This window comes from Streptomyces sp. NPDC041108 (assembly GCF_055592645.1).
On the sequence record NZ_JBVIYK010000001.1, the window covers coordinates 639,589 to 751,002 of the forward strand.

At 71.5% G+C, this 111,414-nt stretch carries 106 protein-coding genes and 3 pseudogenes (2 of these 109 cut by a window edge); 53 read left to right on the forward strand and 56 right to left on the reverse strand.

Annotation, left to right across the window (positions count from 1 at the left end; genetic code table 11):
* The 3 genes from ACZ6BB_RS02640 to ACZ6BB_RS02650 all read right to left on the reverse strand — a co-directional run.
* Positions 1–1,656, reverse strand: partial view of a protein kinase domain-containing protein gene (locus ACZ6BB_RS02640; RefSeq protein ID WP_471613505.1) — the 5' portion only. The gene continues 726 nt to the left of window position 1, outside the view; only the first 1,656 of its 2,382 coding nucleotides appear in the window; the start codon lies at positions 1,654–1,656; its stop codon lies off the left edge, out of view.
* Positions 1,657–2,039: 383 nt separating this feature from the next.
* Positions 2,040–2,531 carry an NUDIX domain-containing protein gene (locus tag ACZ6BB_RS02645; protein WP_471613506.1) on the reverse strand — a complete coding sequence of 164 codons (492 nt, stop codon included), beginning with the start codon at positions 2,529–2,531 and terminating at the stop codon, positions 2,040–2,042.
* A gap of 64 nt (positions 2,532–2,595) precedes the next feature.
* Positions 2,596–3,693, reverse strand: a complete 1,098-nt coding sequence (locus tag ACZ6BB_RS02650) for an ADP-ribosylglycohydrolase family protein (RefSeq protein ID WP_471613507.1) — start codon at positions 3,691–3,693, stop codon at positions 2,596–2,598.
* A gap of 168 nt (positions 3,694–3,861) precedes the next feature.
* Between ACZ6BB_RS02650 and ACZ6BB_RS02655 the strand changes: the two genes are divergently transcribed.
* Positions 3,862–5,028 (forward strand): glycerate kinase, encoded by a 1,167-nt coding sequence (locus ACZ6BB_RS02655; protein WP_471614102.1) that lies wholly within the window; start codon positions 3,862–3,864, stop codon positions 5,026–5,028.
* Positions 5,029–5,049: 21 nt separating this feature from the next.
* On the opposite strand, the gene ACZ6BB_RS02660 is transcribed toward ACZ6BB_RS02655, so the two are convergent.
* The 10 genes from ACZ6BB_RS02660 to ACZ6BB_RS02705 form a co-directional block, all read right to left on the reverse strand.
* Entirely contained in the window at positions 5,050–5,448 is a 399-nt protein-coding gene (locus ACZ6BB_RS02660; protein WP_471613508.1) for a hypothetical protein, read from the reverse strand.
* 416 nt (positions 5,449–5,864) lie between these two features.
* Positions 5,865–6,683, reverse strand: a complete 819-nt coding sequence (gene pssA / locus ACZ6BB_RS02665; RefSeq protein ID WP_471614103.1) for a CDP-diacylglycerol--serine O-phosphatidyltransferase — start codon at positions 6,681–6,683, stop codon at positions 5,865–5,867.
* Positions 6,684–6,720: 37 nt separating this feature from the next.
* The gene (locus tag ACZ6BB_RS02670) at positions 6,721–7,377 is read right to left on the reverse strand and encodes a phosphatidylserine decarboxylase (RefSeq protein WP_078531507.1); all 657 of its coding nucleotides are present in this window, start codon (positions 7,375–7,377) and stop codon (positions 6,721–6,723) included.
* A 191-nt stretch (positions 7,378–7,568) separates the two neighbouring features.
* A complete protein-coding gene (locus ACZ6BB_RS02675; RefSeq protein ID WP_471613509.1) occupies positions 7,569–8,774 on the reverse strand; it encodes an acyl-CoA dehydrogenase family protein in 1,206 nt (401 codons plus the stop codon).
* 2 nt (positions 8,775–8,776) lie between these two features.
* Complete coding sequence (locus ACZ6BB_RS02680) at positions 8,777–9,289, reverse strand: MaoC family dehydratase (protein WP_316724739.1); 513 nt, start codon at positions 9,287–9,289, stop codon at positions 8,777–8,779.
* A 5-nt stretch (positions 9,290–9,294) separates the two neighbouring features.
* Entirely contained in the window at positions 9,295–10,269 is a 975-nt protein-coding gene (locus ACZ6BB_RS02685; protein WP_471613510.1) for an HpcH/HpaI aldolase/citrate lyase family protein, read from the reverse strand.
* Complete coding sequence (locus ACZ6BB_RS02690) at positions 10,266–12,323, reverse strand: protein meaA (protein ID WP_471613511.1); 2,058 nt, start codon at positions 12,321–12,323, stop codon at positions 10,266–10,268. Before ACZ6BB_RS02690 ends, ACZ6BB_RS02685 begins: the two co-directional genes overlap by 4 nt.
* Before the next feature lie 8 nt (positions 12,324–12,331).
* Positions 12,332–13,669 (reverse strand): crotonyl-CoA carboxylase/reductase, encoded by a 1,338-nt coding sequence (gene ccrA, locus ACZ6BB_RS02695; RefSeq protein WP_471613512.1) that lies wholly within the window; start codon positions 13,667–13,669, stop codon positions 12,332–12,334.
* Between the two features lie 422 nt (positions 13,670–14,091).
* Complete coding sequence (locus ACZ6BB_RS02700; protein ID WP_471613513.1) at positions 14,092–14,901, reverse strand: TetR family transcriptional regulator; 810 nt, start codon at positions 14,899–14,901, stop codon at positions 14,092–14,094.
* 277 nt (positions 14,902–15,178) lie between these two features.
* Complete coding sequence (locus tag ACZ6BB_RS02705) at positions 15,179–16,993, reverse strand: 3-hydroxyacyl-CoA dehydrogenase family protein (protein WP_471613514.1); 1,815 nt, start codon at positions 16,991–16,993, stop codon at positions 15,179–15,181.
* Between the two features lie 373 nt (positions 16,994–17,366).
* Here ACZ6BB_RS02705 and ACZ6BB_RS02710 point away from each other — a divergent pair, with 373 nt between their 5' ends.
* Entirely contained in the window at positions 17,367–17,942 is a 576-nt protein-coding gene (locus ACZ6BB_RS02710) for an adenylosuccinate lyase (RefSeq protein ID WP_471613515.1), read from the forward strand.
* Here the strand turns inward: ACZ6BB_RS02710 and ACZ6BB_RS02715 are convergent.
* The 3 genes from ACZ6BB_RS02715 to ACZ6BB_RS02725 all read right to left on the reverse strand — a co-directional run bounded on the left by ACZ6BB_RS02715 (position 17,939) and on the right by ACZ6BB_RS02725 (position 21,333).
* A complete protein-coding gene (locus tag ACZ6BB_RS02715) occupies positions 17,939–18,493 on the reverse strand; it encodes a GNAT family N-acetyltransferase (RefSeq protein WP_471613516.1) in 555 nt (184 codons plus the stop codon). The genes ACZ6BB_RS02710 and ACZ6BB_RS02715 overlap by 4 nt on opposite strands.
* A 66-nt stretch (positions 18,494–18,559) precedes the next feature.
* Positions 18,560–20,131 (reverse strand): alpha/beta hydrolase, encoded by a 1,572-nt coding sequence (locus ACZ6BB_RS02720; protein WP_471613517.1) that lies wholly within the window; start codon positions 20,129–20,131, stop codon positions 18,560–18,562.
* A gap of 158 nt (positions 20,132–20,289) precedes the next feature.
* Positions 20,290–21,333: an Rv2578c family radical SAM protein gene (locus ACZ6BB_RS02725; RefSeq protein ID WP_471613518.1), complete on the reverse strand. Its 1,044-nt coding sequence runs from the start codon at positions 21,331–21,333 to the stop codon at positions 20,290–20,292.
* Between the two features lie 210 nt (positions 21,334–21,543).
* Between ACZ6BB_RS02725 and ACZ6BB_RS02730 the strand changes: the two genes are divergently transcribed.
* The 10 genes from ACZ6BB_RS02730 (at position 21,544) to ACZ6BB_RS02775 (ending at position 34,281) form a co-directional block, all read left to right on the forward strand.
* Entirely contained in the window at positions 21,544–21,987 is a 444-nt protein-coding gene (locus ACZ6BB_RS02730) for an SRPBCC family protein (RefSeq protein WP_012999610.1), read from the forward strand.
* A 191-nt stretch (positions 21,988–22,178) separates the two neighbouring features.
* Positions 22,179–24,545 (forward strand): MFS transporter, encoded by a 2,367-nt coding sequence (locus ACZ6BB_RS02735; protein WP_471613519.1) that lies wholly within the window; start codon positions 22,179–22,181, stop codon positions 24,543–24,545.
* A 242-nt stretch (positions 24,546–24,787) separates the two neighbouring features.
* Positions 24,788–27,253, forward strand: coding sequence for a SpoIIE family protein phosphatase (locus ACZ6BB_RS02740; RefSeq protein WP_471614104.1), 2,466 nt, complete (start codon positions 24,788–24,790; stop codon positions 27,251–27,253).
* A gap of 132 nt (positions 27,254–27,385) precedes the next feature.
* Positions 27,386–28,111 carry a class I SAM-dependent methyltransferase gene (locus ACZ6BB_RS02745; RefSeq protein ID WP_471613520.1) on the forward strand — a complete coding sequence of 242 codons (726 nt, stop codon included), beginning with the start codon at positions 27,386–27,388 and terminating at the stop codon, positions 28,109–28,111.
* A gap of 112 nt (positions 28,112–28,223) precedes the next feature.
* Positions 28,224–29,057, forward strand: a complete 834-nt coding sequence (locus ACZ6BB_RS02750) for a M55 family metallopeptidase (RefSeq protein ID WP_471613521.1) — start codon at positions 28,224–28,226, stop codon at positions 29,055–29,057.
* Positions 29,050–30,399 (forward strand): M20/M25/M40 family metallo-hydrolase, encoded by a 1,350-nt coding sequence (locus ACZ6BB_RS02755; protein ID WP_471613522.1) that lies wholly within the window; start codon positions 29,050–29,052, stop codon positions 30,397–30,399. The genes ACZ6BB_RS02750 and ACZ6BB_RS02755 overlap by 8 nt, the downstream gene beginning before the upstream one ends.
* A 27-nt stretch (positions 30,400–30,426) precedes the next feature.
* Complete coding sequence (locus tag ACZ6BB_RS02760; RefSeq protein WP_471613523.1) at positions 30,427–32,409, forward strand: S9 family peptidase; 1,983 nt, start codon at positions 30,427–30,429, stop codon at positions 32,407–32,409.
* On the forward strand, positions 32,406–33,335 hold the full coding sequence (locus ACZ6BB_RS02765) for a S66 peptidase family protein (RefSeq protein ID WP_471613524.1): 930 nt from the start codon (positions 32,406–32,408) through the stop codon (positions 33,333–33,335). The genes ACZ6BB_RS02760 and ACZ6BB_RS02765 overlap by 4 nt, the downstream gene beginning before the upstream one ends.
* 71 nt (positions 33,336–33,406) lie before the next feature.
* A complete protein-coding gene (locus tag ACZ6BB_RS02770) occupies positions 33,407–33,655 on the forward strand; it encodes a lipopolysaccharide assembly protein LapA domain-containing protein (RefSeq protein ID WP_471613525.1) in 249 nt (82 codons plus the stop codon).
* Between the two features lie 53 nt (positions 33,656–33,708).
* Entirely contained in the window at positions 33,709–34,281 is a 573-nt protein-coding gene (locus ACZ6BB_RS02775; protein ID WP_471614105.1) for a GNAT family N-acetyltransferase, read from the forward strand.
* Here the strand turns inward: ACZ6BB_RS02775 and ACZ6BB_RS02780 are convergent.
* Positions 34,278–34,640, reverse strand: a complete 363-nt coding sequence (locus tag ACZ6BB_RS02780; RefSeq protein ID WP_471613526.1) for a VOC family protein — start codon at positions 34,638–34,640, stop codon at positions 34,278–34,280. The two genes, ACZ6BB_RS02775 and ACZ6BB_RS02780, sit on opposite strands and share 4 nt — an antisense overlap.
* A gap of 245 nt (positions 34,641–34,885) precedes the next feature.
* On the opposite strand from ACZ6BB_RS02780, the gene ACZ6BB_RS02785 reads away from it, so the two are divergent.
* Complete coding sequence (locus ACZ6BB_RS02785; RefSeq protein WP_471613527.1) at positions 34,886–35,413, forward strand: phage holin family protein; 528 nt, start codon at positions 34,886–34,888, stop codon at positions 35,411–35,413.
* 18 nt (positions 35,414–35,431) lie between these two features.
* Here ACZ6BB_RS02785 and ACZ6BB_RS02790 read toward each other — a convergent pair whose 3' ends face one another.
* Positions 35,432–36,394, reverse strand: a complete 963-nt coding sequence (locus tag ACZ6BB_RS02790; RefSeq protein WP_471613528.1) for an LLM class F420-dependent oxidoreductase — start codon at positions 36,392–36,394, stop codon at positions 35,432–35,434.
* A 229-nt stretch (positions 36,395–36,623) separates the two neighbouring features.
* Here ACZ6BB_RS02790 and ACZ6BB_RS02795 point away from each other — a divergent pair, with 229 nt between their 5' ends.
* The 13 genes from ACZ6BB_RS02795 to ACZ6BB_RS02855 all read left to right on the forward strand — a co-directional run bounded on the left by ACZ6BB_RS02795 (position 36,624) and on the right by ACZ6BB_RS02855 (position 46,321).
* Positions 36,624–38,000, forward strand: coding sequence for an NAD(P)/FAD-dependent oxidoreductase (locus ACZ6BB_RS02795; protein WP_471613529.1), 1,377 nt, complete (start codon positions 36,624–36,626; stop codon positions 37,998–38,000).
* Positions 37,997–39,844: a transketolase gene (locus ACZ6BB_RS02800; RefSeq protein WP_471613530.1), complete on the forward strand. Its 1,848-nt coding sequence runs from the start codon at positions 37,997–37,999 to the stop codon at positions 39,842–39,844. Before ACZ6BB_RS02795 ends, ACZ6BB_RS02800 begins: the two co-directional genes overlap by 4 nt.
* Before the next feature lie 28 nt (positions 39,845–39,872).
* Positions 39,873–40,808 carry a non-homologous end-joining DNA ligase gene (ligD, locus tag ACZ6BB_RS02805; protein WP_471613531.1) on the forward strand — a complete coding sequence of 312 codons (936 nt, stop codon included), beginning with the start codon at positions 39,873–39,875 and terminating at the stop codon, positions 40,806–40,808.
* A gap of 77 nt (positions 40,809–40,885) precedes the next feature.
* Positions 40,886–41,299 carry a gas vesicle protein GvpO gene (locus ACZ6BB_RS02810; protein ID WP_471613532.1) on the forward strand — a complete coding sequence of 138 codons (414 nt, stop codon included), beginning with the start codon at positions 40,886–40,888 and terminating at the stop codon, positions 41,297–41,299.
* 59 nt (positions 41,300–41,358) lie between these two features.
* Complete coding sequence (locus ACZ6BB_RS02815; protein WP_471613533.1) at positions 41,359–41,784, forward strand: gas vesicle structural protein GvpA; 426 nt, start codon at positions 41,359–41,361, stop codon at positions 41,782–41,784.
* A complete protein-coding gene (locus ACZ6BB_RS02820; RefSeq protein WP_471613534.1) occupies positions 41,781–42,530 on the forward strand; it encodes a GvpL/GvpF family gas vesicle protein in 750 nt (249 codons plus the stop codon). Before ACZ6BB_RS02815 ends, ACZ6BB_RS02820 begins: the two co-directional genes overlap by 4 nt.
* A 66-nt stretch (positions 42,531–42,596) precedes the next feature.
* Positions 42,597–42,860 (forward strand): gas vesicle protein GvpG, encoded by a 264-nt coding sequence (locus ACZ6BB_RS02825; RefSeq protein WP_471613535.1) that lies wholly within the window; start codon positions 42,597–42,599, stop codon positions 42,858–42,860.
* Positions 42,857–43,465, forward strand: a complete 609-nt coding sequence (locus ACZ6BB_RS02830) for a DNA primase (RefSeq protein ID WP_471613536.1) — start codon at positions 42,857–42,859, stop codon at positions 43,463–43,465. The genes ACZ6BB_RS02825 and ACZ6BB_RS02830 overlap by 4 nt, the downstream gene beginning before the upstream one ends.
* On the forward strand, positions 43,458–44,711 hold the full coding sequence (locus ACZ6BB_RS02835; RefSeq protein WP_471613537.1) for an SRPBCC family protein: 1,254 nt from the start codon (positions 43,458–43,460) through the stop codon (positions 44,709–44,711). The genes ACZ6BB_RS02830 and ACZ6BB_RS02835 overlap by 8 nt, the downstream gene beginning before the upstream one ends.
* Positions 44,708–45,076 carry a gas vesicle protein gene (locus ACZ6BB_RS02840; RefSeq protein ID WP_012999589.1) on the forward strand — a complete coding sequence of 123 codons (369 nt, stop codon included), beginning with the start codon at positions 44,708–44,710 and terminating at the stop codon, positions 45,074–45,076. The genes ACZ6BB_RS02835 and ACZ6BB_RS02840 overlap by 4 nt, the downstream gene beginning before the upstream one ends.
* Positions 45,073–45,858 carry a GvpL/GvpF family gas vesicle protein gene (locus ACZ6BB_RS02845; RefSeq protein ID WP_471613538.1) on the forward strand — a complete coding sequence of 262 codons (786 nt, stop codon included), beginning with the start codon at positions 45,073–45,075 and terminating at the stop codon, positions 45,856–45,858. Before ACZ6BB_RS02840 ends, ACZ6BB_RS02845 begins: the two co-directional genes overlap by 4 nt.
* Positions 45,855–46,043: a gas vesicle protein gene (locus ACZ6BB_RS02850; RefSeq protein WP_059082263.1), complete on the forward strand. Its 189-nt coding sequence runs from the start codon at positions 45,855–45,857 to the stop codon at positions 46,041–46,043. The genes ACZ6BB_RS02845 and ACZ6BB_RS02850 overlap by 4 nt, the downstream gene beginning before the upstream one ends.
* Positions 46,040–46,321, forward strand: coding sequence for a gas vesicle protein K (locus ACZ6BB_RS02855; protein ID WP_033529790.1), 282 nt, complete (start codon positions 46,040–46,042; stop codon positions 46,319–46,321). The genes ACZ6BB_RS02850 and ACZ6BB_RS02855 overlap by 4 nt, the downstream gene beginning before the upstream one ends.
* Positions 46,322–46,340: 19 nt before the next feature.
* On the opposite strand, the gene ACZ6BB_RS02860 is transcribed toward ACZ6BB_RS02855, so the two are convergent.
* From ACZ6BB_RS02860 to ACZ6BB_RS02870, 3 genes are all read right to left on the reverse strand, one after another.
* Positions 46,341–46,511 carry a hypothetical protein gene (locus ACZ6BB_RS02860; RefSeq protein ID WP_005482372.1) on the reverse strand — a complete coding sequence of 57 codons (171 nt, stop codon included), beginning with the start codon at positions 46,509–46,511 and terminating at the stop codon, positions 46,341–46,343.
* A 43-nt stretch (positions 46,512–46,554) separates the two neighbouring features.
* A complete protein-coding gene (locus tag ACZ6BB_RS02865; RefSeq protein WP_471613539.1) occupies positions 46,555–47,376 on the reverse strand; it encodes a class I SAM-dependent methyltransferase in 822 nt (273 codons plus the stop codon).
* Positions 47,377–47,488: 112 nt separating this feature from the next.
* Complete coding sequence (locus ACZ6BB_RS02870) at positions 47,489–48,982, reverse strand: phosphatase PAP2 family protein (RefSeq protein WP_471613540.1); 1,494 nt, start codon at positions 48,980–48,982, stop codon at positions 47,489–47,491.
* A 155-nt stretch (positions 48,983–49,137) separates the two neighbouring features.
* Between ACZ6BB_RS02870 and ACZ6BB_RS02875 the strand changes: the two genes are divergently transcribed.
* From ACZ6BB_RS02875 to ACZ6BB_RS02885, 3 genes are all read left to right on the forward strand, one after another.
* Complete coding sequence (locus tag ACZ6BB_RS02875; protein ID WP_383893253.1) at positions 49,138–50,757, forward strand: ABC-F family ATP-binding cassette domain-containing protein; 1,620 nt, start codon at positions 49,138–49,140, stop codon at positions 50,755–50,757.
* Between the two features lie 132 nt (positions 50,758–50,889).
* Positions 50,890–51,153, forward strand: coding sequence for a DUF6158 family protein (locus tag ACZ6BB_RS02880; RefSeq protein WP_471613541.1), 264 nt, complete (start codon positions 50,890–50,892; stop codon positions 51,151–51,153).
* Positions 51,150–51,737: a TIGR03086 family metal-binding protein gene (locus ACZ6BB_RS02885; RefSeq protein WP_471613542.1), complete on the forward strand. Its 588-nt coding sequence runs from the start codon at positions 51,150–51,152 to the stop codon at positions 51,735–51,737. The genes ACZ6BB_RS02880 and ACZ6BB_RS02885 overlap by 4 nt, the downstream gene beginning before the upstream one ends.
* Before the next feature lie 84 nt (positions 51,738–51,821).
* Here the strand turns inward: ACZ6BB_RS02885 and ACZ6BB_RS02890 are convergent, their stop codons facing one another.
* The 4 genes from ACZ6BB_RS02890 to ACZ6BB_RS02905 form a co-directional block, all read right to left on the reverse strand.
* Entirely contained in the window at positions 51,822–53,927 is a 2,106-nt protein-coding gene (locus ACZ6BB_RS02890) for a catalase (protein WP_471613543.1), read from the reverse strand.
* Positions 53,924–54,469, reverse strand: a complete 546-nt coding sequence (locus ACZ6BB_RS02895; protein ID WP_471613544.1) for a type 1 glutamine amidotransferase domain-containing protein — start codon at positions 54,467–54,469, stop codon at positions 53,924–53,926. The genes ACZ6BB_RS02890 and ACZ6BB_RS02895 overlap by 4 nt, the downstream gene beginning before the upstream one ends.
* Positions 54,470–54,578: 109 nt before the next feature.
* Entirely contained in the window at positions 54,579–55,019 is a 441-nt protein-coding gene (locus ACZ6BB_RS02900; protein ID WP_471613545.1) for a CBS domain-containing protein, read from the reverse strand.
* Positions 55,020–55,110: 91 nt separating this feature from the next.
* Positions 55,111–55,557, reverse strand: coding sequence for a DUF2795 domain-containing protein (locus ACZ6BB_RS02905; protein ID WP_471613546.1), 447 nt, complete (start codon positions 55,555–55,557; stop codon positions 55,111–55,113).
* Positions 55,558–55,719: 162 nt separating this feature from the next.
* Here ACZ6BB_RS02905 and ACZ6BB_RS02910 point away from each other — a divergent pair, with 162 nt between their 5' ends.
* The gene (locus tag ACZ6BB_RS02910) at positions 55,720–55,851 is read left to right on the forward strand and encodes a hypothetical protein (protein WP_267889106.1); all 132 of its coding nucleotides are present in this window, start codon (positions 55,720–55,722) and stop codon (positions 55,849–55,851) included.
* A gap of 94 nt (positions 55,852–55,945) precedes the next feature.
* Here the strand turns inward: ACZ6BB_RS02910 and ACZ6BB_RS02915 are convergent.
* From ACZ6BB_RS02915 to ACZ6BB_RS02960, 10 genes and pseudogenes are all read right to left on the reverse strand, one after another.
* A pseudogene (locus ACZ6BB_RS02915) lies at positions 55,946–56,702 on the reverse strand (transposase family protein).
* A 438-nt stretch (positions 56,703–57,140) separates the two neighbouring features.
* On the reverse strand, positions 57,141–57,980 hold the full coding sequence (locus tag ACZ6BB_RS02920) for a class III extradiol dioxygenase subunit beta (protein ID WP_471614106.1): 840 nt from the start codon (positions 57,978–57,980) through the stop codon (positions 57,141–57,143).
* 1 nt (position 57,981) lies between these two features.
* Positions 57,982–58,338 (reverse strand): protocatechuate 3,4-dioxygenase, encoded by a 357-nt coding sequence (locus ACZ6BB_RS02925; protein ID WP_471613547.1) that lies wholly within the window; start codon positions 58,336–58,338, stop codon positions 57,982–57,984.
* 47 nt (positions 58,339–58,385) lie between these two features.
* The gene (locus ACZ6BB_RS02930; RefSeq protein WP_471613548.1) at positions 58,386–59,123 is read right to left on the reverse strand and encodes an SDR family NAD(P)-dependent oxidoreductase; all 738 of its coding nucleotides are present in this window, start codon (positions 59,121–59,123) and stop codon (positions 58,386–58,388) included.
* Entirely contained in the window at positions 59,120–59,401 is a 282-nt protein-coding gene (locus ACZ6BB_RS02935; protein ID WP_471613549.1) for a muconolactone Delta-isomerase family protein, read from the reverse strand. The genes ACZ6BB_RS02930 and ACZ6BB_RS02935 overlap by 4 nt, the downstream gene beginning before the upstream one ends.
* Positions 59,402–59,410: 9 nt before the next feature.
* Positions 59,411–60,127, reverse strand: coding sequence for an alpha/beta fold hydrolase (locus tag ACZ6BB_RS02940; protein ID WP_471613550.1), 717 nt, complete (start codon positions 60,125–60,127; stop codon positions 59,411–59,413).
* Entirely contained in the window at positions 60,124–61,152 is a 1,029-nt protein-coding gene (locus ACZ6BB_RS02945; RefSeq protein WP_471613551.1) for a Rieske 2Fe-2S domain-containing protein, read from the reverse strand. Before ACZ6BB_RS02945 ends, ACZ6BB_RS02940 begins: the two co-directional genes overlap by 4 nt.
* A gap of 57 nt (positions 61,153–61,209) precedes the next feature.
* Positions 61,210–62,235, reverse strand: a complete 1,026-nt coding sequence (locus tag ACZ6BB_RS02950) for a PDR/VanB family oxidoreductase (RefSeq protein ID WP_471613552.1) — start codon at positions 62,233–62,235, stop codon at positions 61,210–61,212.
* Positions 62,236–62,358: 123 nt separating this feature from the next.
* Positions 62,359–62,652, reverse strand: a complete 294-nt coding sequence (locus tag ACZ6BB_RS02955) for a hypothetical protein (protein WP_471613553.1) — start codon at positions 62,650–62,652, stop codon at positions 62,359–62,361.
* Positions 62,649–63,398 carry a PIG-L deacetylase family protein gene (locus ACZ6BB_RS02960; RefSeq protein ID WP_471613554.1) on the reverse strand — a complete coding sequence of 250 codons (750 nt, stop codon included), beginning with the start codon at positions 63,396–63,398 and terminating at the stop codon, positions 62,649–62,651. Before ACZ6BB_RS02960 ends, ACZ6BB_RS02955 begins: the two co-directional genes overlap by 4 nt.
* Positions 63,399–63,721: 323 nt before the next feature.
* Between ACZ6BB_RS02960 and ACZ6BB_RS02965 the strand changes: the two genes are divergently transcribed.
* A complete protein-coding gene (locus ACZ6BB_RS02965) occupies positions 63,722–64,405 on the forward strand; it encodes a 4-carboxy-4-hydroxy-2-oxoadipate aldolase/oxaloacetate decarboxylase (RefSeq protein ID WP_471613555.1) in 684 nt (227 codons plus the stop codon).
* 121 nt (positions 64,406–64,526) lie between these two features.
* The gene (locus ACZ6BB_RS02970) at positions 64,527–65,255 is read left to right on the forward strand and encodes a GntR family transcriptional regulator (RefSeq protein WP_471613556.1); all 729 of its coding nucleotides are present in this window, start codon (positions 64,527–64,529) and stop codon (positions 65,253–65,255) included.
* 72 nt (positions 65,256–65,327) lie between these two features.
* Here the strand turns inward: ACZ6BB_RS02970 and ACZ6BB_RS02975 are convergent, their stop codons facing one another.
* Complete coding sequence (locus ACZ6BB_RS02975; protein ID WP_471613557.1) at positions 65,328–66,953, reverse strand: AMP-binding protein; 1,626 nt, start codon at positions 66,951–66,953, stop codon at positions 65,328–65,330.
* Between the two features lie 373 nt (positions 66,954–67,326).
* On the opposite strand from ACZ6BB_RS02975, the gene ACZ6BB_RS02980 reads away from it, so the two are divergent.
* The 4 genes from ACZ6BB_RS02980 (at position 67,327) to ACZ6BB_RS02995 (ending at position 71,392) form a co-directional block, all read left to right on the forward strand.
* Positions 67,327–68,943: a GAF domain-containing sensor histidine kinase gene (locus ACZ6BB_RS02980; protein WP_471613558.1), complete on the forward strand. Its 1,617-nt coding sequence runs from the start codon at positions 67,327–67,329 to the stop codon at positions 68,941–68,943.
* A 26-nt stretch (positions 68,944–68,969) separates the two neighbouring features.
* The gene (locus ACZ6BB_RS02985) at positions 68,970–69,611 is read left to right on the forward strand and encodes a response regulator (protein WP_471613559.1); all 642 of its coding nucleotides are present in this window, start codon (positions 68,970–68,972) and stop codon (positions 69,609–69,611) included.
* A 189-nt stretch (positions 69,612–69,800) separates the two neighbouring features.
* Positions 69,801–70,712 (forward strand): SDR family NAD(P)-dependent oxidoreductase, encoded by a 912-nt coding sequence (locus tag ACZ6BB_RS02990; protein ID WP_471613560.1) that lies wholly within the window; start codon positions 69,801–69,803, stop codon positions 70,710–70,712.
* Positions 70,713–70,870: 158 nt separating this feature from the next.
* Positions 70,871–71,392, forward strand: a complete 522-nt coding sequence (locus ACZ6BB_RS02995) for an aldehyde dehydrogenase family protein (RefSeq protein ID WP_471613561.1) — start codon at positions 70,871–70,873, stop codon at positions 71,390–71,392.
* 697 nt (positions 71,393–72,089) lie between these two features.
* Here the strand turns inward: ACZ6BB_RS02995 and ACZ6BB_RS03000 are convergent.
* The 3 genes and pseudogenes from ACZ6BB_RS03000 to ACZ6BB_RS03010 all read right to left on the reverse strand — a co-directional run.
* Positions 72,090–72,374: pseudogene (locus tag ACZ6BB_RS03000) on the reverse strand (SDR family NAD(P)-dependent oxidoreductase); the annotation flags it as partial.
* Positions 72,371–73,552, reverse strand: a complete 1,182-nt coding sequence (locus tag ACZ6BB_RS03005; RefSeq protein ID WP_471613562.1) for a cytochrome P450 — start codon at positions 73,550–73,552, stop codon at positions 72,371–72,373. The gene ACZ6BB_RS03005 and the pseudogene ACZ6BB_RS03000, both read right to left, overlap by 4 nt.
* 138 nt (positions 73,553–73,690) lie before the next feature.
* Positions 73,691–76,051 (reverse strand): ATP-binding protein, encoded by a 2,361-nt coding sequence (locus tag ACZ6BB_RS03010; protein WP_471613563.1) that lies wholly within the window; start codon positions 76,049–76,051, stop codon positions 73,691–73,693.
* A 270-nt stretch (positions 76,052–76,321) separates the two neighbouring features.
* Here ACZ6BB_RS03010 and ACZ6BB_RS03015 point away from each other — a divergent pair, with 270 nt between their 5' ends.
* The 3 genes from ACZ6BB_RS03015 to ACZ6BB_RS03025 all read left to right on the forward strand — a co-directional run bounded on the left by ACZ6BB_RS03015 (position 76,322) and on the right by ACZ6BB_RS03025 (position 79,167).
* Complete coding sequence (locus tag ACZ6BB_RS03015) at positions 76,322–77,440, forward strand: NAD(P)-dependent alcohol dehydrogenase (protein WP_471614107.1); 1,119 nt, start codon at positions 76,322–76,324, stop codon at positions 77,438–77,440.
* 54 nt (positions 77,441–77,494) lie between these two features.
* On the forward strand, positions 77,495–77,953 hold the full coding sequence (locus tag ACZ6BB_RS03020; RefSeq protein ID WP_471613564.1) for an FAD-binding protein: 459 nt from the start codon (positions 77,495–77,497) through the stop codon (positions 77,951–77,953).
* A 275-nt stretch (positions 77,954–78,228) separates the two neighbouring features.
* Positions 78,229–79,167, forward strand: coding sequence for a nuclear transport factor 2 family protein (locus tag ACZ6BB_RS03025; RefSeq protein ID WP_471613565.1), 939 nt, complete (start codon positions 78,229–78,231; stop codon positions 79,165–79,167).
* A 114-nt stretch (positions 79,168–79,281) separates the two neighbouring features.
* Here the strand turns inward: ACZ6BB_RS03025 and ACZ6BB_RS03030 are convergent, their stop codons facing one another.
* The 3 genes and pseudogenes from ACZ6BB_RS03030 to ACZ6BB_RS03040 form a co-directional block, all read right to left on the reverse strand.
* Complete coding sequence (locus ACZ6BB_RS03030) at positions 79,282–79,518, reverse strand: hypothetical protein (protein WP_471613566.1); 237 nt, start codon at positions 79,516–79,518, stop codon at positions 79,282–79,284.
* A 65-nt stretch (positions 79,519–79,583) separates the two neighbouring features.
* Positions 79,584–80,303 (reverse strand): annotated as a pseudogene (locus ACZ6BB_RS03035) (IS6 family transposase).
* Between the two features lie 273 nt (positions 80,304–80,576).
* Positions 80,577–82,385 (reverse strand): thiamine pyrophosphate-requiring protein, encoded by a 1,809-nt coding sequence (locus tag ACZ6BB_RS03040; RefSeq protein ID WP_471613567.1) that lies wholly within the window; start codon positions 82,383–82,385, stop codon positions 80,577–80,579.
* 232 nt (positions 82,386–82,617) lie between these two features.
* Here ACZ6BB_RS03040 and ACZ6BB_RS03045 point away from each other — a divergent pair, with 232 nt between their 5' ends.
* From ACZ6BB_RS03045 to ACZ6BB_RS03060, 4 genes are all read left to right on the forward strand, one after another.
* The gene (locus ACZ6BB_RS03045; protein WP_471613568.1) at positions 82,618–83,406 is read left to right on the forward strand and encodes an RNA polymerase sigma factor SigF; all 789 of its coding nucleotides are present in this window, start codon (positions 82,618–82,620) and stop codon (positions 83,404–83,406) included.
* A gap of 412 nt (positions 83,407–83,818) precedes the next feature.
* The gene (locus ACZ6BB_RS03050; protein WP_471613569.1) at positions 83,819–84,514 is read left to right on the forward strand and encodes a hypothetical protein; all 696 of its coding nucleotides are present in this window, start codon (positions 83,819–83,821) and stop codon (positions 84,512–84,514) included.
* 133 nt (positions 84,515–84,647) lie between these two features.
* A complete protein-coding gene (locus tag ACZ6BB_RS03055; RefSeq protein WP_471613570.1) occupies positions 84,648–85,865 on the forward strand; it encodes an aminotransferase class I/II-fold pyridoxal phosphate-dependent enzyme in 1,218 nt (405 codons plus the stop codon).
* Positions 85,866–86,139: 274 nt separating this feature from the next.
* A complete protein-coding gene (locus ACZ6BB_RS03060; protein ID WP_471613571.1) occupies positions 86,140–87,261 on the forward strand; it encodes an MBL fold metallo-hydrolase in 1,122 nt (373 codons plus the stop codon).
* A 79-nt stretch (positions 87,262–87,340) separates the two neighbouring features.
* Here ACZ6BB_RS03060 and ACZ6BB_RS03065 read toward each other — a convergent pair whose 3' ends face one another.
* On the reverse strand, positions 87,341–87,955 hold the full coding sequence (locus ACZ6BB_RS03065; protein ID WP_471613572.1) for a DedA family protein: 615 nt from the start codon (positions 87,953–87,955) through the stop codon (positions 87,341–87,343).
* 43 nt (positions 87,956–87,998) lie between these two features.
* Positions 87,999–88,772, reverse strand: a complete 774-nt coding sequence (locus ACZ6BB_RS03070) for an MBL fold metallo-hydrolase (RefSeq protein WP_471613573.1) — start codon at positions 88,770–88,772, stop codon at positions 87,999–88,001.
* A gap of 163 nt (positions 88,773–88,935) precedes the next feature.
* Here ACZ6BB_RS03070 and ACZ6BB_RS03075 point away from each other — a divergent pair, with 163 nt between their 5' ends.
* From ACZ6BB_RS03075 to dnaK, 4 genes are all read left to right on the forward strand, one after another.
* Positions 88,936–89,424 (forward strand): hypothetical protein, encoded by a 489-nt coding sequence (locus ACZ6BB_RS03075; RefSeq protein ID WP_471613574.1) that lies wholly within the window; start codon positions 88,936–88,938, stop codon positions 89,422–89,424.
* Between the two features lie 149 nt (positions 89,425–89,573).
* The gene (locus ACZ6BB_RS03080) at positions 89,574–91,688 is read left to right on the forward strand and encodes a phage holin family protein (RefSeq protein ID WP_471614108.1); all 2,115 of its coding nucleotides are present in this window, start codon (positions 89,574–89,576) and stop codon (positions 91,686–91,688) included.
* 158 nt (positions 91,689–91,846) lie between these two features.
* Positions 91,847–92,272, forward strand: coding sequence for an OsmC family protein (locus ACZ6BB_RS03085; protein WP_012999567.1), 426 nt, complete (start codon positions 91,847–91,849; stop codon positions 92,270–92,272).
* 105 nt (positions 92,273–92,377) lie between these two features.
* Positions 92,378–94,243, forward strand: a complete 1,866-nt coding sequence (gene dnaK / locus ACZ6BB_RS03090) for a molecular chaperone DnaK (protein ID WP_471613575.1) — start codon at positions 92,378–92,380, stop codon at positions 94,241–94,243.
* A gap of 33 nt (positions 94,244–94,276) precedes the next feature.
* Here dnaK and ACZ6BB_RS03095 read toward each other — a convergent pair whose 3' ends face one another.
* Both ACZ6BB_RS03095 and ACZ6BB_RS03100 read right to left on the reverse strand, forming a co-directional pair.
* Positions 94,277–95,140 (reverse strand): helix-turn-helix domain-containing protein, encoded by an 864-nt coding sequence (locus ACZ6BB_RS03095; protein WP_471613576.1) that lies wholly within the window; start codon positions 95,138–95,140, stop codon positions 94,277–94,279.
* 164 nt (positions 95,141–95,304) lie between these two features.
* On the reverse strand, positions 95,305–96,150 hold the full coding sequence (locus tag ACZ6BB_RS03100; protein WP_471613577.1) for a helix-turn-helix domain-containing protein: 846 nt from the start codon (positions 96,148–96,150) through the stop codon (positions 95,305–95,307).
* A gap of 208 nt (positions 96,151–96,358) precedes the next feature.
* Here ACZ6BB_RS03100 and ACZ6BB_RS03105 point away from each other — a divergent pair, with 208 nt between their 5' ends.
* The 3 genes from ACZ6BB_RS03105 (at position 96,359) to ACZ6BB_RS03115 (ending at position 99,413) form a co-directional block, all read left to right on the forward strand.
* Positions 96,359–96,664 (forward strand): 4a-hydroxytetrahydrobiopterin dehydratase, encoded by a 306-nt coding sequence (locus tag ACZ6BB_RS03105; protein WP_471613578.1) that lies wholly within the window; start codon positions 96,359–96,361, stop codon positions 96,662–96,664.
* 5 nt (positions 96,665–96,669) lie between these two features.
* Complete coding sequence (locus ACZ6BB_RS03110) at positions 96,670–97,413, forward strand: class I SAM-dependent methyltransferase (RefSeq protein ID WP_471613579.1); 744 nt, start codon at positions 96,670–96,672, stop codon at positions 97,411–97,413.
* A gap of 134 nt (positions 97,414–97,547) precedes the next feature.
* Positions 97,548–99,413 carry a rhamnogalacturonan lyase gene (locus ACZ6BB_RS03115; RefSeq protein WP_471613580.1) on the forward strand — a complete coding sequence of 622 codons (1,866 nt, stop codon included), beginning with the start codon at positions 97,548–97,550 and terminating at the stop codon, positions 99,411–99,413.
* 75 nt (positions 99,414–99,488) lie between these two features.
* On the opposite strand, the gene ACZ6BB_RS03120 is transcribed toward ACZ6BB_RS03115, so the two are convergent.
* Together ACZ6BB_RS03120 and ACZ6BB_RS03125 are read right to left on the reverse strand one after the other, a co-directional pair.
* Complete coding sequence (locus ACZ6BB_RS03120; RefSeq protein ID WP_471613581.1) at positions 99,489–99,767, reverse strand: tyrosine-type recombinase/integrase; 279 nt, start codon at positions 99,765–99,767, stop codon at positions 99,489–99,491.
* Positions 99,700–100,278: a hypothetical protein gene (locus tag ACZ6BB_RS03125; RefSeq protein ID WP_471613582.1), complete on the reverse strand. Its 579-nt coding sequence runs from the start codon at positions 100,276–100,278 to the stop codon at positions 99,700–99,702. Before ACZ6BB_RS03125 ends, ACZ6BB_RS03120 begins: the two co-directional genes overlap by 68 nt.
* A 220-nt stretch (positions 100,279–100,498) precedes the next feature.
* Here ACZ6BB_RS03125 and ACZ6BB_RS03130 point away from each other — a divergent pair, with 220 nt between their 5' ends.
* Positions 100,499–100,690 (forward strand): DUF4177 domain-containing protein, encoded by a 192-nt coding sequence (locus ACZ6BB_RS03130; RefSeq protein WP_471613583.1) that lies wholly within the window; start codon positions 100,499–100,501, stop codon positions 100,688–100,690.
* Positions 100,691–100,953: 263 nt separating this feature from the next.
* Here ACZ6BB_RS03130 and ACZ6BB_RS03135 read toward each other — a convergent pair whose 3' ends face one another.
* The 5 genes from ACZ6BB_RS03135 to ACZ6BB_RS03155 form a co-directional block, all read right to left on the reverse strand.
* Entirely contained in the window at positions 100,954–101,169 is a 216-nt protein-coding gene (locus ACZ6BB_RS03135) for a hypothetical protein (protein WP_471613584.1), read from the reverse strand.
* Positions 101,170–101,375: 206 nt separating this feature from the next.
* Entirely contained in the window at positions 101,376–101,876 is a 501-nt protein-coding gene (locus tag ACZ6BB_RS03140) for an excalibur calcium-binding domain-containing protein (RefSeq protein ID WP_471613585.1), read from the reverse strand.
* Positions 101,877–101,985: 109 nt separating this feature from the next.
* The gene (locus ACZ6BB_RS03145) at positions 101,986–102,267 is read right to left on the reverse strand and encodes a hypothetical protein (protein WP_471613586.1); all 282 of its coding nucleotides are present in this window, start codon (positions 102,265–102,267) and stop codon (positions 101,986–101,988) included.
* Between the two features lie 337 nt (positions 102,268–102,604).
* Positions 102,605–103,132 carry a tetratricopeptide repeat protein gene (locus ACZ6BB_RS03150; RefSeq protein WP_471614109.1) on the reverse strand — a complete coding sequence of 176 codons (528 nt, stop codon included), beginning with the start codon at positions 103,130–103,132 and terminating at the stop codon, positions 102,605–102,607.
* Between the two features lie 9 nt (positions 103,133–103,141).
* A complete protein-coding gene (locus ACZ6BB_RS03155; protein ID WP_471613587.1) occupies positions 103,142–103,369 on the reverse strand; it encodes a hypothetical protein in 228 nt (75 codons plus the stop codon).
* On the opposite strand from ACZ6BB_RS03155, the gene ACZ6BB_RS03160 reads away from it, so the two are divergent.
* Positions 103,359–103,490 (forward strand): rhamnogalacturonan lyase family protein, encoded by a 132-nt coding sequence (locus ACZ6BB_RS03160; protein WP_471614129.1) that lies wholly within the window; start codon positions 103,359–103,361, stop codon positions 103,488–103,490. The two genes, ACZ6BB_RS03155 and ACZ6BB_RS03160, sit on opposite strands and share 11 nt — an antisense overlap.
* Positions 103,491–103,544: 54 nt before the next feature.
* Here the strand turns inward: ACZ6BB_RS03160 and ACZ6BB_RS03165 are convergent, their stop codons facing one another.
* The 3 genes from ACZ6BB_RS03165 to ACZ6BB_RS03175 all read right to left on the reverse strand — a co-directional run bounded on the left by ACZ6BB_RS03165 (position 103,545) and on the right by ACZ6BB_RS03175 (position 110,380).
* Positions 103,545–104,462: an endonuclease/exonuclease/phosphatase family protein gene (locus tag ACZ6BB_RS03165; protein WP_471613588.1), complete on the reverse strand. Its 918-nt coding sequence runs from the start codon at positions 104,460–104,462 to the stop codon at positions 103,545–103,547.
* 228 nt (positions 104,463–104,690) lie between these two features.
* Positions 104,691–107,357 (reverse strand): cellulose binding domain-containing protein, encoded by a 2,667-nt coding sequence (locus ACZ6BB_RS03170; protein WP_471613589.1) that lies wholly within the window; start codon positions 107,355–107,357, stop codon positions 104,691–104,693.
* 107 nt (positions 107,358–107,464) lie between these two features.
* Positions 107,465–110,380: a glycoside hydrolase family 48 protein gene (locus ACZ6BB_RS03175; protein ID WP_471613590.1), complete on the reverse strand. Its 2,916-nt coding sequence runs from the start codon at positions 110,378–110,380 to the stop codon at positions 107,465–107,467.
* 380 nt (positions 110,381–110,760) lie between these two features.
* Between ACZ6BB_RS03175 and ACZ6BB_RS03180 the strand changes: the two genes are divergently transcribed.
* Positions 110,761–111,414 carry the 5' portion of a glycoside hydrolase family 6 protein gene (locus ACZ6BB_RS03180; RefSeq protein WP_471613591.1) on the forward strand. 1,062 nt of this gene lie beyond the right edge of the window, so only the first 654 of its 1,716 coding nucleotides appear in the window; its start codon is at positions 110,761–110,763; its stop codon lies beyond the right edge, outside the window.

Consider the following 111,414-nt stretch of genomic DNA (forward strand, 5'->3'; position numbering starts at 1 on the left):
GGTGGCGCCGAGCAGTGTGTCGAAGCGGAAGTCCGGCCCGAAGTCGATGGTGAAACGTTCCGCTCCGTCGTCCGGGTCCACGCCGATCACCGTCGCCCCCTCACCGAGCGCGATCGCGGAGTCGAAGGCCAGCACGGTCGGGGTCGGCGACTGGCTGATGCCCTCGTAGACCCACTTGGGCCGGGTGCCGTCCTTGAGGTCGAGGCAGATCAGGTCACCCGGGCGGGTCTTCACCAGGGCCGTGCCCTCGTGGAAGACGGCGGGCGCCTGGAGCATCGGTCCGCCCCGGTAGGTCCACAGCGGCTTCGGGGCCGGACCCGCGGGCTTCGTGGAGCGGGCGGCCGGCGCGTCCGGCCGACCGAGCACCAGGGCGGCACCGACGACGGCCGCGGTGGCCGCACCGGCCGACACGCCCAGGACCGTACGCCGGGACGGGCCGGACCGCGCCACCGCCCGGCGGTGCCCGCCGGAGGCACGGTACGGCTCCGGCCCTCCGGGAGGGGAGAGGGGCTCCGCGAGGGTGCGGGACTCGGCCCCTGACAGCGGTTCGCCGCCGGTGCCGCCGGGCGAGGGCTCCCGCGCGGACCCGCCCGGCTGCACGGAGCCGTCGTACGGGCGGGCCGGGTCCGGCGCCGACGGGCTCCCGGCGGCACCGGCTTCCTCGTCCCGCTCGAAGTCGTACGCGGCCCGGCTCCGCCGCGCGGCGTACACGCCCGGCTCGGGGCCGCTCCCCACGGAGGGGAACACGACCTCGGTGTACGGCGTGGTGTCCAGGGCCCGCACCGCCGCCGCGCGCAGCGCGATCGAGGAGGTCACCGAGGCGGGCAGCCAGCCGGCCTCGGCCGGCTGCTCCACGCCTCCGGGCGCGCAGGCCGCCGCCAGCTTGTCCGGGGTGATCCGCAGCCGGGGATCCTTGGTGAGACAGAGGCTGATGATCCTGTCCAGGGGCTCGGGCACACCGGTCAGATCGGGGGCGCTGTGCACGACCTGGTAGAGGAGCGTGGCCGCCGCGGTGCCGCTGAACGGTGCGTGTCCGGCCGCGGCGAACGTGAGCACCGAGCCCAGGGAGAAGACGTCCCCCTCGGGGCCCAGCGGTTCGCCGGTCGCCTGCTCGGGGCACATGTACTCGAAGGACCCGAAGAGGGCGCCGGAGCGGGTGAGGTCGTAGCCGTCGCTCGCCCGGACGATGCCGAAGTCGATGACGCGCGGACCGTCGGCGGCGAGCAGCACGTTGGACGGCTTCAGGTCGCGGTGCACCAGACCGGCGGCCTGCACCGAGATCAGCGCCTCGGCGATGCCGGCGCCCAGGACGAGCACCGACTCCACCGGGAGCGGGCCGTGCGCGGCGACCGCCTCGGCCAGGGTGGGACCGGCGATGTAGTCCGTGGCCAGCCACGGCACGGGGCCGTCCGGGTCGGCGTCCACGACGGGCGCGGTGTATCTGCCGCCGACCGCTCCTGCGGCCTCCACCTCCCGGCGGAAGCGGATACGGAAGTTCTTGTCCCCCATCAGCTCGGGACGGATCGCCTTGACCGCGACGGTCCGCCCCTCGGGGGAACGCGCCAGATAGACCCGTCCCATCCCTCCCGCGCCGAGCCGGGCCACGAGACGGTACGGACCTAGCTCCTCGGGATCGTCTGAGCCCAGTGGTTCCATGACCTCAGCTGCCTGTTCGGTGAGGACGGGCGACAATCGGCCCGCGGGCGGGGGGAGACCGACTGGTCCGGGCGGCTCCCGGTGACCGTTCCCCCAGGTGCTCCGGATCTCCCGGAGCCACGGCCCGCGCCCGGGCCGCCGGTCACGGGTGTCCCGAGTGCTGCCCCGGTTCCTGAGCGGGGCACGGGGCGCGATCGCTCGGACGGGGTTGACGTCAGCCTAGATGCTGTAGTGACGAACAGGCAGCGTTTTCAGCCAGAGCTTCAAACTTCTATTAAGTGCCCGGTTCATCCTTCTCACGTTCTGTGCAAGGGCAGTTGACCCGAAGTCAGGTGACTCCTGTCAACGAGCGGGCGGCACTGCCGTGGCCGATCCTCGCCGGTTCAGTCGACCCGGCGGCCGTTCTCCAGCTCGACCGGGGCCGAGCCGTCCGCGAGCGCGCCGAGGGCGGCGAGGACCCGCGTGCCGAGCGTCCCCGTGAGGTACGCGGTGAGTTCGGGGCGCGGGACGAGCCGCCACGACAGCAGCTCCTCCTCCTGCAGGCGGATCCGCTTCAGATCCTCCTCGCCGAGCACCCCGCCGTCGTACACGTACGCCACCAGCGGCGGCCGCCCCACCCCGTGCACCCAGTCCACGGCGAGCAGCCGCCCCGGCTCGACGTCCAGCCCGATCTCCTCCAGGGTCTCGCGCCGCGCGCCCTGCCGCGGGGTCTCCCCGTCGTCCGACTCGATCGTCCCGCCGGGAAGCGCCCACCCCTCCCGGTAGTTGGGCTCGACGAGGAGGATCCGCCCCTCGGCGTCCCGGAAGAGAGCGGCGGCGCCGGCCAGGACACGGGGCAGGCTCGCGATGTACGCGGCGTAGTCCGGAGTGCTCATCCAGGCAGGGTAGACGGCCCCCGCGAGGCGGGAAATCGGCGCTCGGGGGCGGGCGGTCCCGCGCTCAGGGGCCGGTGGCCCGGGCCAACCGCACCGTGCGCTCCGCGAGTTCACTGATACGCACCCCGTCGAAGCCGAACACGGCGCTGCGCACGGTGTCCTCCAGCGGGTCCTTCCACCGGTCCGGGATCGCCGCCGCCCCGCACAGCACACCCGCCACCGAACCGGCGGTGGCTCCGTTCGAGTCCGTGTCCAGGCCGCCGCGGACGGTCAGCGCGATCGTCCGGGTGAAGTCGCCCCCGCCGTACAGCAGCCCGGCGGTCAGCACCGCCGCGTTCGGCACGACGTGGATCCAGCCGAGCCCCGCCGTCTCCTCGCCCGTCGTCACCAGCGTGTCCTCCCAGTCCAGCCCGGCGTCGTGCAGGGCGACGACCCGGCGCACGGTCCGGGCGAGGCGGCTGCCCGCCGGGATCACCGCCAGCGCCTCGTCCACGGCCGCCCGCACATCCGGCGCCGCGAACGCCGCCGCGATCAGCGCCGCCGCCCACATGGCGCCGTACACCCCGTTGCCGGTGTGCGAGAGCACCGCGTCACGCCGTGCCAGCGAGGCCGCGCGCCGGGGCAGACCGGGGCACGTCCAGCCGTGCACGTCGGCGCGGATGAGGGCACCGATCCACTCCTGGTACGGGTTGTCGTACGTCGCGGTCAGCGGCGGCTTCAGCCCCCGGGCGAGGTTGCGGTAGGCCGCCCGCTCCGCCGTGAACGTCTGCAGATACGGCAGCCGCAGCAGCCACAGGTCGCCGACCTGCTCGGTGCTGAAGCCGAAGCCGTGGGTCTCCAGCAGGTGCAGCCCGAGGATCGCGTAGTCGACGTCGTCGTCCCGGCAGCTGCCGTGGATCCGGCCCCGTACGCACTCGCGCCACTCCGGCCGCAGCGCGCGGCGGTCACGCTCGGTGGCCGGCTCCGGGAGGTAGTCGGTGAGCGGGAGGGCCCCGGCCTCGCGCAGATAGCGGTCGATGCGCTCCCGCGTCCACAGGTCCCCCTGCTCGACCGGCTTCCCCAGCATGTTCCCCGCGATCCGGCCCAGCCAGCCCCCGAGGACACGGTCGCCGAGTTCGGCCCCCACCGGGGGCGTGCGGGTCGCGGGGCTCGTGGGCGTCATGTTCCAGGTCTACCCACTTCCGGGCACGGCGGCTCGTTCGGCGGTGTTCGGTGGGCGGGACGGGGCATGACGTACCAGGGCCCGGGCCGTTAGGGTCGCAGCGGCGCGACTGCCTTGACGTGCGCAAGGCCCGATGAGCGAGGGGAACGCAAGGTGGCGAACGCCGCAGTGGACGGGATCGGTACGGACATCGACACGGACACGGCAGTCCCGCGGGTGCTGATCGCCGCGGACAAGTTCAAGGGCACGCTGACGGCCGTCCAGGTCGCCGAGCGGGTCACGGCGGGCCTGCACCGGGTCCTGCCGGGTCTGGCGGTGGATGCCCTGCCGGTCGCCGACGGCGGTGACGGCACGGTGGCCGCGGCGGTCGCGGCCGGCTTCGAACGGCGCGAGGTACGGGTCACCGGTCCGCTCGGTGAGCCCGTCACCGCCGCCTACGCGCTGCGCGGCGACACGGCCGTCGTCGAGATGGCGGAGGCGAGCGGGTTGCAGCGGCTGCCCGCCGGGACCTTCGCGCCGCTCACCGCCACCACGTACGGCTCCGGGGAACTGCTGCGCGCGGCGCTCGACGCGGGCGCCCGGACGATCGTGTTCGGCGTGGGCGGCAGCGCGACGACGGACGGCGGCGCGGGCATGCTCACCGCGCTCGGGGCGCGCTTCCTGGACGCGTCGGGGGAGCCCGTCGGGCCCGGGGGCGGTGGTCTGCGCGACCTGGCGACGGCCGACCTGTCGGCCCTCGACGACCGGCTCACGGCGGTCGACCTCGTCCTCGCCAGCGACGTCGACAACCCGCTGACGGGGCCGAAGGGCGCGCCCGCCGTGTACGGGCCGCAGAAGGGCGCGAGCCCCGAGGACGTGGCGGCGCTCGACGCCGACCTCGCCCACTACGCGGCCGTCCTGGAGCGGACGCTCGGCGCACGGGCCGCCGAGCACGCCCTCGCCCCCGGCGCGGGTGCGGCCGGCGGCATCGGCTACGGCGCCCTCGTCCTCGGGGCCCGCTTCCGCCCCGGCATCGAGGTCATGCTCGACGTCCTCGGCTTCGCGGCGGCGCTGGACAAGGCGACCCTGGTGATCACCGGCGAGGGGTCCCTCGACGAACAGACCCTGCACGGCAAGGCCCCGGCGGGCGTCGCGGCGGCCGCCCGGGCCGCCGGCAAGGCGGTCGTGGCGGTCTGCGGCCGCCTGGCCCTCCCGCAGGACGCCCTCGACCGTGCGGGCATCCGCCGGGCGTATCCGCTCACGGAGGTCGAGCCTGACGTGGAGCGCTGCCTCGCCGATCCCGGACCGATCCTGGAGCAGGTGGCCGAGCGGATCGGCCGGGACGTCCTCGCCTGAGGGCCGGGGCTGGGCAGGGGATCAGGGCAGGGGGATCAGGTTGCCGTCCAGCTCCCTGAAGTACGAGCCGCTGCTGAGGCCTTCCACCTTGCCCTTCTTGAGCCAGTGCTTCGAGTAGTGGTGGATGGCCTCGGCAGTGGTCTCCCAGACCAGGGAGTGGCCCGAACCCTCGAAGCAGAACATCAGCTTCTTCGTTCCCGCGATGGCCTTGTAGAGGGCGGGCACGGAGAAGTTCAGGTCGTCGGGCATCGGCGTGGGGCTGTTGGCCGTTCGGTCGTTCGCTCCGTAGAGGATGAGCACGGGAACTCGACCGCCGAGCACGTACTTGTTCTCGCGCATCAGTGGCGCGGTGTGGTTGTTCCAGCCCCACCAGTATGTGTTCCGGTACCGCAGCACCCCTGCGGGCTCGCCGTTCACCATGGGGCCCCACTAGCTGCCTTCGTGGTCGTCCCGCATGCAGGCTTCCCAGGCCCCCTCGTGCTGCCGTGCAGCATCAGTACCGGCTCGCGGTCGTTCCCCTGAGTGGCTTTGTACTCCCGGACGGGCAGTTCCACCTCGATGTCTTCGTTCGCCGGGATCTCTGCGACCTGTGCTTGATCTTGTGCTCTATGGGGTCGCATATGGACATACTGGACATGCTTTCTTCCTGGATGTGGATGCGGTGGCTGTTGAGCACCCCGTTTTCCACCGGCCCCCTCTTTCTCACCCCCAGCAACTCGACCCCCACGCCATGTAGTTGACCCGTCAAGGGCACACCGCGGACGCCCTTGAACCAGAAACGGGTGTGGGCCGAGCCGTGAAGGCTCGGGCCACACCCGTCCGTGCGGACGCGAAGGTCAGGGCAGCTGTGCCGCGCGGGCCTCGCGTCGGTTGTCGCGGAAGTTGTTCACCCGTCGGGCCGTGGCGAAGAGGGGGATCACCGCGCCCATGACGAGCTGCAGGGCGCAGCCGGTCTGGAGGAGCAGCTGACCGCCGGGGGCGTCGAAGGCCCAGGCCATCAGCAGGCCCATCGACAGGACGATCCAGGAGAGCATCGCGCCCGCGAGGGGACCCCGCGGCTTCGGGTACTCGACCCGGCTCACCATCAGCCACGCCGTGCCGATGATCGCCAGGAGCGTCGCCACGAAGGGCAGCTCCAGGAGCACGATCGACACGACGGTCAGCGCGCCGAACGGCGACGGCATGCCCTGGAAGGTGCCGTCCTTCACCGTCACGCAGGAGAATCTCGCGAGCCTCAGCACCACGGCAAGCAGCACCACGATCGCCCCCACCGCCGCCACCCGCTGGTGCGCGTCGTCCGCGACCATGCCGTAGACGAGGACGAAGTACGCCGGCGCCAGGCCGAAACTGATCAGGTCGGAGAGGTTGTCCAGCTCCGCGCCCATCGGCGAGGAGCGGAGCTTGCGCGCCACCAGCCCGTCGAACAGGTCGAAGATCGCCGCGCACAGCATCAGGATCACGGCGGTGGCCGCGCTGTGGCGGGCCATGCCCGACTCCTGGCTGCCGGTGAGGTGCGGGATCAGGATGCCGGTGGTGGTGAAGTACACCGCCATGAAGCCGCACGTGGCGTTGCCCAGGGTGAGGGTGTCCGCTATCGACAGACGGAGCGACAGCGGCATCTCCTCCGCGTCGTCCTCCACGTCGACCTCGGGCACCCAGCCCGCACCGGTCTGGCCGGGTTGGGTCTCAGGATCAGTCACGGTCAATGCGAGTCACCCCAGCCACGGTCTTCTGCCCCACCTCGACGTCGATCTCCACACCCTCGGGCAGGTAGATGTCCACCCGCGAGCCGAAGCGGATCAGTCCGATCCGGTCACCCTGCTCGACCTTGGTGCCCTCGGGGATGTACGGGACGATACGGCGAGCCACGGCGCCGGCGATCTGGATCATCTCGATGTCACCGAGTTCGGTGTCGAAGTGCCAGACGACGCGCTCGTTGTTCTCGCTCTCCTTGTTGAACGCCGGCACGAACCCGCCCGGGATGTGCTCGACCGACGTCACCGTGCCGGACAGCGGCGCGCGGTTGACGTGGACGTTGAGCGGGCTCATGAAGATCGCGACGCGGGTACGGCCGTCCTTCCACGGCATGATGCTCTGCACCACTCCGTCGGCGGGCGAGATGACCCGGCCCTGGGCGATCTCACGCTCGGGGTCGCGGAAGAACCACAGCATGCCCGCTGCCAGCGCGGTGGCGGGTACGGCCACGGCCCGGGCGGCACCGGAGCGGCGCGAACGGGCGAGGCTGAGTGCTGCGGTGGCGACGGTCGGGAGAAGCCACGGCGATGCTCCGCGCGCGAGCCGTACTCCAGCAAGGCTGTCACGAGGTGCAGAGGTTTGGCTGTGGGGCATGGATGACCTTCGTAGCGGATGATGCCGCGCGGTGACTGGGGACGGCGGCTTTCCGGGGATGGTACCGGTCGCGGACCGCAACTGGGCAAGCCAGGAAGACGAGTCGACGGCCGAAGAGTGCTCACGGGGTGTGATCTTCTTCTCGGAGAAAACACCCGCAAGCGGACAACCGGCACTCGACCAGCCCTTGACTAACCCTGGAACCGATACTCCTCGAGCAGTCGACGACCGATGATCATTTTCTGGATTTCTGCGGTGCCTTCACCGATCAGCAGCATCGGTGCCTCACGGTAGAGGCGCTCGATCTCGTACTCCTTGGAGAAGCCGTAGCCGCCGTGGATCCGGAAAGCGTCCTCGACGACCTCCTTGCAGTATTCGGAGGCGAGATACTTCGCCATCCCTGCTTCGAGGTCGTTTCGTTCGCCCGAGTCCTTTTTGCGAGCTGCGTTCACCATCATCGCATGGGCGGCCTCGACCTTGGTAGCCATCTCGGCCAGCTTGAACTGGATCGCCTGGTGCTGGGCGATCGGTTTGCCGAAGGTGTGACGCTGCTGGGCGTACGAGACACCGAGTTCGAACGCACGCTGAGCGACTCCGCAGCCACGTGCGGCCACATTGACCCGGCCGACCTCGACGCCGTCCATCATTTGGTAAAACCCTCGGCCGGTGGTGCCGCCGAGGACACGATTGGCCGGAATGCGTAGTCCGTCCATGATGAGTTCGGTCGTGTCGACGCCCTTGTAGCCCATCTTGTCGATCTTCCCGGGAATGGTGAGGCCGGGCCGGACCTCCCCGAAGCCGGGCTCCTTCTCGACCAGGAAGGTCGTCATCGACTTGTGGGGCGCCGTGCCCTCCGGGTGTCCTTCGTCACTTCGGACGAGGACGGCGACCAGTGTTGACGTTCCGCCGTTCGTCAGCCACATCTTCTGACCGTTCAGGACGTATTCGTCGCCGTCCCTGACCGCCTTGGACGTGATCGCCGACACATCGGAGCCGAGAGCGGGCTCCGACATCGAGAAAGCGCCCCGGATGTCGCCGGCCGCCATCCTCGGCAGGAAGTGGTCCTTCTGCTCCTGCGTGCCGTGCTGCTTCAGCATGTACGCGACGATGAAGTGCGTGTTGATGATGCCGGACACGGACATCCAGCCCCGGGCGATCTCCTCCACGCACAGCGCGTACGTGAGCAGGGACTCGCCCAGACCGCCGTACTCCTCGGGGATCATCAGGCCGAACAGGCCCAGTTCCTTCAGCCCGTCGACGATCGCTTGCGGGTACTCGTCGCGGTGCTCCAGCTCCGTCGCGACCGGGATGATCTCCTTGTCCACGAAGTCACGGACGGTGGACAGGATCTCCTGCTGAACGTCCGTGAGGCCGTGGGTCTGGGCGAGTCGTGCCATGGCTACTTCTCCTGCTCCCTGAGCTCGGGGCGGCCCGGCTGCTCGCCGCCGCGCTCCTTGATGTAGGTCTCGGTGGGCACCATGACCTTGCGACGGAACACGCAGACCAGCGTGCCGTCCTGCTTGTAGCCCTTGGTCTCCACGTACACGATGCCGCGGTCGTTCTTCGACTTGGACGGCCACTTGTCGAGCACGGTCGTCTGACCGTAGATCGTGTCGCCGTGGAAGGTCGGCGCGACGTGCCGCAGCGACTCGATCTCCAGGTTGGCGATCGCCTTGCCCGAGACGTCCGGCACGGACATGCCCAGCAGCAGCGAGTACACGTAGTTCCCGACCACCACGTTCTTGCCGAAGTCCGTGGTCCTCTCGGCGTAGTTCACGTCCATGTGGAGCGGGTGGTGGTTCATGGTGAGGAGACAGAAGAGGTGGTCGTCGTACTCCGTGACCGTCTTCCCGGGCCAGTGCTTGTAGACCGCCCCGACCTCGAACTCCTCGTAGGTGCGTCCGAACTGCATCGTGCTCAGCCCTCCGGGATCTCGAACTTCGACGTCCGGGTCATCCCCGCGGCCCGTCCCTTGCCGGAGATCACCAGCGCCATCTTGCGGCTGGCCTCGTCGATCATCTCGTCGCCGAGCATCGCCGAGCCCTTCTTGCCGCCCGCCTCGGACGTGCAGTAGTCGTACGCGTCGAGGATCAGCTCGGCGTGGTCGAAGTCCTCCTGTGAGGGCGAGAAGATCTCGTTGGACGCCTCGACCTGGCCGGGGTGCAGCACCCACTTGCCGTCGAAACCGAGCGCGGCGGCCCGCCGGGCGACCTCGCGGTAGCCGTCGACGTTGCGGATCTGCAGGTAGGGGCCGTCGATCGCCTGGAGGTCGTTGGCGCGGGCGGCCATCAGGATCTTCATCAGGATGTAGTGATAGGCGTCCGCCGGGTAGCCGGGCGGCTGCTCGCCCACGACCAGCGACTTCATGTTGATCGAGGCCATGAAGTCGGCCGGGCCGAAGATGATCGTCTCCACGCGCTGGGAGGCCGTCGCGATCTCGTTGACGTTGTTCAGGCCCTGCGCGTTCTCGATCTGCGCCTCGATGCCGATCCGGCCGACCTCGAAGCCCATCGTCTTCTCGATCTGCGTCAGCAGCAGGTCCAGGGCGACCACCTGCTGGGCCGTCTGCACCTTCGGCAGCATGATGCAGTCGAGGTTCTGGCCGGCGCCCTCGACGACGGTCACGACATCGCGGTACGTCCACTCCGTCGTCCAGTCGTTGACCCGCACGACCCGGGTCTTGCCGGTCCAGTCGCCCTCGTTGAGGAACTTGACGATGGTGTGCCGCGCCTCGGGCTTGGCGAGGGGCGCGCAGGCGTCCTCCAGGTCGAGGAAGACCTGGTCGGCGGGGAGGCCCTGGGCCTTCTCCAGGAAGCGGGGGTTGCTTCCCGGCACCGCGAGGCAGGAGCGCCGCGGGCGAAGGCGGTTCACCTGGGGAACAGGGCTGGTCATGCGGGGACCTCCGTGCTGATGAGGGGGCTGAGCTTGTTGGCCTTGCGGATCTCGTCGACGATACGGCCGATGATCCCGGTGATGTCGAAGTCCTTCGGGGTGAACACGGCGGCCACTCCGGCGGCCCTGAGCTGTGCGGCGTCCGCGTTCGGGATGATGCCGCCGGCGATCACCGGGATGTCGTGGGCGCCCGCCTCCCGCAGCCGGTCCAGCACGTCCGGGACCAGCTGGGCGTGCGAGCCGGAGAGGATGGACAGGCCGACCGCGTGCACGTCCTCGGCGAGGGCCGCGTCCACGATCTGCTCCGGGGTGAGCCGGATGCCCTGGTAGACCACCTCGAAGCCCGCGTCACGGGCCCGCACGGCGATCTGCTCGGCCCCGTTGGAGTGTCCGTCCAGGCCCGGCTTGCCGACCAGGAAGCGGAGCTTGCCGACGCTCAGGTCCTTCGCCGTCAGCTCCACCTTGCGGCGGACCTCCGACATGGCCGAGCCCTCCCCGGCGGAGACGGCCACCGGCGCCGACGAGACACCGGTCGGTGCCCGGAACTCCCCGAACACCTCGCGCAGGGCCCCGGCCCACTCGCCGGTCGTGACCCCGGCGCGGGCGCACTCCAGGGTGGCCTCCATGAGGTTGTCCGTGCCCTTCGCGGCCTCCTTGAGCCGCTCCAGCGCCTTGCACGGGCGCGGGTGGTTGAAGGGCGGCTGGTAGCGCGTGTCGCGCCAGGTCCGCAGCGATGTGATCACACGGGCCTCGACCGCCGGGTCGACCGTCTGGATCGCCGCGTCCAGGTCGGCGGTCAGCGGGTTCGGCTCCGTCGACTCGTAGATGTTGACGCCGACGATCTTCTCCTGACCGGACTCGATCCGGGCCCGGCGCTCGGCGTGCGAGGAGACCAGCTGCGACTTGAGGTAGCCGGACTCGACGGCGGCCATCGCGCCGCCCATCTCCTGGATCCGCTCGATCTCGGCGAAGGACCGCTCGACCAGCTCGGCCACCTTCGCCTCGATGACGTGCGAGCCCTCGAAGATGTCCTCGTACTCCAGCAGATCGCTCTCGTGCGCCAGCACCTGCTGGATCCGCAGCGACCACTGCTGGTCCCATGGCCGGGGCAGGCCCAGGGCCTCGTTCCAGGCCGGCAGCTGCACCGCCCTGGCCCGCGCGTCCTTGGAGAGCGTCACGGCCAGCATCTCCAGCACGATCCGCTGGACGTTGTTCTCCGGCTGCGCCTCGGTCAGCCCGAGGGAGTTGACCTGGACGCCGTACCGGAAGCGCCGCTGCTTGGGGTTCTCGATGCCGTACCGCTCGCGGGCGATCCGGTCCCAGATGCGGCCGAACGCGCGCATCTTGCACATCTCCTCGACGAAGCGGACGCCCGCGTTCACGAAGAAGGAGATCCGGGCGACGACATCGCCGAACTTCTCGGCCGGGACCTGCCCGGAGTCCCGCACGGCGTCCAGCACCGCGATCGCCGTGGACATCGCGTACGCGATCTCCTGCACCGGCGTGGCCCCGGCCTCCTGCAGGTGGTAGCTGCAGATGTTGATCGGGTTCCACTTCGGTATGTGGGAGACCGTGTACGCGATCATGTCCGTCGTCAGCCGGAGCGAGGGTCCCGGCGGGAACACATGCGTGCCCCGCGACAGGTACTCCTTGACGATGTCGTTCTGGGTCGTGCCCTGGAGCCGGGTGATGTCCGCACCCTGCTCCTCGGCGACGACCTGGTAGAGCGCCAGCAGCCACATGGCGGTGGCGTTGATGGTCATCGAGGTGTTCATCTGCTCCAGGGGGATGTCCTGGAACAGCCTGCGCATGTCACCGAGATGGGCCACCGGGACGCCGACCCGGCCGACCTCGCCGCGGGCGAGGATGTGGTCGGAGTCGTAACCGGTCTGGGTCGGCAGGTCGAAGGCGACCGACAGACCCGTCTGCCCCTTGGCGAGGTTGCGCCGGTACAGCTCGTTGGACGCCTCGGCCGTGGAGTGCCCGGCGTACGTGCGCATGAGCCACGGCCGGTCCTTGGCTTGCCCGCCCTCGGCGGGCTGACGCTCGCTCATGGTGGACCTCAGACGTTCCGGAAGCGGTTGATGGCGTCGATGTGCCGGGCGCGCTTGTCGTGGTCGCGCACGCCCAGGCCCTCCTCGGGGGCCAGCGCGAGGACGCCGACCTTGCCCTGGTGGAGGTTGCGGTGCACGTCGTACGCGGCCTGTCCGGTCTCCTCCAGGGAGTAGACCTTCGAGAGCGTGGGGTGGATCTTGCCCTTGGCGATGAGGCGGTTGGCCTCCCACGCCTCGCGGTAGTTCGCGAAGTGCGAGCCGATGATCCGCTTCAGCGACATCCACAGGTAGCGGTTGTCGTACTCGTGCATGTAGCCCGAGGTCGAGGCGCAGGTGGTGATGGTGCCGCCCTTGCGGGTGACGAAGACGCTCGCGCCGAAGGTCTCGCGGCCGGGGTGCTCGAAGACGATGTCGATGTCCTCGCCGCCGGTGAGCTCGCGGATCCGCTTGCCGAAGCGCTTCCACTCCTTCGGGTCCTGGGTCTGCTCGTCCTTCCAGAACTTGTAGTCCTCGGCGGTGCGGTCGATGATCGCGTCGGCGCCCATGGAGCGGCAGATGTCCGCCTTCTGCTCGCTGGAGACGACACAGATCGGGTTGGCGCCGCCCGCCAGCGCGAACTGGGTGGCGTACGAGCCGAGGCCGCCGCTGGCGCCCCAGATCAGCACGTTGTCGCCCTGCTTCATGCCGGCGCCGTTGCGGGAGACCAGCTGCCGGTAGGCGGTGGAGTTCACCAGACCCGGGGCGGCGGCCTCCTCCCAGCTGAGGTGGTCCGGCTTCGGCATCAGCTGGTTGGACTTGACGAGCGCGATCTCGGCGAGGCCGCCGAAGTTGGTCTCGAAGCCCCAGATCCGCTGCTCGGGGTCGAGCATCGTGTCGTTGTGGCCGTCGGACGACTCCATCTCGACGGAGAGGCAGTGTGCGACGACCTCGTCGCCGGGCTTCCAGGCGTTGACACCGGGGCCGGTGCGCAGGACCACGCCCGCGAGGTCGGAGCCGATGATGTGGTACGGCAGGTCGTGGCGCCTGGTCAGCTCGGAGAGCCGTCCGTAGCGCTCCAGGAAGCCGAAGGTGGACATCGGCTCGAAGATCGAGGTCCACACGGAGTTGTAGTTGACCGAGGAGGCCATGACGGCCACCAGGGCCTCGCCCGGGCCGAGTTCCGGGATCGGGACCTCGTCGAGGTGGATCGACTTGCGGGGGTCCTTGTCACGGGTGGTGAGCCCCGCGAACATCTCCGTCTCGTCCTTGTGCACGGTGATCGCGCGGTACGACTCGGGGAGCGGCAGAGCGGCGAAGTCGGCGGACGTGGAGTCCGGCGACTGGATCGCGTCCAGGATTTCCTTCACGGTGGTGCCTCCGGCGACGAGCGTCCTGAGGGAAGACGCTGCTGAGGGTTACGTCGGGTGCTGAACTGGTGGGCGTGGTGCCGTCGGTCCGGCGGAGGTGGTGCTGTGGCGGCGCTTTGTGGCGCGGAAGGGTGCCTGTGACGCAGGCGTCCGGGCGCGCGGACCGTGGTCTGCGGGGACAGCCGGCGTACGGGAGTTCTCTGCCCGCCGGCCGCCCGGACTCCTTCAACGTATGGCACGCCGTGTCACCCCGCAAGGCACCGAGTGCCAGAAAGTTCGCTCAGGTGAAATCTTTACGTAACACGTGAGCGATGATCGATCAGACGGGGGTCGAAAGGGGCCTCTGACATGGCAAAACGGCCACCCCGCAGGGTGGCCGTCCTCACAGTTACCGATGAGTAAAACGTGGTTCCGGGTCGGGTTCAGCGTTCGCGGAGTGCCTCTTCGATGGTCCGCATGACCTCGTCGAGGGGGGCGTCGGTGCGGGCGACCGTCACGAGGACCTCGCCGTGGGTGGAGGCCGTCGCGGCGGCCGGCTCCGGGGCCAGGGTGCGGCCGGCGCCGATGCCCGTGCCGAACGTCCTGCGCACGATGGCGAAGGCGTGGTCGAGCTGCGCCTCCACGTCGCCCTGCCCGCCGGACCGGAGCCAGCGGCGCAGCACGTGGTTGTGCGCGGTGACGACCGCCGACGCGGCCACCTCGGCGAGCAGCGGATCGTCGTTGCCGGCGTCGTGATGGGCGTTCTCGTCGAAGTGGCCCAGCAGATAGCGGGTGAACAGGCGCTCGTAGCGGGCCACGGAGGCGATCTCCGCCTCCCGCAGGGTGGGAACCTCGCGGGTCAGCTTGTAGCGGGCGACCGAGATCTCCGGCCGGGCCGCGTACATCTTCATGACTTCCTTGATGCCGCGGCACACCGTGTCGAGCGGGTGCTCGTGCTGGGGTGCCGCGTTGAGCACCGCCTCGGCCCGGATCAGCGTGTCGTCGTGGTCCGGGAAGATCGCCTCTTCCTTGGAGCGGAAGTGGCGGAAGAACGTGCGGCGGGCGACCCCGGCCGCCGCGGCGATCTCGTCGACGGTGGTCGCCTCGTACCCCTTGGTCGAGAACAGCTCCATGGCCGCGGCCGCCAGTTCCCGGCGCATCTTGAGGCGTTGGGCGGCGGCACGGCTTCCCGCGGCGCTCTCCGGAGCGTCGGGCGCAGCTGGCGTACGTGAGGACTTGGCGGGCTGGGACATGCCCCGAACGTACTGCATCCGTGCAGGGGAGTGCGCGTGTCCGGCCATCCCCCCGCCCTGCTCGGAGGGGGGAGCGGCCAGGTCCGCGGAGGGGGAGGCGGAGGACCGGCCGGCCGCGGGGGCGGCGGAACGGGCGTACGGGGGGCGGCTGCCCGGGCCGAGCAGGCCGCCCCAGTCCGTGCCCGCCGACGCACGGCCCGCCGGGCCCCACCTCTCGGCCGGGCCCGGCGAGGACGCCGGGCCCGGGGGCGCTCCGCCGAGCCCGTCGTCCGCCCGCTCAGCGCTTGGCATATTCGCGGAAGCCGCGGCCCGTCTTGCGGCCGAGGCAGCCCGCGGCCACCAGGTGCTCCAGCAGCGGCGCCGGGGCCAGCCCCGGGTCGCGGAACTCGCGGTGCAGGACCTTCTCGATGGCCAGCGAGACATCCAGCCCGACCACGTCCAGCAGCTCGAACGGGCCCATCGGGTAGCCGCCGCCCAGCTTCATGGCCGCGTCGATGTCGTCCAGCGTCGCGTAGTGCTCCTGGACCATCTTGACCGCGTTGTTCAGGTACGGGAACAGCAGCGCGTTCACGATGAAACCGGCCCGGTCGCCGCAGTCCACCGGGTGCTTGCGGACCTTCGCGCACACCTCGCGGACGGTGGCGTGGACGTCGTCGGCGGTCAGGACCGTGCGGACCACCTCGACCAGCTTCATCGCCGGCGCCGGGTTGAAGAAGTGCATCCCGATCACGTCCTGCGGGCGCGAGGTGGCACGGGCGCAGGCGACGACGGGCAGCGAGGAGGTGGTGGTGGCGAGGATCGCGCCCGGCTTGCAGACCTTGTCGAAGGCCGCGAACAGCTGCCGCTTGACCTCCAGGTCCTCGGCCACGGCCTCCAGCGCCAGATCGACGTCCGCGAAGGCGTCGTAGGTGCCGGCCGGGGTGATCCGGTCCAGGGTCTCGGCGGCGGCCTCGACCGTCATCCGCCCCTTGTCGACGGAGCGCGCGAGCGACTTGCCGATCCGGGCCTTCGCGGCCTGCGCTTTCTCCTCGGTGCGGGCCGCCAGCACGACCGCGTACCCGGACTTCGCGAACACCTCGGCGATCCCGGACGCCATGGTCCCGGAGCCCGCGACACCCACCGAGCGGACGGTGCGCCCGGCGGCCGTGGCGGTCCCGTCCGACGGCGTCAGCGCGTCCGGCACGACGGCGGCGGAGCCGGGGGCCTCGTAGGTGTAGAAACCGCGCCCCGACTTGCGGCCGGTCAGACCCGCCTCGCTGAGCTGCCTCAGGATGGGCGCCGGCGCGTGCAGCCGGTCGTGCGAGGCCGCGTACATGGCCTCCAGGACCGTGCGCGCGGTGTCGACGCCGATCATGTCCAGCAGCGCCAGCGGGCCCATCGGCAGACCGCAGCCCAGCCGCATCGCCGCGTCGATGTCCTCGCGGGAGGCGTACCTCGCCTCGTACATCGCGGCGGCCTGGTTGAGGTAGCCGAACAGCAGCCCGTCGGCGACGAATCCGGGCCGGTCGCCGACCGCGACGGGCTCCTTGCCGAGGTCGAGCGCGAGATCCGTGACCCGGGCGACGGCCTGGGGCGCGGTCAGTACCGAGGAGACGACCTCGACCAGCTTCATCGCGGGCGCCGGGTTGAAGAAGTGCAGCCCGAGCACCCGCTCCGGGCGCGCCGACTCGGCGGCCAGCCGCGTCACCGACAGCGCGTTGGTGCCGGTGGCGAGGACGGCCTCGGGGCGGACGATCGCGTCCAGCTCACGGAAGACCTGCTGCTTGATCTCGTACGACTCCGGGACCACCTCGATCACCAGGTCGGCGTCGGCCGCCGCCTGGAGGTCGGTGAAGGTGCGGAAGCGGGCGAGGGCGTCGCCGCGCTCCTGCTCGGTGAGGCGCCCGCGGGCCACGGCACGCGCGGTGGCGGCCTCCAGAGCGGCGACGGCGCGGGAGGCCGCCGCCTCGCTGATGTCGATGCCGACGACCTCGCGGCCTGCCCGGGCCAGCACCTCGGCGATACCGGTGCCCATGGTGCCGAGGCCGACCACGGCGATCGTCTGGAACGGGGACTGCGGGGACAACGACGAGTCGGAAAGGGGAGTGGCCATCGCGGGACTCCAGGATGTGGTGACGACTGAGGGAAACGCCGCGGGTACGCGAAGAGCGCGCAACCGGCGCGTGGCGTGCGGGTGTTGGTGGTGCCGGGCTGATGAACGCACACGCCCGGTGCCGTCGCCGCGGGCATGCACACACCCGGGGGGAACGGCTGAACCGACCGGCCCTGTCCCGAGGCCGAGCCGTACTGGTACTCCAGGTACCGAACCGACTGTGCTCACGACGGCTGCGTCACCAAACCGTCGGGAGCGAACACGAGTGGGTAACTCGCTCGTCTGAGCTTAACCGGTGGGTAACGAGCGCGCCAGTCCCCGTGTTTGTGACGTACGTCCCCCAAGTGCGCCCCGCGCCCGTACGCTCGACGGCATGGACGAGGAGTTGCGATCACTCACGGAGCGTGTGCGGAGCGAGTCGGGCGGCGCGGCGGGATACGAGCGGCTCGTCCTGACCGCGAACATGGACGAACTGGCGGGTGTGCTCGTCGAGCAGGGACAGCCGCTCTGGGCGAGGGAGTTGGCCGCGTTCCGGCTGGGCCTCGCGGGGGACCGCCGGGCCTTCGAGTCCCTCGTCCTCCTGCTCAACCACCGCGATCCACCGCGCTGCGCCTCCGCGGCCTACGCGCTGGCCCGCCTCGGGGACCCGCGCACCGCGCGCGCGGCGGCCGCCCTCGCGACGAACGAACTCCGGGTCGCCTACGCCCTGCACCCGGTGCGCCTGCTCACCGAACTCCGCGCCCCCGAGTCCGTCCCGGCGCTGATCACCACGCTCCGGCGCCGTCTGCGGCCGCACGACCCCTACCGCCGGGTGGCGCTCGCGTGCGTGGAGGGGCTGGGCGCCCTCGGGGACCCCCGCGCCAGGCCCGTCCTGAACGACGCCCTCGCGCACCCCAGGCTCGCGGAGGCGGCGGTACGGGCGCTGGCACGCATCCCCGGGCAGCGCTAGGGCCCGTCGGCGCCGAGTTCCCGCACGTACCGGACCTCCGGCACCTCGGTCCCGTCGGCCTCGAACGGCTCCTCGGCGCCGTCCGCGGTGAAGCCGTGGTGGGCGTAGAAGCGGCGGGCGCGCGCGTTGTCCTTCAGCACCCACAGGAACAGGGAGCCGTGGCCGGCCGCCGCGCAGCGCTCGGCGGACTCGCGCAGCAGTGCGGTGCCCACTCCGGTGCCCAGGTGCCCCGGCCGGGTGTACAGCGCGTACAACTCGGCGTCCCCGGTACGGACCTCGCCGTCGCGGTAGGGGCCGTACGCCGCCCAGCCGACGATCTCCCCGGCTCGCTCGGCGACCAGGTTCACCACGGGGTTGCCGGCTTTCGCGAGCATCAGGCGGCGCTTCTCGGCGTCGGCCCCCACGTCCATCGCGTCGAGGTACGACCGGGGGACGAGACCGGCGTAGGCGCTGCGCCAGCCGCCCACGCGGATCTCGGCCACGGAGCGGCAGTCGAACGGTGTCATCTCGCGGACGCGCGGGCTCCGGAGGTTGGCGGGGGTGCCGTTCATGACTGCACCCTAGGGCCGGGCGGCCGCGGGAGTCCCCTGGTTTTCCGGGGGCTCCCGCGGCCGGGCTCAGCCGCGGAAGCCCAGCAGGCCGTGCAGCGTAGAGCCCCGGGAGGAGGTGGACGCGGCCTTCTTCTTCAGGGGTTTGGGGTCGGCGAGCTTCTTGCAGGTGGCGTCGGTCTCGCCCTGGCCGCGCGGCACCCTGCCGTCGGTCAGATAGGCGGCCAGGTGCTTGTCCAGGCAGGCGTTGCCGCTCAGCGAGATGCCGTGGTTCCCGCCGCCCTCCTCGACGACCAGACTGGACCCGCGCAGCAGCTGGTGGGTGACGGCCCCGCCCTCGTACGGGGTGGCCGCGTCGTCCGTTGCCTGGAAGATCAGGACCGGCGGCAGCGCGGTGTTGGAGACGTCCACGGGGTCCAGGGACGCGGTGGGCCAGAACGCGCAGGGCGCGTTGTACCAGGCGTTGTTCCAGGTCATGAACGGCGCCTTCTCGTACATCGCCCAGTTGTCCTCGCGCCACTCGTTCCAGTCGCGGGTCCAGTGCGCGTCACGGCACTGCACCGAGGCGTAGACGCTGTAGCCGTTGTCGCCGGACGCGTCGACGGCGCCGAAGTTCTCGTACGCCTCGACCAGCGGATCGTCGTTCTTCTTGTTCACGAAGGCCGCGAACGCCTCGGCGAGATAGGGCCAGTAGCCGTTGTAGTAACCGCCAGGCATGAACGTGTCCTCCAGTTCGGAGGCGCCCACCCTGCCGTCCGCGGGCCGCTCGGCCAGCGCCGAGCGCATCGCGTACCACTTGGCCTCGATCTTCTCCGGATCGGTGCCGAGCCGGTACGTCCGGTCGTGCCGGGCGATCCAGGCCATCAGGGCCCGGTGGCGGTCGTTGAACGCCAGATCCTGTTGGAGGTTGCCGTCGTACCAGACCCCCGTGGGGTCCACGACGGAGTCCAGCACCGCGCGCCGTACGCGGTGGGGGAAGAGCTTGGCGTACACGGCGCCCAGGTAGGTGCCGTACGAGTACCCGAAGTAGTTGATCTTCTTGGCGCCCAGGGCCGCGCGGATGGCGTCCAGGTCCTTCACCGCGCTGACCGTGTCGATGTACGGCAGCACGTCCGCGTGCTTCTTGGCGCACGCCTCGGCGAAGGACCTGGCCCGCGCGAGGTTGGCCCGCTCGGCCTTCGGGGTGCTCGGCACCGAGTCGGGGCGCACCGCGGCGAAGTGGCCCGGCCGGCAGTTCAGCGCGGGCTTGCTGGCGCCGACGCCACGCGGGTCGAAGCCGATGACGTCGTACTGCGCCGCCACCTTCTTCGGCAGCGAGGACGCCACGAAGCCGGCGAGGGTGAGGCCGCTGCCGCCGGGGCCGCCCGGATTCACCAGCAGGGGGCCCTGGTACGTCTTCGCGGTGTGCGGGACGCGGGAGAGGGCGAGGGTGATCTTTCTGCCGCTCGGCCGGCCGTGGTCCAGCGGCACCTTCAGGGAGGCGCACTGGAGCTTCGGGTAGTCGGCGGTGGCGCACTTCTTCCAGGCCGGCTTCGCCGGCGGGGCGGCGGCGGAAGCGCCGCTCGCGCCGGCCGGGACCGCGGTGACCATTCCGGCCAGCACGGCAACGGCACCGCACAGAGCAGCTGTGCGTTTCTTCATCGTCAGGCCTCCCAGGGACGGAGGATTTCGGGCCGTGCACGCCACGGCCTTCGTCGCATCGTCCCGAACCGGGCCCCGCGAAGAACGCGTTCCACCCACACTTGACCCGTTCGGGGAGGCAGAAGCGCCCGGATGCTCCCCGGGGTGCCGCAGCAGGGTCAGAGAAGGGTCAGCTGGGTCGGTTCCGTGGGCGGGGCCGGCTCCGGCGCGGGACGTTCGCGCACCGGCAGCCGTCGCGGCGGCTGCGCGCGCCGGGGTCCCATGCCGTACTCCTCGGCCAGTTCGTGGACCTGACGGGTGATCTGCCGCTGGTACCACTTCGGGGCGTAGGCGCCCTCCGCGTACAACAGCTCGTATCGCCGCACGAGACGGGGGTGATGGCGTGCCAGCCAGGCCATGTACCACTCCCGTGCGCCGGGCCGCAGATGCAGCACCAGCGGGGTCACGGAGATGGCGCCGGAGGCCGCGACGGCCCGCACGGTCTCGCGCAGCCGGTCGGGGTGGTCGCTGAGGAACGGCAGCACGGGGGCCATCAGCACCCCGCAGCCGATCCCCACGCCGGCGAAGGCGCGGACGACGTCCAGCCGGCGCTCGGGCGCGGGCGTGCCCGGCTCGACCGTGCGCCACAGCTCGTGGTCCGTGAAGCCGACCGAGACCGACAGGCCGACCTCGGTGACCTCCGCCGCCTGCCGGATCAGGTCCAGGTCGCGCAGGATCAGCGTGCCCTTGGTGAGGATCGAGAAGGGGTTCGCGTGGTCGCGCAGGGCCGCGATGATGCCCGGCATCAGACGGTAACGGCCCTCCGCGCGCTGGTAGCAGTCGACGTTGGTGCCCATCGCGATGTGCTCGCCGTGCCAGCGCGGTGAGGCCAGCTGCCGGCGCAGCAGGTCGGGCGCGTTGATCTTCACGACGATCTGCGAGTCGAAGTCGAGGCCCGTGTCGAGGTCCAGATAGCTGTGGGTCTTGCGGGCGAAGCAGTAGACGCACGCGTGCGCGCAGCCCCGGTAGGGGTTCACCGTCCATTCGAACGGCATCCGGGAGGCTCCCGGCACCCGGTTCACGATCGTCCTCGCCCGGACCTCGTGGAAGGTCATGCCGCGGAACTCGGGAGTGTCGAAGGTACGGCTCGTCACCAGGTCCGTGCCGAACAGTGCGGCGTCCCGGGCCGTGGCGGGGTTCTCGGCCAGATGGTCCCAGCGCATGGACGCCTCCTCGGTCGCTCTGATCCCCAGAATAGAACACATGTTCCCTTGATCGTGCGAACTGGCTTTCGAACACCGTGTGGAGGTCTCGTCGGGGGTCTTCCGGGCAGTCCGCCGCGGTCCCCGGGGGCACCCCGATTTGGGCCCTCCGGCCGGGGGGTGGTTGGCTTTCCGCACATCCCCGAGTTACCAAGTGCTGGAGGAAGTGCAATGGCGCAGGTCGAGGCCACGACCGAACGAGTCGTAGCGGCGGACGCGGAAACGGTGTTCGACACCCTGGCCGAGTACAACGGCGCGCGCGAGAAGCTGATGCCGCAGCACTTCAGCGAGTACGAGGTGCGCGAGGGCGGCGACGGCGAGGGCACCCTCGTCCACTGGAAGCTCCAGGCCACCAGCAAGCGTGTCCGTGACTGTCTGCTGGAGGTCACCGAGCCCTCCGACGGTGAACTCGTGGAGAAGGACCGCAACTCCTCCATGGTCACCGTCTGGCGGGTCACCCCGGCCGGCGAGGGCAGCTCCCGTGTCGTCGTCACCACCACCTGGCAGGGCGCCGGAGGCATCGGCGGCTTCTTCGAGAAGACCTTCGCCCCCAAGGGCCTCGCCCGGATCTACGACGCCCTGCTCGCCAACCTCGCCGCCGAGGTGGAGAAGTAGACGCCGGGGCCGGGGCCGCGTCGCCCGCGGCACCCGGCCCAACGGGCGCGTCCCGGGGGTGCGTTGCCGCCCTCACCGGTTCGAGTGGATCTCCGTGACATGCGCCGGAATGCCGTAACTCGTCGTACTTGCCGACAGTTCCCGCTTATCGCGGGAATTGTGCGGTAAGTGCGACGAGGGGAGCGGTACGCATGGGCGCGATCACACTGGTGAAGGACGAACCGGCCACCACACCCGTGACACCGCCACCGGCGGACGGACCTCCCCCGCACGGCCCCCACCGGGTCCGGCTGGTCTTCTCCGCCCTCCTCCTCGTCCTGCTCCTGGCCGCGCTGGAGCAGATGGCCGTCGCCACCGCCCTCCCCGAGATCGTCGGCGAGCTGCGCGGCGTCGACCGGATGTCCTGGGCGATCACCGCCTACCTCCTCACCGCCGCCGTCACCCTCCCCGTCCACGCCAGACTGAGCGAACTGCGCGGCCCCAAGGGCGTGTTCCAGTGCGCGCTGGTGGTCTTCGTGGCCGGCTCCGCCCTGGCCGGACACGCCCGGAGCATGGACCAGCTCATCGCGTTCCGCGCGCTCCAGGGAGTCGGCGCGGGCGGCCTCATGATCGGTGTGCAGGCGATCGTCGCCGACCTCGTGCCGTCCCGGAGCCGCGGCCGCCATCTGGGCGTCGTCGGGGCCGCGTTCGGCCTCGCCTCCGTCACCGGCCCGCTTCTGGGCGGCTGGCTCACCGACCACCTCTCCTGGCGCTGGTGCTTCTACGTCAACGTGCCCTGCGGGCTCCTCGCCCTGGCCGTGGTCACCTTCGCGCTGCGGCCGCGGAGGACCATCGCGAGGGGGCGTCTGGACGTCCTGGGCACCCTGCTGCTCGCCGTCGTCTCGACCTGTCTGGTGCTGCTGGCCGGCTGGGGCGGTACCGCCCACGCCTGGAACTCACGGCCGGTCCTCGCTCTCGCCGCAGGCGCGGTCCTGGCGACCGCGCTGCTCCTCGTCGTCGAGCGGTTCGCGGTCCAGCCCCTGCTTCCCCCGCGGCTGTTCAGGGACCCGGTCTTCCTCGTGACCGGCCTCGTGGGGATCACCGTCGGCGTCGCCCTCTTCGGCACCGCCAGCTTCCTGCCGAACCAGCTGCGGATGGTCGGCGGGATCTCCGCCACCGCGTCCGGGCTGCTCATGCTGCCGATGACGGCCGGCATCGTCGCCACGTCCGTCGTCTGCGGCCGGCTCATCGCCCGCACCGGGCACTACCGGACGTACCCGGTCCTCGGCGCCGCCCTGGCCGCCCTCGGCGTCTGGCTGCTGTCCCGCCTGCAGACGGACACACCCGCGCTGCAGTTCGGCATCCGGACGGCCGTCCTCGGCGCGGGCATCGGCATGGTGATGCCGGTCCTGGTCCTCGCCGTGCAGAACTCCGTACGCCCCGCCGACATCGGGACCGCCACCGCCGCCGGCGACTACTTCCGCCAGATCGGCGGCGCCGTCGGGGTGGCCGCCGTCGGCGCGCTCCTCACCACCCGCCTCGCCGACCGCCTTCCCGAGCGCGCGGGAGCCGTGCTCCCCGCCCCCGGCTCCCTGACCCCGGACCTCGTCCACGCCCTGCCCGCCCCGCTGCGCGACACCTACGTCGCCGCCTACGCGGAGACCGTGCCGGGGCTCTTCTGGTACCTCACGCCGGTGCTCGTCCTCGGGGCCGTCGTGGCCTGCTTCCTCAGGGAGAGGACCCCGACGCCCTGCGACGACGTGCCCGCCGTGCCCGCACCCGTGCCCGCCGCCCGGATGCCGCAGGCCCGTGATCCCCACGAGGCCGGCGTCCCCGTCCTCGGTACGGTCCAGCAGTCCGACGGAACCGTAGTGCCCCGCGCCGCGCTCACCCTGATCGACTCCGGCGGCCGGCAGACCGGGCGGGGCGGCAGCGGCGAGGACGGGCGGTACGCGCTGTCGACCCCGGGGCCGGGGGCGTACGTGCTGATCGCGGCCGCCGGCGGTCACCAGCCGCAGGCCGTGAGCGTCACCGTCGGTGAGGGTCCCGTGGAGGTGGACATCGTGCTCGGCGGCGCGGGACGCCTGGCCGGGACCGTGCGGACGGCGGACGGGCGGACGGTGAGCGACGCGACCGTCACGCTCACCGACGGGCGCGGCGAGGTCGTCGTGACCACCCGCAGCGGGGCGGAGGGCGACTACCTCGTCACCGAGCTGGCCGCCGGCGACTACACCGTCGCCGTGAGCGCCCACTCCCACCGCCCGGCCGCGCTCCCCGTCACCGTCCGGGCCGCCCGCGAGACCCGCCTGGACGTCGAACTGGCCGGGGGCGCCGTGCTGCTCGGCACGGTCCGCGCCGGGGGCGGCCGACCGGTGGAGGACGCGCGCGTGACGCTCCTGGACGCCGTCGGGGACGTCGTCGACACGGTCACCACCGGCGTCGACGGAACGTTCCGGTTCGCCGACCTCGCCGCCGGTGAGTACACCGTCATCGCCACCGGGTATCCCCCCGTCGCGACGGTGCTGCAGGTCGACGGCGCCGGGACGGAACGGGACGTGCGGCTGGGGCACGCGGACTGAGCCGGCGGCCACCCGGCCCGGGGGAGGGGGAGGGTGGCGGCGGGGGGCGGGCCGGGCGGGGGACGGGACCAGGTGGCAACAGGGGGCGTGCGCGTGATCGCGCGCCGCCCGTGTGGCCTGCGCGTGCGCCGGAGGCTCCCAGGGAGCAATTCGCGTATTGCCACACATCGCGACGCTACGCGGCCGTACGGTAGTGGGGGCGGCGCAGATCTTGGGAGCCGTGGGGAGAGAGGGCCTTGGCCATGGACCGTGGCACCGACACGGGCGCGACTACCGGCCTCGGAGCCGGTGACGGCACGGCGGAGGGGGCCGCGGTCGGTCGTATCCCCCTGGCCGTGGTCGTCGTGGACCGCGCCGGCCTCGTATCGCACTGGAGCACCGGCGCACGCCGGCTCTTCGGCACCACCAGGGACGAGGCGATGGGCCGGCCCGCCCTGGACCTGCTGCCCGTCGCCGGCGCCCTCCCGGACGAGGACGTCACCCCACCCCACGGGGCGTACGGCGGCGCGTACGACGCACTCGGACACGACCTGGAGACCTCCCTCGACGGGCACCTCGCCTACCCGGCGGCGGGCCGCGCCCGGCTCACCGTGCCCGGCCGCGACCGGTCGGACGTCCTGTGGTGGGCGTACCCCCTGGTCGGTGCCGGCCGGGAGCGCCTCCTGGTGCTGGCGGCCGACGCCGAGGCGCTGCGCCGACGCGACGACGGGCCCGCCGTCGCCGTCGAACGCATCGCGCCCGGCTTCGCCCTGCACACCGACTTCCCCGGCGCCGAGGAACTGGCCCGCAGGCTCCCCGAGATCCTCCCCAGCATGAGCGTCGGCGAGAGCGCCCGCATCGTCGCCCAGGTACTCGAACTGGGCTATCCGGTGCTGGAGTTCAGCCAGAACGACCGGGTGCCCGTCACCCCCGACTGGGGCGTGCCCCGGCGCGCGGAGCGCCGGGCGCGCCGTGAGCGGGCCGCGCGCGCCGTCGCCGAGGGTCTGCCGGTCCCCCCGGAGGTGCTGGAGGAGGGGCAGGACCTCGAATACGCGGCCGTACGCGAGCGCCTGGAGTTCCTCAACGAGGTCAGCGGACGCATCGGCACCTCCCTCGATCTGTCGCAGACCATCGTCGAGGTCAGCCGGGCGGTCGTGCCCCGCTTCACCGACGTCGCCGGCACCTATCTGCGCGAGCAGGTCGTCGCGGGCGAGGGCTTCCCCGACGGCGTGCCGGACACGACGACCATGTGGCACCGCGTCGCCCTGGAGCACACGGACGAGCCGGGCCGCTGGGACGACGTCGTCCCCGTCGGCGAGGCCATGCCGTTCCCGGCGCACACCCCGTTCTTCCAGTGCATGACCACCGGCGAGCCCGTCCTCGTGCCCCGTATCAGCGAGCAGATGGGGCACGCGATCGCCGCGCAGTTCGACAAGCGCGACATCCGGCCACTGATCACGGGCCGCTCCATGCTGGTCGTCCCCCTGAAGGCCCGCAACGTGGTGCTCGGATTCATGATCCTGCTGCGCCACCCGGAGCGCGAGGTCTTCGACGACATGGACCGCGTCACCGGCGCCGAACTCGCCGCCCGCGCGGGCCTGGTCCTCGACAACGCCCGCATGTACACCTACCAGGAGAACGTCGCCGAGACGCTCCAGGACAGCATGCTCCCGCAGATCGAGGCCCACATGGCGGGCTGCGACATCGCCACCCGCTACCTCCCGGGCACCCTCCTCGGCAGGGTGGGAGGCGACTGGTTCGACTCGGTGAAGCTGCCCGGTGGCCGCACCGCCCTGGTCGTCGGCGACGTCATGGGGCACGGCCTCAACTCGGCCGCGATGATGGGTCAGCTGCGCACGGCCGTGCAGACCATGGCCGCCCTCGACCTGCCGCCCGCGCAGCTCCTGCGCAACCTCGACGACCTCGCCCAACGCCTCGGCGAGCACTACCTCGCCACCTGCCTCTACGCCGTCTACGACCCCATCGAGGGCGAGCTGCACCTCGCCAACGCCGGGCACATCCCGCCCGTGCTGGTCCGCGCGGTGGACGGTCGCAGCGACCTCCTCGACCTGCCCACGGGCGCCCCGATCGGCGTCGGAGGGGTGCCGTTCGAGGCGGTACGCGTGCGCGTGGAGCCCGGCGACCGTCTCGTGATGTGCACCGACGGACTGGTCGAGGTGCGCGGCGAGGACATCGGTGTCGGCCTCGCCACCCTCTGCGAGTCCGCCGCCCACCCGGCCGCCTCCATGGACCACGCCTGCGACACGATCATCCGAGCCCTCAACACACGCGGCGGCCGCAAGGACGACGTCGCCCTGCTGATGGCCCGGCTCAACGGCATCGAGCCCGAGGACGTCGCCGAGTGGCGCCTCACCCGCGACCCGGTCGAGGCGGCCCGCGCCCGTGCCGTCGTCCACGAACAGCTGTACGTCTGGGGCCTCGACGCCCTCGCGGACACCGCCGCGCTCCTGGTCGGCGAACTCGTCACCAACGCCGTCAGGCACGCGCGCGGGCGCCGTGTCGATCTCCGCCTGATCCGCGGCGACACCCTGCAGTGCGAGGTCCACGACGACGACCCCACCCTGCCGACCCTGCTCAGCGCGGCGCCCACGGACGAGTTCGGGCGCGGGCTGCGCGTGCTGACCACCCTGGCCCGGGAGTGGGGCACCAGCCGGACCAGGGCGGGCAAGACGGTGTGGTTCGAGCTGACGCTGCCGAGACGGCGCTGAACGCGCGGTGCACGCGGGTCCTGGACGCGGCGTGAAGGTGCGTGCAGATCGCTTGCCGCCGTGCTCCCGGCGCGGTAGACCGATCTGGGCCGTCGGAGCGGCGGCCACGACGCTGTTTCCGGGGGGTTGGGCATGAGCGTGACGAGTCGGTACCGGGAAGCCTGGGAGGGGTTCTGGCGGGAGGCCCCCGACGGACCGGGAGAGGTCTTCTGGGACGCCGGGCCCGAACGGACCGCCGCCGTCCATCTCGCCCTGTTCGAGCCCCACCTGACGGCCCACGACCTGCCCCTCGTCGACCTCGGCTGCGGCAACGGCACCCAGACCCGCTACCTGGCCGACCGCTTCTCCCGGGTGATCGGCGTCGACCTCTCCACCGCCGCCGTCGGCCTGGCCCGCCGCGCCGACCCCGACGGCCGGGCCACGTACCGCTCGATGGACGCGGCCGACGGGACACAGGCCGAGACCCTGCACGCCGACCTCGGCGACGCCAACGTCTACGTACGCGGTGTGCTCCACCAGTGCGAGCCCGACGACCGGCAGCGCCTCGTCGACACGGTGGCCACGCTGCTGGGCGAGCGGGGCCGGGTCTGTCTCGTCGAACTCGCCGAGGCCGCCCGTCCCGTCCTCATGGGTCTCGCCCAGGGCCCCGGCGGCCCGCCGGCCCGCCTCGCCCCGGTCCTGCGGCACGGGATCGCCCCGGGCGAGGTCGGCGACGCCGCGGTCCCGCGGTATCTGCGGGCGGCCGGCCTGACCCTCCTCGCCGAGGGCGAGCTTCCGCTGATCACCACGGAGCACACGGCGGACGGCACCCGGATCGAACTGCCGTCGAGGTGGTACGTGGCGGGGCGCACGGCGTAGGAGCGGCCCGGAAGAGGGCCCTGAGCCCTCCCGGGGGCGTCCGTGGGCCGTGACGGTGAGAGTTATCCACAGGTCTGCCACGGATCGGCGCGAACGCGTACGGTTTCGAGCCATGAAGATCCTCATCAGCGCCGACATGGAGGGCGCCACCGGTGTCACCTGGCCGGCCGACGTCCTGCCGGGGACACCGCAGTGGGAGCGGTGCCGTTCGATGTTCACCTCGGACGTGAACGCCGCCGTGCTCGGTTTCCTGGACGGCGGTGCCGACGAGGTGCTGATCAACGAGGCGCACTGGACGATGCGCAATCTGCTGCTGGAGGAGCTGGACGAGCGCGCGCAGATGCTCACCGGGCGGCACAAGGCCCTGTCCATGGTGGAGGGCGTGCAGCACGGTGACGTGGACGGCATCGCCTTCGTCGGCTACCACGCGGGCGCAGGCATGGAGGGCGTCCTCGCCCACACCTACCTGGCCAACTCGATCACCGGGGTGTGGGTGAACGAGGAGCGGGCCAGCGAGGGGCTGCTCAACGCGCATGTCGTGGCCGAGTACGGGGTACCGGTGGTGCTGGTGACCGGTGACGACGTGGCGTGCGAGGACGCCCTGGGGTATGCGCCCGAGGCGCTCAAAGTGGCGGTCAAGGACCATGTGTCGCGGTACGCGGCGGTGTGCCGCACCCCGGCGAGAACGGCCGCCGACATCCGCGCGGCGGCCAAGGAGGCGGCCTCGCTCGCCGTGCGGCACGCACCGGTCAGGGGCGGGCCGTTCACCGTGGCGCTGGAGTTCGACGCCGAGCACCTGGCGATGGCCGCGACGGTCGTCCCGGGCGTGACCCGTACCGGTGAACGCAAGATCGCGTACACCAGTCCGACCATGTACGAGGGAATCCGTACGTTCAAGGCGGTCACCACGATCGTCTCGGCCGCGGTGGAGGAGACATATGGCTGAGCCGGCACGGCTCCCGGAGGCGGCGGAGTCCTCGGAGCGGCAGGCGCTGGACGAGGTCGTCCGGTTCACCTCCGACCTCATCCGCATCGACACCACCAACCGCGGCGGCGGGGACTGCAGAGAGCGGCCCGCCGCCGAGTACGCCGCCGCGCTGCTGGCCGAGACCGGCCCCGAGCCCACCCTGCTGGAGCGCACCGAGGGCCGGACCAACGTGGTGACACGGATCGAGGGCACCGACCCGTCGGCGGACGCGCTGCTCGTCCACGGTCACCTGGACGTGGTGCCCGCGCAGGCGACGGACTGGACCGTGCACCCGTTCTCCGGGGAGGTCCGCGACGGGGTGGTGTGGGGCCGGGGCGCGGTCGACATGAAGAACATGGACGCGATGATCCTCGCGGTCGTCCGGCACTGGGCGCGCACGGGCGTGCGGCCCCGCAGGGACATCGTCATCGCGTTCACCGCCGACGAGGAGGCGAGCGCCGCGGACGGCTCCGGCTTCCTCGCCGACGCGCACCCCGGTCTCTTCGAGGGCTGCACCGAGGGCATCAGCGAGTCGGGTGCGTTCACCTTCCACGACGGCGCGGGCCGCAGGATCTACCCGATCGCGGCCGGGGAGCGCGGCACCGGCTGGCTGAAGCTCACCGCGCACGGCCGGGCCGGCCACGGCTCCAAGGTGAACCGGAGCAACGCGGTGACCCGGCTGGCGGCCGCGATCGCCCGGATCGGCGCGCACGAGTGGCCGCTGCGGCTCACCCCGACCGTCCGCGCGGCCCTCACCGCTCTCGCCACGCTGTACGGCGTCGACGCCGACCTCGACCACCCCGGCGGGGTCGACCGGCTCCTCGACAAGCTCGGCCCGGCCGCCGCCCTGGTCGACGCGACCGTGCGGAACAGCGCCAACCCGACGATGCTGGACGCCGGTTACAAGATCAATGTGATCCCGGGGGAGGCCGTCGCCCGCGTCGACGGGCGGTTCCTCCCCGGCGGCGAGGACGAGTTCCGGGAGACCCTCGACCTGCTCACCGGCCCGGACGTGGATTGGGAGTACGAACACCGGGAAGTTGCCCTCCAGGCGCCGGTGGACTCGGTGACGTACGCGCGGATGCGGGCCGCCGTCGAGGAGTTCGCACCCGAGGGGCACGTGGTGCCGTACTGCATGCCGGGCGGCACCGACGCCAAGCAGTTCTCGCGGCTCGGCATCACGGGCTACGGCTTCTCACCGCTGAAGCTGCCCGAGGGCTTCGACTACGCCGCGATGTTCCACGGGGTGGACGAGCGCGTCCCGGTCGAGGCGCTCCATTTCGGCGTCCGCGTGCTCGACCGCTTCCTGCGGACGGCCTGAGCGATGGCACACGGGGGACCGTGGGAGATGGGGGACAGGATGCAGGCCCTGGCGTACGGTGCGTGGCCCTCGCCGATCGACGCGGCGCTCGCCGCGGCGCACGACGGGCAACCCGAGTTCGTGGGCTTCGTCGGCGACGAGCCCTGGTGGACCGAGCCCCGGCCCGCCGAGGGCGGCCGGCGCACCCTGGTCAGGCGCACGGCCGACGGCACGGAGGAGTCGGTGCTGCCGGCCCCGTGGAACGTGCGCAGCAGGGTCATGGAGTACGGCGGCCTGCCCTGGGCCGGCGTCATGCGGGACACCGGCCCCCTCGTGGTCTTCGTGAACCACGCCGACCAGCGCCTCTACGGGTTCGAACCGGGCGGCGAGCCCGTTCCGCTCACCCCGGTGTCGCCGGTGGGCGGCGGTCTGCGCTGGGCGGACCCGCGGCCGCACCCGGAACGGAACGAGGTGTGGTGCGTCCTGGAGGAGTTCACCGGGGACGGACCCACCGACGTCCGGCGGGTCGTCGCCGCGGTGCCGCTCGACGGCTCGGCGGCCGAGGACCGGCACGCCGTACGCGAACTCACCGACGACACCCGGCGGTTCGTCACCGGCCCTCGCCTCTCGCCCGACGGCCGCCGCGCCGCATGGCTGGCCTGGGACCACCCGGGCATGCCGTGGGACGGCACCTCGCTGCTGGTCGCCGAGGTGACGGAGGACGGTCTGCTGGGCGAGCCCCGGACCGTCGCGGGCGGCCCTGAGGAATCGGTCGCCCAGGCCGAGTGGGCGGCCGACGGAACCCTGATCCACTCCAGCGACACCACCGGCTACTGGAACCTCTACCGGCTCGACCCCGACAGCGGTGACCGCACGGCTCTGTGCGCGCGGGAGGAGGAGTTCGGCGGGCCGCTGTGGAAGATCGGCTGGCGCTGGTTCGCGCTGCTGGACGACGGGCTGGCCGCCGTGGTGCACGGGCGGGGTGCCACCGCGCTCGGCATCCTCGACCTGGACACCGGCCAGGTCGTCGACGCCGCCGGGCCGTGGACCGAGTTCGCACCGTCGCTCGCCGTGCACGGCAGCCGTGTCATCGGCATCGGGGCCAGCCCCCGCAGCGCCTACGAGGTGGTCGAGCTGGACGCGGCCACCGGCGACGCCCGCGTGATCGGGGCCGCGCACGACGACCCGGTCGACCCCGCCTACTACCCCGAACCCCAGATCCGTTCCTTCCTCGGCCCCGCCGGACGCGAGATCCACGCGCACGTCTATCCGCCGCACCACCCCGGCTGCGTCGCCTTCAGCACCGAACTGCCGCCGTACGTGATCTGGGCGCACGGCGGGCCCACCAGCCGGGCACCCCTGGTCCTCGACCTGGCGATCGCCTACTTCACCTCCCGCGGCATCGGGGTGGCCGAGGTCAACTACGGCGGGTCGACCGGGTACGGCCGGGAGTACCGCAACCGGCTGCGCGAACAGTGGGGGGTCGTGGACGTCGAGGACTGCGCGGCGGTGGCGCTCGCCCTCGCCGACGAGGGCACCGCCGACCGGACCAGGCTCGCCGTCAGGGGCGCCAGCGCCGGTGGCTGGACCGCCGCCGTCTCCCTCACCACGACCGACGTCTACGCGTGCGCAACGATCCTGTACCCCGTCCTCGACCTCGCGACCTGGGCGTCGGGGGAGACCCACGACTTCGAGTCGCAGTACCTGGAGAGCCTGGTGGGACCGCTCGCGGAGGAGCCGATGCGGTACGTGGAGCGGTCGCCGAGCGAGCACGCCGACCGGATCACCGCGCCGTTCCTGCTGCTCCAGGGCCTCGACGACGTGATCTGCCCGCCCGCGCAGTGCGAGCGGTTCCTGGCCAGGATGCAGGAGCGGCGGGTGCCGCACGCCTACATCGCCTTCGAGGGGGAGGGGCACGGCTTCCGGCGGGCGGAGACGACGGTGCGGGTCCTGGAGGCGGAGCTTTCGCTGTACGCGCAGGTCTTCGGGTTGAATCCTCCGGGAATCCCTACTCTGGAGCTCACCAAGTGACACCACTGACCAGGCCCGCCCGTCTCGCTCCCGGTGCCCGTGTGGCCGTCGTCGCCCCCAGCGGGCCGGTGGCCGAGGAGCGGCTCAGCGCCGGGCTGGACATTCTCCGCGGCTGGGACCTCGACCCCGTCGTCGCCCCGCACACGCTCGACCGGCACCCCGGCTTCCCCTACCTCGCCGGTGAGGACGCCGACCGGGCCGCCGACCTCCAGGCCGCCTGGTGCGACCCGTCCGTGTCCGCCGTGCTCTGCGCCCGCGGCGGCTACGGCGTCCAGCGCGTGATCGACCTGCTCGACTGGGACGCCATCCGCGCGGCGGGCCCCAAGGCCCTCGTGGGGTTCAGCGACATCACGGCCCTCCACGAGGCGTTCGCCACCCGCGCGGGAGTGGTCACGCTGCACGGCCCCATGGCGGCGGGCGTGGACTTCATCAAGAACACCCGGGCCCAGGACCATCTGCGCGCCACCCTGTTCGCCCCCGAGACGGTCCGCACGATCCGGGCCGCCGAGGGGAGCACCGCCCTGGTACCCGGCCGGGCACGGGGCGTCCTCCTGGGCGGCTGTCTCTGCCTGCTCGCCGCCGAGCTCGGCAACCCGCACGCACGCCCCTCCGCCCGGGGCGCCCTCCTCTGCCTGGAGGACGTCGGCGAGGAGAACTACCGCCTGGACCGCTACCTCACCCAGCTCCTGCGCGCGGGCTGGCTCGACGGCGTCGCCGGCGTCGTCCTCGGCTCCTGGGCGGAGTGCGAACCGTACGAGAAGGTGCGGGCACTGCTCGTGGACCGGATCGGCGGGCTCGGGGTGCCGGTGGTCGAGGAGTTCGGGTTCGGGCACGGGGAGGGGGCGCTGACGATCCCCTTCGGGGTGACGGCGGAGCTGGACACGGAGGCGGGGACCCTAACGCTGGACGAACCGGCGTTGGTCTGACCGCGGGCGTCGCACCCTCCGCCGGGACCTCCCACCGGGCGGGTCCCGGTGACCCGCGTCATCCTGGAGGCATGAGCCCCAAGACATCGGAACGGGTGGGGACGCACCGGCGCAAGCGGTGGGGCGACCTGCTGACACCCGGCAGGGTCCTCGTGGGTCTGCTCGCGGCCCTCGCGCTCGTCTTCATCTTCCAGAACACGCAGAGCACCGAGATCCAGCTGCTGGTCACCGAGGTCGCCATGCCGCTGTGGCTGGCGCTGCTGGGGACGGGCCTGGTCGGGGCGGTGTGCGGAGCGTTCTTCATGAGACGGCGCAGGTGACACCCGGCCCGACGTACCGTGGCGGGGTGTCCGGACATGTTCGTCACCTCATCATGGGATCCCGCGTCGGGATCCGGCACTTCACGTCCGAGGACGGCTCGGAGTTCACCGCGCGGGTGCGGGAGAGCAGGGACCTGCACCACCCGTGGCTGTTTCCCCCGGCCACGCCCGCCGCGTACGCCGCCTACGCGGGGCGGCTCACCGGGGATCCGACGAAGGCCGGGTTCCTGGTGTGCGAGAGGGACGGCGGAGCGATCGCCGGGTTCATCAACATCAACAACATCGTGGAGGGCGGCTTCCGCAGTGGCGCCCTCGGCTACGGGGCCTTCGCGCATGCCGCCGGGCGGGGGCTCATGAGCGAGGGACTCGGACTGGTCGTCGACTATGCGTTCGATTTCATGGGGCTCCACCGGCTGGAGATCAACGTCCAGCCGGGCAACGCCGCCTCCATCGCGCTGGCCCGGCGATGCGGCTTCCGGCTGGAGGGGTTCTCGCCGGACTTCCTCTTCATCGACGGGGCATGGCGGGACCACCAGCGATGGGCGCTGACGGTGGAGATGGCACGACCGGGACCGGTACCGGGACGAGGTGCCGGTCCCGGGGGCCAGGATCCGGACAGGCTCTAGCTGTGTCGACCCGCAGCCCGGCGGTCCGCGTACTCGTAGACAGAGCCGTCCGGGTGGACCGCGATGAGATTACGGCCGACGGGGGTGGGGATCGGGCCGGCCAGCACCTGGGCGCCGGAGGCGGTGAGGATCCGGTTGGCCTCGTCGACGTCCTCGACGGCGAGGGTGGCGGTGACCTTCCGCAGGACCTCCAGCTCCGACTCCGGACCGCTCATCAGCAGGAAGCAGCCCACGGCGGCGACCTGGACACCACCGCGTTCGAAACGCATCGCCGGTCCGCCCGAGAGTCTCTCGTAGAACGGGACCGCCGCCTCCAGGTCCTCGACGCAGATGCGGAGCGTGGTACCGAGAATCTCCATGCGTACGAGCCTAGTTGGGGCCGGCCGGGGTCGGTGATCGAAACGCGGGGATCGATCGATACGGCGACGGGGACGGAGCCGACGCGGAGGACGCCGAACGAGTCTCCGCCGTGTGCCGTGTGCCGTGCACCCCGTGCCGGGGCCTACACGGGGAACGCCGAGCGGGACCTTGGCGTGCGCCGTGCGCTGCGTGCCCCGTGCCGTACACGGTGTTACGCGCCGACGGCAGCGGGTACCCGGCGGCGATGGACCGTTCGGATCGTCCGGAACACCTGGACAGGCACCTGGCCGACGAGTTGGCGCGGGTGGCCCGCGAGACCATCCGTGAGGAGCTGCGGCAGCAGACGCGCAAGCAGCGGCGCAGGGCCGCGCTGTACGCCGCGTCCGGGGCGCTCGCCCTGTACGCGGGTGCCGCCCTGTCGTTGGCCGTCGGCCTGGCCCTGTCGCTGGTCCTGCCCGACTGGGCCGCCGCCCTGATCACGGCTGGGCTGCTCGGCACGGCCGCGTATCTGCTCCGGGGCGCCGCACGACCCTCGGCACCCGGCCCGACGGCCGGGCACGAGGGCGCGTCCGGGGCGGACCGTGACCGGATCCCCGGTGGCACGGCACCGGGAACGCCTCCGGGCGGGAAGGGTCCGGCCGGTTACCCGCCGGCCCCGCCCGTCGCCCCCGGCGTCGGAACCGGAACCGGCGTCGGAACCGGGGCCGGGGCCACGGGCGGCCCCGCACCGACCGGCGTCGTCCCCGAGGACCAGCACCGGCGGGGTGAGTGAGCCCGCACCGGCGTACGCTCAGCCCGCATCCCGCAGTCGCGGCAGCACCTTCGTGCGGTAGAAGTCGAAGAAGCCCTGCTGGTCGGGGCCGATCTGGCTGACGTAGACGCGGTCGAAGCCGGCGTCGGCGAACGCCCGCAGCTCGGCGACGTGTTCGTCCACGTCGTCGCCGCAGACCGTGTTCTCGCCCACCATCTGCTCGGTGACCAGGGGCTCCAGCTGCTCGAAGTGGCGCGGGGTGGGCAGGATCTGGCCCATCTCGCCGGGCAGGAGCTGGCTCGACCAGAGCCCGCGGACGCGGCGGACGGCCGCGTCCCGGTCGGTGCCCCAGCACACCTTCGTCCCGCCGCTGACGAGGTTCGTGCCCCCGCCGCCCTTGCGGTACTGCGTGACCAGCTCCTCGTCGGGGCCCATGGTGATGAAGCCGTCGCCGACCCGGGCGGCGAGCGCGGTGGCCTTGGGGCCGAAGCCGGAGATGTCGATCGGGACGGGCTGGTCGGGGAGCGTGTAGAGGCGGGCGTTCTCCACCGTGAAGTGGGGGCCGCGATGGGTGACCTCCTCGCCGGTGAACAGCCGCCGCATCACCTGGACCGACTCCTCCAGCATCTCCAGGCGGACGTCCGCCGGAGGCCAACGGGTGCCCAGCACATGCTCGTTGAGCGCTTCGCCCGAGCCGATGCCGAGACGGAACCGGCCCTCGGTCATCACCGCGCAGGTCGCCGCCGCCTGCGCGACGATCGCCGGGTGGATCCGCACGGTCGGGCAGGTCACCGCCGTCTCGACGGGCAGCGACACGGCCTCGGAGAGCGCGCCGATCACGGACCACACGAACGGGCTCTGGCCCTGGGCGTCGTTCCACGGATGGAAGTGGTCCGAGATCCACAGACAGTCGAATCCGGCCTGTTCGGCCATCCTCGCCTGCTCGATCAGCTCCACGGGACCGAACTCCTCGGTCGCCAAGAAGTATCCGTACTCGGGCATGGGGGCACCTCCGCGACATGTGCGCTCGGGACGGGGTCGGTTCGCGGTCCGGGTACCCGGGGGCCGGGCCGGAAACCCACGGACGGGCCGGGCCCGGGCGGTTTGGGCGCCCTGCCCAGGGGGACGCGGAAGGTCCGTACGCCACAGGATCCGTACGCCGCAGGACCCGACCCATACGCCTCAAGGACGCTGAGGACCCCGTATGCGCGACCCCGCCGGAGGCGAACCCGTGAGCCGACCCCGCATCGTGATCGTCGGCGCCGGCTTCGCCGGTTACCGGACCGCCCGCACCCTCGCGCGGCTGACCCGGAACAAGGCCGACATCACCCTGCTCAACCCGACCGACTACTTCCTGTATCTGCCCCTGCTGCCCCAGGTCGCCGCCGGTGTCCTGGAGCCCCGCCGGGTGACCGTCTCCCTCACCGGCACCCTGCGCCATGTGCGCCTGGTGCTCGGGGAGGCCGGGGACATCGACCTCGACGCGCGCACCGTGCGGTACACGGACCCCGAGGGCGAGACCGGCACGCTGACCTACGACCGGCTGGTGCTCGCGGCCGGCAGCGTGAACAAGCTGCTGCCGATCCCGGGTGTCGCCGAGCACGCCCACGGCTTCCGGGGACTCCCCGAGGCGCTGTACCTCCGGGACCACGTGACCCGGCAGGTGGAGCTGGCGGCCGGCAGCGAGGACCCCGAGAGCTGCCGCGCGCGCTGCACCTTCGTGGTGGTCGGCGCCGGCTACACCGGCACCGAGGTCGCCGCCCAGGGCCAGATGTTCACCGATGCACTGGCCCGGCAGCAGCCGCTGCGCGAAGGCGTCCGGCCGCGCTGGATGCTGGTCGACATCGCGAAACGGGTGCTGCCCGAGATGGACGAGAGGCTGTCACGGACCGCCGACGAGGTGCTGCGGCAGCGGGGCGTCGACGTGCGCACGGAGACCTCCGTGAAGGAGGCGACCCCGGACGGAGTGCTGCTGAGCGACGGGGAGTTCGTGGACACACGCACCCTGGTGTGGTGCGTGGGCGTTCGGCCCGATCCGCTCGCCGAGTCGCTGGGGCTGCCGATGGAACGCGGCCGGCTGCTGGTGGAACCCACGCTCCAGGTGCCCGGCAGGCCCGAGGTGTTCGCCTGCGGCGACGCGGCCGCCGTGCCCGATCTGACCAAGCCGGGCCAGTACACCCCGATGACCGCGCAGCACGCCTGGCGGCAGGGCAAGGTGGCCGGACTCAACGTCGCCGCCTCCCTCGGCCGGGGCGAGCCGAAGCCCTACCGCCACAGCGACCTGGGCTTCGTCGTGGACCTCGGCGGTGTCAAGGCCGCCGCCAACCCCCTGGGCGTGCCGCTGTCCGGTGTGGCCGCCGGTGCCGTCACCCGTGGCTACCACCTGGCCGCGATGCCCGGCAACCGCGTCCGGGTCGCCGCCGACTGGCTCCTGGACGCCGTACTGCCCCGCCAGGGCGTCCAGTTGGGACTCGTACGGTCCTGGTCGGTCCCCCTGGACACGGCGTCACCGGAGCTGGCGAGGATGCCGGCCGGAGCGCCGAGCGCGGACGCGGACCGTGAGCGGAGCCGGCCCCGACCCGCCGAACGTTCGGAAGGAGCGTCATGAACAGCCGTCGACTCAGCGAGCTGGCACAGCAGTTGAGGGTGGACAGCGTGCGCGCGTCCGGCGCGGCCGGATCCGGGCACCCGACGTCGTCGATGTCGGCCGCCGAACTGATGGCGGTGCTGCTCGCGAAGCATCTGCGGTACGACTTCGAACGCCCGCAGCACCCCGGGAACGACCGTTTCGTGCTCTCCAAGGGGCACGCCTCGCCCCTGCTGTACTCCGCGTACCGGGCGGCCGGCGCGATCAGCGAGACCGAGCTGATGACGTTCCGCAAGCTGGGCAGCAGGCTCGAAGGGCATCCCACGCCCCGGCGGCTGCCGTGGGTGGAGACCGCCACCGGCTCGCTCGGCCAGGGCCTGCCCGTCGGCGTCGGCATCGCGCTGGCCGGGAAACGGCTGGACCGCACCGGCTACCGGGTGTGGGTGCTGTGCGGAGACAGCGAACTCGCCGAGGGCTCGGTGTGGGAGGCCGCCGAACACGCCGCGTACGAGCATCTGGACAATCTGACGGCGATCGTCGACGTCAACCGGCTCGGGCAGCGCGGGCCCACCCGGCACGGGCACGACCTGGGTGCCTACGCCCGCCGCTTCGCGGCCTTCGGCTGGCACACGATCGAGGTCGACGGGCACGACGTGGACGCCGTCGACCGCGCCTACGGCGAGGCCGCGTCCACCAAGGGGCAGCCGACCGTGATCCTCGCCCGCACCCTCAAGGGCAAGGGAGTCGAGGCCGTCCAGGACCGCGAGGGCCTGCACGGCAAGCCGCTCCCGGACGCGGACGAGGCGATCGCGGAACTCGGCGGCGTGAGCGACCTGCGCGTCGAGGTCCGGCAGCCGCCCGCCGCCCGCATGCTGCACGCCGTACGCACCGGGCACCTGGAGCTGCCGCGCTTCGAGACCGGCGACGAGGTCGCAACCCGTGACGCCTTCGGGCAGGCGCTCGCCGCGCTCGGCGACGCGCGCGGCGACATCGTCGCCCTGGACGGCGAGGTCGGCGACTCCACACGCGCCGAGTACTTCGCCAAGGAACACCCCGAGCGGTACTTCGAGTGCTACATCGCCGAACAGCAGCTGGTGGCCGCCGCGGTCGGGCTCGCGGCGCGCGGGTGGGTGCCGTACGCCTCCACGTTCGCGGCGTTCCTCACCCGGGCCCACGACTTCATCCGCATGGCGTCGGTCAGCGGGTCCGGCCTCAACCTCGTCGGCTCCCACGCGGGCTGCGCCATCGGCCAGGACGGGCCCTCGCAGATGGGCCTGGAGGACCTGGCGATGATGCGCGCGGTGCACGACTCCACGGTCCTGTACCCGTGCGACGCCAACCAGACCGCCCGGCTCGCCGCCGCCATGGCCGGGCTCGAAGGCGTCCGCTATCTGCGGACGTCCCGGGGCGCCCAGCCCGTCCTCTACAGCCCCACCGAGGAGTTCCCGGTCGGCGGCAGCAAGGTGCTGCGCGCCTCGGACACCGACCGGCTGACGGTCGTCGCCGCCGGGGTCACCGTCCACGAGGCCCTCAAGGCCGCCGAGGCGCTGGACGCCGAGGGCATCCAGGTCCGGGTGATCGACCTCTACTCGGTCAAGCCGGTCGACCGCCGCACCCTGCGCGAGGCCGCCGAACGCACCGGCTGCATCCTCACCGTCGAGGACCACCACGAGGAGGGCGGCCTCGGTGACGCGGTTCTCGACGCGTTCCTCGACGGCCGCCCGGTGCCCCGCCTGGTGCGCCTCGCCGTCCGTACGATGCCGGGCTCGGCCTCCCCCGAGGAGCAGCTGCGCGAGGCGGGCATCGACGCGGAGGCGATCGCGGTGGCCGGGCGGCTGCTGGTGGAGCACGCGATCGCGCCCTGAACCCCGCGGCCACGGAAGGGAGTCGGCGATGGGGAACACACACCGGATGCGGGTCGGCCGCCGGACCGTCGAGATCCACCGGCCGGACAAGGTGCTGTTCCCCGCCGACGGGGACGGCGGCGACGGCGGCGGCAAGGAGTACACCAAGGCCGATCTCGTCGCCTACCACCGGGCCGTCGCCCCCTTCATGCTGCCGCATCTGCGCGGGCGCCCGCTGATGCTGGAACGGCACCCCGACGGCGTCGACGGGCCCATGTTCATGCAGAAGAACACCCCCGAGCACTACCCGGACTGGATCGAGCGCGTCGAGGTCCCCAAGGAGGGCGGCACGGTCGTCCACCCCGTGTGCGAGGACGCGGCCACTCTCGTCTACCTGGCCGACCAGGCATGTCTCACCCTGCACCGCTGGCTCTCCCGGACCGGCGGCGTCCACCGGCCCGACCGGCTCGTCCTCGACCTCGACCCGGCGGTCGACGACTTCGCCCGGGTCCGGGAGGCCGCGGTCCTCGTACGGGAGCTGCTGGACGAGCTGAGGCTGCCGTCCGTGCCGATGACCACCGGTTCCAGGGGTGTCCACGTCGTCGTACCGCTGAACGGCCGCGCGGACTTCGACGAGGTCCGCGCCTTCGCCGGGGAGGTCGCCGAGACCCTGGTCCGCGCCCATCCCGGGCGGCTCACCACCGAGGCCCGCAAGAAGGACCGCGGCGACCGGCTCTACCTCGACATCCAGCGCAATGCCTACGCCCAGACCGCTGTCGCCCCCTACACCGTGCGTGCCCGGCCCGGCGCGCCTGTGGCCATGCCCCTGACCTGGGAACAGCTCGCCGACCCGGCCGTCGACGCCCGCCGCTGGACCCTCGCGGACGCCGTCGAGCAGGCCCGCACCAATCCCTGGGCGGGGGCGATGAGCAGGGGACGGGCACTGGGGCCGGCCCGGCGGCGGCTCGCTGCGCTGCACGGCTGAGACCAGCGGAGAGGACGCGCGCCGGCCGGGAGAGGTTTGGCCAACGGACGCGGGGCCACTCGGTGTTCGAGGTGGTCATGTCGAACACATCCAGCACAGCAAAAACACAGAGTTCACGTAAGTCACGAGAACCCGATGAACCCGATGAACCCGACGCACCCGACGAAGCGGAAGCGGCGCAGGAGCAGGAGCAGGAACCGGACGACGCCGGGGAACCGGCGGACGACCGGCCCAGCCCCATGCAGGTGCTGCGTCATGCGCGGACCCAGCTCGCGGAGCTGACCGGCATGGCGCCCGAGTCCGTGTCGTCGTTCGAGCAGACCGAGGGCGGCTGGACGCTGGAGGTCGAGGTCCTGGAGATCGCCAGGGTCCCCGACACGATGAGCCTGCTCGCGAGCTATCGCGTGGAGCTCGACCCCCGGGGCGAGCTGACCGGCTACCGGCGCGTCCGCCGCTACGAGCGCGGGAGGGCCGATCCGCACCGTCGGTAGGCCGTTGTCCCGCAAAGACATTCCCAGACAAGATCCACAGTCAAGGAGGATCGGCCGGCATGACCGTAGTACCGGCACAGCAGTCCGGCGGCGGAGGCGGCAGCAGCGGCCTGTACGACGTCCTGGAACTCATTCTCGACAGGGGCCTCGTCATCGACGCCTTCATACGCGTCTCCCTGGTCGGCATCGAGATCCTGAAGATCGACGTCCGGGTCGTCGTCGCCAGCGTCGACACCTATCTGCGCTTCGCCGAGGCGTGCAACCGGCTCGACCTGGAGGCCGGGCCGCGCAAGGACCCCGGCCTGCCGGACCTCGTGGGTGAGATCACCGAGTCCGGCGCGCGCGGCAAGTCCAAGGGCGCGCTGTCCGGCGCCGCCGAGACGATCTCCGACGCGTTCAAGCAGTCCCGCGAGGAGAGCCAGACCGAGTCGCGGCCTCGGGCCCGCAAGACCACGAGCTCGCGCAAGAGGGAGGAACAGGAGTGAGCACGTACGTCTACGGCATCACCGCCGGCTCGCACCCCGCGCTCCCCGAGGGCATGGGCGGCGTGGGCGACCCCCCGCGCCCGGTGCGCGTCCTCAAGGAGGGCGAACTCGCGGCGATCGTCAGCGAGGCCCCCGAGGGGCTGCGCCCCAAGCGCAAGGACCTGCTCGCCCACCAGAACGTCCTGAGCGAGGCGGGTGCGGGCGGCTCTCTGCTGCCCATGCGGTTCGGCAGCGTCGCACCGGACGACGCGTCCGTCACCGCGGTCCTGGCCGAACGTGCGAAGCACTATCGGGAACGGCTCGACGCCCTCGACGGCAAGGTCGAGTACAACGTGAAGGCCAGCCACGACGAAGAGGCCGTGCTGCACCGCGTGATGGGCGAGAACCCCGAGCTGCGCGCCATGACCGAGGCCAACCGGCAGGCGGGCGGCGGAAGCTACGAGGACCGGCTGCGGCTCGGCGAGATGGTCGTCGCCGCGGTGCAGGCCCGCGAGGCCGAGGACGCGGCGGAGCTGCGGCGGGCGCTGGAGCAGGCCGCGGACGACGTCAGCGCGGGGCCCGACTCCACCGGCTGGCTGGCCAACCTGTCGTTCCTCGTGGCCCGGGACTCGGCCGCGGGGTTCGTCGAGGCCGTGGAGGAGGTCCGCAAGAGTCATCCGCACCTGGAGGTGCGCGTGAACGGGCCGCTGCCGCCGTACAGCTTCGTCGAACCGGGGCCCGCGCAACCCGCCGAGACCACGCACTGAGGACGCGTTCCGCACAGGTTCACGGCGCGCCGGAGCACGGCGTTCCCCGGCCGAGGAGGCGAGTACATGGGACTGATCACCGAGGTGCTGCTGCTGCCGTTCGCACCGGTGCGCGGCAGCCTCTGGACGGTGCGGCAGGTGCTCACCGAGGCCGAGCGCCAGTACTACGACCCGGCGGCCGTCCGCGCCGATCTCGCCCGCCTGGAGCAGCGGCTGGAGGCGGGCGAGATCGGCGAGGAGGAGTTCGACCGTCTGGAGGACGAACTGCTGGACCGGCTGGAGATCAGCACTCAGAGAAGCACAGGAACCGGCAACGGGACGACACAATGAATCGAATCGGGCTTGGCCTCGCCGTAGGGGCCGGGTACGTCCTCGGACGTACGAAGAAGATGAAACTCGCGTTCGCGGTCGGCACGATGGTGGCCGGCAAGCGGATGCAGCTGAGCCCGCGTGCCCTCGCGGACCTGGTGTCCCGGCAGCTGCTGAACAACCCGCAGTTCAAGGAGATCGGGGACCAGCTCCGCGGGGACCTGCGCGGGGTCGGCAAGGCGGCCACCGGGGCGCTGGTCGAGCGGCAGATCGAGGGGCTCGCCGACCGGTTGCACGGACGCACCTCGCAGGTGCGCGACCAGCTCGCCGGTGTGGCGCCGGACGTGCCGGGACGCGGCGGGAAAAACCGCGACCAGGACGAGTACGAGGATGAGGAGCCCGAGGAGGAGCCCTCGCGCGGGCGCCCGGCGAAGAAGCCGCAGTCCCGGGCCGAGGGGAAGCCGGCCGCGAAGAAGGCGGCTCCCGCGAAGAAGACCGCCGCTCCGGCGCGGAAGACCGCGAGCAAGAGGACGGCGGCGAAGAAGACGGCGCCCGGCAAGGCCCCGGCGAAGAAGACCGCGCGCAAGGCCACGCGGGCCACGAGGGGAGGCGGTGACGATGACTGAGACCCTCGGCGCATCGAACGGACATGCGACTGACCGCGCGAAGGACACGACGACGAGCAATCCGCTCGGCGACGTGATCCACGGCGAGGCCGTCGACCGCCTCAAGGAGGAGGCCCGGGAGTACCTGGCCGCCCAGGTCCAGCGGATCCTGGTCGGCACCGGACGCAAGCTCGGCGAGACCACGGGCAAGCTCAACGACATCGCGGAGGGCAACAGCCCCGGCTTCGCCCAGCTCGCCCTCGAGGGCGGTCGCAAGCTCGCCGAGGGCAAGGGGCCGCTGCGCACCGCCCTGGAGATGGGCGCGGGCCGCGCCAAGGACAACGTGGTCGGCGGGCTCAAGAACCTCTTCGGTGGCAAGGGCAAGCGCAAGGGCGGCTCGGGCAGCAAGCCCACGGTGATCATGGAGTCCATCGACGTCGGGGTGCCGTTGCGCACCGCGTACGACCAGTGGACCCAGTTCCAGAGCTTCAGCACCTTCGCCAAGGGGGTGAAGAGTGCCAACCGGGCCGACGACACGCACTCCGACTGGCAGATGAAGATCTTCTGGTCCAGCCGGAGCTGGAAGGCCCACACCACCGAACAGGTGCCCGACCAGCGGATCACCTGGACGTCGGAGGGCGCCAAGGGCACCACGAAGGGCGCCGTCACCTTCCATTCCCTCGCGGACAACCTCACGCGGGTCCTGCTGGTGGTGGAGTACTACCCGACGGGCCTCTTCGAGAAGACCGGCAACATCTGGCGCGCCCAGGGCCGCCGGGTCCGGCTCGACCTCAAGAACTTCGCCCGCTTCATCACCCTCAGGGGTGAGGCCGAGGACGGCTGGCGCGGCGAGATCCGCGACGGCGAGGTCGCCGTCAGCCACGAGGACGCCCTCGCGGAGGAGGAGCAGGAGGAGGAGCAGGACGGCCGGCCGGAGGACGAGGCGCCGGAGGACGACGAACCCGGGGCCGAGTACGCGGACGACGAGCCGGAGGGCGACGAGGACGAGCCCCGCGACCTCGACGAGGCGGACGAGGCGGACGAGGCGGACGAGGCGGACGAGGCGGACGAGGCGGACGAGGCGGACGAGACCGCAGAGTACGACGAGGAGGACGAGGAGGGCGAGCCGGAGGACGCGGAGGAGGTCCCCGAGGACGAGTACGAGGACGTTCCCGAGGCCGAGGGCGACGCCGAGGAGGACATCGAGGACGAACCGTACGAGGATGAGGACGAGGAACCGGCCGCAGCGGGCAGGGGCCGTCGATGACCTTCCCCAGCCGGGTTCCCGAGCCGTACGGCCAGAGCGGCGGGAGTGCCAATCTGGCCGACATCCTGGAGCGTGTACTCGACAAAGGTCTGGTGATCGCGGGTGACATCCGCATCAACCTGCTCGACATCGAACTGCTCACCATCAAGCTGCGCCTGATCGTCGCCTCCGTGGACAAGGCCAAGGAGATGGGGATCGACTGGTGGGAGACCGACCCGGCGCTGTCGTCCCACGCCCGCCGCGACGAACTCTCCCGGGAGAACGCCGAGCTGCGAGCCCGGCTCGCCGAGCTGGACGAGGGCGGGTACCGGCGGGAGCCGGAGCCGGCCGTCGAGAGCGGCCGCGCCAGAGAGGAGCCCACATGACCGGACTGCGTTACGTGTACGCCGTCTGCCGCCCCTTCGACGCGGCGCTCCAGTCCCAGCTCACCGGGGTCGCGGGGGCGCCGCCCCGGCAACTGCGCCACCACGACCTGATCGCGGTCGTCAGCGAGGTGCCCGAGAGCGACTTCGCGGAGCAGCCGCTGCGCGCCCATCTGGAGGACCTGGACTGGCTGACCGAGACCGCCCGTGCCCACCAGAGCGTGATCGACGCCCTCACCGTCGTCACCACGCCCCTGCCGCTCCGCCTCGGCACCGTCTTCCGCGACGACAGCGGTGTACGGGTGATGCTGGAGGCCCGCGAGGAGGGTTTCCGGCGCACCCTGGACCGGCTGGCGGGCCGCGTGGAGTGGGGCGTCAAGGTGTACGCGGAGTCCGAGGAGCGCGAGCGGCCCCAGGAGCCCGCGAAGGTCTCCAGCGGGCGCGACTACCTGCGGCAGCGGCGGCGCAGCCACCGGGCCCACGAGGAGATGTGGGAGACCGCCGACCGGTTCGCCCGGACGCTGCACGGCACCCTCGCGGAGTTCGCCGAGGACACCCGGCTGCACGCCCCGCAGAACTCCGCGCTCTCCGGCGCTCCGGGACGCAATGTGCTGAACGCGGCCTATCTGGTGCCGCGCGCACATTCCGAGGAGTTCGTGGAACTGGTGGACCGCACCAAGGGCGAGGAACCGGGGCTGCGGGTGGAACTCACCGGCCCGTGGGCGGCCTATTCCTTCAGTGGAGAGGGCGACACCGGCCAGGAGGACGTGGAGGGCGGCCCGTGACCGTGATCGAACGCCGTGAGGTGGCCCTGGTGGATCTCCTCGACCGGCTGCTCGCGGGCGGAGTCGTGATCACCGGCGACCTCACCCTGCGTATCGCGGACGTCGATCTCGTCCGCATCGACCTGAACGCGCTGATCAGCTCCGTGAACGAACAGGTTCCCGCACCCTGGGGAGGCGTAGAGTGACCGGCCGCAACCGCCTCGAACTGGAGCCCGACACGGTGGAGAGGGACCTGGTCAAGCTGGTCCTGACCGTCGTCGAGCTGCTCCGTCAGCTCATGGAGCGGCAGGCGCTGCGCCGTTTCGACACCGGGGAGCTGTCGGAGGACCAGGAGGAGCGCATCGGGCTCACACTGATGCTGCTCGACGACCGGATGACCGAGCTGCGCGAGCGCTACGGCCTGCGGCCCGAGGACCTCAATCTGGACCTCGGGCCGCTGGGACCGCTGCTGCCGCGGGAGTGAACCCACCGTCACCTGTGGGTCACCACCTGTACCAGCGCCCCCTTCCTCCGGAGGCGGACGTGCCGCGCACCAGGAATCCGAGGAGCCACAGCACCAGGACGACCAGTGCCACGTACCAGAGAACTTCGACCGCGAATCCGGCACCGAAGAGAATCAGCACCAGAAGCAGGACCAGCAGGATGGGAACCATGTCGCGAACCTCCTGCTGGTCCGGGTTTCCGTGATGCGCCCTTTCAGGCCGGTTTGCGGCAGAGAATTTCTCCGTGCAGTACGGCGAACCAGCCGTCCTCCCGCCGCCCCCACTCCCGCCAGGCCGCCTCGATCGCCCGGAGCTGCTCCGTCGTGGCGTGACCGCCCTGCGTCGCCCGCTCGGCGTACGCGGAGGCGACCGTCCGGTCCGCCCACAGCCCGCTCCACCAGGCCCGTTCCTCCGCCGTCGCGTAGGTCCAGGTGGCGGAGCCGGCCGTGATGTCGGTGAGTCCGGCGCGCAGCGCCCAGGACTTCAGCCGGCGTCCCGCGTCGGGCTCGCCGCCGTTGGCGCGGGCCACCCGGCGGTACAGCTCCAGCCAGTCGTCCATGCCCGGCGACTCCGGGAACCAGGTCATCGCCGCGTAGTCGGAGTCCCGGACGGCGATCAGGCCGCCCGGCCTGGTCACCCGGAGCATCTCGCGCAGCGCCTGCACCGGATCGCCGACGTGCTGGAGCACCTGGTGGGCGTGCACCACGCAGAAGGTGTCGTCCGGGTGGTCCAGTGCGTGGACGTCCGCGACCGCGAAGTCCACGTTGTCGAGGCCGCGTCCGGCGGCCGTGGCGCGGGCCTGCTCCAGGATGCCGGGCGCGTGGTCGACGCCGGTGACGTGACCGTCCGGGACCAGGGCGGCCAGGTCCGCGGTGATGGTGCCCGGGCCGCAGCCGATGTCCAGGACCTTCATGTCCGGTTTCAGCGAACCGAGGAGATAGGCCGCCGAGTTGGCGGCCGTCCGCCAGGTGTGCGAGCGCAGTACCGACTCATGGTGTCCGTGCGTGTAGACGGCGGTCTCCCGTGCCTTCGACATGGCCGTTCCCCTTCCGCGAGGTCCGTGAGGTCCGCGAGTTCGTGCTCGAACGGTACGGGACCCAGCCGAATGATGAGACCGCCGTCTTGAATTGTGGACGCGCCCGAGTGGCTCAGTGCATCGGCACCGGCCGGTAGACCGTCAGCGCCTCCGGGAGCTTCCGGAGCGTCAGGTCCCCTTGCGCCTCGGCCACTTCACCGTCGTACGCGAGGAGGGTGCCCGGCGCGATGCCCTCCACCCGCAGCCGACGTACACGGACCGCCGCGTGGGCCGGGGTGCGGGTCAGCGGGCCCGCGAGGGCCGCCGCCAGCAGCCGCAGGGCCGGGCGGCGGCCGCCGTGCACGACCCGGACGTCCAGCAGCCCGTCGGCCAGGTCGAAACGCCGGGCCGGCGCGAGGCCGAGCCGGTGGTAGGTGCCGTTGCCCGCGAACAGCAGCCAGATCGGGCGCGGCCTGCCTTCGAAGGTGGCCTGGAGCGGATGACGGTCGGCCCGCAGGACCCGCAGGGCCGCGATCACCCCCGCCGGCCAGCCGCCGACCGCCTTCTCCCAGCGTTCGCGCTCCCGCACCAGCTCGGGGTAGACGCCCAGGCTGAACGTGTTGACGAAGTGGCCCTCGGTGTCACCGCTCCTGAAGTGCCCGAGGTCCACCCGGACGGCCTCGCCCTGGCGCACCGCGCGGCCCAGGTCGCGCACGTCCTCCACACCCAGGTCGGACGCGAAGTGGTTGAGCGTGCCGCCCGGGAGCACGGCGAGGGGGAGGCCCTGGCGCAGGGCCACCTCGGCGGCGGCGTTCACCGTGCCGTCGCCGCCGCACACGCCCAGCACGCGCGCGTGGGTGGCGGCCTTCTCCAGCTCGGCCCGCACGTCCTGCGGTTCGCACTCCACGGTCTCGGCGCCCGGGAGCACGTCCCGCAGGGCCCGCACCCGGTCCGACGTCCCCGAGGCACGGTTGGCGACCACGACCAGGCCGTCCCCGTCCGGCAGCGCGGGCGCGTCCACGTACGGACGGCCGGGCGGCGGGAGCTGGTCGCGGGTCGGCACCAGGCCCCGTACGGCGTAGGCGGCGCCCACGCCCAGCGCAGCGCCCACCAGGACGTCGCTCGGGAAGTGCACGCCCGTGTACACGCGCGACAGCGCCACGGCAGTCGCCAGCGGCGCCACCGCCGCGCCCCAGCGCCGCGACTCCAGGGCGACGCCGGCCGCGAAGGCTGCGGCGGAGGCGGAGTGGCCCGAGGGGAACGACGTGGTGATCGGCTGCCGCTTCAGCTGCCGGGTCAGCGGGACGTTGTCCAGCACCGGGCGGGGACGGCGGACGGTCCGCTTGCCGAGCGTGTTGATCGTCGCCGAGGCGAGGGCGAGCGAGGCCACGCCCCGGACGGCCGCCCTGCGGGCGCGCGGGCTGCGGGTCGCCGCGATCGCCGCCGCCGTCGCGAACCACAGCACCCCGTGGTTCGCGGCGCGGCTCAGCTTCGGCAGGAGGGGGTGCGCGCCCGGCCAGTCGCGGGTCGCCACCGCGTCGAACAGGCGGCTGTCCGCGGCGAGGAAACGGTCCCGGAGGATGTGGTGGCCCGGCGGGCGGACGGTGAGGTCGACGTCTGGGGTCATGGTCCACGGGTACCCCATGCGGCCCGAAGCGTGTCGGGCGGGGTCGGGATCGGCGGCGGGACGCGGGCCGCCCGGGGCCCCGCGGCGCCGGTGGGACGGGCGTGCCCGGGAAATGGATTTGCCCGCTCGTTCCCCCGGCTCGGACAATGCGCCCCATGGGACATCTCGAAGCCGCTCATCTGGAGTACTACCTGCCGGACGGGAGGGCTCTGCTCGGGGACGTGTCCTTTCGGGTGGGGGAGGGGGCCGTCGTCGCGCTCGTCGGGCCCAACGGGGCCGGCAAGACGACCCTGCTGCGGCTGATCTCGGGGGAACTGAAGCCGCACGGCGGATCGGTGACCGTGTCCGGGGGGCTCGGGGTGATGCGGCAGTTCGTGGGGTCCGTGCGGGACGAGTCGACCGTGCGGGACCTGCTGGTGTCGGTGGCGCAGCCGAGGATCAGGGAGGCCGCGAAGGCGGTCGACGCCGCCGAGCACGGGATCATGACCGTGGACGACGAGGCGGCCCAGATGCGGTACGCGCAGGCCCTCTCCGACTGGGCCGAGGCGCGCGGCTACGAGGCCGAGACGCTGTGGGACATCTGCACCACGGCCGCGCTCGGGGTGCCCTACGAGAAGGCGCAGTGGCGGCAGGTGCGGACGCTCTCCGGTGGTGAGCAGAAGCGGCTCGTGCTGGAGGCGCTGCTGCGCGGCACCGACCAGGTGCTCCTGCTCGACGAGCCCGACAACTACCTCGACGTGCCCGGCAAGCGCTGGCTGGAGGAGCGGCTGAAGGAGACCCGCAAGACCGTCCTCTTCGTGTCGCACGACCGGGAGCTGCTGTCGCGCTCCGCCGAGAAGATCGTGAGCGTGGAACCGGGACCGGCGGGCGCGGACGCCTGGGTGCACGGCGGCGGGTTCGCCACGTACCACGAGGCGCGGTCGCGGCGGTTCGAGCGCTTCGAGGAGCTGCGCAGGCGCTGGGACGAGAAGCACGCCCAGTTGAAGAAGCTGGTGGCGACGCTGCGCCAGATCGCGGAGAACAGCCCGGACATGGCCTCGCGCTACCGGGCGGCCCAGACCCGCCTGCGCAAGTACGAGGAGGCCGGGCCGCCCCCGGAGCCGCCGCGCGAGCAGGACATCACGATGCGGCTCAAGGGCGGGCGCACCGGCGTGCGGGCCGTCACCTGCGAGGCCCTTGAGCTGACCGGGCTGATGAAGCCCTTCGACCTGGAGGTCTTCTACGGCGAACGGGTCGCCGTCCTCGGTTCCAACGGGTCGGGCAAGTCGCACTTCCTGCGGCTGCTCGCCGGCGGCGACGTGGCCCACACGGGGGAGTGGAAGCTCGGTGCCCGGGTCGTGGCGGGGCACTTCGCGCAGACGCACGCCCATCCGGAGCTGATGGGACGCACGCTGCTCGACATCCTGTGGAAGGAACACGCCCAGGACCGGGGCGCGGCCATGTCCCGGCTGCGGCGCTACGAGCTGACCGGGCAGGCCGAGCAGTCCTTCGACCGCCTCTCCGGCGGCCAGCAGGCCCGCTTCCAGATCCTGCTCCTGGAGCTCCAGGGCGTCACCGCCCTCCTCCTCGACGAGCCCACCGACAACCTCGACCTGGAGTCGGCGGAGGCCCTGCAGGAGGGTCTGGAGGCTTTCGAGGGCACCGTCCTCGCGGTCACCCACGACCGCTGGTTCGCTCGTTCGTTCGACCGCTATCTGGTCTTCGGCTCCGACGGCCGGGTACGGGAGACCCCGGAGCCCGTGTGGGACGAGCGGCGCGTCGAGCGCGCCCGCTAGGCCCCGTCCGCGCCCGGCGCACGCGGGCCCGGGGCGCGGGATCTCCGTACAGTGGAGAGAGGGAGGCGGGATCCATGGCTCCCTCCCGGACACCCGCCGGAGTGATGCCCGGCGGGCGGGTACCCGGACCCCATGGAGGAAGACGACGATCGGGGTACCACCATGACCGGAGTGCACCCGGACCAGCTGGACGACCAGCAGCTGATGAAGGAGCTGGAGTCGATCCACCGCACGCGTCACGACACGCTGCTGCACGGGTCGACCGAGGCGCTGCGCACCCACAACGAGCGGATGGCGCTGCTGGAGGGCGAGTACCTGCGACGCCACCCGCGCCGGCCGGTCGTCCCGGGCCGTACCCGCGACGGCGCGCGGGATCGAGGGCCGGCGGGGCCATGACCTCCGACGCGACCGCGCGTGCGCTGCTGGCCCGGCACACGCAGGCGCAGGACGCCTTCGGCGCGCGTGTCCACGCCGTGCGCGAGGACCAGTGGGGCGCGGGCACCCCCTGCGCCGCGTGGTCGGTCCGCGATCTCGTCAACCACCTCGTCTCGGAGCAGCTGTGGGTGCCGTCCCTGGTACGGGACGGCTGCATGATCGAGGAGGTCGGCGACACGTTCGAGGGGGACCTGCTGGGGCCCGACCCCGCGGCCTCCTGGGACACGGCCGCCCGGTCCGCGCGGGAGGCGTTCGCCGCACCCGGCGCGCTCGACCGTACGGTTCACCTGTCGTACGGGGACACACCCGCGGTCGCGTACTGCGGGCAGATGGTGGCGGATCTCGTCGTGCACACCTGGGACCTCGCGCGGGCGATCGGTTCCGACGAACGGCTGCCCGACGCGCTGGTGTCGTTCGCCACGGAAGAGATCACGCCGTACGCGGGAGAGCTGGCGAAGACCGGGCTGTTCGAGGCGGCGGTGCCCCCGCCGGCAGGGGCCGACGCGCAGACCAGGCTGTTGTGCCTGCTCGGCCGCAGGCCGTAGGGCGCCCTCGGGGCCCGAGGCACAAGGCGCCTCGGGCCCCGAGGGGCAGAGCCGCCGTGGCGGCTCTGCCCTCCTCCACGGCTCTCAGCAGCGGGCCGGCGGGCGGTCCCAGTGGCGGTGGGCCGCTATCGCCGCCGAGAACTCCCTGGTGAACTCGTCGCCCACGCGGCCCTGGGCCGTGTCCGTCACGACACCCCGGTCCGCCACCACGTGGTGGAACTCCGAGGAGAGACGAACCCCCTCGGGCCGCAGGGCGGCGACGATGCCCACCCCGGAGCCGAGGGCGCCGATCGGTTTGCCGTGGCGGTAGGCGTCGCGGACGAAGCGCATGGCGTCGGGGTCGGCCGCGGGGGAGGGAGTGGCCACGGGACCGCCGGGGAGCAGGACGGCGTCGTACAGGACGGACGCCACCGTCGGCAGGGCCCGGTCCACGGTGTACTCGGCGCCGTCCGCCCCGCGTACGGTGCCGTCCTGGGCGGCCAGGGCCTCGACGATCGCCCCCTCGGCCGCCAGCGCCTCCCGCACACCGGCCACCTGCTCGGCGTCCACCCCGTCCGCGACCAGGACGGCGATCCGACGGGTGCGCAGGGAACCGGGGCCGCGCTGGGACTCCAGGCTGAGCGCGGGGGAGGTGAGCTTGTACGGCGGCGGCTCGGTGTCCGTCGGGACCGGCACGCCGACCCCCTTCGCCACCTCGGTCGCCAACTCCAGGTCGACCTTGGCCAGTTGCTCCACCGTGCGCGCCCGGACGGTGAGGGCTCCCACCTTGCCGAGTTCGAAGCGGAAAGCGGCGACGATGTGCTCCCGCTCCCAGGGGGCCATGCTGTTCCAGAACAGGGCGGCCTGGCTGTGGTGGTCCTTGAAACTCTCGCTGCGGCGACGGATCGTGGCGCCGTCGACCCGCTCGGCGTAGTGGCGGTAGGCGTGCGGGTCGCCGCCCGCGTGGGCCGGACAGCCGCCGCCGATCGAGTTCGGGAAGTAGTTGGTGCCGCCGTGCACCGCCGACTGGTGGTAGCCGTCGCGGTGGTTGGTGCGCACCGGCGCCACCGGGCGGTTCACCGGCAGCTGGGAGAAGTTGGGGCCGCCCAGGCGGATCAACTGGGTGTCCAGATAGGAGAAGTTGCGGGCCTGGAGCAGCGGGTCGTTGGTGAAGTCGATGCCCGGTACGACGTTGGCGGTGTGGAAGGCCACCTGCTCGGTCTCGGCGAAGAAGTTCTCGGGGTTGCGGTCCAGGACCATGCGGCCGATCGGCCGCACCGGCACCTGCTCCTCCGGGATGATCTTCGTGGCGTCGAGCAGATCGAAGTCGAAGGCGAACTCGTCCTCCTCCGCCACGAGTTGCACGCCCAGCTCCCACTCCGGGTACTCGCCGGCCTCGATCGCCTCCCACAGGTCCCGGCGGTTGAAGTCCGGGTCCCGGCCCTGGCACTCCTGCGCCTCGTCCCACACCAGCGAGTGCGTGCCCAGCTTCGGCTTCCAGTGGAACTTCACGAACGTGCCCCGCCCGTCGGCGGTCACGAAACGGAAGGTGTGCACGCCGAAGCCCTGCATCATGCGGTAGCTGCGCGGGATCGCCCGGTCGGACATCAGCCACATGATCGCGTGCAGCGTCTCCGGCTGGAGGGACACGAAGTCCCAGAGCGTGTCATGGGCCGAGGCGCCCGTCGGGATGTCGTTGTGCGGCTCCGGCTTCACCGCGTGCACGAAGTCGGGGAACTTGATGCCGTCCTGGATGAAGAAGACCGGGAAGTTGTTCCCGACCAGGTCGTAATTGCCCTCCGACGTATAGAACTTGGTCGCGAATCCGCGTACGTCCCGCACGGTGTCCGCCGAGCCGCGCGGCCCCTGCACGGTCGAGAACCGTACGAAGACCGGGGTGCGGACCGACGGATCCTGGAGGAACGCGGCGCGGGTGAACTCCGCGCAGGACTCGTACGGTTCGAAGTAGCCGTAGGCGCCCGCGCCCCGGGCGTGGACCACCCTCTCCGGGATCCGCTCGTGGTCGAAGTGGGTGAGCTTCTCCCGGAAGTGGAAGTCCTCCATCAGGGTCGGCCCGCGCTCGCCGACGGTCAGGGAGTCGTCGGTGTGGTCGACGGCCACGCCCTGGTCGGTGGTGAGGGGACCCGACGCCGGGTCGTCCGGACGGGCGGCCTCGCGCTGTTCCCGCTTGCGGTCCATGGGGGAGGTCATCGGGCGGCCTCCTGGGAGAACACGTCGAGGAACGCCGCGCAGAACGCCTTGAGGTCGTCCGGCCTGCGGCTGGTGACGAGCTTGGCGGGGCCGTGGTCGCAGATGTGCACCTGCTCGTCGACCCAGGTGCCGCCCGCGTTGCGGATGTCCGTCCGCAGGCTCGGCCACGAGGTCAGGACCCGGTCCCGGACCACGTCCGCCTCGACCAGGGTCCACGGGGCGTGACAGATCGCCGCGACCGGACGGCCCCGCTCGAAGAACTCCCGGACGAAGGAGACGGCTCGCTCGTCCATGCGCAGGAAGTCCGGATTGGCCACTCCGCCGGGCAGGACCAGCGCGTCGAACGACTCGGCCGCGACCTCGCCCACCACGGCGTCCACCGGGAACGTGTCCGCCTTGTCGAGATGGTCGAAGCCCTGCACCTCCCCGGACTCCGTCGACACCAGGACGGGCTCGTGCCCGGCGTCCTTCGCCGCCTGCCACGGTTCGGTCAGCTCGATCTGCTCGACACCCTCGGGTGCGGTCAGGAACGCGATACGCATGACTCCTCGGTCCTCTCGTCGTGTCGTGTCGTGTCGTGTGGTGTCCTTCGTCCACCGGGCCGGCACGTGACCGCCGGGTGGGGCCGTGGGCCGGACCCGGGCCTGCCCCTCAGGTCGGAGTGCTGCCCGGACGGGCGTCCGGCTCCGCGCGGCTGATGTGGGCGAGCGCCGAATCCGGCTGCCGCGAGACGGCCAGGTCGCCGAGGCTGACCATGCCGACCGGGTGCCCGTCCTCCACGACGGGAAGCCGGCGTATCGCGTGCTCGCGCATCAGGCCCAGGGCGGCGGACACCGTCTCGTCCGGGCCGATCACGACCGGGTACGGGGTGCACACGGCCTGCACGCTCACCGTCAGCGGGTCCGCGCCCGCTGCGACCGCGCGCAGGATGATGTCACGGTCGGTCAGGACGCCGACGACCTGCCCGTGCGCCGCGACGAGCACGTCCCCGACGTCCCGGGCCCGCATCAGCCGCGCCGCCTCGACGAGCGAGGCGGCCGGGCGGACCGCCACCACCCCCGGTGTCATGACGTCTCTCACGAACTCGGCCATGGGCCCTCCGGGCCTTGCGTCGCTGCGCCCCGGCTGCGGGGGCACGCCCAGGTCGGCGTGGCACTGCCCGCAGTACCCGCGGGCACGGGGCCTATGCGTCCCGCTCGTGCGCGGATTCCGTGCCGTCGGCCGGGGGCCGCGCGGCGCCGTCCTGCGTCGCGTCCGCGGTGTCGACCACCGCCTGCGCGAGCTCGTGCGCCGAGCGGTAGCGCGCGGTCCGCGGCAGCCGCTCCAGGGGCTCCACGAGCGCGTCCGGGGCGTGCCGGTCCCGCAGTGTCCCGATCAGTTCCCTGGGGCCCGCGGGAAAGGACGTACGGCCCAGGACCCGGGCCAGTTCCAGTTGCAGCGCCGCCACCCGGGTGGGGGCGCGGCCGGGTGTCACCGGCCCGTACGCGACCTCCGGGTCGTCCTCGGCGTAGGGCTCGGGGTCGTGCCACTCCTCCGTCCGTGTGGGATGCCCGGAACGGAGCAGTCCCTGGAGTTCGTGCTTCATCTCGTCGTCGCGGTGGGCGCTCAGCCGGTCACTGCCTCGCTGCATGACTCCCCTTGGATCGTCGGTGGCCCCCGCGTACCCGAACACCGCACGGCGACACGGACGCAGAGCATCCGGTTCCTGGCGCCGCCCGGGTTTGCCCGGCCGCGCGGCGGAGACCCGGCGAGACGCCCCCCATCGCACGTTCCCCGGGGAAGGACCGGACCCATGGCGGCTGTCGTCGTGCTCATTCCGCTGCTCATGCTCGGCGTCGTACTGGCGCTGGGCCGTTACGAGGAGATGCTGCTGCCACCCGCCGAGCCGGCCGACCGGCCGGAGCCGGCCGTGCCGGTCCGCTGAAGGGCGACCACACGCACGCCGCCCGGGGGACGGACGGAAGTAGCGACCCTCGCGTGGAACAGTTCAGTGCGCAGACCATGAGCCTTTTCCAACCTCACGCTGATGCGTGGTGAAGGACGAGGAGGGCCTTCACCACGTCGGTGATTCGGTTGGTGCTGCAGCGGAGCTTCCGCAGGAGGCGCCAGCCCTTGATGGTGGCCATGGCCCGCTCGCCGAGGCAGCGGATCTTGGTGTGGGTGGTGTTGTGGCGACGCTTCCATCGCTTGAGGCGGCGGCCCCGAAACGGTACGCGGACGGGTCCGCCGACGCCTTGATATGCCTTGTCCGCCCAGCATTTGAGTCCCGCATCGGCGAGGGCTTCGATGATGCCGTGCTGTCGCGCGGCGGTGAGGTCGTGAGTCGAGCCGGGCAGAGCCGGCGAGGCCCGGAGCAGCCGTCCGAAGGGATCGGTGAGGACCTGGACGTTCATGCCGTGGCGTTTGTGTTTCCCGGTGCAGTACGGGGTGTCGGCGGCGATGCGGTCGATCGGCAGCAGGGTGCCGTCGAGGATCGCGAACGCCTTCGTCCGGATCGTCTTCATCGCCTCGGCCGGGGACGGGGCGAGGGCGGCCAGGGCCTCGACGGTTTCACGTATGTAGCGGTAGACGGTCGCGGTCCCGATGCCGAACCCGGCAGCGAGCTGGGCGTAGGTGTCACCGCACCGTAGATGGGCCAGGGCGAGCAGTGCCTGACGTGCGGCGGGAAGGCGCCGCCACCGCGTTTCCGGTCTCCTGCCGCCGGGCTGTCAGTTGTCCGGTCAGGAACCGCAGGGTGCGGCTGGACAGATCAATCGAGGACGGGTAGACAAGCACGCGAAGCTCCTGGCGGACACGGGTGATCTTGGTCGAGAACCCGTCTACCAGGAGCTTCGTCGTTGCGCAGGACAGTCCAACTCGCGGTCAGGCACCGCAGCTTGCAAAGGGCTCCATGTACGAGGCGTCTTCCTGTCGACCCGCTCCGGCTGAACTCGATCGCCGATCGTGCGCCCTGCAGCGGGACCCTGGAAGTGATCACTGGCGAGAGCGTCTCGCTGACTGCTCCTGCCGGAAACCTCCCACGGTTACATCGGATGTCTGCTCCCGTCCAGCCGCTGGCTGGCATCGTTCGGAACGAGAAAGTTCCAGCAGCGAGCACGACCATACGGCCGTCGCTCTGCATGGGGCAAGGAAACATCCGATGTACCTTGGAGGGGTTGACGGCCCGAGGCGCCCCCGACGCCAGAGTAAGGAGGCCACGGCCCGAGCCGCGCCTCACGCTTCCAGGTTCTCGAACAGCACCATCCCGGCCGCCGTGTTGGAGGCGGGCACGTGGTAGGCGTCGTACACGCGGCGGATCCGGGGTCCCAGGGCGCCGCGCATGATGAGCCACATGATGAGTTCGATTCCTTCGGAGCCGGCCTCGCGGATGTAGTCCTCGCGAGTCAGCGCTGCCAGCTTCTCGGGGTCGTGCTCGATGGCGTCGAGATACATCCGGTCGAAGTCCTGGTTGATCAATCCGGCGCGGGCGCCCGCGAGTTGGTGGGACATGCCGCCGGTACCGAAGACGGCGACCTTGAGGTCGTCGGGGTAGGAGCGGATCGCCTCGCCGAGCGCGTGGCCGAGGGCCAGGCAGCGGGCGGCTGTGGGCTGTGGGTACTGGATGACGTTGACCAGCAGGGGGACGACGGCGCACGGCCAGCTCTCCCCGGGGTCGGGGCAGTACACCGACAACGGCACGGTCAGACCGTGGTCCACAGCGAGGTCCTGGAAGACGGTGATGTCGAAGGAGGAGTCGACCAGGCTTTCGATGAGGTGGTCGGAGAACTCGGGGGCGCCGGTGACGGTGGGGACCGGGCGGCTGCCCCATCCTTCGTCCGCCACCTCGTACGACGCCGCGGCGCCGATAGCGAAGGTGGGTGTGACGGCCATGTCGACGGCGTTGGCGTGGTCGTTGTAGACGACCACTGCCACGTCCGGGGTGTGCCGAGCCATCCACTCCCGGGCCGGTTCGTACCCGTCGAACAGTGGTTTCCAGTACGGGTCCTCGGTCTTCCCACGGTCCATCGCCGCGCCGATCGACGGCACGTGCGAGGTGGCCAGACCCCATATCACCTCAGCCAAAGCTCCGCCCTCCCGCTTTCAGCGCGTCTGTGAACTCCTCGGTGGTCATGCCGGTGAAAACGCCGCCGAGGTACTGCATGGACTTCTGGTCCAGCACCGCGAGTTTGAAGACGTAGAAGATGGAGCCGCCGAGCTCCAGCATCCGCGTCCAGTCCCGGTTCAGGACCGCCTCCCGCTGTTCGGCGGTGAGTCCGTACGCCTCGCAGTACGCGCCCTCGTCGGCGCTGAAACTCACGCGGTTGTCGGCGTCCTTCAGCGACCCGCAGAGCCGGTTCAGGGCCCGGCCCCGACGGTTGTCGGCGGTGTCGAAGACGTAGGTGCCCGTGATGTGGGGTGTGCGAGTGGACATGGATCTTCCTCTTCCTTCCTCTTCCGCTGTCGTTTCCGGGCGGCCGGTCAGTGCAGCAGTCCGCCGCCGTCGCAGACGAGCGTCTGGCCGGTGACCATGGCCGCGTCCGGCGACGCCAGATACGAGACGAGTCCCGCGAAGTGCTCTGGGGTGACGTACTCCTGGATCGCCTGCTGCCGCATCGTCGCGGCGAAGGCCTCGTCGCCGGAGTGGGCCCTGGTGCCGGGGGTGGCGACCTGGGCGGGGGCCACCGCGTTGACGGTGATCCGGTGCTCGCCCAGTTCGCGCGCCATCACCCGGGTCATGCCGATCAGCGCGCCCTTGCTGGCGACGTACGCGAGCTGGCCCGGTGAGCCGGTGAAGAAGGTGCGGGAGGCGACGTTGATCACCCGTCCGTGGTGTGCGCTCTCCACCAGCCACGGCACGCACGCCTGCACCATGAGCAGCGGGCCGACGGCGTTGACGTCGAAGAAGCGGTGCAGCTCCTGCGCGGTGGTCTCCAGCAGACTGCTCCGGCCGGACAGCAGGCCCGCGTTGTTGACCAGGACGTCAACGCCGCCGTGGATGTCGGCGATCTCCTCGACGGTGCGGCGCGTGGCGGCCGGGTCGCTGACGTCGCAACGCCAGGTCCGAACGCCGGCGACTGCCGCCTCGTCGTCCGGTTCGGTGATGTCCAGGGCGGCGACGGTGAATCCGTCGGCGACCAGCCGGCGGACGATGGACTCGCCGAGGCCGCCCGCCGCTCCCGTGACCACCGCGACGCGCGGTCCCGGCGTGGTGGTCACGGTGCCTTCTCCTGCGGGTGGGTGGCCAGGGCCTCCACGGTGATGTCCATCCACTTCCACATCGGCAAGGACACCAGGGCGTCGTGCAGCTCCGCCGGGTCGGACGCCTCGTACAGGCCGATGGTCGCGTTGCGGCCCGGTACCCGCCAAAGCCGTTTGAGGATCCCGGCCTCGCGGAGTTCCTGCGCTCGTGCACGCTCGCCCTTGCGCAGGCTGTCGCGGACGTCGTCAGGAGTGTCGGGAGGCAGGGTGTTCTCGGTGCGGACGAGGAACTCCATGCGGGTGTCCTACCTTTCGGGGCTCGGGGCCAGATCCAGCAGCAGGTCCGCCAGGTCGCCGGGGGCGGTGACCATGGCCTCGTGCCCGGTGGCGATCTCGTGGACCGGCCAGCCGCGGGCCGCGGCACGCTCGGCGTGCGGGGTGAACACCCGCATCCAGTCGGTGCATTCGACGAAAGCGCCGGGCACCTGGTCGGCCTTGCCGGTCAGCCGCAGTGGCTCGGTGAAGGTCAGCCACGGGTGCGGCGTCAGCCGGGGGGCAAGCCAGTCCAGGTCCGACTGTTCCTCCACACCCAGAACGCTCAGTGAGCGCACCGGAATGAGCCAGCCGAAGCCGGACCCCGCCACGGACTCCCGGTAGTGGCCCGCGATGGTGGCGGGCTGCAGATCGATCGCCGCGTCCCCGTCGTCACCGACGAAGGCATCCAGGTAGACCCGCTTGGCCAGCCGCTCCGGGACGCGGTCCGCGACCCCGGTGACAACCTGGCCGGCGTAGCTGTGCCCGACCAGCACCACATCGCGCAGGTCGTGGGCCTCGATCAGGGCCACGACGTCCTGGATGTGTGTCGTCAGGCCCACTTGGGGGCTGAGCAGGTGGGCGCGGTCGCTCACCCCGGTGAGGGTGGGGGCGTGCACCTCGTGACCGGCGGCGCGCAGTCCCGGTGCCACGCGCTGCCACACCCAGCCGCCGTGCCAGGCTCCGTGCAGGAGGACGAAGACACTCATGCCGGCACGTTTCCTCGCTGCTCGCGGGCGAGCATCTTCGCCAGCGCCCGGCGTCCGCGCAGGGCGGCCAGGTCGGAGCGGATGCTGGACTCGACCGTGCCGCCCGGGTCCGTGGCGTACATCAACTCCTGGGCCTCCAGGGCGTCGACATCCTCCTGCATCACCGCTAGCTGCTGCTTGTGCTGGAACTCGGTGAGCTCCTCGTCGTCGATGAGGTAATCGCGGGCCAGGGCGTAGAAGTCGTGGGTCTCGTTGCCGAACCCGGGCGTCATGCCGTACAGCACCTTCATGTGGAAACCCTCCGGTTCCTCGGTGCCGGTGGCCGCGACACGGATGTGGAGGATGAAGATGCCGGGCGGGTGGAACTCACCGTTCTGCCAGCGGTCCACCGGTGAGGTAAGTCCACAGGACTTCTCGTAGAACGGCGGGGCCTCGATACCGATCATGCGCCGGCTGAAGCTGACCCGGTCGGCGTCCACGGTGACGTCGATCGGGGTGGCCGCGACGGCCGCGTTGCCGATGCTCGTCGGGTGCAGGAACGTCTCGTGGGTGAGGTCGAGCAGGTTCTCCACCAGCAGCAGGTGGCGGGCCTTCAGCGGTACGACGCCGTGGACGTGGGTCCACCGCGGGTCGGTCAGCCACGAGGTGTCGGGCAGCAGGCCCGCGTCGGCCAGTTCGGGGTCGCCGGGCCAGATCCAGATGGCGCCGTCCTTCTCCAGCAGGGGGAAACGGCGCAGCGCCGCCTTGGGCCGGTCGGCCTGCTCGGCGACGCCGACGCACACGCCCTGTCCGTCGAAGCGGTAGCCGTGGTAGTCGCACTGGAGGGTGCCCTCGTCGTCCAAGTGGCCCAGGGACAGCGGGTACTTGCGGTGCGGGCAGCGGTCCTCGACGGCGGTCACGGTGCCGTCCGGCAGCCGGTAGAAGCAGACCGGGATGTCCGTGATCCAGCGCCGGGTGAGGGCCCGGCCGATCTCGTCGGACCAGGCTCCCAGGTACCAGCCGTTGCGCACGTGTGCGGAGAGCATGACGGCAACGCCTTTCTCTTCGAAGTCTTTGTCGTGGGGCGGGCTGTGGCCCGGGAGTCAGAGGTCCAGGACGAGGCGGCCACGGGCGCGGGAGACGCAGATCAGCATGGTGTCGCCGGCGGCCCGCTCGTCATCGGTGAGGAGGGAGTCCCGGTGGTCGATCTCGCCCGCCAGGACGCCGGTCTCGCAGGAGCCGCAGATGCCCTCCTCGCAGGAGGACATGACCGGTGCGCCCGCCGCTTCCACGGCCCTGAGCACCGACTGTCCCGGCTGCACGGTGAGCGTCACTCCGGACGAGCGCAGCTCCACCTCGAACGGTTCGTCGCCCTCTCCGTCACCCGAGTGCTGTCCCGGCGCCGCGGCGAACCGCTCCACGTTGAGCGACCCCGCCGGCCACGCGGCGCAGTGGGCCTCGACCGCGTCGATCAGCCCGGCCGGACCGCAGCAGTACACCAGGGCGGAGGGGTCGGGTGCGCCGAGGTGACCGGCGAGGTCGAGCAGGCCGTACTCGTCCTGCGGCCGTACGGTCACGCGCCCGCCGTAGCCCTCCAGCTCGGGCAGGAACGCCATGGACGCGCGGGTCCGGCCGCCGTAGAGCAGCGACCAGTCGGCCCCGGACGCCTCGGCCTCGGTGACCATCGGCAGCAGGGGGGTGATGCCGATGCCGCCGGCGACGAACAGGTACCGCCTGGCCTGCCGCAGCGGGAAATTGTTGCGCGGGCCGCGTATCCGCAGCTTGCTTCCCTCACGGACGTTGTCGTGGATCCACTGCGATCCGCCGCGTCCGCCGGGCTCCCGCAGCACCGCGATGCGCCAGCGGTCGGTGACGGCCGTCGGGCCGCACAGCGAGTACTGGCGGACGGTGCCCGTGGGGAGGACCACGTCGATGTGCGCGCCGGGCCGCCAGCGCGGCAGAGCTGCACCGTCGCGCGGTGCGAGCATCAGGGACGTGACGCCGTCCGCCGCCGTCTGCCGGGAGACCACGGTGACTGTCCCGTCGTACTCGGTGTCGCGTGGCGCCGCGGCGGTCGTGGCCGACCCGAGCGGAAGTGCCTCCAGGGCGGCGGCTGACGGGCTCGTCATGTGGGTCATCTCCTCGGCACGGTCGGGTGTGCGCTGGCACGTTCGACGCTAGCCGCGGGGGAACACACAGGTCATCGCGCTAATGACCGTACCCGGACGGCGGAAGGTCATGACCCGACTACGTCATTCGTCGCGCTCGCCGGCCTTGCGGCCGTGCCGCGGGGCCTGGTCGATATGGATGTGCAGCGGGTGCTCCGTGCTCCAGAGGGTCTCGACCACGGCGTGCAGATACTCGGCGTCGATGCGCCACAGAGGGTCGCCGAACCGGTCGTCCCGCGTGACGCCGTCCGACGGGACGACATCGGCCAGCAGCCCCCGGTGACCGGCGGCCCGGTCCTCGGAGTCCGCCCCTCGCGCGAACTCCACGAAGAGGGACTCGTCGCGGAAGGGCACCCAGATGTGCGTGGCCGACGTCATGCCAGCACCCCCGTCGTCTCGGGGTAGAGCCGTACGTACGCCTCGCCCATGGTCCCGTGCGAAAGACCCAGGTTGGGGCCGGCGTTCCGCTTGAGCTGGACCCCGCGGCGCTTGGCGAGGTCGGTGTAGTAGTCCCACATGTGCTGCTGGGCGGCCAGGCACTCCATGGCCTTGCGCTTCCTGTCGAAGACGGCCGTGATGTCGAGCAGGACGTTCGGCTTGAAGTCGCACTGCTCGGGCTGGTGCGGTTCGAAGAAGAACACCGGGGGAGCGCCGAGCGGTTCACCGGGCGCGTCGTAGCCGATCGCCTGGGCGAGCACACGTGCCTGGAGCGCCATGCGGGCGGCGGCGGGGTGGTCACCGTTGTAGGGGTCGGTGAGGGTGTGCGTGAGGACGACCGCGGGGTTCACCTCCCGGTACACGCGCACGATGCGGTCCACCAACTCGGGCGACTCCAGCAGGGGGTAGTCCCCGGCGTCCAGGAACTCGATCTCCGCGCCCAGCGCGGCGGCGGCGTCGGTGGCCTCGGTGCGCCGCAGGTCCTTGATCTCGTCGAGGTTCAGGCCTTCCCGCCAGGCCTTGGCGGACTCGCCGCGTTCGCCGAAGCTCAGGCACAGCACCTTGGCACGCTGCCCGCGTTCGGCGGCCAGGGCGATGGCGCCGCCGGCCCGCCAGACGAAATCGCCGGCGTGCGCGCTGATCACCAGCAGGGCGCCGTCGGAGTGAGGGGAGGTGGTGGAGGGCATCTGGACTCCTTGGGATCGGACGGGATCGGCGCGGCTGCCGGGCGTCGGCGATTTCGTGGTGCCGACGGCGGGCCGCCGGGTCGCGTGCGCCGCTGACCTGCTCAAAAGCGGGTTCGGTATCGGCTCCGGCTGTGAAAGTGACGCCGAGCGCGAGGGGAGGTGCCGCACGAAGAGCGTCGCGCCGGCACGGGCGTTGATACGAAGAAGGCAGGTCGCGTCGGGGCAGCCCTGCCGCTGTCACCATAGCGTCAAAGTTATTGTTGACAATAGTGTCGACTTCAAGCAGCCTCCTGGCATCATTCCTGGAGGAGCCTGGAGGAGACATGTCCCACCGCCATGTCGTTGTCAGGACCATCGATCGACCGGCCCCGGATGTCGTCGCCCGGCTCGCAGAGGCCGGGGTGTCCACGGTCCACGAGGCCATCGGCCGCCGCGGTTTCGCGGGGACCGAACTGCGGCCCAACCAGCAGAACGTGCGGGTGGCGGGGCCGGCGGTGACGGTCAGCTCGCACCCGGGGGACAACCTGATGATCCACGCGGCCGTCGAGGTGTGCCACCCCGGGGACGTCCTCGTGGTGACCACCACATCCCCGTCCACGGACGGCATGTTCGGCGAACTGCTGGCGACGTCCCTGGCCGCGCGCGGTGTCATCGGCCTGGTCACGGCGGCCGGAGTCCGCGACACCGCCGAACTGCGGGAGATGGGCTTCCACGTCTGGTCCCGGGCCGTGTCCGCCCAGGGCACGGTGAAAGCGTCCCCGGGCTCGGTGAACGTGCCCGTCACGCTGGGCGGGGTGTCCGTCCGGCCCGGGGACGTCGTCGTCGCCGACGACGACGGGGTGGTCGTCGTGCCCCTCGAGAAGGCGGAGGAGGCGACCGAACTCGCGGAGAAGCGGATCGCGAAGGAAGCCGCCACCCGGGAGGTCCTGCGCTCCGGAACGCTGGGCGTCGACTACTACGGACTGCGCGCCAGGCTCTCCGAACTCGGCGTCACCTACCAGGACTGACCCTCGCCGATCCCGGCCGTGACACGGGAGCGGCATCTCAGGCTGCGAGCGCCGGCCGCTCGGAACGAGTCGGTGTTCCTCCCCCCCCCCCATGGACCCACGGCGGACGGTGACCAGCACGATGAGCACATCCAGCACTTCCAGCACTTCCAGCACTTCCACCGGAATCGACGTCACCGGTGCGATCCGGGACGCGCTGCTGCGCGGCGAGTACGCGCCCCGTCAGCGCCTGGTCGAGTCGGACCTCTGCGAACAGTTCGGCGTTCGCCGCGGCGGAGTGCGGGCTGCCTTCCAGCAGTTGGCGGCGGAGGGGCTGGTGGAGATCCAGCGCAACCGCGGCGCCCGCGTCCGGGAGATCACCTTCGCCGAGGCCGTCCAGATCACGGAGGCGCGCATGGTCTTGGAAGGGCTGATCGCCGCCCGCGCGGCGGAGAAGGTCAGCCCGGCGCAGGCGGAGGGGTTGCGCGCGATCGGCGCGGACATGGCGAAGGCGGTCGACGACGGCGAACTGGCGGCGTACAGCGACCTCAACGCCCGTCTGCACGGCTGCGTTCGCGACATCGCCGGCCACGAGACCGCCGACCGGCTCATCGAACAGCTGCGGGCCCAGGTGGTCCGGCACCGGTTCATGCTCTCGCGAGTGCCCGGCCGGGCCCGTGTGTCGCTGCCCCAGCACCAGCGCATCATCGAGGCGATCGCCGCCGGCGATCCGCAGGAGGCCGAAGCGGCCATGCGTGACCACATCGCCAGCGTGGTGGACGCGCTGCGGGCGCTGGAAGCGGACAGGATTCCAGGCGCCGGGACCGGCCCGCTGGAAGCAGCTGCCTCCAGCGGGCCGATCAGCCGGTGATCGGCGAAATCGGCCGGTGAGTACATGGTTGTGCGGCGGCCCTGATGCGGGCCGCCGCCCTGGGGTCGGCCATCAGCCGCCCGAAGAGCCGGCCTTCGTGACCGTGCTTCTGGCCCACGCGATTTCGAGCTTGCCCGTCGGCGTACGGGGCAGGGTGCCCGTCAGCACAATGGACCGTGGGACCTTGTAGCCGGCGAGGCTCCGTCGGACCCAGTCGCGCAGTTCCGCACCGCTGACGGTGGCGTGCGGTGCGACCGCCACGACGGCCGCCACCCGCTCACCCCACGTCTCGTCGGGGACCCCCACGACCACGCAGTCCGTCACCTCGGGGTGCGTCAGCAGCACGTTCTCCACTTCCTGCGGGTGCACCTTCTCCCCGCCGGTGTTGATCACGCCCGAGCCGCGTCCGAGGAACCTGATCGCACCGTCGGACTCGATCTGGGCGAGATCGCCGGGGATGGCGTACCGGATGCCGTCGATCGTGCGGAACGTCCGCGCGCTCTTCGCGGTGTCCTTGTAGTAGCCCAGTGGCATCGGCCCGCCGTAGGCGAGAATCCCCGTCTCACTGCTGCCGGGCTCGACGAAACGATCACCGTCACCGATCACCCTGGTCGCGGGCACCGGATAGAAGCGGGCCGGCAGCTCCTTCACCGACGAGGTGACCGCCAGGGCGAAGGGACCCCCCTCGCTGGAGGCGATGGCGTCGACGATCGTGGCGTCGGCGCGTTCGTGCAGCGCCTTCTTCAGCCGGTCGTCGAGTGCGGTGCCGGAGCTGAGGACCGTGCGCAGGGAACTCAGGTCGTACGGTGCGTCGGCGCCTTCGGCGCGCACCAGTTCGTCGACGAGCGGTCGGCAGACGGCGTTGCCCGCGACGAGCAGTGTGTCGACCCCGCGCTCGGCGAGCGTCTGCCAGACGTGGGCCGGATCCAGTCCGCCCTGTCGGGCCATGACCGCCCGGCCGCCCACCAGCAGGGTGCCCATGGTGTTGAACAGCCCGGTCGCGTGCATCAGAGGGACGACCGGCATGGTGTTCGGCGCTCTGCCGTCACGGTGGGCCGCGACCGCGATCGACGCGGCTTCGTCGAGCGTCTTCGGCAGTTCGGTGACGCCGGCCTGCCGGAGGATCGGGATGGAGTGGAGCAGGTCGCCGAGCTGCCACATCACGCCCTTGGGCTTGCCCGTGGTGCCGCCGGTGTACATGAAGAGCCGGTCGGTTCCGGGCCGGGGCCGGGCCGCACGGGGTGCGTAGGTCGCGAACAGCTCTTCCAACTCGGGCACCGCGGGTCCGGCGGGGCCTTCGGCGGGCAGGTCCCCCGCCCTCACGAGCAGCTTCAGTGTGCGGACATGTCCGGCGGCGTGCGTGACCCGGTCGGCCAGGGTGCCGCTGAAGACGAGTGCCGCCGCATCGGCGTCGGTGAGGAGTTCGGACAGTTCCTCGCCGGTGTAGCGGTAGTTGGCGTTCGCGGGGACGGCGCCGATCTTGAACGCGGCATAGACCGTCTCCAGATACGCGGCGCCGTTGTACAGGTAGCAGGCCACCGTGTCGCCCGCCCGCACTCCGGCATCCTCCAGCGCGGCGGCCAGCCGTGACGCGCGGTCGTCGAACTCCCGGTAGGTCAGTTCGCGACCGGGCTCGACGATGGCGACGGCATCGGGCAGGGCGCGGGAGACCGTTTCCCAGATTGTGCCGATGGACACGTCCAAAGCTCGGACCTCCTCGTCCTTGAGGGTTCGGGCACCCGGGCAGCGCGACCTCGGACCGACCGTGCGGTCGAGCCCGCCCCGTGGGCGGCCTCGCCGCAGCCCCTCGGGGGAGTGGTGGGATACGGCGAGGTGAAAGCCAGGCTAGGCAAGTACCGTCCGACGGGGAACGCGAGCAATGACTGATCCCGATCGGCGCTTCGGCAGACGTTGAACAGGTCAAATGACGTAGCACGGCGGTCGGTGCGCCGGGCTACGATGCTGCCGTCGCCGTGCCCCGCCCCCGCCCCCTCCCCCCGCCACCAGTTCCGTCCGCGAGTTCACGCGCCACGTCAGCCCGTGCGCCGTCGCGCAGCTGAGGAGACAGGCCATGTCCGGTTCACCGCTCGTCGAGTGGGGCGATGTCGCCACCGCGGCGACGGACGGCCTCGCCGTGGTGGACCGCGCCGGCCGCTTCGTCCAGCTGAACCCCGCGGCGGTCGTGCTGTGCGGCGAGCGTCGGGAGGCCGACCTGGTCGGTTCCCCCGCTCCGTTCGCTCTGACGAGAAAGCCCACGGCCTGCCCGGGGCTGCTGGAGGACGAGCCGGACGAGCAGGTGGCCTACTGGGTCACGAGCTCCGGGGAGCGGCGTGAGTTCGCCTATCGGGCCCGCGGCCTGCCGAGACACCCGAGTCTCCAGGTCGTCTCGTTCCGTGACGTCACCGACGAGGGACACCGATACCGCAGGGTCGCGGCCATCGCACGGACCTCCGTCGCCCTGGCCTCCGAGGGATCACTGGGTTCGACCCTGGACGCCGTCGCCCGGCAGATCGTCCAGACCGACGGACTGGCCGGAGTGCAGATCCTGACCCTGGACAGCACGGGCCGGGAACTGCGGCTGGTGGGCTCCGCCGGGCTGCGGCGCTCGGACACCTTCCTCGACCGCCTGTTGGAGTGCCGCGACCGGGGCGCCCGGCTGTGCATGCTGGACGCCTTGAGGGAACGCACACCGATCGTCGTTCCCCACCGGTGGGCCGAGATCCGCGAGGACCCGGCCTGGGAACCGCTGCACGACTACCTCGGCGAACTGACGTGGGACTCCTTCGTCAGCGTGCCGCTGACGGTGCGTGGCCGTGCCGAAGGCGTGCTGAACGCGTACTTCGCGCCGGGGCAGGAGGTGGGTACCCGGACACTGGAGTTTCTCGCCGCCATGGCGGAACAGGCCGCTCTGGCCGTCGACTACGCCACGCTGCTGCAGCGCGAGCGTGACGGAGCCCGCCGGGACGAACGCCAGCGCCTCGCCCGGGATCTGCACGACTCGATCGTCCAGCAGGTGTTCTCGATCGGTATGCAGGCCAACGCGGTCGGAGTGCTGGGGGCGCGTGGCACGCCGGTGCCCGCCGAGGCCGTTCAGCGTTTCGCGGACGAGATCGGAGCGCTGTCGCGGACCGTCCTCGCCGACCTGAGGGCGATGGTGCACGAGCTGCGCCCGTCCTCCACCGCGGACCTCGGGCTGGAGGAGACGGTGAACACGCTCGTCAGGAGCACCGAGAACCGGACCGGTCTGGACTTTCAGCTTCGGTTCGGCCGAGGGCTGGGCACGATCGATCCCGAACTCGCCGAGGACGCCTACCGGATCGTCGCGGAGGCCCTTCACAACGTGGTCAAACACGCGGAGGCCACTTTCGCCACCGTCCGGCTCGGCGTCCACGGCCACACACTGACCGCGAGCGTCTCCGACAACGGTCGCGGACTGCGGCCCTCGAACGGATGCCCGATTTCCCCCGAGGGCGACCGGAGCATCGGCGAAGGGGGAGGCGCGGAGGGCTACGGACTGACGACCATGCGGGAAAGGGCTGAACGATGGGGCGGCACCATGAGGATCAGATCGCGCGCGGAGAAGGGTACGACCGTGCGCGTGGTCATACCCCTGCCCGTCCAGGTGCCGGACTCGCCCCCCGAGGACTCCGACGGCCCCACGAACACCCCGCTGACGGTGCCGCTCTGAACAGCGGGCGACCCCGGCCGACCCGGGTGCTGATCGTGGACGACCACGCCGTCGTACGCCGTGGCATCCGTGCCTACCTGGAGGTCCTGGACGACATGGAGGTGGCGGAGGAAGCGGCCGACGGGCAGGAGGCGCTCGCCCGGCTGGACGCGATGGCGGCCCACGGCGAACTGCCGGACGTGGTGCTGATCGACCTGCTCATGCCCAGGATGGACGGTTCCACCGCGATCGGACTGATCAAGGAACGACACCCGGGGGTACGGGTCGTGGTGCTCACCAGCTTCGGCGAGATGGAGCGCGTCCACGCCGCCCTCGCCCAGGGGGCCGCCGGTTATCTGCTCAAGGACGCCGAGGCCGGCGAGGTGGTCTCCGCGATCCGCGCCGCCGCACGCGGAGAGGTCTTCCTCGACCCCGCGGTGGCCCGAGGACTCACCCAGGAGATCGTCTCGCCGCCGACCGGGCTCGTCTCGCTCACCAGCCGCGAGCGAGACGTCCTCGTCCTCGTCGCCGAGGGACGCTCCAACCAGCAGATCGCCGACGAACTGGTGATCAGCGAGCGCACGGCCCGTACCCACGTCAGCAACGTGCTGCGCAAACTCCGCCTCACGTCACGGACCCAGGCGGCCCTGTTCGCCGTACGGCAGGGACTGGTGCCGCCGCGCGGCTGAGTGCCGTGCGGCGCGCCCCCCGCTCCCACAGCGGGACCACCGAGATGCGTCTTCGACCGCGACACATGTCCCGGTCCCGCCGGGACACAGGACGGCGACGGAAACCGTCATCGGGCAGATCCTTCGGGGCCCTGAGCTTACCTACGCTCGAGGAATCGCCATACCGATCTCCCAGCTCAGGAGGACAGCATGCTCGACGGCCGAGTCGCCATCGTCACGGGTGCGGGCCGCGGCCTGGGGCGGTCCTACGCCCGCGCGCTGGCGGCAGCGGGTGCCGCTGTCGTCGTGAACGACCTCGACGCCGATGTGGCCGCGGAGACCGTCGAAGCGATCACCGGGGCGGGAGGCGCGGCCGTCGCTCATGTCGGCGCCGTCGGCGGCTCCGAGTTCGCCGACGCTCTGGTCGAGCGTGCCGTCGCCGAGTTCGGCCGCCTCGACGTGATGATCACCAACGCCGGCGCGTTGCGGGACCGGACACTGCGCAACGTCACCGACGAGGACTTCGACCTCGTCGTCACCAGTCATCTGCGCGGAACGTTCACCTGCGGCCGCGCCGCGGCGGCCCGCTTCCGTGTGCAGGGCGACGGCGGCCGGCTCATCCTCGTGGGCTCGCCCGCGGGACAGCGCGCCAGCTTCGGCCAGACCGCCTATTCGGCCGCCAAGGGCGCCATCGTCGCGATGACCCGTACCTGGGCTGTCGAACTCGCGAAGAACGACGTCACCGTCAATGCCGTCGTACCGACCGCCCTGACCCGTATGGTCGCGACTATGCCCCGTGTCGGTGACCTCGTGGCGAAGGTGGACGCGGGCGAGCCGATTCCCGAGGGAGCCCGCCGCCAAGGACTGGGTTCGCCGGACGATGTGGCTCCGCTGATCGTGTACCTGGCGTCGAAGGAGTCGGCCGGCGTGACCGGTCAGGCCATCGCCGCCGGAGGGGACCGCATCGCCTTGTGGACGCACCCCGCCGAGGTCGCGACACACCTCCGGCCGGGCGGCTGGACCGCCGAAGAGGTGAGCGAGCTCTTCGCCGACGCGTATGTGGACCAGCTGCAGGAGTTCAGGCCCACGCCGCTCGACCTCGAAGCCATCGGAAGCATCTGACCGTACGCCAGGACCGGGGCCCCACCGGAACCCTTCCGCGGGCCCATGCGGCCTCGGGACGTGCCGGGCGCACGGACCGCCCCGATCAGGGGGGCGCGGTCGACCATGGGCCGCGTGCGCGTACCACTACCAGGAGACACCACCGCCAGGAGAGCCGCATGTCCCAAGAAGTAGGCAGCAGATCAGAGAACCCGCCGAGCGCCACGGTGCGGACCGGACTGCTCATCGACGGCAAGACCGTCGAGACCGACAGCTACACGGCAGTCCGCGATCCCGCCGCCCCGGACCGGATCGTCGGGTACGCCGCGGCGGCGACCCAGGAGCAGACCCGCGCGGTGGTCGCCGCCGCCGACGCCGCCTTCCTCGGCCGGGCGGCCACGCCCGCCCGGCGGCGTGCGGAGATCATGGAAGAGGCACTCGGGCTGCTCGACGACAGCGCGGCCGACCGCGCGGCCCTGATGACCCGGGAGAACGGCAAGATCGCCTTCGAGAGCCAGGTGGAGATGGGGGTCTTCGTCGCGCGCACGCGGGCGGCCCTCGACCTCGTCGACACCTTGGACCGGGTGCGACACCTCGACGGCCCTCCGCTGCACAGCGAGTCTGCCGTACGCGCTGCTCGCCGGGAACACCGCCGTCGTCAAGCCCCCGCCCACCGTGCCGCTGGCGACGGTCGTCCCTGATCACCCCGATCGCGGTACCACGCGTTCCCGACCGGTTCAGCCGGATGACGTCCACCTGGTTGGGCGTCGGCTGGACCACGTAGAGGGTGCGGCCGGCGAGCGCCGGCCCGTCGCCGCCGGGCAGCGTCGTCGAACCCAGGTCGACCTGTCGGGCCACAGCGGTGCGGGGGTCGACACGCATCAGTGAACCACCGCCCGCGGCGGCGTTGGTGACGAGCAGGCCGCTGCCGTCGGGGGTGCGGGCGATGCCGTCGGCAGTGAAGCCGGACCGCATCCGGTCGCCGCCGAGTTCGACCGTCTCGGGCTCATCGGGACGGCCGCGCCGCCCGAGCGGCATCCGGTACCGCCGTGCGCCGAAGGACTCGGTGAACCAGGCGGCGTCCTCGGTGAGCACGACATCGTTGACGAAGCTCGCGTCCCCGCCGACCCTGTGGGAGGCGGGCAGTTCACCGGTGTGGGCGTTGACGACGCGCAGTTCGCCGCTGCTGCCACCCGCCGGGAACAGTCGGCCCCAGGCGTCCAGCTTCAGCCCGATCGTCTGGCGGCCCAGCCCCGAGTGGATCCCCCTGCCTTCACCGGTCGCGAGATCCACCCGGTGGTCCTTCACCCACTGCACGGGTGGCGTACCGAAGAAGACCCGCAGCGGCGGGTTCTCGGCATCCACGATCTGCCGCAGGGCGGGGCCGACGGCCTTGGCATCCCCGAGGCCGGACAGTTCCAGACCGGCCGCCGAGGCCTCGCGGGCGGGGTGCGGCGTGGAGGTGGCGGCGGAGGAGCCGGGCCAGCCGGTGGAGTAGGGGCCGGGCTCGACGATGGTGACCTTGATGTTCTGCCCGGCGACCTCGGCGGCCAGCGACTCCGACAGCGCCTCCACGGCCCACTTGGAGGCGGCGCAGGCGCTCAGGTTCGGGCCGGCGAGGACACCCTTGCCTGATCGCTTCGGCGGGCGTCGATTCCGGCCGTGCGTGGCCGGCGGTGTCAGCGGATTCGTACGGGCAGGCTGCTGAACCCGCGGGTGATGTTGTTGAGCGCACGGACCGGTTCCCCGGTCAGCTCGATCCGTTCGACGCGGGTGGCGAGGGCCTTGAAGACGGCGTGCGCTTCGAGCTTGGCGAGGCCCTGGCCCGCGCAGGCGTGGTTGCCGAAGCCGAAGCCGAGATGGTCCAGGGGGTTGCGTCGGATGTCGAAGCGGTCGGGGTCGGTGTAGTGCCGCTCGTCGCGGTTGGCGGAGCCGTAACTGTGCATCACCCGGGCGCCCGCCGGAATCACGACACCTTCGCCGAGGTCCACATCGCGGGTGGTGACGCGGGAGAACACCTGGATCGGGCTCTCCATGCGCACGATCTCGTTGAACGCCGCCGGAACGAGCGCGGGTTCACCGCGCAGCGCCTCCCACTGCTCGGGGTGGCGGGCGAAGAGCCAGACGCCGCTGGAGATCACGGAGACGGTGGTGTCGAACGCCGCGACGACGTACCCGGCGAGGAGTCCGGTCGCGCCCTCGACGGGGATCTCGCCCCGCTTGTGGGCCTCCAGGACGCTCCAGCCGAACCCACCCGGAACCAGGTCCTCCTTCGCGACGACCTCGCTGAGATACGCCATGAGTGCCTGCACCTTCGGCTCGGCGGCCGAGGTGCGGGCCCCCGCCGGACCACCGGAGTCGAACCATCCGGCCGCCATGTCCAGCAGTTCGTCGCGTCCCTCCTGCGGCCAGCCGATCAGGTCCATGATCACGTGGATGGGGAGGTCCTGGGCGAGGTCGGTGACGGCGTCGAAGTCGCCGCGCTCGACGAGGGCGGCGGCGAGTTCCTCGGCACGCCGGTCGATGTTCTCGGCCACCGACCGCAGCGCACGCGGCGACAGCCGTTCGGTGAACAGCTTGCGCTGCTGGGTCTGCGAGGGCGGGTCCTGATGGATCAGCGCACCGTCCCACGCGCCGTTGAAGTCGTCGTTGAGACCGATACCCCGTGCCGAGGAGAACGTCCGCCAGTCGCCGAGGGCGGCGCGCACCTGCTCGTACCGGCAGACGAACCACAGGTCGTGACGGGTGAGGTGGACAGCGGGCCCCAGGCCGCGCAGCGCCTTGTAGTGCGGATAGGGGTCGGCGAGAGCCTCGTCGGTGAACAGGTCGACGGCGGAGGCGGGATGTGCGGCCGTGGTCATCGTGATCTCCCTCGATCAGGTCGGCAGCGGTGCACGATGACCCCGATCGTCGATGCCCGGCGAGCGGCGGGGACAGGGCGGTTCTACGGGGTGGGTACCCGATTCGCGTACCACCGCCCCGGCTGTACGGTCCCGGTGTCACGGGTCGTTCGGAAGACGAGCTCCCTGACGCTGCCGGGCAAGCCAGACGGCCACCTGGGTCCGTGAGTTGACGCCGATCTTGTCGAAGAGCCGCTCCACGTGCCCGTCCACCGTGCGCGGGGACAGCACGAGCTCACCGGCGATGGCCTTGTTCGTCAGGCCCTGGGCGATCAGCCGGGCCACCTCGTGTTCCCGGCGGGTGAGTTCCCCTACGCCCGCCCGGTCGGGCGCAGCGGAGCGGGCCGGTGCACTCGGCAGGCGGAGCATGTCCATCGGGTGGGCGCGGCCCTGCTGGACCAGAGCGTCGAAGCGGGATCGCCCCAGGGCCGACTTCGCTCCGGCGCGACAGCGGTCCGCATGACGGGTGAGGGCCGGACCGAACGCCTCGATCCCGGTGCCCAGGGAATCCCACAGGGCAGCCGCGGCCCCCAGCAGGCGTGCGGCCTCGTCGTGGCGGGAGCGTGACTCGGCGATCCACGCGAGGAGTTCGATGTCCAGCACCATGCCCAGCTGGTTGCCGTTCGGGGTCAGGTCGAGTGCCTCCCGCGCCAGCTCGGCGACATCGGCGTCCTGGCCGTCCTGATCTCCCGTGACCCAGCGGTCGAACGCGCACGCCCACATCGCCTCCGACCGGGCCCAGGTCTCGCCCCGCTCCCGCGCGATACGGACCGCTTCGGCGCCGGCCGCCCGGGCCGAGGCACTGTCACCGCTGAGGGACAGGGCGATGGTGTGCTGGAACAGCCCCCACAGCACGGCGGCGACGTCCTGCCGGCGTCGCATGAGCGCGATGCCCTCCGCGTAGTGCCGGGCGGCCCGGGCGGGATCGCCGGCGAACAGGGCGGTACTGCCCGACAGCAGCAGCACATGGCCGCGGAGGTGGTCGTCGTCGTGCTTCTCGGCGATCCGGGCGCACTCCTCCAGCCAGCCCGCGGCGGCGTCGCGGTCACCTTGCAGCAACGCGGTCCAGACGGCGACCCACAGGGCCTGCCCGCGTTCCGGTGTGGGTTCGGGCGCGGCCGTCAGGGCCTGGTCGAGCCGTCGCCGGCCCGGCGCGAGCCGCTCGCCGACCGTCCACTCGTAGCGCAGCGCCGACACCAGGGCCAGCGCCGACCGGGACTCACCGGGCTCGGACAGCGACCAGTCGATGGCGGCCTCCAGGTTGTCCCGCTCCATGCGCAGGAGGGCGAGGTTCTCCGCCTGGCCGGGACCGCACCAGGTTTCACAGGAGCGGACGGTCAGGCGCAGGTAGTGGTCGCGGTGCCGCCGGCGGAGGTCGTGTTCGAGGCCGCTGTCGGCGAGGATGCCGCGACCGTACTGCCGGATGGTCTCCAGCATGCGGTAGCGCGCCCGCGGCAGGTCGGGGCGTACCGACAGCACCGACTTGGCCACGAGTCCGTCGACCAGGTCGAGGACGTCGGGTGCGTCGATGCCGATGCCCGGCCCGGCGCAGATGCCCTCGGCCGCCTCCAGGTCGAACTCGGCGGGGAAGACGGACAGTCCGGCCCACAGCAGCCGTTCCTGCTCCGAGCACAGGTCGTAGCTCCACTCCATCAGCGCCCGCAGCGTCTGCTGTCGTGACACGGCGGCCGGACTGCCCAGGGTGAGCAGGCGGAAGCGGTCGTCGAGCCGGTCGGCGACCTGCTCGACGGACAGGGACCGCAGCCGGGTGGCGGCCAGTTCGATGGCGAGCGGAAGGCCGTCGAGGCGGGCGCACAAGCGGGCCACGGCTTCGCGGTTGTCGTCGCGCACGCTGAAGTCCGGCCGGAAGGCGGTCACCCGGTCGACGAGCAGCGCGACGGATTCGTACCCGGCGAGCACCTCGGCCGCCGGGGATGCTTCTCCGAGGGGCACCGGCAGGGGATCCACCATGAGGACGTGTTCACTCGGGATGCCCAGAGGCTGGCGGCTGGTGGCCAGTACGCGCAGTCCCGGTGCGCGGCGCAGCAGGTGGTCGACGAGTCCCGCGCAGGCGGTGACGAGGTGTTCGCAGTTGTCCAGCACCACCAGCAGCCGGCGGTCCGCCAGATGGTCGGTCACCTGCTCCTTCGCCGACCGGTGGGACTGGTCCTTGATGTCCAGGGCCGCCGCCAGGACGTCGGCGAGCCTGTCGGGGTGGTCGACGGCCGTGAGGTCGGCGAACCACACCCCGTGCGAAAACGCCCTCCGGGCGAGTCCGGCGGCCCGCAGCGCGAGACGTGTCTTGCCCACGCCTCCGGGGCCGGTCAGTGTCAGCAGCCGGGACGCCTCCATCCGCTGCCTGACGTCGGCCAGTTCACGTCGGCGGCCCACGAAACTGCTCGCGATGACCGGCAGGTTGCCAGGGGGCCGCGCCGCCCTCTGTTCGTGCGTCTCGTCCATGACGAGAGTCACCTTGGCACCGCCCACCGGAATGAATCGAGAGGCCGGCAGCGGAATTCGCTGCCGTACGGCCCCACTCGCGACGAATGACGTAGGCCGGCATGAGACTCCTGCCGAGTGCGCCGGCGTCCCCCGGACAGGCCCGGCCGGCAGGGGCCGTCAATCGGGTAGCGCATCGGGTAATCCACCCCTCCGGCACGAGTGGCCCCCCTGCCACGGTCGCTGTGCACCGTCGCTGTGACGCGTCCGCACGAGCTCAGAGGGGCAATGATGCTCACGACAACCACCGCCGCCGTCCTGGAAGGGCCCGGCCGGCCCTTCACCCTCGAAGAGGTCGAGCTCGACGACCTCAGAGCGGACGAGGTGCTCGTCCGCATGGTCGCGGCCGGCCTGTGCCACACCGACCTCGGCGTGCAGGCCGGCCACATCCCCTTCCCCCTGCCCGGGGTGATCGGCCACGAGGGTGCCGGGGTCGTCGAGGCGGTCGGCCCGGCGGTCACCCGCGTCGCGCCCGGCGACTCGGTCGCCCTGTCCTTCACCTCCTGCGGGCGGTGCCGCCGGTGCCGCGGCGGGCACCCCGCCTACTGCGCGACCTGGCTGCCCGCCAACATCTTCAACAACGGCACCCGCCCCGACGGCACCCCCACCATCCGCCGCGACGGAACCGCTCTCGGCGGGCGCTTCTTCGGCCAGTCCTCGCTCAGCGCCAGGGCCGTCGTCGACGAACGCAGTGTCGTCAAGGTCGACAGCGACCTCCCCGCGCACCTGATCGCGCCGCTGGGCTGCGGCATCCAGACCGGTGCCGGGACCGTGCTGAACGTGCTTCGGCCGGAACCGGGCGGCACGCTGGCAGTGTTCGGCACGGGCGCCGTCGGCCTCGCCGCGATCGCCGCGGCGGCGCTGAGCCCGCTGTCCGCCGTGATCGCGGTCGACCTGGTCGACCACCGCCTCGACGTGGCACTCGAACTGGGCGCGACCCACCGGATCAACCCCGCGACCGAGGACGTCGCCAAGGCCCTGGACGGGATCACCGACGGCACCGGGCTCGACTACGCCGTCGACACCACCGCCGACATGCGCGTCCTGCGTACCGCGGTCGACGCCCTCGGCACCCTCGGTCGCGCCGCCGCCGTCGGCGCGACCGCACCCGGCACCGAACTCGCCCTCGACTACCAGGACATGCTCGTCGGACGCTCGGTCGTCGGTGTCACCGAGGGCGACGCGGACCCCGAGTCGCTGATCCCCCTGCTCACCGGACTCCACCGACAGGGCCGACTGCCCCTCGAGAAGATCGTCAGGACCTACCCGTTCAGCGAGATCAACCAAGCCGTCGCGGATGCCCGCGACGGCTCCACGATCAAGCCCGTCCTCCTGTTCGACGCCGACTGACGCCTCCCGAGCCCATCACAGCGCCGGGCCATCCCCGCGCACACGAGGAGTGACATGCCCCGCATCCTTCCCCCCGGTGTCAGCGACGAGGACTTCACCTCGGCCCTCACGGCGTTCCGGGACGTCGTCGGAGACGAGTTCGTCCGCACGGGAGAGGCCGAACTGGCCCGCTTCCGCGATCCGTACCCGGTGGGCGACGCCGACGCCCACCTCGCCTCGGCGGTGGTCTCCCCGCGGGACACCGATCAGGTGCAGGAGGTCGTCCGCGTCGCCAACCGCTACGGAGTCCCGCTCTCGGCCATCTCCACGGGCAGGAACAACGGCTACGGCGGCTCAGACCGCCCTGTGCCGGCGCCCTGTCCTCGCGGAGCTCGCCGCCGGCCACATCGTCGTCGCTCCCGACCTGCGCGCGGCCAGCCGTGGAGCAGGACGAGCAGGGGGCCGGAACCGGCTCGTACGTCATGCAGGCGGACCCGGCAGTACTCGGTGAAGGACGGCGCCGCGGCGGTCTGACGGCACGACGCTCGCGTACGACGCGCTGGTGCCCGCGAACAGCGAGGCCACCCTGCGCCTGCCCACGGTCTCCGCCGACTCCGTCCGCGAGGGGCGCACCCCGCTGGCCGATGTGGACGGTGCGGGGTTCCTCTGCTGAGAGGCCGGAGATCGCAGAGCTGCATTGAAACTTACTGAAGGTTAGCGCTACCCTGGAGTTAGTGCAGCTTGAAAATTCAAGTAAGAATCTATTTGTGCCTGCGTCGGCCCCCACATGATTCGGAGAACAGAGCACAATGACCACCATCAAGGCCCCCGGAGCCAGGACCCTGATGGCCGCATGCGCGGCCGTCGCCCTGTTCGGAGCCGCCGCGCCCACGGCTTCGGCCACTCCCTCGGTCGCCACCGGACAGGCCGCCTCCGGGGGTTACGGTGACAGCGCTCACCTCGGTTATCAGAAGGCCGTCGTCGCACGGGTCCTCAAGGGCGTGTTCGAAGAGGGCGACAGCGAGGTCGTCGACCGCTACGTACGCCCGGACTACATCCAGCACAATCCCCTCGCCCCGGACGGCACCGAGGCGCTGAAGAACCTCGGTACGGCCATCAGCCGACAGTTCCCCGACGCCGAGTACGACATCAAGCGGATCATCGCGGAGGGCAACCTCGTGGTGGCGCACTCCAACGTGATCCTCACCCCGGGCACGCGGGGCACGGCGGTCGTCGACATCTTCCGCTTCCAGGGCAAGAAGATCGCCGAGCACTGGGACGTCGGGCAGGAGGTGCCGGAGACCTCCGTCAACGGCAACGACATGTTCTCGACCCAGAGTCGGCCGCGGACCGAGAACCCGGGGCCGCGCTGGCGCACCGCGGCCAACAAGGCCCTGGTCACCAAGGCCTTCGATCAACTGCTGGTGAACAAGGATCTTTCCGCGCTCGACCGGTACTTCGGCCCGGAGTACCACCAGCACAACCCGAACGTCCCCAATGGCGTGGAAGGCGCGAAGGAAGGGCTCGGTGGATACTTCGGGGCCTTCCCGCAGCTGACGGTCTCCCCGAAGCGGGTGATCGCCGAGGGCGATCTGGTGGCTGTGCACAGCCACTACGTCAACGTGCCCGGCGACCGCGGCCAGGCCATCGTCGACCTCTTCCGCGTTCGGAACGGGAAGATCGTCGAGCACTGGGACGTGTCCCAGAACGTGCCGGAGACGTCGGCCAACGACAACACCATGTTCTGACCGGCCGCGGGGCTGTCCGCCCCGCCGCCCCGGTGCTGTGGCAGTCATCGCCCGGACGACGGCCCCGGCCCCCTCTGCGAACGGGGTGCCGGGGCCGCCGTCGTGGCCGGATCCTCAGCCACCGGTGTGCTCCACGGCCCACCCGATCACGACGTCGAGGGTCTCGGCGTTGTTCTTCTCGACCATCACCGCATGCCCGTTGCCGGTGATGCCCCGGTCCGCCAGGACGACGTGGTCGACCTTGCAGCCGGCCTTCCACAGGACCTGAGCGTGCGGGTGCCGGGTCAGGTGGTCGAGGATGATGCGGCCGAGGTCGCCCCGGCCGAGGTACAGGCTGTAGGGCACTGTCACGTTGTTGGGTGGGTAGGTGTCTGATGGTGCGTCGTGGTGTGGTGGAGCCCGGTTCCGGGCTGTGGTCAGGCCGTGGCGGCGGGACCGGCAACGCCGGTGATGTGCTCCCAGACGGCGAAGCGGACGGTCATCTCTGCGCGGTGGCGTTGTGCGGACGTCAGATGGCGGCGGGGTCGGAAGTGGGGCGTGATGCCGCTGAACGCGGAGAGGAACCGCTGCGCTCCGCCCACGGAGCGGAAGCCTTTCATCGCCCGTTCGCGTTGCCTGGTCGGCTGGTGGCTGTTCTCCGCCCGGTTGTTCAGGTACTTCGACTGGCGGTGCTCGACGCAGGGCATGACCTCGCGGCGGGCGGCGCCGTAGGAGCGGAGCTTGTCGGTGACGATCACCCGCGGCACCGCACCCGTGTTCTTCATCAGCCTGCGGAAAAATCTCCTGGCCGCGGCCTTGTCCCGGCGATCCTGCACGAGGATGTCCAGGACGTTGCCGTCCTGGCCGACGGCCCGCCACAGGTACTGCAATCGCCCGTTGATCTTGATGAAGACCTCGTCCAGGTGCCACCTGTCACCGGGCCGGGGCTGCCGGCGGCGCAGCGCATTGGCGTCGGTCTGCCCGAACTCGGCGCACCAGCGGCGGACCGTCTCGTAGGAGACGACGATCCCGCGCTCGAGCATCAGCTCCTCGACCTCGCGGAACGCCAGCGGGAAACGGAAGTACAGTCACACACAGTGGGAGATCACCTCGGCCGGGTACCGGTGCCCCTGGTACGACAGCGACGCACTCCCCACAAACGACCCCTCCCAGCCTGATCGACCCGAAGATCATCCCACCGGTCAGCCAACGTGACAGTGCCCGGAGGACGTCTTCGTCAGCCAGGCCGAAGACGGCGGAGTGAGCGCCAGTGGCTGAGATCCTTGCTGCGCTGCAGCCCGAGCCCATGATGCCGCAGGCCTGGGCCAAAGCGATTCGGTTGACGCCATACACCGGGAGGAGTGGTCCGGCCAGCTCGGCAGGGGCTCATCCTGAACTGTTTCGTGCGCAACTGAACTCTTCAGTGCCGTTCAACAGCCGCCCCGGTCCTTGGCCTGGTTGCCGGGCAGGAACTCCTGCATCTTGGCCTTGAAGCCCTGCTTGACCATGGACGCCCGGTCGGCGTCGCCCTTGAGGATCGAGGCGGCCGTGGCCTCCATCTGCTCCCAGGTGGCGTGCGGCGGGATCGGCGGCACGGCCGGGTCGGTGACGAACTCGACGACCGCCGGGCCGTCCGCCGCCAGGGCCGCGCGCCAGCCCGCCTCGACGTCCTCGGGCTTCTCCACCCGGATGCCGGTCAGCCCCAGCGAACGCGCGAAGGCGGCGTACTGCACGTCCGGCAGCTCCTGCGAGGGCAGGAACGACGGCTCGCCGCCCATCGCCCGCAGCTCCCACGTCACCTGGTTCAGGTCGTGGTTGTTCCAGACGCCCACCACCAGCCGCGGATCCTCCCAGCGGTCCTGGTACTTGGCCGCCGTGATCAGCTCGGCCATGCCGTTCATCTGCATCGCGCCGTCCCCGACCAGGGCGATCGCCGGACGGTCCGGGTGCGCGAACTTCGCGCCGATCGCGTACGGCACCCCGCAGCCCATCGTCGCCAGCGTGCCCGACAGCGAACCGCGCATGCCGTCCCGCATGGTGATGTGCCGGGCGTACCAGTTCGCCGTCGAACCGGAGTCCGAGGAGATGATCGCGTCCGCGGGCAGCAGCGCGTCGAGGGTGTGCGCCACCAGCTCCGGGTTGATGGGGTCGGCCGACAGCTCCGCCCGGCGCGCCGTCACCTCGCGCCAGCGCGCCACTGCCGCGCACACCTCGTCGTACCACTCCCGGCCGCGCTCCGGATCGATCAGGGGGATCAGCCGCTCCAGCGTCGCCTTCGCGTCCCCGACCAGGTTCACCTCGTACGGATAGCGCATCCCGACCATGTGCGGGTCGATGTCGATCTGCACGGCCCGCGCCTTGCCGAAGTCCGGCAGGAACTGCGAGTAGGGGAACGACGAGCCGATGGTCAGCAGCGTGTCGCAGTCGCGCATCAGCTCGTACGAGGGGCGGGTGCCCAGCAGGCCGATCGAGCCGGTGACGTACGGCAGTTCGTCGCTCAGGGCGTCCTTGCCGAGGAGCGCCTTGGCGACGCCCGCGCCGAGCAGTTCGGCGATCCGCGCGACCTCGGCGCGGGCCCCGGCGGCGCCCTGCCCGATGAGGACGGCGACCTTGTCCCCGGCGTTCAGGATCTCGGCGGCCCGCTCGACCGACTCCCTGGAGGGCACCGCCGTCCAGGAGCCGCGGTCCAGGCTGGAGGGGACCATCTTGAACTCGTGGGTCGGCGGTGAGTACTCCAGCTCCTGCACGTCACCGGGGACGATGACGGCGGTCGGCGCGCGACGGGCGTACGCCGTGCGGATCGCCCGGTCGAGAACGTTCGGCAGCTGCTCGGGCACGGTCACCGTCTCGACGAAGTCCGAGGCCACGTCCTTGAACAGGGTGTGCAGGTCCACCTCCTGCTGGTACGAGCCGCCCATCGCGCTGCGGTGCGTCTGGCCGACGATCGCGACCACGGGCACATGGTCCAGCTTGGCGTCGTACAATCCGTTGAGCAGGTGGATCGCGCCGGGGCCCGAGGTCGCCGCGCACACCCCGAGCCGGCCGGAGAACTTCGCGTAGCCGACGGCCTGGAACGCGGACATCTCCTCGTGCCGCGACTGGATGAAGCGGGGCCGGTCCTCGGCCCGTCCCCAGGCCGCGAGCAGCCCGTTGATGCCGTCGCCCGGATAGCCGAATACTTGTTCGACTCCCCATGCGCGCAGCCGTCGCAAGATGTGATCGGCGACCGTAGTGCTCATACTGGAACCTCCAGGGGTGTGATCTCCCGAGCGAGTCACCCTCGGGCGGAATGAAAAACCCCGAATGTGTTTGCCCGGCATGATCCGGGGCAAGCGCGTAACAGTGCTTCGGACAGGAGGCACGTCCGTGGAAGAGGCGATTTCCCTCCCGGGTGTGTCATGTCTTGTCACGCCCGCGCCCCCACGGTGATCGTCCAACCCAGAAGCACCATCCAGGGAGTTGCGACGCACCATGCGTACCCAGGCGAAGCACCACCCCCATGACGACGCCCCCGACACCGCGGAAGCCTTCCGCACCCTCGCCGCGCTTCCCCCCGGTCAGCAGCGTGACACTCTGCGCGACCAGATCATCGAAGCGTGGCTCCCCATGGCCGAACGCCTCGCGGGGCGGTTCCGCAGCCGCGGCGAGAGCTACGAGGACCTCCGGCAGGTCGCGTCGCTCGGCCTGGTCAAGGCCGTCGACCGCTACGACCCCGAACTCGGCAACGCCTTCGAGAGCTATGCGGTGCCCACCATCACCGGTGAGATCAAGCGGCACTTCCGGGACCACATGTGGACCCTGCACGTACCGCGCCGGGTCCAGGACCTGCGCAACCGTGTGCGGTTCGCCACCCAGGACCTGTCCCAGACGATCTCCGGTCGACGGCCCACCGTCGCCGAGATCGCCCAGCACGCGAACATGAGCGAGGAGGACGTCCAGGTGGGGCTCGAAGCCCTGGAGAGCTTCACGGCGCTGTCGCTGGACGCGGAGCTGCCGGGGAGCGAGGACGGCTACTCGCTCAGCGACGCGCTGGGGTCCGCCGATCCCGCCCTGGACACCGTGGTGGACCGGGAGGCCGTGAAGCCCCGGCTGGCGGCGCTGCCCGAGCGGGAGCGGGCCATCCTGTACATGCGGTTCTTCGGTGACATGACCCAGAGCAAGATCGCCGAGCAACTGGGGATCTCGCAGATGCATGTGTCCCGGCTGATCAGCCGGTGCTGCGACCGGCTCCGCGACCAGGTGATGCGGGACGTCTCCTAGCGGCCCGGGGGCCACGTCGGGTCGGGGCCCTGTCGGGTCGCCTCCCGGGCACGGGCTCCCGCGTGGGCGGCCGACCGGTTCGCGGTCGGCCGCCCACGCGGCGGAGCAGGGGCCCGGAGAGGGGGCCCGAACGGGTCGCGCGTCCGACTGAGCCGGATCCGGGACTCCGGCGTTCACGGGGCGGCCGTGGGGGCCGGCGGCGTGCCGGTTCCCCCGCCCGCGCGCCGTCCGGCCTCCGCGCCGGGGCACCTGCCCGTCGGCCCGGCGCGGAGCACACCGTCACCCACTCGGCGGCCCCGTGTCCCGCGAATGGTGCCCGGCCGCGCGCGCCCCGCCGGACGCGGCGCTCTGATGGACGAGGGGCACGGCGGTCGTGCCCCTCCCGCCGGAGCCGGCCGAAGGAGCCCCACCCATGCGCCGCAGAGCCCGTGTCCTGTCCACCACCGCCCTGATCGGTGCCGTCCTGGGCGCCGCCGCCCCGCCCTCCTACGCCGATCCGGCGGCCGAGGTGAATCCACACTCCGTGGCACCGGGCGACACGCTCACGTTCTCCGTCTCCTGCGACCCGACCGGCGGCCCCGCCCCGGAGACCATCGACGCCAGTTCCCAGGCCTTCGAACAGGGCACCGTCACGCTGCAGCGCCTCCCCGGCAACGACGACTCCGCGGGCGGCCCCTCCTACCAGGGCACCGCCAAGATCGCGCCGGCCGCTGACTTCGAGACCGGTGCCGACGCGGCGAACTCCGCCACAGAGTGGGGCGTCGACGGGATCTGCCCGGCGGCCCCGGGCGGTGAGGGCAAACAGTGGAGCGCCACCTTCGACGTCACGCCGGGCGGCGACGCGCAGCTCTACGACCTGGAGCGGTATCCCAGCCACCCGCCGACGCACCAGCCCACCAAGGACCCGACACATCAGCCGTCCCACCGGCCCGCACACCCCACCGGCCACCCCAGCGCTCCCGTCCAGCGGGGCGTCCACGCGGGCGGCGGCGGTGCCTTCACCGACTCCGTACCGGCCATGGCGGCGGGCGGTCTGCTCATCGTGGGGGCACTGGGCGCGGCCGTGCACCGGCTGCGGCGCCGCGACCGGGGGACGCCGCCCGTGTGACCGGCGCGACTCGTCCGGGCGCCCATGGGGCGCGTGAGCCTGGGTACTGACCAGCCGAGGGCGCGTAGGGCGCCGTTTCCGGCACGACGGCGACACGTGCGGCACGACGCACCACGACTGCGCGGAGGCATCCATGCGGGGCACGGATCCGGAGGGGCACGGCCCGGTCCGCTACGGCCCGCCCCTGCCCGCCCAGGGCCTGCCCGTTCTGCCCGAACTGGCCACCGTGCTCTCCGCCGCGGCGAGCGACCCCCGGGCCGTGCCGCCCGGCGGCGATGGCGCCCTTCTGGAGGCCGCCTGCGGCTACTGGGACCGCCGGGGACTGCCCACCACCCCGGCCAGGACCGCCGCCGCCCCCGGCGCGCCCGCCCTGCTCCTCGCGCTGACCGCCGCGATCGGCGGCGACGTCCTGCTCCCCCGCCCGTGCGCCGCCTGGTGGGAGCCGCAGGCGCGGGCGCTCGGCCGGTCCGTCTTCCCGGTGGCCACCCCCGCCGAATGCGGAGGCGTGCCGGACCCCTACGCGCTGCTGGAGACCGTGCGAAGGATCCGGGCCGAGGGCGGTGACCCACGGCTGCTCGTGCTGTGCGTCGCCGACGACCCGACCGCCACCGTGGCCCCGCCCGAACTGATGCACGAGGCCATGGAGGCGGCGGTGGGGGAGGGCCTGCACCTGGTCAGCGACGAGACCTGGCGCGACACCGTGCACGATCCGCACGACACCGTGCTCCTCAGCCCCGCCGAGATGCTGCCCGACCGGGTCACCGTCGTCACCGACCTCGCCGGGCCCTTCCTGCCGCCGGGCTGGCCCGCCGCGGTCGCCAGGTTCCCCGCGAACGGGGAGGGGACGGGGCTGCGCGACCGCGTTCTCGACGTGCTCACCGCGCTGGGCGCCCGGGTCGCCACCCCGGTCGCCGCGGCCGCCGCGTACGCCCTCGCCGAGCCCGCCCCCGTCACCGAGCGGCTCACCACCGCCGTACGCCTGCACGCGCGCCTCGCCACCGCCGCGCACCGGGCCGTCGTGGCCGCCGGGGCGCTCGCCCTGCCGCCGCGCGCCGGACGGCATCTGTACGCCGACCTCGCCCCCCTGCGCTCCTCGCTCGCCGCGCACGGCGTCGGTGACGCCCAGGAGGCGGAGGACTTCCTCGGCGTCCGGCTCGGGATGCCCGCGCCCGGCGGCCACCGGTTCGGGGACGACCTCGGGGAGCTGCGCGTCCGGCTGTCCACCGCCGCGTTCCTCGGCGGCAGCGACGCGGAGCGCGCGCGGGTCCTCGACGCCTCCGACCCCCTGGAACTACCGCACGTGGAACGTGCGTTGACAGTCTTCGGAGCGGCTCTGGAGAGCCTTCGATGACGAGGCCCCCCGGCCCGGAGGACCCTCGGCGACTCCAGCCGCACCGGCGGCCCCGCCGGTCTCGTCGACCCCGACGGGGCCGGCGGGCCCAGACCCTTCACCGGGCCGCAGTGACCTCCACCGCCCCTTGGCGACCAGCACGCCCCAGCAGCGACCAGCCCCCAGCACCCATCATCAGCGACCTTCTGCGACGTTCAGTGATCTTCAACGACGTTCAGTGATCTTCAGCGACGACGATTCTTCGTGACGACGCTCGGCGACGGGAGCCTCCTCGATGACGCAGCAGTCCGAGTCGACCACCTCTTCCACAACCTCTTCCACCACTTCTTCCACCACCTCTTCCGCCTCCACGACCACCGCCGAGGACACCGACGAGCCGGCGTCCGGGTCACGGTTCGAGCCGTCCATCGCCCGCCCCCTCGCGCCCCCGCCGCTCGCCGAGCCCCGCCCGCTCGGTGAGCGGCGGCGCTGGCCCCGTTCCTTCGCCGACCGGCTGACCACGCCCCTGCCCGGCCTGAAGGCCCTCGCCCGGTTCGCCCGCGAGGGTGCGGTCCGGCCCGGCCCCGAGGGACTCGTCGGCATCCCGCGACTGCCGTACGAGCCCGGCCCGCTGCCCCGGGTGGACGCGCGTACCGTCGCCGTCTCCTGGGCCGGGCACGCGAGTTGGGTGGTGCGGATCGGCGGGCTCACCGTCCTCACCGATCCCGTCTGGTCGCGCCGGATCCTCGGCACCCCGGCCCGGATCACCCCCGTCGGCCTCGACTGGGACGCGCTGCCCCGGGTGGACGCCGTCGTCATCAGCCACAACCACTACGACCACCTCGACGCCCCCACCCTGGCCCGACTCCCGCGCGACACACCGGTCTTCGTGCCCGCCGGGCTCGGCCGCTGGTTCCGGCGGCGCGGGTTCGGCCGGGTCACCGAGCTGGACTGGTGGGAGGCGGCCGAACTGCAGGGCGTCCGCCTCGACTTCGTACCGGCCCACCACTGGTCCAAGCGCACCCTCACCGACACCTGCCGCTCGCTGTGGGGCGGCTGGGTCCTCACGGCCCCGGACGGCAAGCGCCTCTACTTCGCCGGCGACACCGGCTACGGCCACTGGTTCTCTCTCATCGGCCGCCGCTACCCCGGTATCGACCTCGCCCTGCTGCCGATCGGCGCCTACGACCCCCGCTGGTGGCTCAGCGACGTCCACTGCGACCCGGAGGAGGCGGTCCGCGCCTTCCAGGACCTCGGCGCCCGGCGCATGGCCCCCATGCACTGGGCCACGTTCGTACTGTCCGCGGAACCGGTCCTGGAACCCCTGACGCGGGTGCGGGCGGCGTGGCGGGCGGCGGGCCTGCCGCGGGAGAACCTCTGGGACCTGCCGATCGGAGCCTCCCGGGTCCTCGACTGACCCGGCCGGGGCATCCCCGTGCTCCCGGAGGGGCCAGACCGGTCGGGAGCGCGGGGCGGCGTGCTCCTCGGCGGACCGGTCAGCGGACCAGCCGCCGCCACACGCCCGGTGCCACGCTGAGCAGCAACGTCAGCGCCACCGCCGCCAGCACCCCTTCCCACGGCTCCTTGAACAGCGACCCGCCCAGAATGCCGATCAACTGGTAGGTCACGGCCCACGCCAGGCACGCCGGCAGGTTGCCCCGCGCGAACCGCCGCAGCGGCATCTTCGCCAGCAGACAGGCCAGCATCACCGGGATACGTCCCGCCGGCATCAGCCGGGACAGCACCAGCACGGCCACCCCGTGGTCGTCCAGCTTCGCCTGCGCCTGCGTCAGCCGGTCCTCGGGCGCCCGCCGGCGGATCGCCTCCAGCCAGCGCGAGCCGTTCTTCGAGCCCATCCCGCGCCGCCCCAGCCAGTACAGCGCGATGTCGCCGAGGAACGCGGCGACCGACGCCACCACGAACACCAGCAGCAGCGAGAAGGGCGCCGCCTGATGGAACGCCACCACCGCCGCCGAACTGACCAGCGCCCCGGTCGGCACCACCGGCACCAGCGCTCCGACCAGCACCAGCAGGAACAGGGTCGGATAGCCGATCGCCTGCTGGGTGGACGCGTACGGCCCGGGAGTGCTCACGGCGGCCAGGAGGATCACCGGGCCTCCTCCACGAACTGGGCGTCCTCCGTCGGCCGGCGTCTCATCGCGCCACCTCCGGACGAACGCTCTCCCCGTGTTCCAGCCGGTGCACCGCCACACCGGGAGCGCGCGCGGCGGCGAGACGGACGAACTCCTCACCGGGGGCGTGGAATTCATGGGGGCGCACAGCGTCCATCCCGATCGGCCAGTACGTGCCGTAGTGCACGGGAACCGCGCTCCGGGGCGCGAGCAGCGCAAGCGCCTCCGCCGCGCGCCCCGCGTCCAGATGCCCCTCGCCGAGATGCGGCCCCCAGCCGCCGACGGGCAACAGTGCCACGTCGACCGGCCCGACCTCCTCGGCCATCTCCCGGAACAGCCCGGTGTCCCCGGCGAAGTACGTCCGTGCGTCGCCCTCGACGACGAAGCCGAGCGCCGGCGAACGGTGCGGCCCGACCGGCAGCCGCCGCCCGTCGTGCCGGGCGGGCACGGCACGGACGAGCAGGTCACCGACGTTCAGCTCGTCCCCGGCCGCCACCTCGCACAGACGCAGATGCGTCAGCCTGCGCAGCCCCGGCACCTGGCGCGACGCGCCCTTCGGCAGCACTACCCGTGTGCCCGGGGCGAGTCGGGCCAGTGAGGGAACGTGCAGATGGTCGGCGTGCAGATGCGACACCAGTGCGACGTCCGCGACCGCGGCCTCCGCCGGGGGAGGCGCACCCCGGCGCCTGCGCAGATGCGCGAGCCGGCGCGCGAACAGGGGGTCGGTGAGCACTCTCGTGCCCGAGTCCTCCACGGTGCAGGTCGCATGGCCCCACCAGGTGATCTCCACCGGCACTCCGTTCGCCTCCTTCGCGCTACTCCCCCGAGCCTACGGGCTGGAGTAGGGTCTGCGGCCTGGGCCTGTCCGGCGGATCATGCCGTGGACAGGCGTGCCGGACCCCGCGTCCGCGGCTCGTTCCGCCGGAGGGGCTCCGGGACCCGGAGGTGAGGGGGACACCATGGGAGACGAGGGAGATGTCGGCGGCGCCCCCGGCGTGGCCTGTCAGGAAGCGGTGCGCGGGTGCGGCGGGGCGACGGGACGCGCGGCGGTGGTGCGCGTCGCGGCCATAGCGAGCCTGACGCCGCTGGAGGAGCTGGAGGCGGACCCCTTCCTGGTCGACTCCCGCAGCCAGCACGCCATGTGCGCCCGCTGGGCCGCCGAGCGCGGCTACGTGGTGACGCGCGAGCTGCTCGTCCGCGCGCTGCGCCCCGACCACTGCGCCCTGTGGGCCGATGTCGACGCCGGCCTCGTCGACCTCTTCGTCGCCCCCAGCCGCCGCGTCCTCGAACGCGCCCTCGCCTCCGTCGAGGACTTCACCGCCGAGTGCGCCCGGCGCGGCATCCGCGTCGAGACCGTGGGGCGCGCCGAACCCGCCTACGACGCCCAGATGAAGGCCCGGGTCCACCGCCGCCTGTCCATGCCGACGGCGGGCTACGACGGCCGCTGAGCGGCGGCGAGTCCCTGCGCCCGTGCCACCCCTGAACGCCACCCCGGCGCCCCCACCCGGTATGACAGTCTGGGCCCACGGACAGGACGTGAGGTGACCGGACCGTGGGCGGCGGACGTTGGCGGAGAGTACTGAGCGGCGTCGGGCGCATGCTCGCCGTATGGGCGGTGTCCACCCTGACCATGCTCGTGCTCGCGGGCGCGCTCCCCGACTTCCGGCTCCAGTCCGAGTCCGGTGAGAGCGGCACCCAGATCGCCGTCACCGCGGCCTTCGGCGCCGGCGCGTTCGGCCTGCTCTCCGCCCTCGTGTGGCCGCTGCTCGTGCGGGCGATGCTGCTGGTGCCGGCGCTCGTCCTCGGCCTGCTCGTCTTCTTCCTCAACGGCTCGCTGCTGCTGCTCGCCCTGCGGATCAGCCCCTCCGGCCAGGGGGAGGCCGCCCCGGAGACCGCCGTGGTGGTCGCCGCGGTGATGTCCGCCGTCGCCTCCGCCACCGGCGGCGCCCTCGCCGTGCGGGACGACGACGCCTACCGGCGCCGTCTGTACCGGCTCGCCGACCGCCGCCGCCGGAACGCCGACGGCCGCCCGGGGCCGGCCGGCCCCGGCACCGTCTTCCTCCAGCTCGACGGTGTCGGCCACGACGTGCTGGAGGCGGCGGCGCAGAAGGGCCTGATGCCGACCGTCGCCGCCTGGCTCGGCCACCCGGCCGACGGCGCCGCCCGCCCCCGCCCCACCCACCGCCTCACCCCCTGGCGCACCGACTGGTCCAGCCAGACCGGCGCCAGCCAGCTCGGCATCCTGCACGGCACCAACCACGACGTGCCGGCCTTCCGCTGGTACGAGAAGGACACCCGGGAGGTGATGGTCTGCAACCGGCCCGCGGGCGCCGCCGAGCTTCAGCGCCGGGCCGTCGACCGCACCGGCGACGGAGGTCTGCTCACCGTCGACGGCGCCAGCCGCGGCAACCTCTTCAGCGGCGGCGCGGAGCAGCTCGCGCTCGTGCTGTCGATCGCCGCCCGCCGGGGCCGGCGCAACCGTTCCCGCGCCGGGTACTTCGCCTACTTCTCCGACCCGGCCAACGCCGTCCGCACCGCCATGTCCTTCGTCGCCGACGTCCTGCGGGAGACCGGCCAGTCCGCCCGCGCCCGGTTCGCGCGGCAGCGGCCCCGCGTCAAGCGCGGCGGCCTCTACCCGTTCATCCGCGCCTTCGCCACCGTCGTCGAACGCGATGTCGTCGTCGCCGCGGTGATCGGGGACATGTTCGCGGGCCGCGCGGCGATCTACGCGGACCTCGTGGCCTACGACGAGGTCGCCCACCACTCGGGCCCGCACAGCCGCGACGCCGCCAAGGTCCTCGAACGCCTCGACCGTTCCCTCGCGCTGATCGCCCAGGTCGCCGGGCACGCCCCGCGCGCCTACCGGATCGTCCTCCTCTCCGACCACGGCCAGAGCCCCGGCGAGACCTTCCTCGGCCGCTACGGCCTCACGCTCGGCAACCTGGTCCGCGCCGGCTGCGGCCTGCCCGTGCCGCGCCGGGCCCGGCGCACCCACAGCGGCGCCGAGGCCCGCACGGCCGTCCGGGCCGCGCTGCGCATCCCCGGCGAGGAGCGCGTGGAGGAGCACCGGACGACGCGCCGCTCCGAGCCGGTCGTGCTCGCCTCCGGCAACCTCGGCCTCGTCTCCTTCCCGGACGTCCCGCACCGGATGAGCCGCGAGGAGATCGATGCCCGCCACCCCGCCCTGCTCTCCACCCTCGCCAACCATCCCGGCATCGGCTTCGTCCTCGTCCGCAGCGAGGAGCACGGCGGTCTCGTGCTCGGCGCGCACGGGGCGGAGATCCCGATCGGCGAGCTGAGCGACGAACACCCCGGCCCGCTCGCGGACTTCGGCCCCGGCGCCGCCGACGCCGTCCGCCGCACGCACGGCTTCCCGCACACCGCCGACATCATGGTCAACTCCTGGTACGACCCCGCCGAGGGCGAAGTCCTCGCCTTCGAGGAGCAGATCGGCTCCCACGGGGGCCTCGGCGGCTGCCAGTCCCGCCCCTTCCTCATGTCCCCCCTCGCCCTCTCCGAGCCGACGGCCGACGACGAGGACCTGGTCGGCGCCGAACACATCCACCGCGTGCTCAGACGGTGGCTACGGGAGGCGAACGGCCCCCAGGTCCCGCTGGTCGAGCCCGCGGCGCCCGTCCGGGGCGCGGGCGATCGCGCGACGAGCCACGAGGGTCCCGCAGCCGCCAGGGAACAGAACCCGGCGGACGCCTAGCCCTCCCGGCCCCCGGGCAGCGGGCCTGTCGGGGTCCCCGACCGCAGTTCACCGCGCGGGGGGCCGGTGTTCAGGATGAGATGAGGCCCGGACGGCCCGGAGTGTGATCGGATGGGGGCACGGAACCCGGCAACGGGACCCCATCGAAAGGACTCATCGTGGCAACCACGCGCACCGCACACACGGTCTGGGAAGGCGAGCTCCTCAAGGGCACCGGCACCGTCACCTTCGACTCCTCCGGCATCGGTTCGCAGCCGGTGTCGTGGCCGTCGCGCGCGGAGCAGGCGAACGGCAAGACCAGCCCCGAGGAACTGATCGCGGCCGCCCACTCCAGCTGCTTCTCCATGGCGCTCTCGCACGGCCTCACCGGCGCGGGCACCCCGCCCACCCGCCTGGAGACGAAGGCCGACGTGACCTTCCAGCCCGGTGAGGGCATCACCGGCATCCACCTCACCGTCCGCGGCGAGGTCCCCGGCCTGGACGCGGCCGGCTTCCAGGAGGCGGCCGAGGGCGCAAAGAAGAACTGCCCGGTCAGCCAGGCCCTCACCGGCACGACGATCACGCTGACGGCCGAACTGGCCTGACGGCCTGCTTCGCGCGCCCCGTCGACGCCCCGTTGACAAGAACCCACTCAAGTTTTGTGCTGGTGCCGAGAACACCGGGCGGAACCTTGCGGGAAGGGGACGGCGATGGGGCGTGCGGTCGGGGTCGATCTCGGTACCACGAACTCGGTGGTGGCCGTGCTGGAGGGCGGCGAGGCGACGGTGGTCGCCAACGCGGAGGGGCAGCGGACCACACCGTCGGTGGTGGCGTTCGCCAAGAACGGCGAGGTCCTGGTCGGCGAGGTCGCCAAACGGCAGGCCGTGACGAACGTGGAGCGCACCGCACGCTCCGTCAAGCGCCACATGGGCGACGGGAGTTGGCGCTTTCCCGACCAGGGTGCGCTGGACGGCACCCGCTATCGGGCCCAGGAGCTGTCCGCGCGCGTCCTGCAGAAGCTGAAGCGGGACGCCGAGTCGTATCTCGGGGAGGACGTCACCGACGCCGTCATCACCGTGCCCGCGTACTTCGACGACGCCCAGCGGCAGGCGACCAAGGAGGCGGGCGAGATCGCGGGCCTGAAGGTCCTGCGGATCATCAACGAACCCACGGCCGCGGCCCTCGCGTACGGTCTGGACCGGGGCGAGGAGCAGACCGTCCTCGTCTTCGACCTCGGCGGCGGCACCTTCGACGTCTCCCTCCTGGAGATCGGCGACGGGGTCATCGAGGTGAAGGCCACCAACGGCGACACACGCCTCGGCGGCGACGACTGGGACCAGCGGGTCGTCGAGTACCTCGTCAAACGGTTCCAGGGGCAGCACGGTGTCGACCTCGGCAGGGACAAGATGGCGCTCCAACGGCTGCGCGAGGGCGCCGAGAAGGCCAAGATCGAACTGTCCAGCTCCTCCGAGACGTCCGTCAACCTGCCGTACATCACCGCTTCCGCCGAGGGGCCGCTCCACCTGGAGGAGAAGCTGACCCGCGCCCAGTTCCAGGAGCTGACCGCGGATCTGCTCGACCGCTGCCGCACCCCCTTCCACCAGGCCGTCAAGGACGCGGGGGTGAAGCTCGCCGCGATCGACCGTGTCGTCCTCGTCGGCGGCTCGACCCGGATGCCCGCGGTCAGCGACCTGGTGAGGGAACTCACCGGCAAGGACCCGCACAAGGGCGTCAACCCCGACGAGGTGGTGGCGGTGGGCGCCGCGCTCCAGGCGGGCGTCATCAGGGGCGACGTGAAGGACGTGCTGCTGCTCGACGTCACCCCGCTGTCCCTGGGCATCGAGACCAAGGGCGGCATCATGACCAAGCTCATCGAGCGCAACACGACGATCCCGACCCGCCGTTCGGAGATCTTCACGACGGCCGCCGACAACCAGCCCTCGGTCGGCATCCAGGTCTACCAGGGCGAGCGGGAGATCGCGGCGTACAACAAGAAGCTGGGCGTCTTCGACCTCACCGGTCTGCCGCCCGCGCCCCGTGGCGTCCCCCAGATCGAGGTGGCCTTCGACATCGACGCGAACGGCATCATGCACGTCTCGGCGAAGGACCTGGCGACCGGCCGCGAACAGAAGATGACGGTGACGGGCGGCTCCGCCCTGCCCAAGGACGACATCGACCGCATGATGCGGGAGGCCGAGCAGTACGCCGACGACGACCGCCGGCGCCGCGAGGCCGCCGAGACCCGCAACCACGCCGAGCAACTCGTGTACCAGACGGAGAAGTTCCTCCGGGAGAACACCGAGCGCGTCCCCGCCGACAGCCGTGCCGAGGTGGAGTCCGCCGTCGCCGACCTGAAGCGTCTTCTGGCGACACCCGAGGACACCGCCGCCCTCCGCGCGGCCACCGAGCACCTGGCGACCGTCAGCCAGCGCATGGGCCAGGCCATGTACGCCGCGGCCGCGGCCTCCGCCGCCCCGGCCTCCGAGGGACCGCCGCCCGGCCCCGCCGAGGAGGAGGGTGTCGTCGACGCGGAGATCGTGGACGACGAGAAGGGACCGAAGGGGGGAGCGGTGTAGGGGGAACGGCGTGGGCGGGCCGCCGGCCTGGGCTCAGTACCGCTCGCGGTAGTGCCTGAGCAGGGTCCTCGTCCGCTCGGCGGACGCCGCGTGGGCGGCCATGTGGTCGAGGACCTCCAGGTGGAGCGCGACCTCGGTGCGGGAGTCGAGGTAGAGGGCGCCGGTGAGGTACTCGGTGTAGACCATGTCGGGGAGTTCCGGTTCGGCGAAGCGGAAGAGCGAGAAGGGGGCGTAGGTACCGGGGTGGGGTCCGTCGGCGAACTCACAGACCTGAAGGATGACGTGATCCTTCTCGGTGATCTCCAGCAGCCGGTCGATCTGGTCGCGCATCACCTGGGAACGGTTGCTCACCGGACGCATCAGGGCCGTCTCGTCCATGATCACCCACAGGTGCGGCGGCGTCTCCTGGATGAGGAGCTTCTGTCTCGCCATCCGCAGCGACACATGGCGTTCGATCGTCTCGGGACCGGTCCGGCCGACGGTCCCGGCCTCCATCACGGCGCGCGCGTACTCCTCGGTCTGCAGCAAGCCCGGCACGAAGTGCGGCTCGTACTGCCGGATCAGATGCGCGGCGCCCTCCAGACTGACGTACACGCTGAACCAGTCGGGCAGCACGTCGTGGAACCGCTGCCACCACCCCGGCTTGTTCGCCTCCTCGGCCAGCGCCACGAACGCCGCGGCGTCGTCCTCGCCGACGCCGTACGTCGACAGCAGGACCTGGACGTACGGGATCTTGAGCGCGACGTCGGCCGTCTCCATGCGCCGTACCGTCGCCGGGGCGACATGGAGGACCCGCGCGGCCTCCTCGCGTCTGAGCCCGGCCGTCTCCCGCAGTTCCTGCAGACGCCTGCCGAGCACCACCTGGCCCACGGTCGGGGCGGGCCGCCGCTCACTCACGCCACGCCTCCCCACGCGCCGAGATACACGACCAGTCTGTCATGTTCCGCTGGGCATCTCACCAAGGCGCCCGGAACGGCCGCCCCGGGTTCCGGATGCCTGACGTGCCGGGCGCCCGCCGGCCCCGCCCGGTACGTGCCCCGGCGCGCGGCCGTCGCGGAGGGTCAGGGCATCAGCGAGTGGAGGTACTTCACCGTCGCCGGGTCGGCCGGGAGGAAGGTCTCGATGGCCAGCTCCGCCACGGTCACGTCCATGGGGGTGTTGAACGTGGACACCGAGGAGACGAAGGACAGCACCTGCCCCTCGTGCTCGATCCGCATCGGCAGCGCGAAGCAGGCAGCGGCCCGCGCTCCGGGCTCCTCACCGGGCTCGTCGTCGGGCGTGCCCGGTGGCAGCGGATACGCCGCCACCTCCTCGTACAGCGCGCGCAGCGGCTCCGAGCGGTGCAGGGCGAGCTGCCGGTTCATCTGCTCCAGCAGATGTCCCCGCCAGGCGCGCAGGTTCCGGATGCGCGGTGCCATGCCCTGCGGGTGCAGGGTCAGCCGCATCGCGTTGAGCGGCGGCGCGAGCAGCGACGCGGGGACACCGTCGAGCAGCATCAGGACGCCCCGGTTGGCGGCCAGCACCTCGTACGTCGCGTTCATCACCAGCGCCGGATACGGCTCGTAGCCCTGGATCAGCCGCTCCATGCCCTCGCGCAGGGTGGCCATCGACGGGTCGTCCAGTGGGGTCTGCGGGTAGTGCGGGGCGTAACCGGCCGCGAGGAGCAGGGCGTTGCGCTCGCGCACGGGTACGTCCAGGTGCTCGGCCAGCCGCAGCACCATCTCCTCGCTCGGCCGGGACCGGCCCGTCTCGACGAAGCTGATGTGCCGCGCCGAGGATCCGGCACGCAGCGCCAACTCCAGCTGACTGAGGCGGCGTTGCTCCCGCCACGCCCGCAGCAGCGGGCCCACGCCCGGATCGGGGAGGACGGGCGGCCGGCCCGGGGCGCCGGTCGGGACAGTGGTCATGCGGAGAACGTAGCCGAGGCGGTCAGGAGGAGGCCCGTGTTCCGCCGCCGGATCCGGGCGCAGACGGCCCCGAACGCCGTTCGCGTGGCCGGATGCGTACGCCTCCGGCCCTGCGATCGGCCGCCTGACCTGGGAACCGGCCGCGCGGCTGTGGCACGCTGAAAGGGACCCCGCGCATCACGGAGGGGCGTTTGGGAAGGAGTGGGTCATGTCTGTCGCACCCCTGTCGCCGAAGGAGATCGAGGACCGGTTGGCGGAGCTGCCCGGCTGGTCGCTGACCGGGGGCCGGCTCACGCGCTCCTACCGCCTCGGCTCGCACTTCGCGGCGACCGCGCTGGTCGTCCACATCGCCCAGACGCAGGAGGAGCTGAACCACCACTCCGACCTCACGCTCGGCTACGACACCGTCTCGCTGACCATCAGCACGCACAGCGCGGGCGGCGCCGTCACCGAGAAGGACGTCGAGCTGGCCCGCAGGGTGGAGGCGCTCGCGCCCGGCCACGGGGCGGGCTGAGGCGGGTGCTGGACTACGACAAGGAGGCCGGCGACTACGACGCCCTGCGCGGCGGCGAGCCCCGCGCCGAGGCCGCCGCCCGCGCCGTCCTCGGCCTCGTCCCCGAGGGCACCCGCCGGATGCTCGACGTCGCCTGCGGCACCGGGATCGTGACCCGGCGGCTCGCGGCCGCGCGGGACGGGATGCGGGTCACCGGCCTCGACCTCACCCACGCCATGGCGAGCCGGGCCGCCGCCCGGCTGCCCGGCTCCGTCGTGATCGGCGACGGCCGCCGGCTCCCCTTTCGTGACGGGGGGTTCGACGCCGTGACCAGCGTGTGGCTGCTGCATCTGCTGGGCGGCCCCGAGGACGTACGGGCCGTGGTCGGCGAGTGCGCCCGCGTGCTGCGCCCCGGCGGTGTCTACGTCACCACCGTCGACAAGGCCGCCTCCCACAACGTGGGCAGCGACATCGACGCCGTGCTCGCCCCGCGCCCCCGGGCCCCGGCCATGGATCCCGCGGCGGCCGTCGAGAAGTACGCCGCCGAACACGGGCTGGGGGTCGCCGGACACGCCCGTTTCGCGGGCCGGGGCCAGGGCCGCAGCCCTCGCCGCACCGTCGCCGACCTGCGCCGCGGCTGGTTCGTGACCCTCCCGCCCGGCGATCCGCTCGCCGACGACTACGCGGTACGGCTGGCGTCCCTCCCCGACCAGGACCGTCCGCGTCCGGACCCGGAGTTCAGCCTCAGGGCGTTCCGCAAGTCCGCCTGAGCCGCCGAGACCATGGCCGAACTGGCCGAACTGGCCGAAAGGCGCGGCAGCGCGGCCGAAAGGTGCGGCAACGCGGTCGGGAAGCGTGGCGACTGAGTTGCGGAACCCGTCCGTCCTCTCTGGAGGTTCGTCACGTGCAGCACCCGCACAGGCACCACAGACGCCGAGCCCTGCGCTCGCTGGTGACCGTGGCCCTCGTCGCCGCCGGACTCACCGCGCTCACCGGCCCGCCCGCCGAGGCCGCCACCGCCCGCCAGGTCGAGAACCTCGACCGGGGCCTGGTCAGCGTCCACGTCGACAGCGGCAACCTGGTCAGCTGGCGCTGGCTGGGCACCGACCCGGACACCGTGTCGTTCAACGTCTACCGGTCCGGCACGAAGGTCAACGCGACCCCGGTCACCGCTTCCACGAACTACTTCCACTCCGGCGCGCCCGCGCAGGCCGACTACACGGTCCGCGCGGTCGTGAACGGTGTGGAGCAGGGCGACTCGGCGCACGCGGTCCAACTCCGCACCGGCTACAGGGACGTGCCGATCAGCCCGCCCGCCGGCGGGACCACCCCGGACGGCGTCGCGTACACCTACGAGGCCAACGACGCCTCCGTGGGCGACCTCGACGGCGACGGCACCCTGGAGTTCGTCCTGAAGTGGCAGCCGACGAACGCCAAGGACAACTCCCAGTCCGGCTTCACCGGCAACACGGTCGTCGACGGCATCAAGCTCGACGGCACCCGTCTGTGGCGGATCGACCTGGGCCGCAACATCCGTTCGGGCGCGCACTATACGCAGTTCCAGGTGTACGACTACGACGGCGACGGCCACGCCGAGATCGCCATGAAGACCTCGGACGGCACCGTCGACGGGACCGGTGCGGTCATCGGCAGTTCCTCGGCCGACCACCGCAACTCCAGCGGCTACGTCCTGTCCGGTCCCGAGTACCTGACCATGTTCGACGGCCGGACCGGCAGGGCGATGCAGTCCGTCGACTACGTCCCGGCCCGCGGTACGGTCTCGTCGTGGGGCGACTCGTATGGCAACCGCGTCGACCGCTTCCTCGCCGGGACGGCGTATCTGGACGGCGCCCGCCCCTCCCTGATCATGGCGCGCGGCTACTACACCCGAACGGTGATCGCGGCCTGGGACTGGCGGGGCGGCTCCTTCACCCGCCGCTGGACCTTCGACACCAACTCCTCCAGCAACAGCGGCCGGGGCTACGACGGGCAGGGCTCGCACAGCCTCTCCGTCGGGGACGTCGACAACGACGGCAGGGACGAGATCGTGTACGGCGCGATGGCCGTGGACGACAACGGCGCCGGCCTGTGGACCACGAGGACCGGCCACGGCGACGCCCAGCACCTGGGCGACCTCGACGCCTCCACCGCCGGCCTGGAGTACTTCAAGGTCTCCGAGTCCACCTCGCAGCCCGCCGCGCTGTACATCGACCCCGCGAACGGCGCGGTCCGCTGGAAGCTCGCCGCCTGCTGCGACAACGGCCGGGGCGTCGCCGGGGACATCCACGCGGGCAACGCCGGGCCCGAGATGTGGTCCGCCTCCGACACCTCCATCCGGGACAGGGCCGGGGCCACGAAGGGCCGCGAGCCCTCCTCCGTCAACTTCCTGTCCTGGTGGGACGGGGACCCGGTCCGCGAACTCCTCGACGGCACCCGCATCGACAAGTACGGGACCTCCGGCGACACCCGTCTGCTGACCGGCTCCGGGGTCCTCTCCAACAACGGCACCAAGGCCACGCCCGCGCTCTCCGGCGACATCCTCGGCGACTGGCGCGAGGAGGTCGTCTGGCGCACCAGCGGCAACACGGCCCTGCGGATCTACTCGACACCCGTCGAGACGAGCAGGAAGATCACGACCCTGCTGCACGACCCGATGTACCGCACCGGCCTGGCCTGGCAGAACACCGCCTACAACCAGCCCCCGCACACCAGCTTCTTCATCGGTGACGGCATGCCGACGGCGCCCCGGCCGACGGTCCACGCCCCGTAGGCTTGTGACCTGCCGTAATTCCTGAGCTGAGCGGCATGGCGGCGGCCTCCCGAGCCCCGGGGGAGGCCGCCCCAATCATGATCCACTTTCGCTGGGGAGGATTTGGGGAGATCCATTTCCTGGGGGAGTCTCGGGCATCTCGTCCGCCTCGGCCAGCTCGTCAGTCATGAACCGGCCGATCGCCGCCCGCCCTCGCTGCCCCGACTTCGGCATGAAGTGCACGTAGGTCCGCAGCGTGAATGCCAGGTCGCTGTGCCCCAGCCAGGCGGCCAGTTGAGTAATGGGCTCACCCTCGGCCAGCACAGCGCTGGCGAACGTACGGCGCAGCACATGGAACCCGAACATGCGCGGCATGTTCCACTCCCGGGTCGACCCACGGCAGGGCCACCTCGACGCTGGGGAAGCGGTTCGCGTGTTCCTTGACGGCCTCCGCAAGCTCGGGCGCGCAGGGCGCGACGCGCTCCTTGTTGCCCTTCGGTGGTGCGAAGGCGAACCGGCCCTTCACCTTGATGATCTGGCGAACGACGTTGATGTCCTCACCCTCGATGCCGTCCGGGGAGAACCCGAACGTCTCACCCTGGCGCAGGCCGGCCCCGACGGCCAGATCGGCCAGGATCCGGTACGGCTCAGGCAGGGCGAGCCGTACAGACCGGACGGCCCGCTGCTCCCACGCCAGAGCCTTCGACTTGGGCAGCCGGGGCGCCTTCAGGCCAACCGTCGGCCAAATCTGCCGCGCCATCATCGTCAACAGCCCACGGCTAGCTGCAGGACTCGGCGCAGACCCCCGGATACAAGCACGCATCGACGAATGCGAGGCCGCCAGAAAAGCGAGCAGGCCCATCCCGATGTGGACCTTGTCACCCACAGGGCGAGAGGAGGACTGATCCGAACCCCCCATAGGGCGTCACCAAGCATGCCCACGGTCAGACGCGCGACATCGCAAGCGGCAACGGGATGGGCAGCCCTTCAACCCCAGCTCCCCCGCGAGCAGCATCTCGGACACACACTGAAGGCGATCACTGTGCTGCAGATCAACCACCTCGGCTGAAGGCAACCAGAGGCTTCGGCAGCTCTATGCTCAGAAGATGCCTGAGTACCGCGTAGTGCACGTCCAGGACTGGATCTCGACGAGGAACGATGGGCAGGTGCAAGACGTGCCCAATGCGACCACCGTCATGAACCAGCACGCCGCAGAAGGATGGCGGGTGATCGCCTGCGTCCCTGGAACCAACGCCCAAACCTACGCCGGACTGTTCATCACCTTCGAACGCAACTGACCCCTGGCAGCAAGAGCCGACCATCCAGGCCCCCTCGATCGGCAACCCTGACCTGGCCCAACGCTTCCTTGGCGAAATCAACCGGGCCCCCGCGCACCAACTGCTGCAGGTGTTCGCACGCTGGGAACGGATCGCCAAGGACACCCTGGCCGCCGTTGAACGCGGGCGCGAGATCGCCGCCGCAGAGGCCCGCGGAGAAGGCACCACCGGGGGAGTGGATCGACGGCACCGAACGCCTCCAGGCGATCGCTGCACGAATCGGGTCACGCGGAGCTGCCTGACCTGACAGGCTGCGCTACGACCCGATCACCGAGGCTGTCTTCGACAGCCTCCCCGAGCCGGCCCGGGACGAATTCGACCGGGCCATCCTCGCCGCCTGCCAAGACCTCTACGGTACAACCGAGGCTTACGGCATCGACGACGGCATCACCCGCACCCTCGTACTCACCCGCACCGTCGCCGTGCTTCTCCTCGTCCACGCAAGACGCTACGGATCCTGCATGCCTCGGCGCGCGCTGCAAGCACCTCACGGCGCGCGTCCTCTGTCAGGCGGACTGCCCTCCCTCGGGAAGAGGCGCTGATTCCGAACGACACCCCCCGCAGCCGAAGCTGCGGGAGCGTTCTGCTGCCCGAAGGGCTCAGCCCGCGCCCGCCCCTGACATGGACGGGGCGGGCGTTCATGCGTTCAGCTGTCGCAGCCGACGCCGTCGCCATCACGGTCGAGGTGACTGCCGTAGCCGGGTTCCCCGCGGTGGACGGGCGCGGCTCCGGCCGCGCGGGCCTCCGAGCAGTTCGAGTAGTAGGCGCTGCCGCCGCCAGTACCGCCCCCGCTGCTGCTGCCGGAGTTGTCGTCTGCGGCGGGCTGTGCGGTCACGGTCTCGGTGACCTTCACTTTCACCTTGACCGTCTCGGTGGCGGTCACAGCCGGCGCGGCTTTCGGTTTGGCTTCAGCGGTCGTTGTCGCCGTGACCGTGGTGGTGGGGCCGGGCTTGGCGGCGGTGTGCTTCGCGTCGGCTGTCTGCGGGTCGCTGGCGCCGGCGCCGATGCCGATGAAGAAGGCGAAGCCGAGCGCGGGGAGCACGTACCGCTTGCGGGCCCATCTGGGTGCGGGTCTGACGGGCTGCGGCATGGGCGGTGTGGTGTACGGGCTGGTCACGTCGTCCCCCTGGGGTGTTTCGGGTGGCATGACGGTAGTGCCCTGGTGCGCCGGGTGGGTGAGTAGTGACGGTTCTGTGACTGTCCGTGCCGACTCCCGGGCCCTCCGGCAACGGGCCCGGGAGCCGTGCGACGCCTTGTCAACCGGCCTGGCGCTGCTTCTGCTCGCGCAGTTCGTGGACGCTGGCGGTGAGGGTGCCTTCTTGCTGTTCGTAGTGGGAGAGGGCGAGGCCGAGGCCGAAGAAGGTGGGTGCCCATTCGCCCACGAAGATGCCCCACCGGTCTGCACGGGCGAGGCCGCCGACGGGTTCGGCTTTGAGGCTGGTTGCCCAGGTGGCGACGGAGAGGCCGATGGAGGTGAAGGCAGCCAGGTAGGCGTGTTCGCTGCGGATGCCCATGTCGTGGAGTTTCTTGATGACCATGGTGTGCTCCGTTCTGTGGGATCCCTGGTTGGAGTGCCCACACTCGCCAGCACCATTCGAGCCTTTTGTCGGGTATGCCGGTTTCGGTGTGAGGTCGTAGGCTGGTGCTGCTCGCGGCTGTCGCGGAGGTGCCCCATGCCTGCGGTCTGGAGGGGAGCCATCTCGTTCGGGCTCGTCACTTCTCTGAACCAGCGTGGCTCATTGCACCGCTGTGTTCTGGAAGCCGACAGCGGGAACCACCGCATGCGGCCTCGTCGGAACGGAGGCAGGGCCGCGCATTCGGATGCGCCTTGTCCCCGGGGCGGCTGGACAGGCCGGTGGTGGCTGACAGGTGTGTTCAGTGAGGCTCTTCGTTGGCTCTGGCCTGCCAGTACGCGGCGCCTTCCTGGCTGGCGCGGGTGGCGGGGTGGCCTGGTCCCAGAGCGCGGAGGCGGTCCTCCAGTAGCTGTGCAGAGGCGGTCGCTGCCCCGGCTGCGTCGCCTGCCACACCTTGGTAATAGGCCAGGTGACCTCGCGCGGAGAGGGTCTCCGGATGGTCCGGGCCCAGGAGATGCATACGCCCGGCTACCAATTCTTCGTTGGCGGCAGCAGCGCCGTCCGGGTCTCGGGCCTTCCCCGGGGACGAGGCGAGCAGTTCCCAGGCCGTGATTTCGTCGGGATGGTCCGGCCCCAGTTCTCGCACGCGGGCAGTCAGCAGCTTCTTGAAGGCCGCTGCGGCGCCGGAGTGATCTCCCGCTGCTTCACGCCAGTGAGCGAGGATGCCCAGCGTGGTTAGGGTGTCGGCGTGGTCCGGGCCCAGCAGCCGCAGGCAGGCCCCCAGGAGTTCCTCCTGCGTTACAGAGGTGAGCCGGAGCCGCCCAGTCAGATGAGGCGGTCATGGTGAGGCTGACCGTGACATCGGCATCCCCAGCAAAATCGGCCCGGTCGACGCAGCCGAGTCGACTTGGCGGAGCCCCTCGATCTCGCCGAGCCAGCCTTCCTGCTCTGCCTCGGCGATCCGGTCCACGAGGTTGTCGCGGATCTTCACCAGTCGGCCGCGCTGGGCCGGGCCGGGGCGCAGGAGCGAGCAGCGGACGCAGGCGTGCTCGTGGATGCAGGCCACGATCATCCGTCGCGTCCGCGCCCCCAAGACCGGCACCTCCTACAACCAGCCCCCGCACACCAGCTTCTTCATCGGTGACGGCATGCCGACGGCGCCCCGGCCGACGGTCCACGCCCCGTAGACGACCGGTCCGGGGGCGGACCCGCCCCCGGACTCCGGCTCCGTGTCGTCGCACTCAGCCCAGCGTCAGCGACGCCTGGACGGGCAGATGGTCGCTGGGGAACTGGCCGTTCGCCGCGAAGGTGTTGACGGCCGCCCGGTGCGCGGTGACGCCCGGGGTGGCCAGGATCCAGTCGATGCGGTCGCCGTCCGGGGTCAGGGGGCGGTAGCCGTGGAAGGTCGCGTAGAGGTCGCTCCGCTCGGCCGCCGTGTCCCAGGTGTCGACGAGGCCGGCGCCCAGCATCGTGTCGTAGACCGGGTTGCGGTGGGCCGCCACGTTGAAGTCGCCGGTGACGACGAGGGGGAGCGACGGGTCGAAGCCGGCGATCCGGCGGGCGATCAGCGCCGCGGCCCGCTCGCGGGCGTACTGGCTCGCGTTGTCGAGGTGGGTGTTGAGGAGGTGGAACTGTCTGCCACCGTCCCGCAGATCCCGGAACCTGACCCAGGTGACCATCCGGACGGAGCCGCCGCCCCAGGTGTTGGAGCCGGGCACGTCGGGGGTGTCGGAGAGCCAGAAGTGCTGGTACTCGACGGGCGCGAGCCGACGGGTGTCGTAGAGGACCGCCATGAACTCGTCGCGGTTGCCGCCCGCCCGGCCGGTGCCGATCCAGCGGTAGTCCGGTCCGAGGTCGGTCTCGATGTCGAGCAGTTGCCGGTGCAGGCCCTCCTGGGTGCCGATGACATGGGGTGCCTCCTGCCGCAGCAGTGCCCGCATCACGGGCCGGCGTTCGGCCCAGCTGTTGGGCCGCGTGGTGTTCGCGTAGCGCAGGTTGAACGACATGGTGTCGAGACGGGGGCTGACGGTGGCCTCCTCTTCCGCCGCCGCGGCGGCGGGCCGTGCGGACAGTCCGGCGTGGGACAGGGGCAGCAGCACCGCCGCGGCGAGTGCCGTCTGGAGGGTGAGGCGGCGCGTGACCCGACGGTGGTTCGGCACTGAGGCTCCCTCTGCGGCGGCCAACGGGGCAAGTCGTGCGCACAACAGGGTGGAACTGCCTGCCATGGTAGGCATGAACATGTCGATGCATCGAGGTGTACGCGCCCCGAAGGATCAAAGCACCCGACGGGCGCGCAGGACGTGAACGCGGCAGACGCGTGGAGGAAGCACATGGCGAGGGCGCGCGCCCGACCCAGGCGCGCGCCCTCTTCTCGTCCTGCCCGGGTTTCAGGTCACCGTGCAGGACTGGTCACCGAGTCTGAACGCGGTCGGTCTGCCGTTCGTCCGCGACCAGGTTCCGGTGAAGCCGAAGCTCACCGACGAACCGGCCGCCACAGTGCCGTTCCAGGCGATGTTCCTGGCCGTGACCGCCGACCCCGACTGGGTGTGGGCGGCGTTCCAGATCTGGGAGACGCTCTGGCCGTCGGGGAAGGCCCAGCCGAGGGACCAGCCGCTCCACGCGCTCGTGCCGGTGTTGGCGAGCCGCACGTCCGCCTGGAAGCCGCCCGGCCACTCGCCCGTGACCTTGTACGTCACCGCGCAGGCTCCCGTCGGCCCGGGTCCGGGGTCCGGATCCGTGCCGCCGCCCGTGTCGGAGGAGTCGCCGTAGACGATCCCGCGCCCGTTCGTGGAGACGTAGACCCGCCCGTACACCCGCGGGTCGCCCGTGATCGCCGCTCCCGTCCAGCCCCACTGGTGGGCGTCGTCGTTGATCCGGGTCCAGGTCGCGCCCTTGTCCGTCGAGCGGAAGATGCCGCGCACCCCGCCGATCTTCGCGCTGGTGTAGAGCGTCTGGTACGAGGCCCCCGAGGCCGCCTTGCCGAAACCGATCGTGTCGGCCTGCTCGACACCGGAGAGCTTGGTGAAGGTGGCTCCCGCGTCCGTGGAGTGCCACAGACCGTACGCGCCGTCCGACGCCCCGCCCGCCAGCCACACGTCACCCTTCACCCCGGGCAGCGCCTTGAAGCGCACGCTGTCGCCGCTCGGCAGGCCGGTCGCGTTCGACGCGGTGAAGGTGGCCCCGCCGTCCGAACTGACGTAGAACTTACCGGACTTGAAGCCGTAGAAGGTCTTCGGGTCCACCCGGTCGGACTCCACGATCGCGTCGGCCGGGATGCCGCTCGACGCCGACCACGAGGTACCGAAGCCGGTCGTGTACCGCACGCCCGTGCCCGCCGGGCTCCACACGAACCGGCTGCCGTCCGAGGCCGCCGCGACCGTACCGCCGCCGCTCACGCCCGAGGGGTCGGTCCCGGCGAACCAGTTGGCCCCGTTGTCCGTGGAGAAGGCGATGTGCGGGCTGGAGTCCAGGTTGCCGACCCTCACGACCGTGTTCGGGCTGGACTCGGCGAAGTCCAGACTGGTCGTCGTGGTGAAGTTCGGCTGGGTGAACATCATCGACGGGACCTTCGTCAGGTCCGTGTGCCGGAAGCCGCCGACGTCACCGAGCGCGCTGAGCAGCGGGGCTCCGGACGGCGGCGAGGCCAGGTCGTTGACCGCCGTCTCCTCCAGGCCACGCACCATCGGTTTGACGGCGAACTGGCCGCCGCTGTCCCAGTTCCCCAGGTTCTCCGTGCCGTAGATCGTGGCGCCCGTCCCGTACATCATCCGGTTCGAGTCGAACGGGTCGATCTCCAACGCCTCGGTCATCCAGCCGAGTTTGGGTGTCTGTTCCGGCGGCGAGGGGCTGGCGCCCCAGGTCAGCCAGGGGGAGGACGAGACATCCATGGTGAAGCGGTTCGAGCGGTTCGGATAGGAGGTGTAGTCCCACGCGCGCGTCCAGGTCGCGCCGCTGTCCGTCGAGCGGAAGATCTGGGTGTCCGGCCACCAGGAGCTGTAGGCCGTCGCCATGACCGTGCCCGGATCCTGCCGGTCCACGCTCAGCCCGCTGAAGCCGTAGTGGGTGTCGGCCTCGGCCACCGGGCTGATGTTCGTCCAGGTGCCCGTCGCGGTCGTGTACCGCCACAGCTGGCCCTTGCCGCCGTCGTAGGGCCCGCCCTTGTCGCTGTACGACAGGTACAGATGGCCCTTCGTCGCGTCCAGAACGCCCTTGTGGGCCAGGTATCCGGTCGGCTGACCGGCCACACGCGACCAGGTCGCGCCCGCGTCGGTGGACCGGTACACCGCGTTGTCCTTGTCGGCGACCCCGACGTACACGGTCTTCGTCGCGTTGCCGGACGTCCCCGTGGTCTCGTCGAAGGTGACCCAGACGATGCCCTGGTTGTCGCTGTTGTACCCGCTCGTGTCGGAGGGATCGGCCACGTAGTTGCCGACGTTGGGGAAGTTCGTCACCTGGGACCAGGTGACCCCCGAGTCCGTCGAGCGCCACAGACCCTTGCCGCTGGGCGCCCCCAGGTACAGCACGCTGTTCTTGTTCGGGTCGACGGCCAGCCGCTCACCCATGCCCCGGCCCGGCATGTTCCCGCCCAGCTTGAACGGCAGGCCGGCCTTCTGCCAGCTCGCGCCCCGGTCCGACGACCGCAGGATCGCCCCGTTCCCCGGGTCCCAGTTGTTGGTGTACGTACCGGCCGCCACGTACACCTTGTTGGGGTCGACGGAGTCGGAGGCGAGGCTCACGACCCCCGTGTGACCCCAGTCGTCCCAGCCGACGGAGTCCAGCAGCGGGGTCCAGGTCTTCGACGACTCCACCCAGCGGTAGGCCCCGCCGATGTCGGTGCGGGCGTACGCGAGGTTCTTCTCCTTGCGGTTGAAGACGATGCCCGGGACGAAGCCGCCGCCGTCGATCCGGGCGTTCTTCCAGGTGTAGGTGTCGGCGGCGACGGACACCGACCGGTCGCCGCTGCCGGCCTTCTCGGCGGCCAGCACGGGTGGGGAGCCCGCGAGCAGGCCGGCCGCGAGGGCCAGGACGGTGGTGAGGATGCGGGTTCTTCGCAACGTGGGGGTCCTCTCCTGACGAGTGGGGGGAAGTTCTCAGAAAAGGGCGCACAGACCCCGCGCCCGTGAGGGGCGCGGGGCTGTGCGCGGTGCTCGGTGTGCGGTGCCTACTCCAGGAGTTCCGCGTACGCACCCATGGCCAGGGCGATGTCGGCCTGGGCCCAGAACCGGTGGTACGTGAAGGAGGGCGTGGCGCCACCGGCCAGGTACGCCTCGATCTTCGACCAGGCCGGGTCGTCCTCGTAGAACGACCGGATCGACTCGAACGTCGACGACGAGTTGATCGCGTCCCCGTTCGGCATCGTGCCCGTCCACCCGCTCGGGATGGACACCTGGTCGTCGAACCGGTTGTAGTCCGTACGGGTCTCCGGGACGGCGACCCCGAGCGCGTCCTGGTGGTGCTGCCACAAACCGTCGAGCAGCGCCTTGGCGACCCGGGCCGCGTCGGCGTCACCGGAGCGGTCGGCGTAGTACGTCAGGGTCTTGGCGTAGGAGCCCGCCACCCCCACGTCCTCGGTGTAGTCGGCGACGGTGACGTGCAGCCCGCTGTTGGAGCCGGGGCTGGACGGGTTCCAGGTGTTCGGGGCGCCCGACCACTGGAGGGTGGAAGGGATCCGATACGTCCCGTCGGGGTTGATCGTGGTCTTGGACAGCGCCCAGTCGACCCACTTGTCGAGCACCGTCTTCGCGGCGGCGTTGCCGGTCTGCTGGTAATACTCGGCGACCCGCTCCATGGACCACGTCTGGAAACCGAACCACTGGTTGGACGGCGGGTCGTGGTACACGGGCTTCTCGTCGTAGTACATGCCGTAGAAGGTCGGCGTCCCGGCCGGGGGCGTGGCGTACCGCCCCGCCCAGCTGTTGGTGGCGCCGCCCGCGATGGCGCCCTCGTTCGACTGGAGCCAGCGGTAGAACTCGATCTGCCGGTCGAGGGACTTGGCCCAGTCCGCCTGCCCGGTCGCCGACTTCGGCTTCAGCGGTGCGTAGTTGGCGAGGGCGTACGCGGCCAGCGGGTTCTGGTAGCCGCCGTGCGCGTGGCTGGAGCCGATGCGCCAGGACCAGCCGGCGCTGGTGTCGGTGGCACCGCCCCACGCGTAGTACCAGGAGAGCAGGTAGAAGGAGGCGTCCTTGCCGGTGCCCGCGGGGCAACTGGTCGGCCCCACACAGTTCCCGACCTTCTTGAAGTACTTGTCGTACATCGCGTAGCGCAGGTAGTCGCCCATCTTCGCGGCCTTGCCGACGGTCGCGGAGACGTCACCGCCCTTGCCCTGCTGCTTGGCCCAGACGTCCGCCCAGTACGCGGCCTGCACGGCGCGCGCGTCGGCGTCCGGGGCGTTGGTGAACTTCCACTGCTTGGCGTAGGAGGCGTCACGGGTGAACAGGTCCAGGTACCCGTTCCTGCCGCCGTACTTGAACTGGTCGCAGGTGGGCTGCGGGACGGTCTCCCACACCGACTCCTGCGGACCGCGCTGGAAGGTGTTGATGTACGACGGGCCGGTGTCCGACGGACCTGCCTCGCACTTGCCCGGAGAGTTGCCGAAGCCGTAGACGTTGTCCACGTCCTGCAGCCAGTGCATGCCGTAGATGTCGTCCGTGTTGTAGGCGCTCTTCAACTCGGCGGCGATGGGGTCCGAACCGACCGAGACACTGGTGTTGAGCTGCGCCGGGTACTCGCCCGGGGTGTCGTGTTCAGGGGCGTACGTCGCCGGCTTGGAGGCGTTGTAGAAGGAGTTGGTGGGCTGGTCCGGCTTGGTGGGGATCATGTACTTCTCCATGATCTCCCAGGCGCCGTTGAACTTGGACCAGTCGCCCGTCACCTTGCCGTACATGGCCTGCAGCCACAGGAGGTAGCTGTACGCCTCCGAGGTGGTCTCATGGCCGTGGTCCGGCGCCTCGACGATCAGCGTCTCGACCGAGTGGTACGGGATGCCCTCGGGGGAGAAGTAGCCGCTCGCCGGGTTGGTGATCTTGCCGTAGAGCTCCAGGAAGCGGGCGTCGTACACCTTCGACGCGGCCAGCTGGGTCACCGTCACCGCGGCCTTGGCGTGGCCGGTGGCCGCCGACTCGAAGACCGCGGAGCCCGTGCCCGAGGAGTTGGCCGTGACGGTCACCTTCTGGGCCGTGTTCCAGTTCTGCGGCGTGAAGGTCAGCGACGCGCCACCGGTGACCGACAGGCCCGAGTTGCCGGAGGCCCGCGAGGTCGTCACCGTCACGTTCCCCGACGGCTGCGTGGAGAGTTTCACGTCGTACGTGCCCGTCTTGCCCTGCTGTACGCCCAGTTGTGTCGGGGAGGCGACCACGGCCGGCCCCGAGGCGACCGTGATGCCGACCGGCGTGGAGTCCGCCGACGCGCCCAGGCTGTCGTACGCCTTGGCGACCAGCGAATGGCTGCCCACGGACAGACCGGTGGCCGAGAAGGTGTACGGCGAGGTCGTGTCCGTGCCCAGCAGCGTGGTGTCGTCGTAGAACTCCACCTTGGTGATGGTCGCGTTGTCCGCGGCCGCCGCGGTGGCCGCCATCGGCACCGGGTCACCCTGCGAGTACGTGGCGCCCGCCGTCGGGCTGGTCAGCACGGTGATCGGCGGCTGATGGGCGCCGACACACGCGGTGCCGTTGATCGCGAAGCCGGTCGGCGCCGCGTTCGCGCCGCTGTACGTGAACTGGGCACCGGTGGTCACGGCGGCCCCGACGGCGATCGTGCCGTTCCAGGACGCGTTCTTCGCCGTCACCGACTTGCCGGACTGCGACCAGGTGCCGCTCCAGCCGTTGCTGAGCGTCTGGTTGCCGGCGTAGGCGTAGGTCAGGGTCCAGCCGTTGATGGCTTCGGTACCCCGGTTGGTGATCGTCAGCTCGGCGGTGAAACCCGAGCCCCAGTCGTTGGTCTTGTAGTCGACGTTGCAGGCGACCGCGGCCGCGCTGGCGGAGGTCGAGCCGGTGCCGAGCATCGTCAGGGGGAGGGCGAAGGCCGCGACCACGGCCGTCCACAGACGCCGCGAGGCACGGCGTCTCCGTCTGGGGTGCATGCTCTGGTTCCTTCCGTGCGGCTCTGGCGAAGGTGGGGGCGGAGCGGCAACAACAAGCCTTGAACCAGTGGGAGCGCTCCCATATTGAGGAGGAGGGCGCAAGGGGTCAAGGCGTTTGAAGAGTCGAAAAGATTCGATCAGGGGAGAAAAGATTCATCCGCCGCAATAACGCAAGACCTCTGTCTTTTACCGTGACTTGGCGCTACCTTCACCAGCACCAGTGGGAGCGGTTCCACCAGTCGACGCGTTCGTCCCAGACGCGTCCGAGCTGCGAGGGACGCTCGAAGAACACCCCCAGTGTTCAGGTCTTTTACTCGCCTCGGCGACAGCGCGACGACTCCTCCTCGTACACCCCACTACGGAAGAGGAAACCCGCACTCATGAGCCGTACCAGAACAGCACTTCTGGCTGCGTTGGCGCTGGTCGCCGGCGCGGCCGGGACCTCCGTGGCCGCCGTGCCGGACGACACCGGCGTGCAGGCGGTCCCCTGCACGGTCGACTACAAGGTCCAGAACCAGTGGTCGACCGGCTTCACCGCCGCCGTCACCATCACCAACAACGGTGCTGCCAAGTCCTCGTGGGCCGCGAAGTGGTCGTACGCCGGGAACCAGCAGGTCACCAACGGCTGGAACTCCCGGATCACCCAGAGCGGTTCGTCGGTGACCGCCGCCAACGAGACGTACAACGGCGCGCTGGCCACCGGTGGTTCGGTCAGCTTCGGGTTCCAGGCCTCCTACAGCGGAACCAACGCCCTGCCGACGACCTTCACGCTCGACGGCGTGACCTGCAACGTGGACGACGGCGGCGGCGGCGACCCGGGCGAGCCGGGCCCCGGCACGCCGGGCAGCAGGGTGGACAACCCGTACGCGGGGGCCAAGGTGTACGTGAACCCGGAATGGTCCGCGAACGCCGCCGCCGAACCGGGCGGCAGCCGGATCTCCAACCAGCCGACGGGTGTGTGGCTGGACCGCACGGCCGCCATCGCGGGTGCGGGCGGCAAGATGGGCCTGCGCGCCCACCTCGACGAGGCGCTG

What these genes read in the sequence shown, in the direction of transcription:
- ACZ6BB_RS02675 (WP_471613509.1), bottom strand. Translation starts at nt 8,774, where the DNA reads ATGGCACGACTCGCCCAGACCCACGGCCTCACGGACGTTCAGCAGGAG.
- ACZ6BB_RS03100 (WP_471613577.1), bottom strand. Translation starts at nt 96,150, where the DNA reads ATGACCACTGTCCCGACCGGCGCCCCGGGCCGGCCGCCCGTCCTCCCC.
- ACZ6BB_RS03040 (WP_471613567.1), bottom strand. Translation starts at nt 82,385, where the DNA reads ATGAGCACTACGGTCGCCGATCACATCTTGCGACGGCTGCGCGCATGG.
- ACZ6BB_RS02925 (WP_471613547.1), bottom strand. Translation starts at nt 58,338, where the DNA reads ATGTCCACTCGCACACCCCACATCACGGGCACCTACGTCTTCGACACC.
- ACZ6BB_RS02875 (WP_383893253.1), top strand. Translation starts at nt 49,138, where the DNA reads ATGGGACATCTCGAAGCCGCTCATCTGGAGTACTACCTGCCGGACGGG.
- ACZ6BB_RS03145 (WP_471613586.1), bottom strand. Translation starts at nt 102,267, where the DNA reads ATGGTCATCAAGAAACTCCACGACATGGGCATCCGCAGCGAACACGCC.
- ACZ6BB_RS02885 (WP_471613542.1), top strand. Translation starts at nt 51,150, where the DNA reads ATGACCTCCGACGCGACCGCGCGTGCGCTGCTGGCCCGGCACACGCAG.
- ACZ6BB_RS03075 (WP_471613574.1), top strand. Translation starts at nt 88,936, where the DNA reads ATGGGAGACGAGGGAGATGTCGGCGGCGCCCCCGGCGTGGCCTGTCAG.
- ACZ6BB_RS02750 (WP_471613521.1), top strand. Translation starts at nt 28,224, where the DNA reads ATGAAGATCCTCATCAGCGCCGACATGGAGGGCGCCACCGGTGTCACC.
- ACZ6BB_RS02680 (WP_316724739.1), bottom strand. Translation starts at nt 9,289, where the DNA reads ATGCAGTTCGGACGCACCTACGAGGAGTTCGAGGTCGGGGCGGTCTAC.
- ACZ6BB_RS03045 (WP_471613568.1), top strand. Translation starts at nt 82,618, where the DNA reads ATGCGTACCCAGGCGAAGCACCACCCCCATGACGACGCCCCCGACACC.
- ACZ6BB_RS02760 (WP_471613523.1), top strand. Translation starts at nt 30,427, where the DNA reads ATGGGGGACAGGATGCAGGCCCTGGCGTACGGTGCGTGGCCCTCGCCG.
- ACZ6BB_RS02865 (WP_471613539.1), bottom strand. Translation starts at nt 47,376, where the DNA reads ATGTCGAAGGCACGGGAGACCGCCGTCTACACGCACGGACACCATGAG.
- ACZ6BB_RS03160 (WP_471614129.1), top strand. Translation starts at nt 103,359, where the DNA reads ATGCAGGCCACGATCATCCGTCGCGTCCGCGCCCCCAAGACCGGCACC.
- ACZ6BB_RS03020 (WP_471613564.1), top strand. Translation starts at nt 77,495, where the DNA reads ATGCCCCGCATCCTTCCCCCCGGTGTCAGCGACGAGGACTTCACCTCG.
- ACZ6BB_RS02965 (WP_471613555.1), top strand. Translation starts at nt 63,722, where the DNA reads ATGTCCCACCGCCATGTCGTTGTCAGGACCATCGATCGACCGGCCCCG.
- ACZ6BB_RS02960 (WP_471613554.1), bottom strand. Translation starts at nt 63,398, where the DNA reads ATGCCCTCCACCACCTCCCCTCACTCCGACGGCGCCCTGCTGGTGATC.
- ACZ6BB_RS03140 (WP_471613585.1), bottom strand. Translation starts at nt 101,876, where the DNA reads ATGCCACCCGAAACACCCCAGGGGGACGACGTGACCAGCCCGTACACC.
- ACZ6BB_RS02980 (WP_471613558.1), top strand. Translation starts at nt 67,327, where the DNA reads ATGTCCGGTTCACCGCTCGTCGAGTGGGGCGATGTCGCCACCGCGGCG.
- ACZ6BB_RS03130 (WP_471613583.1), top strand. Translation starts at nt 100,499, where the DNA reads ATGCCTGAGTACCGCGTAGTGCACGTCCAGGACTGGATCTCGACGAGG.
- ACZ6BB_RS02970 (WP_471613556.1), top strand. Translation starts at nt 64,527, where the DNA reads ATGAGCACATCCAGCACTTCCAGCACTTCCAGCACTTCCACCGGAATC.
- ACZ6BB_RS02825 (WP_471613535.1), top strand. Translation starts at nt 42,597, where the DNA reads ATGGGACTGATCACCGAGGTGCTGCTGCTGCCGTTCGCACCGGTGCGC.
- ACZ6BB_RS02690 (WP_471613511.1), bottom strand. Translation starts at nt 12,323, where the DNA reads ATGAGCGAGCGTCAGCCCGCCGAGGGCGGGCAAGCCAAGGACCGGCCG.
- ACZ6BB_RS02890 (WP_471613543.1), bottom strand. Translation starts at nt 53,927, where the DNA reads ATGACCTCCCCCATGGACCGCAAGCGGGAACAGCGCGAGGCCGCCCGT.
- ACZ6BB_RS02790 (WP_471613528.1), bottom strand. Translation starts at nt 36,394, where the DNA reads ATGCCCGAGTACGGATACTTCTTGGCGACCGAGGAGTTCGGTCCCGTG.
- ACZ6BB_RS02720 (WP_471613517.1), bottom strand. Translation starts at nt 20,131, where the DNA reads ATGAAGAAACGCACAGCTGCTCTGTGCGGTGCCGTTGCCGTGCTGGCC.
- ACZ6BB_RS02845 (WP_471613538.1), top strand. Translation starts at nt 45,073, where the DNA reads ATGACCGGACTGCGTTACGTGTACGCCGTCTGCCGCCCCTTCGACGCG.
- ACZ6BB_RS02745 (WP_471613520.1), top strand. Translation starts at nt 27,386, where the DNA reads ATGAGCGTGACGAGTCGGTACCGGGAAGCCTGGGAGGGGTTCTGGCGG.
- ACZ6BB_RS02990 (WP_471613560.1), top strand. Translation starts at nt 69,801, where the DNA reads ATGCTCGACGGCCGAGTCGCCATCGTCACGGGTGCGGGCCGCGGCCTG.
- ACZ6BB_RS02735 (WP_471613519.1), top strand. Translation starts at nt 22,179, where the DNA reads ATGGGCGCGATCACACTGGTGAAGGACGAACCGGCCACCACACCCGTG.
- ACZ6BB_RS02770 (WP_471613525.1), top strand. Translation starts at nt 33,407, where the DNA reads ATGAGCCCCAAGACATCGGAACGGGTGGGGACGCACCGGCGCAAGCGG.
- ACZ6BB_RS02725 (WP_471613518.1), bottom strand. Translation starts at nt 21,333, where the DNA reads ATGCGCTGGGACCATCTGGCCGAGAACCCCGCCACGGCCCGGGACGCC.
- ACZ6BB_RS02815 (WP_471613533.1), top strand. Translation starts at nt 41,359, where the DNA reads ATGACCGTAGTACCGGCACAGCAGTCCGGCGGCGGAGGCGGCAGCAGC.
- ACZ6BB_RS02835 (WP_471613537.1), top strand. Translation starts at nt 43,458, where the DNA reads ATGACTGAGACCCTCGGCGCATCGAACGGACATGCGACTGACCGCGCG.
- ACZ6BB_RS02910 (WP_267889106.1), top strand. Translation starts at nt 55,720, where the DNA reads ATGGCGGCTGTCGTCGTGCTCATTCCGCTGCTCATGCTCGGCGTCGTA.
- ACZ6BB_RS03080 (WP_471614108.1), top strand. Translation starts at nt 89,574, where the DNA reads ATGCTCGCCGTATGGGCGGTGTCCACCCTGACCATGCTCGTGCTCGCG.
- ACZ6BB_RS02730 (WP_012999610.1), top strand. Translation starts at nt 21,544, where the DNA reads ATGGCGCAGGTCGAGGCCACGACCGAACGAGTCGTAGCGGCGGACGCG.
- ACZ6BB_RS02785 (WP_471613527.1), top strand. Translation starts at nt 34,886, where the DNA reads ATGGACCGTTCGGATCGTCCGGAACACCTGGACAGGCACCTGGCCGAC.
- ACZ6BB_RS02860 (WP_005482372.1), bottom strand. Translation starts at nt 46,511, where the DNA reads ATGGTTCCCATCCTGCTGGTCCTGCTTCTGGTGCTGATTCTCTTCGGT.
- ACZ6BB_RS03175 (WP_471613590.1), bottom strand. Translation starts at nt 110,380, where the DNA reads ATGCACCCCAGACGGAGACGCCGTGCCTCGCGGCGTCTGTGGACGGCC.
- ACZ6BB_RS03025 (WP_471613565.1), top strand. Translation starts at nt 78,229, where the DNA reads ATGACCACCATCAAGGCCCCCGGAGCCAGGACCCTGATGGCCGCATGC.
- ACZ6BB_RS02710 (WP_471613515.1), top strand. Translation starts at nt 17,367, where the DNA reads ATGGACGAGGAGTTGCGATCACTCACGGAGCGTGTGCGGAGCGAGTCG.
- ACZ6BB_RS02740 (WP_471614104.1), top strand. Translation starts at nt 24,788, where the DNA reads ATGGACCGTGGCACCGACACGGGCGCGACTACCGGCCTCGGAGCCGGT.
- ACZ6BB_RS02995 (WP_471613561.1), top strand. Translation starts at nt 70,871, where the DNA reads ATGTCCCAAGAAGTAGGCAGCAGATCAGAGAACCCGCCGAGCGCCACG.
- ACZ6BB_RS02900 (WP_471613545.1), bottom strand. Translation starts at nt 55,019, where the DNA reads ATGGCCGAGTTCGTGAGAGACGTCATGACACCGGGGGTGGTGGCGGTC.
- ACZ6BB_RS02705 (WP_471613514.1), bottom strand. Translation starts at nt 16,993, where the DNA reads ATGGCCACTCCCCTTTCCGACTCGTCGTTGTCCCCGCAGTCCCCGTTC.
- ACZ6BB_RS02905 (WP_471613546.1), bottom strand. Translation starts at nt 55,557, where the DNA reads ATGCAGCGAGGCAGTGACCGGCTGAGCGCCCACCGCGACGACGAGATG.
- ACZ6BB_RS03015 (WP_471614107.1), top strand. Translation starts at nt 76,322, where the DNA reads ATGCTCACGACAACCACCGCCGCCGTCCTGGAAGGGCCCGGCCGGCCC.
- ACZ6BB_RS02775 (WP_471614105.1), top strand. Translation starts at nt 33,709, where the DNA reads ATGGGATCCCGCGTCGGGATCCGGCACTTCACGTCCGAGGACGGCTCG.
- ACZ6BB_RS03050 (WP_471613569.1), top strand. Translation starts at nt 83,819, where the DNA reads ATGCGCCGCAGAGCCCGTGTCCTGTCCACCACCGCCCTGATCGGTGCC.
- ACZ6BB_RS02780 (WP_471613526.1), bottom strand. Translation starts at nt 34,640, where the DNA reads ATGGAGATTCTCGGTACCACGCTCCGCATCTGCGTCGAGGACCTGGAG.
- ACZ6BB_RS02660 (WP_471613508.1), bottom strand. Translation starts at nt 5,448, where the DNA reads ATGGTGAACGGCGAGCCCGCAGGGGTGCTGCGGTACCGGAACACATAC.
- ACZ6BB_RS02670 (WP_078531507.1), bottom strand. Translation starts at nt 7,377, where the DNA reads ATGCCCCACAGCCAAACCTCTGCACCTCGTGACAGCCTTGCTGGAGTA.
- ACZ6BB_RS02650 (WP_471613507.1), bottom strand. Translation starts at nt 3,693, where the DNA reads ATGACGCCCACGAGCCCCGCGACCCGCACGCCCCCGGTGGGGGCCGAA.
- ACZ6BB_RS02755 (WP_471613522.1), top strand. Translation starts at nt 29,050, where the DNA reads ATGGCTGAGCCGGCACGGCTCCCGGAGGCGGCGGAGTCCTCGGAGCGG.
- ACZ6BB_RS02955 (WP_471613553.1), bottom strand. Translation starts at nt 62,652, where the DNA reads ATGACGTCGGCCACGCACATCTGGGTGCCCTTCCGCGACGAGTCCCTC.
- ACZ6BB_RS02830 (WP_471613536.1), top strand. Translation starts at nt 42,857, where the DNA reads ATGAATCGAATCGGGCTTGGCCTCGCCGTAGGGGCCGGGTACGTCCTC.
- ACZ6BB_RS02800 (WP_471613530.1), top strand. Translation starts at nt 37,997, where the DNA reads ATGAACAGCCGTCGACTCAGCGAGCTGGCACAGCAGTTGAGGGTGGAC.
- ACZ6BB_RS02880 (WP_471613541.1), top strand. Translation starts at nt 50,890, where the DNA reads ATGGAGGAAGACGACGATCGGGGTACCACCATGACCGGAGTGCACCCG.
- dnaK (WP_471613575.1), top strand. Translation starts at nt 92,378, where the DNA reads ATGGGGCGTGCGGTCGGGGTCGATCTCGGTACCACGAACTCGGTGGTG.
- ACZ6BB_RS03005 (WP_471613562.1), bottom strand. Translation starts at nt 73,552, where the DNA reads ATGACCACGGCCGCACATCCCGCCTCCGCCGTCGACCTGTTCACCGAC.
- ACZ6BB_RS02685 (WP_471613510.1), bottom strand. Translation starts at nt 10,269, where the DNA reads ATGACCAGCCCTGTTCCCCAGGTGAACCGCCTTCGCCCGCGGCGCTCC.
- ACZ6BB_RS03010 (WP_471613563.1), bottom strand. Translation starts at nt 76,051, where the DNA reads ATGGACGAGACGCACGAACAGAGGGCGGCGCGGCCCCCTGGCAACCTG.
- ACZ6BB_RS03105 (WP_471613578.1), top strand. Translation starts at nt 96,359, where the DNA reads ATGTCTGTCGCACCCCTGTCGCCGAAGGAGATCGAGGACCGGTTGGCG.
- ACZ6BB_RS02700 (WP_471613513.1), bottom strand. Translation starts at nt 14,901, where the DNA reads ATGTCCCAGCCCGCCAAGTCCTCACGTACGCCAGCTGCGCCCGACGCT.
- ACZ6BB_RS03120 (WP_471613581.1), bottom strand. Translation starts at nt 99,767, where the DNA reads ATGCCGCGCATGTTCGGGTTCCATGTGCTGCGCCGTACGTTCGCCAGC.
- ACZ6BB_RS02840 (WP_012999589.1), top strand. Translation starts at nt 44,708, where the DNA reads ATGACCTTCCCCAGCCGGGTTCCCGAGCCGTACGGCCAGAGCGGCGGG.
- ACZ6BB_RS02810 (WP_471613532.1), top strand. Translation starts at nt 40,886, where the DNA reads ATGTCGAACACATCCAGCACAGCAAAAACACAGAGTTCACGTAAGTCA.
- ACZ6BB_RS02950 (WP_471613552.1), bottom strand. Translation starts at nt 62,235, where the DNA reads ATGACGAGCCCGTCAGCCGCCGCCCTGGAGGCACTTCCGCTCGGGTCG.
- ACZ6BB_RS02715 (WP_471613516.1), bottom strand. Translation starts at nt 18,493, where the DNA reads ATGAACGGCACCCCCGCCAACCTCCGGAGCCCGCGCGTCCGCGAGATG.
- ACZ6BB_RS02940 (WP_471613550.1), bottom strand. Translation starts at nt 60,127, where the DNA reads ATGAGTGTCTTCGTCCTCCTGCACGGAGCCTGGCACGGCGGCTGGGTG.
- ACZ6BB_RS03055 (WP_471613570.1), top strand. Translation starts at nt 84,648, where the DNA reads ATGCGGGGCACGGATCCGGAGGGGCACGGCCCGGTCCGCTACGGCCCG.
- ACZ6BB_RS02870 (WP_471613540.1), bottom strand. Translation starts at nt 48,982, where the DNA reads ATGACCCCAGACGTCGACCTCACCGTCCGCCCGCCGGGCCACCACATC.
- ACZ6BB_RS02935 (WP_471613549.1), bottom strand. Translation starts at nt 59,401, where the DNA reads ATGGAGTTCCTCGTCCGCACCGAGAACACCCTGCCTCCCGACACTCCT.
- ACZ6BB_RS03060 (WP_471613571.1), top strand. Translation starts at nt 86,140, where the DNA reads ATGACGCAGCAGTCCGAGTCGACCACCTCTTCCACAACCTCTTCCACC.
- ACZ6BB_RS02645 (WP_471613506.1), bottom strand. Translation starts at nt 2,531, where the DNA reads ATGAGCACTCCGGACTACGCCGCGTACATCGCGAGCCTGCCCCGTGTC.
- ACZ6BB_RS02895 (WP_471613544.1), bottom strand. Translation starts at nt 54,469, where the DNA reads ATGCGTATCGCGTTCCTGACCGCACCCGAGGGTGTCGAGCAGATCGAG.
- ligD (WP_471613531.1), top strand. Translation starts at nt 39,873, where the DNA reads ATGGGGAACACACACCGGATGCGGGTCGGCCGCCGGACCGTCGAGATC.
- ACZ6BB_RS02945 (WP_471613551.1), bottom strand. Translation starts at nt 61,152, where the DNA reads ATGCTCTCCGCACACGTGCGCAACGGCTGGTACCTGGGAGCCTGGTCC.